The sequence below is a fragment of the Leptospira congkakensis genome (genome assembly GCF_004770265.1).
Lineage (GTDB): Bacteria > Spirochaetota > Leptospiria > Leptospirales > Leptospiraceae > Leptospira_A > Leptospira_A congkakensis.
In genome coordinates, this window is the sequence record NZ_RQGQ01000011.1 from 173,015 (window position 1) to 288,357 (window position 115,343).

Consider the following 115,343-nt stretch of genomic DNA (forward strand, 5'->3'; position numbering starts at 1 on the left):
GGGAACGACTGAGAGAATACGAAGGACCTGTAGTGGCAGGCCAAATTCCACCAGGGAAATATCCATGATGAGCACTTCCACTCTTATCATTGATATCACCATCCAGAGGATACCATGCATAAAGACCGGAGACAAGTGTGGGCGGGATTTGGAAACCATTTGTAGAAGTAACGCCGTTAGGACCACAACGCCCTTCTAAAAAGCATTTTAAAATTTCAGTTTCAGCGAATGATTTGCTTTCGTAATCTCCTGTATTATTAAAAGAGTTCGGCAGACAATAGGAACATAAACAGAATGCAAATGCAAATAATCGAATTTGTTGGATGATTAGGAAACAACTCTCCATAGAAACATCTAGAATATCCTAAAAAAATAACTGGTCGTCCGAAACTATATTTCAGGACTCTTTTTTAGAATTAAACTTGTAAGCTGTCAAAAAAATCTAAAACTGATTCAAAATGAAATGGGTTCGATTTTTGTTTTTTATATGGATCTTGACGGCTGGTCTATCCTGTTCCGAAGAGAAACACAGCAGAACTAACATTACGAATCGATTTGAATCCTTCCGTGATCCCCAAGGGCAGATGTCCTTGGAAGATGTAGAGAAACAAACATCTTGGCAAAACATAAAAGGGGATTCTCTCTCTTTTCATTTTACAAAAGACATCATCTGGCTCCGGGCTAAAGCTAGTGACCCCGCTTTTTTACCAGATAAAATCCTCTCTTTAGAATGGAAGGCATTAGACAACGCGATTCTTTTTTTACCGGACGAAACGTCCTACCAATCTTTTCAAACGGGAGACGCTTATCCTAAATCCACTTGGGCTGTTCCGGAAGCATTGGATCCTAGTTTTCAAATCCCAAGGCTCAAACTAACAAAACATAACTATATTTACTTACGACTTCAATCTGTGTCCCTCATCTCTTTTCCTATTTTCTCTATGGATGAGAATGCCTTTCATAAAAAGATTATTTTAGAAACCGGAGTGATCTACTTAATTCTTGGATTTTGTGCCGTTATGTTTCTTATCAGCCTGTTTTATCTCTTTGCATTTCGGCTTTATGAATTTTTTTACTATGGAGTCTATATACTAACAACGACTTTGTGGTTCAACACTCAATTTGGAAATTCCTTCCATACTTTTTGGCCGAGTGCAACTTGGTGGCAAAGTAGATCCAATTTATTTTTTTTGGCTTTGGGAATTGCTGCCTCTTTTCAGTTTGTAAGAATATTTTTAAACACAAAACAAAAAACTCCTTGGGTTGATCGCATTTTAACCCTACTGGCACTCGTTGGACTCATATCCTCTTTCAGTATCCTTTTCACCGAAACAAATAGGATCTTTTCGAAAATCATCAACCTCATTTATTTGATATCGGTTCCCATCATCCTCTCTGCCGGGATTCGGGTCTACTTAATGGGAGAGAAAAAAATCAAATTCTTTCTCCTCTGTTGGGGGAGTTATCTTTGTTCCGGATACATTTCTATTTTTTATTACTTAGGAATCATTCCTTATTCTCTGCCGGTCATATATGGATCCATATTCATATTTCCGATCGATTTGTTTTTTTTATTATTCAACCTGCTTCAAAAATACAAAGATTTGGATGGGGAAAGAAATGAAATCTTACAAAGACTTCTCTCCATAAACAATTCCAAAGACACACGTTATACGAAATCCAAACTAGATTCGGTCAATACAAACGAATTTGTGATTCGACTAGAGAAATGGATGTCAGAAACAAAACCATATTTAGATGAAACTTTGGATTTAGAAAAAACATCTCTTGCCATCGGACTGAACCTACAGCAGACATCGGAACTAATTAATTCGCAATTAGGAATGAGTTTCCGATCCTATTTGAATTCCTATCGAATCAAAGAGGCCAAAGAACTTCTAAAAACCAAACCGGAGTTATCGGTGATTGCCATCGCATTTGCAACAGGATTCGGTTCGAAATCGGTATTCAATGCGGAATTCAAAAAATCGACAGGACTTGCACCTGGAGAATACAAAAAGAAATCTTAAGTCCACATAACCCAAGAAAACACTTAGTTTACCAAAAAAAGTCCGTTGGGTCAGTTAGCGATTCTAAATCACAGAAATAATTTCTTTTAGTCTAGGATGTTCCGGGGACATTTTTTTAATCAAACCCACTAAATAATTAGCCCGATCCTTATCTCCGCTCAAACGACAAACATCCGCTAAATGAATCAAATTCCCAATATTTGCTGGTTGTCGCAACCTCACCCTTTCACCCAATTCTTGCGATTCTTCTAAAAAAGATTTTGATTTGTAAATAGAATAGAGACGTTTGTATAAAACTGAGGTATGGAACATCCATCTTGTATCAGATGGGAAAGTCTCCAATGCCAAACTCGCATATTCCATTGCCTTAAGCAGTATTCCCTCTTTTTCATACAATCTAGTGATGTATTTTAATTCTTTAATGGAAATTTCTAAGGCTGAATTATAGGATAAAAGTATATCCAAAGATTTGCTATATTGTTTTAGTTTAATAAACTTTTTAGCTTCCTCCCAGTAGACTCCAGGTTTAGAAAATGACCCTAAGTTATACTCCATTGATATCAAACTTAAATCATCTGAGAACTTTCCTCTTGTTTTTAAAATGGAGATCACATTTTTTACATCTCCTTTTGATTCTTCCAGACAATTTAAAATTAAATTTTGATTCTCATTGATTTCCCGATACCTGCCCGATTCAGAGATTACTAAATCATCTTTTCCGTCTGATCCACAAATAATTTTATCTCCTTTTTGTAACTGGAAAACTGAGATGAATCGATTGGTTGGAACTTCCATTACACCTAATTTATAATAATGAATTTCATCTTCGATAAATCTTGCTTTTCCATCACGATACAAAATTACCCAAGGGTGTTCTAAATTAATAAAATACAAAGTTCCCGTAGATTCTTCCAACAAACCTACTACGGCAGATACCAACATGGCTCCGTCGAAAGTTTCAAAAACCTTTTGTAAATCCAAAAAACAATCATGCAACCAACGTTCTGGCGACCGATTAGAAGAAACTGGATCCATCTTAGAGCGAATGATAATTGAGTTATAAACAGCTCCGAGGACAATGGCTCCCCCTGCTCCCTGGATCGATTTACCCATGGCATCTCCATTGATGAATGCTTTGTAACGTTTTCCTTGGAGAATTAAGTTAAATACAGAAACATAATCACCACCTAACTGGTATTCTTTGTTTCTAAAATAAAACTTTTTGTATTGATTGACCACAGTTTCAATACTTACTGCATTTCCATCTGTTTCATGCCCAAGTAATGGTTCGAGTAAAAGCGAGGTTAAAAAATAATCACCGTCCTGCTGAGACTTTAAAGTTTGAATTTCATCGACAGTTTTTGTAATTTCTTCGTTCTTTTTAATGATTCGTTTGTGGTTTAAAAAAGAATGAAAACGATATCTTTCCATAATGAGGCCGCTGAAAATTCCAAGAACGTAACTGATCGCTAAGTTTTGCATCGAATATGCTGATGCAGCGGTAGAAAGATCTGGTTTATACACATAAACAGAAATGAAAAAAATCAGAATGGATATAGGATAATAAATGAATAAAGTTTTTCTAGGGAGTGGTAAAAAAGGAAGGATCATCACGAGCATCTGATACCCAGAAACATAGGGAGCATCATCGGCAATTCGACCCGTATAATAAGCAGCGGTAAACAAAAGGTAGGCGTATGTTAGATAGGCCCAGGTAAGACCTTCCCAGGAGGAAAACTTGTTTTTAAAATGATTGTAGATAATAAAAACAATATAGGAAAAACAAAGAAGACTGTATCCAATGCGGAAATAGAATAATTCAGGAAATTCAGGGTGTAGTTTGGCATCTGTATCAAATGCAAACCCTAACATACCAAAAACACCAATGATACTACCAGGAATCTGGATGATTCGAGTATGCCTATCTAATTCGGCAATATAATCCTGGTTATATATTTTCCTTTCAGGGGTTAGGTCTAAAAATTTAGAAAGAATCGTTTTGAAATACTGATACACGATTCTTCATTAGACGAAAAAGCCCGCGCGAGGGCGGGCTTCTTTAAAACGGTTTTGTCTATTTTTTTTAAAAGAAAGACTCTACCTAGAACTGAGCTGTAGGCGCGATTCGAGAGATGATATCACCAAACGAGAACGCAAACAACAATGCCAAAAAGACAAATGCAGAAAGGAAAATCACACGGTTTAGCATATTATCATACTTTAAGTGCATGAAATAAGCCAAAACGAAGAAAGCCTTACAAGTTGCAACTGCCATGGCTACAATCATGTTCCACTTTCCTAAATCGTATTGTGCTACCCAAACGGTTACAAAAGTTCCGAAGAAAAGCGCCAAAAGAACATACACATAAGTTTTGATAGAAATCACATGGTGTTCGTGGTGTTCTTCTTCCTCTTCACCATCTTCTACCCACATAGAAGCAGAAGCATGGTCTTCTTTGTGATCTTCATCACCTAAAACAAATTTCAATAATTTGTTGTCTTTGTTTTCTTCTGTAAACTTCGCATAACGATCTGTTTGGAAAAACTGACCAAACCAATTGATGATGAATCCTACAATAGTAGCCTTTGCAATCCCTGGTGCAAAGATTCCAAATCCAAGAATTGGAGTGAAAACTGCAACGAGGGCGATGAAGTAAAGTCCGTAATTGATTACGTATTCCATTCGATAATACCTTTTATCCTACTAAATAAAGAAGTGGGAAGAGGTAAATCCATACCAAGTCCACAACGTGCCAGAAAAGACCCACACCTTCTACAGGAGTGTAGTATTCAGGTCCAACTTTTCTTCTTAGAGTTTTAATGAAAATCCAGAAGATAAGGAGAGCACCAGCTACCACGTGTACCCCGTGAAGACCAGTCATGACAAAGTAAAAACCGTAGAACATTTCCCATTTTGGTTGAGAAATCACTGCTTTCAAACGAGAAACTTCTTCTGCGCTCACATGGTTTTTTTCAAGTTCAGCAGGGTTTTTAAGAAGAGCAGAAATCTTAGATTCACACTCAGCTCTTTTTCCACCCGCACCACAAGAAGGATCAACTAACGAAAATTTGCCGGGAACAGTTCCTACATGGAACTTGTGGCTATATTCGAAGTATTTGATCACCATGAAGGCACCAGCACAAGCAATCGTTAAAGCTAACATAATCGCTGCGATTTTGTGTAATCCACGTTGAACGTAGTTAATCGCCGCAGCCATCGTAAAGGAACTGACGAGAAGCACAACGGTGTTCACCGCTCCCATTTTCCAATCTAATGTTTCCGAACCATTTTTGAAAACGGTTGGGTAAAGAGAATGGTAAATTAGGTAACCTACGAATAGGCCACCGAACATAAGGATTTCTGTGCAAAGGAATAACCAGATTCCTTGTTTGGAAGAGGCATATTGGTGTTCTGCACTCTTAAAATGGTGTTGGTGTTGAAATTCACTTGAAGAACTAACGGAAGTCATATGGCCCTGCAGTTACTGTTGGAGTAGTTGTAAAGTTTTCGTGTGGAGGAGGAGAAGACGTTTGCCATTCGAGTGTTTTTGCACCCCAAGGGTTGTCAGAAGCCTTTTCGCCTTTAAAAATTCCATGAATGATAGTGATGAGACCTACCAAAAATCCAAGACCAATCAGCCAAGATCCTACAGTAGAGATTTGGTTGAGGTTTGTGTATTCAGGAAGGTAATCAAAGTAACGTCTTGGCATTCCCATTGCACCGAGTACGAATTGTGGGAAGAAAGTAACGTTAAATCCAGTAAAGATAAGAACCCAAGAAATTCTTCCACCGAGGTCAGAAGTCATTCTTCCAAACATTTTTGGGAACCAGTAGTAGATACCGCCCATAAGTGCCATAAGCGTTCCCCCTACCATTACGTAGTGGAAGTGAGCTACCACAAAGTAAGTGTCATGGAAGTGAACGTCCATACCAGTTGATGCAAGGAATACCCCTGTCAATCCACCGATGGTAAAGAGGAACATAAAACCAAGAGCGAAGAGCATTGGAGCTTCGAAGGTTACTGTTCCGCGATACATAGTGGAAATCCAGTTGAAGAGTTTGATTGCTGTTGGAACCCCAACAAACATAGTGATGATGGAGAAGATGATACCAGCAAGTGTAGACTGACCGGATACAAACATATGGTGTCCCCAAACAAGGAAGGATACTGCTGCAATCGCTACTGAAGAATAAGCAATCGCACGGTAACCAAAAATTGTTTTTTTGGAGAACGCAGTGATGAGTTCAGAGATCACTCCCATCGCCGGAAGGATCATGATATAAACCGCAGGGTGAGAATAGAACCAGAAGAAGTGTTGGAAAAGAACTGGGTCTCCACCTAAGTCTGGATCAAAGATTCCCACTCCAAGAGTCTTCTCTGCTCCAATGAGAAGGAGAGTGATCGCAAGGATTGGTGTTGCAAGGATCTGAATGATAGAAGTGGAATACAAAGCCCAAATCATAAGAGGGATTCGATCCATTGTCATCCCAGGTGCTCTGAGTTTATGAGTGGTAACGATGAAGTTTAGTCCCGTAAGGATGGAAGAAAAACCCATTGTAAAGGCACCCAAAACAAGCAAAATCACCCCATTGGAAGTCTTTGCTGTAGAGTAAGGAGTATAGAATGTCCAACCTGTATCTACTTGGTTAAAAATCATAGAGGAAGCTGCAATGAGAGCCCCTGCGATGAAGATGTAGTAAGATGCAAGGTTCAGTCTTGGGAAAGCAACGTCTTTCGCACCCAATTGGATAGGAAGGACAAAGTTTCCAAGGAAAGCGGGAATTCCAGGAATGATCACCATAAATACCATAATGGCACCATGGAAGGTCATAAACTTGTTATAAGTGTCTGGATCCAAAAGTGGCTCTGCGCCAAATTTTGCTAAGTGCAAACGAATTCCTAAAGCAAAGAAACCACCAATTAAGAAAAGGGTAGCTACTGTTGCAAAGTACATAAGACCAATGCGTTTGTGGTCCAGAGTGGTCATCCAAGACCAGATTCCGGATCCGTGGTTCAGATAATTATGGTCTGCGTGACCATGTTCGGTTTTTGTATGTGCTGAACTCATCTCTCTTCCTTATTTAATGGATTTGATATATTCAATTAGGTTGACAACGTCTTCATCTGACAATTGACCTTGGAATACCGGCATTGCTGGTGGGTATCCTTCCACGATCTTTGCAGAAGAAACAAGGATGGATTCACGAAGGTAGTTTTCATCTGCTTTGGATTGGCTTCCATCAGCAAACTTTCTACCAGAACCAAAAAGTCCCTTCATCGTAGGTCCAACAATTCTTGATCCGTCAATGGAGTGGCAAGATGCACAAGCCTTTTGAGCAAAAAGAGTTTTTCCAAGATCGGCTGGGCTATCAGCACCTTTTTTCTCAGCATGATACCAAGCCGCATATTCCTCAGAAGGAATCGCTTTGATTTTAATCATCATACCAGAGTGTTTGGTTCCGCAATATTCTGTACAGAATACTATGTATTCTCCAGGTTGTTTTGGTTCGAACCAAAGTTGTGTGAGTTTTCCAGGAACCGCATCTTGTTTGGTTCGGAAAGCAGGAACATAAAAACTATGGATTACATCTTTTGAAGTGAGAATGAGTTTTGTAGCTTTTCCTGCAGGAACAATCATAGGATCGTTTGCAGAGCTATAAAATTCTTTTCCATTCGCATAACGATAAGTCCACGCCCACTGCTCTGCAGTGACATGAATTTCAGCAGCTATGTCTTCTGGAGGGGTTCTAAGTTTTTCAAAAATAACCATACCCCAGTAGAAAATCCCCATCATGATGATGAGAGGGATGAACGACCAAAGAAATTCTGCAAAATTATTGTGAGTAATGTATGCGGATTTCTGGTCTAAACTTGTACGTTTGAACTTGATGAGGAACCATGTCATTCCACCAATCAAGATGACAAACGAAACAAGGCTGGAAATGATCAGAAACGCGTAGAGAAGATCGACTTCTTTTGCGATTTCAGTTGCCTGGATAGGCATGAACGAGGTCGCTGGAATGAGACTGCTCCAAGACATCTATGTGACTCCTTGACGGTTGTTATTTGTTATTTTTCGCCAGTTTATGTATAAAAACGCACCGAGAAGGAGTAAGGTGACCGCCCCCCCGAATTGCATCATCCTGTATGCGTATATCGTATATTTATTTTTTCTCGGATCAAATTGAAAGCAAAATAAAGCAAACTTGTCTACAAAACTCCCAATCTTACCAGAAGATGCCTCAAGAAAGGCAAATTTCAAATCCCTTGGTTCCAATTGGATTCCTTGGAAGATTCGCGAAACCTTCCCCTCGGGAGTCAAAACGTAGACCCCACTTGCGTGGATGTATTGTTTTGCTTCCGCGTCCCAAGCATATCGAAAGTCCAATTGTTTGGTCAGAGCATCGATGGATTCTTGAGTTCCGGTAAGGAGATGGAGGCCGGATTCGGCACCTACTCGTCCATATTCTTTCAAATAGGCTCCCTTTTTCGGAAAGGCAACCGATTCGTTTTCTTTCGGGTCAATGGATACCGCAATGTATTGGTATTCTTTTCCGAGAGTCCAATCGAGGGCCTTCAAACCTTGGAACACTCCATTTAGGTGGAAATTACAAAGGGTGGGACATTTGAAATAAACGGGAGAAAGAAGGACTGGTTTCCCTTTCGCTAGAAAATCGGAAAACTTAACGGTTTTTCCAGACTCATCGCGGAAAGGAATGTCGAGGTTCAGAGACTTTCCTGTGACATCAGAAAACCCAATGTTTTCTAGTTCTTTCGGGAGTTTGTTGTCCCGAGTTAGATTGGAATGTGGGTCATACGCATATAAAACGCCAGTTCCAAAAAGCAAACAAAGGAAAAAAGAAAATCTGATGTTCACGAAGTTTTGGTGGTTACCCTATTTGGACTGAACGCTTTTGGATTCCATTCCTGGGTTTTCCGGAGTGCCCGGGTGAACAAAGGAAATATATCCGAAGAAAAGAATGTTGAGTGCAAGTGTGATGAGGAAAGTCCAGTAACCACTCTTATTGTAAAGGTCTGTGTTTTGCATAATTTTACCTGTTATAGTCTATACGAAAAACTGCTCTTTTTATCCAACAATTTTTAAAAGATGCAAGATTAATTTTATTTTCCCCAAACTCAGATCACAAAACCTGGAGGAAACAGATAGACGTATGACACTCAAACGTTTTTACACCATCCTTTCCGCATTAATTCTCATCAATCTCCTCTACGGACCACTCGTAAGAGCAACAGATTCTGGATTGGCATGTCCTGACTGGCCCTTGTGCCACGGGAAATTTGTACCAGAATTTACATTCCAAATTTTTATGGAAGTGGGTCATAGATACTATTCTGGTGTTTTAGGTATCCTTGTTGGAATTGGATTTGTTTGGATTCTACGAAACAAGGACACAAGAAAAAAGTTAGGAATCCCAGCAACACTGTCTCTGATTTTTCTTATTTCTCAAGTAATCCTTGGTGGATTGACAGTTACAAAACTTCTTCACCCAACAACAGTTAACCTGCACTTACTCAACGCAGTCCTTCTATTATCTGCATGCCTTACGGTGAGATTGCTTCTTCCAGAAGGTCCCAATTCTCAATTTCAGTGGGATAGGCCTGGTAAATATTTTTTTGTTTTTGTACTCCTAGTAGTTTTATACCAACTATTTCTTGGTGGGAAGGTGAGTTCTCACTACGCAGGCCTTGCTTGCCCGGATTTTCCTACTTGTTACGGAGAATGGTTTCCAGAAATGAAGGGCACCATTCGTTTTCAAATGGAACATAGATTGTTTGGGTATTTGGCTGCCTTCTCTGTTTTATCCTTATCTGCATACGGAATCCTTTACTTAAAAAACAATCATGTCAAAAAATCACTGAAAATAGCGGCTTATTTGATTTCTTTTCAAATCCTACTCGGTGCTATGAATGTATTATACCAACTTCCTAAACTAATCACAGGATTACACACGTTAAATGGTGTGCTCGTGTTTATGTTTTGTTTTATTGCAGCTTTTTATCAGTTCCGTTCAGAGGATAAAGAGGTTTTATAATGTTCCGATTGTGGAACCAGCTGACAAAACCTAGGGTAACTGTACTTGTACTGGCAACTGTTCTTCCTGGAATGTATCTAGGAACTACGGGTTATCCTAGCCTACTTCAAATTTCGATCACTCTTTTTGGAACTTACCTGATGAGTTCCGCCTCTTTCATTCTCAACCAATACATTGAAAGGGAAAGAGATGCGGTAATGTATCGTACAAAACAAAGACCGATTCCATCGGGTGAAATTTCTCCGATCTTTGCACTTTCCTTGGGAGTGATTGTTGCGATTATAGCTTTTTTCATTTTAACATATTATATTAACCTTCTAACGGCCGTTTGTGCCCTATCAGCTTTACTTCTCTATGTATTTTTATATACGATTTGGCTAAAACCAAGAACAGAACAAAACATTGTGATTGGTGGGATTTCTGGATGTATTGGGCCCTTGATTGGATATGCAGCCATGGCAAATGCACTCCCTCTCCAAGCTTGGGTGATGTTTCTCATGATCTTTCTTTGGACACCGGCACATTTTTGGGCTCTTGCGATCTTTTTAAAAGATGATTATGAATTTGCTGGGATTCCGATGATGCCTGTCGTATCCGGAATTGAAAAAACAGTGAATCAAATCTTTTTATATGCAATTGCTTATTCCCTATCTGTGATCGGATTTTATTTTATCGATGACCGAATGGGATTTTTGTTTTTGGGTTCGGCCATCTTCCTTACGATTTTAATTTTAGTTTTTGCCTACCGATTAAAACGTTCTAAGGACAAAACCATAGCCAAACGTTTTTTCTTTTTTAGTATCTTCCACTTATTTTTAGTGAGTTTGGTCATAGTCATTGATTCCAAAATTCAGGTTTTTTGATTGATTTGAACTAAAATTCCTGTTTTTCTTCTGCCCATGAGCATACTTTCACGTTATTTCTCTAAATCTGATTTGGATGAAATCAAATCGGCAGTTGGCGTTGCAGAGTCCAAAACTTCTGCTGAAATTGTTCCCTTTTTTGCTGAATCTTCGCACCACTATAAAGAATGGATATGGTTTGGAGCCTTTCTTATGGGTGGGGTATTTGGTGCAGCCTTCTACACAACTCAGAGTTTGTATGGAAACCTTTGGGGAAAGGAAACTTTATTTGCCATTCTCTCTGTCTGGACTGGAGCCGTGATCGGGCTCTTCATCACTTCTTTTTTTCCAAAATTTAGAATCAACTTAGTTTCACGAAGCGCCAAACAATACTTTGTCGAACTGCGAGCTAAAGAAGCTTTTTTGGATGAAGAAGTTTTTAGAACCAAAAGTAGAACAGGAATTTTAATTTATATTTCTCTATACGAACATTTTGTCCGCGTTTTGCCTGATAAAGAAATCGCAAGGATAGTACCAAAGTCAGAATGGAATGAAGCAGTTCGTTTGATTGTTGAAGGGATGAAGTCGAATCAGAAAAAAGACGGGATTGTTTCTAGTATTCTTTTTTGTGGGGATTTACTTAAAAAATACAATATCCAAAGAGAAAAAGACGACAAAAATGAAATCTCCAATGAAATCCGTGACGGTGGGAAATTGATGTAATGAATACCCATCAAAAAATGATAAATTCAAAATTAAAATCAATTCTAAGTTCAACAAACAAATGGTTTTTTGTTTTTCTTTTGATTTCTACTTTTACAGGGATTCAATCCTTTCCTGTTCCCAAACTGGAAAGACGAGTCATGGATCATGCGGGAATATTATCAGAAGCTACAAAAAATCAATTAGAAGCAAGTCTCAAACAATTTGAAGCGGAAACTTCCAATCAAATTGCAGTGTACACAACACCAAGCCTTCATGATGAAGTCATAGAAGATGTTGCCATTCAGATTTTTGATGAATGGAAGTTAGGACAAAAATCCAAAAACAATGGAATTCTTTTACTCATTGCACCTAACGAAAGAAAGTTGCGAATTGAAGTGGGTCGTGGCCTAGAAGGAGCTCTCACAGACATCCAGGCAAAACAAATCATTCGGAATGAAATTACACCCAGTTTCAAAACGAAAGATATGGATGGAGGGGTCACTGCCGGGGTGAATGCAATCATGGCCGCCATTCGTGGAGAATACGCACCATCAGAAGATGATGTGGATACCACAGGGAATGATGATTTGGATGAAGCATCAACAGGAATTATTGGTGGATTCGCAACGTTTTTCTCCCTGTTTGTAGCTGGTTTTGGTGGTTTAGTAGTCACTATCATCGGGATTCTCTTTCTCTACCCGCTGTTAGTGACTATGTTTGGGAGTGTTTTCGCACTCGTTGTTGCGATCATCCTTTTCTTTTTAGTCATATTTCTAAAAAAGATTTTCGGTCTTGGAAAAGGTGGTGGTGGTTCTGGAGGATACTATGATGGTGGAGGTTGGTCTAGCAGTGACTCCTGGTCCTCCTCATCCAGTGACAGTTGGTCTGGCGGTGGCGGAGACTCCGGCGGTGGTGGATCTTCTGGAGATTGGTAAAATAAACCAAACTCAGTGATTAAAAATAAAAAACTCTAAATGAATTAAGCAGATCACCTAACGTAAATTTTTGTTAGGTGATCTCGATACAAATCAGAGTGGAGTCATCCTTCCAATAAGATTTATTCATCCTTTGAAATAACATCGTTTTGATAGAAGGAACAACTTCTTCAAACGGTAACTTTACGGTATTTTTGATTACTTCTAACAAATCTCCCCAGGCTTGCACCCCATCCGATTCGTTTAACTCTTCAAATAGTCCATCTGTAAACAAAAAAAGCCTGTCGCCCGACTCCACTTTTGATTCAAAAATTCCATACCGATAGTGTTCTAAAATTCCAATAATGGGGCCTGTGTTTTCAAGCATAGTAGTGGTTCCATCTTTTTTCATATGGATTTGATTCTGAACACCACCTCCCGCATAACGAAAAATACCTTGGTGAAAATCAAAATCGAGCACAAGTGCGGGAAAATAAATTTGTAAGTCAGCATTTTTATCATAAAAATGTTGGTTCATATAAAACAATAAATCATTCGGACGCATAGCCACAGCAGAAACACGTTCAAACTCTGACTGGATCATCATTGAATAAAGTGCAGCTTGTAAACCATGACCAGTAGCATCACCCAAAAAGAATCGATAGTAAAAATCTTGGATTCGTTTGATGAAATAGATATCCCCACCAACCTCAGCAATCGGTTTGTATAAAATATCAACTTTGAGATTGGGTTCCAGTTCAGGAAGTTTGGTTACATTTTGGATGATAGACTTTGCGAGTTTCATATCCTTTCCGATTTGATCCAACTTGCCCTGTAGTTCTTCAGTTTTGTCTTTTACCCGCGTTTCCAAACGTTCATTCAAATCAGTAAGTTGGTTTTGTACTTTTTGTAAGGTTTTGTTTTTGTCGGAGAGTTCAATCGCCAAGTTCTCTGCTTCCACAAATCCTTTTGAAAAGTTCCGAGCAATGTACACTGACTGTACTAAAAACATTGTGAAAATTCCAAAATGAATTGTTAAAGGTCCATAAATGACCAGGTTATTGACCAAAACATCATTGATAAAACTAGCAATAAAGATGGTAAAACTAACTAAAAAAAGTATGGAACCTGGGGAGGAATCGCGGATAGCCCTAATAATCACAAAAAAAGTGTAAATGACACCAATCAGTGTAAAAATCTGAAAAGGCACCATCAAATACGTGTAAAACGATGAACGAGTCACTAAAACGATAAAACAAAATGCAAAACCAAAATATCTTATTAATTCATAAAATAAACGCGAAAAATAAGGTTTAAAAAGTAGGTAAACATACTTTGAAAATATTGGTATTATTAAAAAGAAACTCAGGTAACTGAGTTTTAAATGTAATTCCCAAGGTAAGTTTGGAAAAATTTGTACCAAATATTTGTTACCGGTGATAAACACACGTAAGGCAACCAAAACACAGGTCAGAGCAAACCAAAAAGTAAATGGGTCTTTTTTACGATTCCAATATAAAAACACATGATAAATACCCATAAACAGAATGCTTCCGACGAGTAACATATCTCGCAAAATAGCAGATTCATATTGGTGGTGAATTTCGGAAGTGTTTCCGATTGTAATTACTTGGGCAGGTCCACCCTTCCTGTGGTGGTAATTAGAAATTTGTAATACGATTGAAGTTTGATTCTCTTTTGGAAAAAAATCTACTATTCTTGGTCTATATTCTGGTTTTCCCGTTTGGTAGGAGGCAGAAACAATACCATTAGATGTTAGCCGAACACCATCAACAAACAAGTTATAGGCGGTTTCCATTTCAGGAACCTTTAAAGAAAGTGGAATTCCTTTTTGCCCATGGAGGATTTCGACAGTAAAAGTGGCATACCCATCTCCAGCGAGAAATCCGCGATTGATGAAAGAGTCCGACCAAACGCCTGGTACCTTGAAAAAATTAGGTTCTCTGATTGTTTCTAAAGAGGTTAGTTCAGTAGGAGAAATCAAAAGACCAGGATAGTATTCCCACTCTCCCACAAGTTCAATTGTTTTTGTTTGGTCTCTTAAATACGACTCGGCCGACAGAACCCCCTTCTCCACTTTTGGAGGCACTTCTTTCGGAACACACGAAACAAGTGCCAAACACCAAACAATTCCGAACAAACGGAAATTCATTGGAAAAGAGAGTTTAACAGACCTATAGACGGTTCTGAACAGGGATGTACTTTCTTTGGTTTTCACCCACATATATCTGTTTTGGACGAACTTTTGAGAAGTCTCCCTTCATTCTTTGTTCTCTCCAATGGGCAAGCCAACCTGGAAGTCTGCCGATCACTTGCATGACAGAGAACATATTTTTAGGGATTCCCAATGTGTGAAATACGAGTCCTGAGTAATATTCTAAATTTGGATAAAGAAGGTTCTCCATAAAGTAGGAATCGTTCCATACCACTTCGTCTATTTGAAGAGCGATATCTTCCACAGCAGATAATTTTCTGCCTTTGTAGAACTCACGAATGATTTCACGAGCCACTTGTGCACGAGGACTCACCACATCATATGCCTTTTGTCCAAAACCATTGGTTTGAATGTTTAAGCCACCACGTTTGAACCTTTCGAAATAATCCTTAACAGGTGTTTTTGTTTTGATGATGTCTTCAATAAGACCAATCGCAGCAGTAGGACGTCCACCTTCACGAGCTCCCCACTGCGCCATAATCCCTGCAGAGATAGAAGCAAACAAATTGGCTTGGGTAGATCCAACCACTTGGACAGCGGTGTTGGATACATTTTGTTCGTGATCCGCATGTAAGATCCACATTTGATTTAAAATACGATCAAACTCTTCTGGAACCGTATAATTGTCCGCAGGCATTTTATGCATCATATAAAGAAAGTTGGTGCAGTATGGATTTTTATCCAATGGATACACAAAAGGATGCCCTACTGCATGTTTGTAAGTGAAAGCAGCGATTGTGCGAATTTTTGCAAGTAACCTTGCAATTAAATCTACACCCATATCTAATTTTTCTTCGTATTCTTCTAAATAATAACTAGATAGTGAAGTAACCATTACAGATAATACTGCCAACGGATTGGCAACCCCAGGAAAACCGTCAAAAAGATTTAACATGTCTTCATGGATCATAGAGTGTTTTGAAAGTCGACCAGAGAAGTCGTTTAACTCTTGCTTGGTGGGAAGATTTCCATAAATTAATAAAAACGAAGTTTCCACAAAAGTGGATTGATAAGCTAGTTCTTTTAAGTCGTAACCACGATAAGTTAACTCACCTTTTTCGGGATCACGTCTAGACACTTTAGATAATCCAAGTGCTGTATTGAATAAACCTTGGTCCACTGTTACCAGGCCGGTTTTTCTATAAAAATCGGTTAGGTCGATTCCTTCTTTTCCATCGGTACCAACAATGACCGGTAATTTATATGTTTTGCCCTTGACGTGGAATTCCACTTCACTCATGAAAAGACCTCTCTACCTCCTATCTTACGGAAGGGAAGTTAGGAATCTAGAATAATTTAGACTTGGGTGAGTGCAGAATTGAGAGAATCGTGGATGAGGACAAAATCAGTAAGACCGACGATGTCCATGACTTTACGGAAGTGGGTATTGAGTCCCGCAAACTCGATTTTGCCTTGGTTCTCAGAAGATTTTGTAATGAGGCTAATGAGAGTGGCAATTCCCGCAGAATTGATATAAGAAGTTTCTGAAAAATTCAAAATCACGCGGTTACGTTTGTCCTGAGGGATGGATTCGTAAGATTCAACAATCTCTTCTTCTGCTTCGGATGTGATTTCGCCAGAAATATGAATCACAGGGAGGTTTCCCCCATTTTCAAATCCCAATCGAATCTTAAACTCTTCCATCATTAGCTTCCAGGGAAATCCACCGAGAACGCGGGTCAACAAAAATTAGGATTTCGATTTTCTTTCTTCTTTCGTCAAACGACCAAAAGGTTGTTTGCATTTCCGACAAACATAGTACACATCAGTGGGTGTAGCTGATATCCCGACAAGACCCATGGCAATCATTCCCCAAGTGGAATACTTCACAACTTTTCGTGCATTTTCATCATCACGAGTGGTCCCACAATCACAGGTGGGGCGATCAGCTTTTTTAATGATTTGGTTCATAAAGGTAAGTGTTCGGCTCCAGCCTGTAGGTGGAACCGAAAAAGAGAATGATTAGTTTTTAGAAAGATGTTCTACGTATTTTGCAAGGATGCGGATGTTATCGTCACCTAAATGTCCGTAAGCAACCATTGGAGATCCTTTGATTCCTTCTTTCAATGTTTTAGTTACACCAGCAGCAGTATTTCCGTTTTTCCATTCAGAAGCTGGAGATTTATAGTTTCTTGGTTTTGGATTGAGGGCAGCAGCTGCAGCTCCGTCACCAGCACCTTTCTCACCATGGCAAGAAGAACAGTTTTGTAGATAGAGTTCTTCTCCTTTAGCAAGTTCAGGATCAGCGCTTGCACTAGATTCAACCGCTGCAGGTGTTTCTTCTTTTGGTTTGGAATCGCCACAAGCTACCATCGCAAATGCGAAAGAGAGTGCGAAGAGAGAGACTAAGACTTTTTTTGAGTTCATTTCTTACTCCAAGATAAGGATGACTCCAGTCTCTCACCCTTCTTGTCTTTTGAAAAGAAGAAATCACTGTTTTTCTAAAAGATTTGAGATTGCCTTCTCTAAATTTTGAAACTGAAACTCATAACCGGTAGAAAGCAAACGTTCGGGAAAAACATACTGTCCTTTGGTGATGACAACCGATCCCTCTCCATAAAGCGCCTGTATAACGAAAGATGGAACCTTAAAAAAATTAGGGCGATGTAATGTTTTTGCGAGTACTCTTGAAAATTCTTCGTTACTCACTGGTTCTGGAGATACTAAATTATAGGCACCTGTTTCTGATTCTAACTGCATTAAGTGTAACATTGCAGAAATAAAATCCATTATATGAATCCAACTCATCCCTTGTTTTCCCGAAGCAATCGAACCACCAACTCCCAGTAAAAAAGGTGGGATCATTTTTTCCAGAGCACCTCCTTTAGGAGATAGAATGATTCCAGTTCTAAGTAACAAAGTCCGAATGCCCACGTTTTTTAATGGTAGGGTTTGGTTTTCCCATTCCACACAGAGTTTGGCAAGAAAGTCATCCGCTGGTTCCTTGGCTTCTGAATAAGGAGCGTGAATTTCCTCAGACATTCCATAATAACCAACTGCGCTTGCGTTCACAAAAACTTTTGGAGGAGACTTCAAATCTCGAACACGAGCAACAAGTCCTCTAGTAAAATCAATACGAGATGTTTCGATCAGTTTTTTACGTTCGTCTGTCCATCTAACGCCCGCTATTGGTTCTCCCACTAAATTGATGATGACGTCCAATCCTTCTAAATCTGCGGATTGCGGAAGGATACAAGAAACAAATTCGATTTCTGGATAAGAGGATAGTTCAGGAGGGAGAGAAGTTTTTCTAGAAAAAACTCGGAAACGATGCCCCAAACGGACTGCTGTTTCAATAAAAGATTTACCAATGAGGCCCGTGCCACCTAAAATTCCAATTTTCATTGGTTCTCCTTTCGGCCCAGAACACAAAAAAAGAAGTAGCCCATTTTTTTACAGTGCGTATTTTTTTCTTTCATATGAGACCTGCTATTGTTCTACCAATCACTGTTGCCATTTTTCTAGTTCTCTTCGGGAATTATTATCTTTTTTCCGGAACAAAAAAAAGTATAAATCAATACAAAGAAAATCCACCATTCCGCATTGAAGACAATACCGGCTCAGGAGGCATTCATCTTCTTTTAGACAAAGATACAAATACGGTTTGGAGAAAGAAACAAAACGGGAAAGAAGATTTTGATTTTTTCTTAGAAATGAAATTGTCACATTTTTGGAATGGGAATCTGTTTTTTCCAAGAGAATTCAAAAGTTTGAATGTTTTTGCTTGTCCGGGCGAAACCTTACCAACCTTCCAAATACGATTTTTATTACGCGAAAGTATCAACGTAGATAAAGAACTCAGGATGCCTAAAGATGAGTTAACATTCATTTATCGCTTTGAAGAAAAAAACAAATCAATGGTTTCTATTCCTTTATCGAAACTTCCAAAATTTCAAAAGGAAACAAATTACCCCCAAAATATCCACATTCTCACACCGGAATTCAAACTATTCGCAAGTGAAGGTTGTCTTTCTGAAGTAAAACTCGAAGAAACTCCATGACAAAACCTCCAAACAAAATTTCAGAATCGCCGACCATCCCAGGCAATACGAAAGGGAAGGATCGAAAATTTGATATTGGTTCTTTATTAGAAGAGGGACCTCTTCCGATTGCTTTTGAAAAAAACAATTCTGCTAATTTGGATGAAAAACTACGAAAAGCCTATTTTTGGATTACCAACTTTGCCATCATCAATCCATTTTATGATATTGAATACAATGACAGTCCTCCCTTAAAGTTTACCTTGGGAGATTCTAAATCCACAGTTACACTTCCCACAGCACAAAGTTATTCAAGTTTTGTTTTACTTCCCCTTCTCACCCTCATAGTGAGAGGTAAATGTTTGTTAGTTGGTGGACCAGGCAGAGGCAAAACGGCATCTGCCATTCTTATGGGTGTGATCGCAGGTTATCCCATCAAAGAAATCAAACGAGCCATCCAACATGGCCAACCTCAAATGACAATCACCGATTTATTAGGCAATCCTCTTCCCAGCGATATGATGCAAGCCAAGTCCATGGATGAAATCAAAATCGCTTGGAGGAAATGGCTCGGAATGCAAGTGAAGATCATCGATGAATACAATCGGATCCCCACAAGAACTCAATCGGCCCTTCTCACCATTATGGGAGATAACTATGCTGAAATTTATGACCAAATTTATGAATGCCCCGATGCGGCTTGGTACCTAACGGCGAATGACGATGCTGGTGGCGGAACTTACCAAGTCATCGAGGCTCTTCGCGACCGGATCGATATTGTAGTAAAGGCTCCTCACTTTAATACACGTTTCATCAAAGATCTAATCCAAAGAGTGGAAGAAGGATACAAACCAGAAACACTTGTTCCTAAAGAAATTGTTTTTTCAGAAGAAGAAATCAAAACCATAAACGAAGAAATTCGGAATGTTGTTTTTCCGCCAAAACTTCGTCGTCGGATGGAATTTTTTACCTCCCAATTTGAGTTTATGGAATATGCGGGAGAACAATTAGAATACAAAACCAAAGACACCGCCAAACTGAGTACAGTTGACTATTCCGTTCTCAGTTCTGCAGAAACAGGGAAAGACAAAACAAAAGATTTAGGTTCGCAAACCAAAAATGGCCTGAGTGTCCGTGCCATTTTCACTTGTATCAATTATGCAAAAGCCCTCGCTTATTTTCGTGGCCTAAACGAAGTCAGCCTAGATGATCTTAGCCATGTTTTACCATTTGTTCTTCATGACAAATTGGTTCAAAATTCAGACTCTCCTTTTTTTGAAGATGCAGAAAACAAAGTCTACCGCAGCGACCGAGTCAGTTGGATTCGAAAACTTTTTAGTTTGTCCTTAAGTGAATATGACAGGCTGGGACTGGATAAAAATGATGTGATCACCAACCTTTCGGAAAGGTTCGAAGAAGGTTTGGAAGGACTTTCCGCAAAGGACACCAAACAAAGATTATTAGAAATAGAAAAAGAAATAGAATCCATGGCAAAACAACGAAAGTTGTATGGGCATATGTTTGATGATCTATTAAAATTAAAATATTTACACCAAAGGTATACGAATTACCTCAAATGGGCGGAATCAAATGTATGAAACCATCCGTTTGGAAAAATGTTCTCTTAAAAAATCGAGAAGTTTGTAATCAACTTGTTCTAACAGAAGAAAAAACAAACCCGAATTTTTCAGAAGATTTACTTTCGGAAAACTTAGTTCCTTTCTTTGAAACCTTGTCTCTTTCAAAAGAAAAGGAAATTGCCGAGGAGACTCTCCTTTCCCTATTCCAAACTTTGGTGACACTTGTTTCCAAAAATTTTTTCAAACAAAATCCAGAGATCACAAATCTTTTTTTGGAAACTTTGCATTTATTTGATTTTGTCTCGGAAGAGAACCTAACAGAGTGTATCTCCTATTTGGCCAATGTCCTTGTGAAAGTGGAAGAACCAAAAAAAGAACTTTTTCTTAAAAGAATCCAGTCCTTTTCTAAATCTACATCTACCGTGGAGGAATGGAAAATCCTTTTAACAATTTTTGCTTGGGCCAGCGGAAAACCAGAATACCGAGAAGAGGCCAAAACAAAATTTGAAATTTTACCTTTACCCTTAAAAGAAAAAATCCAATCAATAGTAGGAATCGGAGAAGAAACATTATCCTATCCTTTCCCAAAAAGAAAAGGCCCTCCGAAAGAAACCGATCCCATCCATTTCCGAGTCATTCCCGGATACACTTTGTTTGGTGGCCAATTCCGAGAAATCCCTTTGTTTGGTTCTCAACAGAAAGGAGAATCGGATCCTTGGGTTGTGACTTCGGGGCTCTCTCAATTTTCTTTGTACTTGGATCAGTTTGGAACCAACTTAATTTCTAAAGAAAAAATATCGGTTCCAGAGAAACAAACAACCGCAGCCATCCAATCTTCGTTTTGGAAACTCATTGTAGGTAAAAAACTAGATCTAAAACAGATCGCAACTGTCATTGAATCCGAAGCCTTTGTGCTTTGTACATTACAGAATTCCTACAATCTCTATCTGTTTTATTTGGGATCTACGTAAATGGATTTTGTTAAAAAATGGGAGGAACGTTGGGATGAGGCACTCAAACTTTGGAGTGACTACGTCAAATTAACGCCAGCTAAATTTTTATTTTCTGCATCAGAAGAAAAAGTGGAGGGCCTCACAGGATCTTTTGCCGCCATTCATTTGTTAGACCATAGAGTCCTTCTCTCCGTCGAACAAATCCAAAAATACAAATTGGAAGACTATCCTCTAGAAATCATGGGTCATGAAATTGGACATCACGTGTATTGTCCTGGGGACTTAACAGACCAAGCCAAACTCATTTACTTAGCAGGACTCGCACTCCCAAGACTCGGACACCTAACATCAACAATCGTCAATGTCTACGAAGATCTTTACATCAATGACCACTTAAAACGTTACAACCATTTGCGAATGGAAGAAGTTTACCAAAGGATTGGAAAAAACAAGGATCGGTTTTGGAATTTTTATATGAGAACCTATGAATTGTTATGGGCTCTACCTTCCGAAACATTAACCGATGGTAAGGTAGATGATTTGATCCAATCCGACGCAAGCCTTGTTTGTCGAATGATTCGAAACTTTCCCAATGATTGGCAAAAAGGAATGTTTGATTTTGCAAGTATTTGTTTTCCTTATTTTTTTGATGAAAATGGAATCAGTAGTTCTAACATACAAAATGTTTCTACGATCTTAGATACTTTAGATGCGGGGAAAGGAATGCCCCCTCCTTCCGGAATCACCGACATAGAAGTAGAATCAGAAATTTTTTCATCGGAAATTGGCTCACTCACAAAAAGGGAATTAGACCCCGCAGACTTTTCCTCGATCTGTAAAGCCATGGGGATTGAAGCAGACATTTCGGACATTGTGTACAGATTTTATAAAGACAAAGCTCTACCTCACCTAGTTCCCTTCCCTGAGTTAAGAACCCCAGGTGCCAAAGAAGAAATTTTAGAAGGAAATGAACTTTGGGATCCAGGTTCTCCCATAGAACAAATCAATTGGATTGAATCTACTATCCGAAGTCCCATCGTAGTCCCAGGTTATACCACCGTCGAAGATTTATATGGGGAAGTTGAATCCATGGAAGTGAGAACAAATCCAATCGACTTAGATCTGTTTGTTGATTGTTCTGGATCTATGCCGAATCCCCAAACGAGTTTGTCTTATCTAACACTTGCTGGCGCTATTATATCTTTGTCGGCATTAAGAACGGGAAGTTCAGTTCGTGTGACCTTATGGTCCGGGGAAAAAGAATATGAAACTACCAATGGATTCATTCGTAACGAAAAAGAAATTTTAAAAGTCCTTACAGGATACTTTGGAGGTGGAACTTGTTTTCCTTTAGATCTCTTAGAGGAAGGTTACAAAGAAAAACCAAAACGAAAGCGGCATATCCTCATCATTTCTGATGATGGAATTGACACTATGTTCACGCAAAAATTTCCAAGAGATCCAAGGTTCATCGCAAAAAATGCCTTAGAAAAAGCAGAAGGTGGTGGTTCTATGGTTTTGCAACTCTACAATCCAAAAGGGAACTCAATCGTAAATGAAATGCGAAAATCCGGTTGGGAACTTTACCCCATATCCAATTGGGAAGATTTAATCCAGTTCAGTAAAGAATTTGTGCAAAGAAATTATGTTAGAAATCAGATACTACGTTAAACAAATTCTTAATTTCCCTACTTTATCTGTGGACTTACAAACTTTGTCTCTAGATGCATTGTGGTTTGATGCTTTGTTAAACAAAAGAAAAGAAAACCTCTCACCCATTTTCGAAAAACCAATCGACTCCCTCCCAAACATAAACACAAATATAAAAGCAACTCACGCCATTCTCGCCTATGTATTGTTTGATCCAGATTCAAAAATTCCTGAAATTGATTTAAAAAAATTAAGAACCTATCTTTTGGAAACAATTCCTGCACTTTGTGCCCTAGTGAATCCTTATACAGAATGGATGAAAGATGCAGAAAGAGCTGAAGAACTAGTTCGAAGTTTGTTCCAAACATTGGATTTATTACCCGCTAACGAAACGAAAACGTATTTTGAAGATCGATTTCGTTCCATTGATTCTAGAGAAAGAATCCGAATCTTAGAACAAACTAAGATAGCCCAGGAACGGGCCAAAGAAATCCTTCGCCAAATGAAACAAAAAGAAGAGGAAGAAGCGGCCTCCAAATACAATCGTGAGTGATTTAAACAAAAATCAAAACTCTCCACTCATGACAGAAAGTTGGGAGAGGGAATTGAATCGGTTTTTAGAATCACCTTATGCCCCACTTTGGAATGCAAAAATAGGTGACCGAATCCAAAAAGATGATTTTGATTTTGTACAAAATTTCAAAACCGTATTGTATGATTCCAAAAAAAATCAGACCTATATGGATCAAAAAGTTGCTTTAGATTTTATTCGAAAGAATTTATATCTATCTACTTTTTTCCAAGACCAATTGAAAGGGATAGAATTTGCAGAAAATTTTGAATCCATTCCTTTCACCACAAGAGAAGACCTCCAATCAAAAATTACAGAAATCATTCCAGTTGGGATGGATTTGGAACGAATGGTCATCAATCCTACATCAGGAACTACGGGCAGGCCAATCCTTGCTCCAAACCACCCAAGAGCGATTGGTTGTTATGTGCCTCTTATCGAATGGACAGTAGAAAAATACGGAGTGGTACCGAATCACAATCCAAAGTCTACTTTTGCCATCCAACTCTGTTACCAAGAAAATACCATTGTTTATGCCACAACTCATAGTTTGGCGGGAGGTGCCAAGTTTGCAAAAATCAATCTTCACCCCAACTCCTGGAAAAACCAAGATGATATAGAAAAATTTATAAAAGAATCCTCTCCACAAATTCTAACGGGAGATCCATACTCTTTGGAAACTGCCATGAAAATGGGATTGGATTATAAGCCAGGGGCAATTCATTCTACAGCCCTGGAATTAACAACGAGTTTACGAAAAAAACTAAATGAACACTTCCACTGCCCTGTGATCAATTCTTATTCTTTAAATGAAACTGGCCCTATTGCTTATGCTTGTAAATCAAATCCCGACTGGATGCATATCCTTCCTCACGACTTATATATAGAAATTGTTTCCAGTGAATCGGGAGAGGTCTTACCTTCTGGAAATATTGGCGAGATTGTTGTGACCGGTGGGAGAAATCCTTACTTACCTTTACTTCGTTACAAAACAGGAGACAGAGGAGAGTTACACTATGGTGATTGTAGTTGCGGTGATTTTTTCCCTCGCCTGCGATTGTTATCTGGTAGAAAACCAGTGTATTTCTCAAAACCGAATGGAGAAACTGTAAATCCTGTTGACGTGGCAAGAATTCTCCGTCGGAATCCTCATATTTATCAGTTTCAAATGGAACAATATGCAAAAGAAAAATTCATTTGTCGTGTCTCGGCCTCCGATGAATTTTCTGAGTTAACTGAAACTGTTAAACCTTTCGAATCTTTTGCCAAAGGAAATCCTTTCCAAATGGAATTACAATCGGAACTACAAAACCTTCTAGGAGAAGGTTCTCAAGTTTTTTTCGACACCAAATTCCCGCTAGATGGGAAAAAACAAACCGCCTTTATCAATTCCTATTTAGATACATCGGAAAAAACAAAATGACCCACGGACTTGTTCTTGGAAAATTTTATCCTCCGCACAAAGGACATATCCATCTCATCACCGAAGCAAAAAAAAATTGTGATGAACTGACTGTCCTTGTCTGTTCCTTAAAAAGAGAACTGATACCAGGAGATTTACGTTTCGAGTGGATGTTGTCTTTATTTCCTGACCCCAAAATCCGTATCATATGGGTCCAGGATGAAAATCCGCAATACCCAGAAGAAGATCCTGATTTTTGGAATCTCTGGCGAAAGACAATTGAAAGTCATACGAAAAGGAAAGTTGATTTCCTTTTTACCTCAGAAGAATATGGTGAACCACTTTCGAAAGTGCTTGGGTGTCAACATAAAGTCATAGACATCCATCGAAGTGTAGTTCCGATCTCTGCCACAAAAATCAGGGAGGAACCATTAACCCATTGGGAATGGATTCCCGAACTCATCAGACCTTATTTTGTCAAACGCATCGTTCTTACAGGGAGTGAGTCGGTAGGCAAAACAAGTTTGGCTATGACCTTGGCCAAACATTTCCAAACCAATTGGATTCCTGAATTTGCTCGAGAGTATTTGGAATCAAAAGAAAGCCCGATGGATGAATCTGATTTTTTACCCATTGCCAAAGGCCATCTTTTATCGGAAGTAGAGGCGGCAAAATCTTCCAATGGAATTTTATTTTTAGATACTGACTTACTCACAACCAAAGTGTATTTGGAAAGGTATTATGGATCTGAAATACCTTGGCTCACAGAACGAGCATTAGGTTTAAAATACGATACTTCTTTATTCCTAGACATCGATATCCCTTGGATAAGGAACAAACTACGAGATTTAGGCGAAGAAAGAGAGTCCATGCGAACACGTTTTTTACAAGCAATGAATGAGGCCAATCGAAACTTTCTGTTCATTCGAGGAGATTATTCTATGCGAGAACAAAGAGCCATAGAAATCGTAAACCAACTGAGAAGAGAACCAATGAACCCAGAAATCTTTACTTTAGAGCAGAGGCGTTTGCGTAACTTTGAATGACTTCGTTCGGGAGAATCTCACCAGTAATTAAATTTTTCATATCATAAAGAGTAGATCCCGTCGAACAGTTGTCAGTATTTTTGGGGCCTAAATGGTTTCGGATCGCCTCACCCAATACCAAACGAATCTCCAAACTGAATCTGGAAAACCCTTGGTTGTTCTCTTCGGTTCCATGTAAATGGTGAGAAGAAAATAAAAAGTATTCACCAAAGTCGCCAAAAACAGAAAATCGGTTGGGGTCTTCTGGAATCAAATCTGGCCGAGGGAACACCTTCTCCGCCAAACGGGAATGAGTTGTGGTTTGAAACCCACCTGTTTCCATCCAATGATGGTAATCAAACAAATTTGAATTATTGGGAATGGCTTTCTGAAAGTATGAAGGGTATAAAATAAAACCCGCCCCAGGTTTCACAAGAGTGATGGGGATCCAAACATTGATTTGGTTTTCCGGGTTGGCGTACCAAGAATCTCTATGAATGTAAAGAACAGATTCAGAACCGACCGCGTTATGAAATCCACTCGGAACACAACGAAGGCGAAATAAATCGACATAAATATCATTAGGATCCATTCCGAAGGATTCAAAAAGCGGGAAAAGGGAAACTTTTAAGGCTGAATTTTCATAAACCCGCGTTCGGATTTGTTTCATTCGTTCTACCAAATCCAAATAAGGAATCGCAGAACTAACAACGATAGGATCTCCTTCAGAGAATTCTTCGTTTATGTATTGTTTGATGGTATTTAAAAAAGGAAAAGAATGTTTTGGAAATTTACCAGAGAAAGTTTCTCCGGCGAACAATGATTCAAGCAACATTGTCCTTGGATTGTTTCTCTATTTCTGCCTTTAGTTCGATGATGCTCATATAAAGGTTTGCGAAGGTTGTGAGTTGGTTCATCGCATCTTGCAAACCAGCTTTAAATAAAAGTCCGTTGTCCATATGTTCCCGAAAGATGGTAAGCGGATTTTCCGCCTCCATACTTTCTACAGTTTTTTGGTAAGATTCCATCAGTTCTTTTTTATCTAAAAGAGTTTCGGGAACCTTCCAACCATTGGACAACCGACTCATAAAAACTATCTACCTTCGACTTCGAGAAGTTTGGTGGTCTTTACAATCAAACGAGTGACAACATAAAATACAAAACCAAATCCCAAAAACCAAGTGTGAAATGGTTTCCAAATTCCAGTAATGTCTACAGCACGAAGTGCCGGTTCTTGGAAATAAACTTGGATCAAATCAAAAACCGTAAACACTACAATGATTCCAAACAAACTTGGGTATTCACGTTTCCAAATATTACGAAATGAAAAATTTAAATTAGGTTTTACGTATCCAGAAAGTCTAGGAATGAAAGCCGGAGTTTTGTCGGCCCATTTCAAATATCCTTGGTCAAATTTGCCACGAAGGAAATATTCTTCTGCGAATATAATACGTTCATAATATAAATAAAAGAACATAATGTAAACCAATGCAAAAGCAAAATCCCGAAGGATGAATACTGGACCAAGATACATCAGAAAATTCCCTACATATAACGGATGTCGTACTAAGGAATAAATCCCTGATTGGTTCACCACATCAGCAACTTGTTGTTTTGTGTTTCTACCGGAAGTATTTTTCGGAGTGTAACCGATCGTAAAACATCTAACGAACAATCCCGCAAAACTAACAAGGAATGCACCACAAAGCCAATACAAATTGGAATCGTAATTGCCTTGGAAATAAGGGACATACGGTAGATACAGTAAGGAAAGAAACAAAATGGCTCCTGGGATGTAGGAGCGCCATCGGAAGAGAAAATTGCCTTGTTGGTTGAGTTCTTCTATAAGTGCCATGTGAATTCGTACTTGCTTCCTTTGATTAAGCTGTCAGCATTCGTCCTATGTCAATCAAATCCTTTATCCCTGCAAAGTTCAATCTTCCAGCTTTATGGTTTACGGATCTGACGCTACCCGTTCTCAACAAAATGCTCCATAATCTTGAATCCATCGAGATTTCGGAAACTGACCAAAAGACTTTAAAATCCTTTCAAAAAGAACGACTCCTTTATATTTCCAATCATCCCACAACTAAGGAACCCGGAATTGCCTACCATTCGGCAAACATCATGGGTTCTAGGTTTCATTATATGGCGGCAAGAGAGGTTTTTGAATGGGCCTATGGTTTTGTCGGAGACTTTATCCAATCTATAGGTGCATACTCCGTGTTAGCTGGCGCGCCAGACCGCGAATCCCTCAAAGCCTCAAGAGAAATTCTTGCTACCCGTGGTGGCAAACTCGCTCTTTTTCCGGAAGGAGAACCGACAAGTGGGATGAATGATACCCTACTCCCTTTTCAATCAGGTGTGGCACAACTCGGGTTTTGGGGTCTGGAAGATGCAATCAAAAAAGATCCGGAAGCAAAGATTTGGATTTTACCAACGTTTGTTAAGTACAGAATGACCGGATCCATTGATTCTATGCAAAAAGACATCGATCAAACCATTTCCAAAATGGAACAGAAGTTAGGGATTACAAAAACAGGGAAAGATATTGTTCATCGTTTTTTATCTGTCGGGAAACGAATGATCGAAAGAGAAGAAAAAGAATATGGAGTTCCTGTGGAAGAGAACAGGGCCGATGATTTTGACTATCGATTGGGACGGATGCGCCATGCCATGCTTGACAATATTGCAAGAAAGGCTAAGATCCCAAAATGGGACAACGATGCCAATGCAATTGAAAAACTAAGAAGGATTCTTAGTGTTCTCGAAATGGTTTCTGTTGGAATGCCGGATCCTCAAGGAGAACTTCCCAGTTTAGAAATGGCAACTTGGGCCAAAAAAGCAGCCACAAAAGCTTACGACTTCATCACCATCCAAACCGCATACATCAAAGAATTGCCAAGTGCGGAACGATTGTACGAATTTTTATACCGTTATGAAAATGAACTTTTTGGAGAGTTTAAACCTCGCCCTCACAGAGCGGTAGTTAGGTTTGGTACACCATTCACGATCAACGAATACTTAAGTTCTTATAAAGAAGACAAAAAGAAAACGCTAGATTCCATTACAGAACGTCTAAGAAATGAGTTACAAACAATGCTTGTGGAAGAAAAATCAAAATCAAACCCTCTCTTTCCGAGCCAATATATTTTTTAATGGAAACATTTAGTCCAGAACAAGTAAACAACCTAATCGAAAGTGGCGCACCCATCGAATGGAATGCCTTCGGTGCCTCCAAGGTTCTAGATGAAAACTTAGTAAAAGTTCTGGATGCGCTCACGGAAAAATATGAGATCCCCGATTTATCTGCCATTTTATTTACCATCGTCAAAGACTTAATTCTAAATGGTTTTAAAGCCAATTTCAAAAGACTTTTTTTCCAAGAAAACCAACTGGACATCAACTCTCCCGCTGACTATGAGTTAGGTGTACGAATGTATAAAAGCCTCATCCTTTCGGGAAGAGGGAATACCTTCGAACCACTTGCACGAGAAAAAAATTTATATGTTCATCTCAAAATCGAACATGACGATTCCCATATCAAGTTTGACGTAAGAAACAATACCACTCTTGTGCGAGGGGAAATGCAAAAAATTCGTAACTCGCTACTACATGCACAAAACTATAACGATATCATGGAATACTATATCGAACGTGGAGATAACTCGGAAGGGGAAGGGATTGGGATTGCCCTTTGTGTCATCCTTCTCAAAGGGGAAGGCCTGCCTACGGACCAATTTCGGATCTATCATGAGGATGGAGAAACTATCGCCCAACTGGGCATCCCATTAAAGAAAGGCTAGCCCAAAGAAGGAATTCCCAGATTTTGGATTTATGGGTTCTGTTACTGTCCTCTCGAATGATTCTATTCCTAAAGTTCTTTCTGATATCGTTGCCAATGAAACCAACCACGCACTTTGGCTAAACACACTCTCTCTATTAGAACATCTTGGTTCCAGAAAAATCCTCCTCACCCAATCCAGCGAAGAAACCTCTGAGATGATTTTAAAACATGCCACCGAAGAAGCAAGGCATGCCCTCTTTTTCAAAAAAGCAGCCCGCACCATAAAGCCTAGTTTTCAATTGGGATACCAAAACTCCGCACTCGTTCGGGGAACCGCGGCAAGAATTTATTTCGCAAAACTGGACACACTGGTGCGCCGTAGCCTTCGCAAAGTTTTTACGGATGAAAAACAATTCACCTACCTTGCTTATTTGTACACCACCACCGTCATTGAAAAACGGGCCATGGTCGTCTATGCAGCGTACGACGATATTTTGGACCGCACAGGCTCTCCCATCCGCCTAACCAATCTGATTTTGGAGGAGGAAGGACACCTCTCCGATATGAGTGCCGAAATGTTCCGACTCGACCCAAGTGCGAAGGAACGATTGGCGGCTCTCGAGGCAGAAGAAGCGAAGATTTTTACCCGATTTTGGCTCCAAATCCGTGAATTCTCACTGAATTAAAAAAGGCTTGCGGAAAAAATCCGAGCCTGGTTTTCTTCAACCATCTTCATGCGACATAATACTATTATTGGATCTTTGAGAAAATGGGATTAGAAGTCTTTTTATTACCTTTTTTGGCGAGTGTCGCTGTGACCATTGGGCTTCGTCGTTTGGACAAATCGAACACCAAACTCTCCCAACTCAAACGTTATGCATCCAAATTGACCGATGAAATTGATGGTGTTGCCCTTCAAAAAATCCAATTAGTGAAAGATGCCGGAATTGATCTGGACATCCTTGTCAAACAATCTCGCAAAGTTGCAGAAGACATCCAATCTTTAAGTTCAGAATCTCGCGACCTATTCGAAAAAATCCGCGCAAGCAAAGATTACCTCTCTTCTTTGTCGGGAGAGATGGAACAAATCCAAGACTTAAGTTCCCAAGTCCGTCGCGAAAAACAATATATGGAAGAGGGACTCTCCCAGATCAATACCCACAAACGAGAGTTACGTGAAGTATCTGAAGATATGGAAGCCCTTCATAACGAATCCATCTCCATGTTGGATACTTTCCAAAACAAACTCAATTTCCGTAGTGATGAAATTCTACAATCTGTTGCACAAAAGATGGTGGAGTTAGAAAGCCTTCTCGAAACCAAATCAGATTTTTTAGACAACTCCCTTTCTAAAATTGCAGAAACGGCTCGTGAAAAACTTTTGTCCCATGCAGATGTAATGGTGGGAGAAACTGCCGGACGCCTGGACCATGCTCGCAAAGAAATGGACCTACTCCTCGAGTCCATGAAATATGCACAAGGTGACTTAGATGTTCGCCTCACAAAATTCGAAGATACCTCTTCCCTACTTTCTGATAAAGTAGATAAGTTTGATGAAAGGTTAGAAGAAAAATACCAACGAGCTTCTGGTAAGTTGGAAGAGAAAGTAAACCTACTCGAGAAAAAAATCCAAGAACGTTTTGATTCTATCTTTGACCAAGTCACTCATACCAAAGATTCTTTTATGAAAGGTCTTAACCAAGAGACAGATGCCATCAAACGTGAAATTGAAGACTTGTCCCTCGAAACACTTTCGAAACGAGATGACATCATCAATGAAACCAGAAGGCAAGCAGATGGAATCAACCAAACCATCATTCAGTTCCAAGAAAAATATTTGGAAGCGGAGAACAAACTCCTTCGCCAAGCGGACATTCGCAAACAAGAACTCATTCGGGAAATCGAAGCCTTCTCCGAAGAATTCCACCGCATCTCGGAAGATCTAAAAGAAGAAGCAAGTTCTCTCAAAAAAAGTGCACTCCAAGAACTCAAAGATTTTGATCGTGAGTTGGATTCTGTACGTACAAACCAAGAAACTGTAATCAAAACTTCTCTTTTTGAATTACGAAAAGAACTCGAAGAAAGAATGAACTCTGATTTCAAACTTCAAAAGAGTGAGATGGAATCGGATCTTGAAACAGTTCAATCACAAGTCAAAGAACTAAACGAAACCATCACTGCACAAACCAAAGATGTGGATGAATATGTAGAAGAGTTAAAATCAGCACTTCGTGAATCTGCACATGAAATCCTTGAAACGGCAGAAGAAAAAGCCAAAGAATCCGAAGAAATTGTCACAGAAAAAATTCGCATCGCCAATGCGAACTTGGAACAATTTGTCAGCAAATGGGAAGACGAACTTGGTAAAATTCGCGATGACCAAAATTATAGTATTGAAAGACTCCAAGACCGCCTAAAAGAAATCCATGTAGAAGGTGCTGACCTTCTTGGTGAATTCCAAAACCAATTCCAAAAAGCAAAATCCAATTTGGAAATGGCGGCAGAATCCAAAACCAAAGAAAGTATTTCTCGATTAGAAGAAGAAGGGAAACTTGCTCGTAGCGAAGTGGAACGAATTCTTAAACATCTAGAAGAATCAGGAGAATCCTTTTTTAACTTACAAGAAGAGAAAATGGACAGACTCAATGAAACCATTGATTCTAAAATCTCTCACCAATTGACAAAACTTCTTGATAAAGGAAATATCCAACTAGGCCAACTCGAAGAAAAAATATCGAGCCACCTCAATACCGTCAAACGTAACTTAGACGAAAGTATCAAACGTTCCAAAGACGAATCCAAAAAACAAATTGAAACTTACCAAAGAGACTACGAAAAGTCTTTCAAAGAAATTGCAAAAGAAAGCCAGGACTTCTTAAAAGATAGTTTGGATCGTTTCCAAGATTTAAAACACGAAATCAAAAATGGTTTGGATGATCTAAACGATACCAAAGAAGAAACACTTTCTAGTTTCCAATCTGAAATGGAAACACTAAAAGAAGATATCTTAACTCTATCCAGTGAACTAGAAACGGTGAAAGAACATTCTGATTTATTTGCTTCCGCCAAACAGATTGCAGACGAGTCAAACCGCGCAGTCGAAGAAATTTCGGAAGCCCTCCGTGCCCTAGAAAAAGGCAGACCAGATATTGACCTTTACCAATCAGCAATTTCCGAGTTTTCAGAACTTAGAAAAGAAATCGCAAACGAATTAGAAACCTTAAAAGAAGCACAGTTCCAATCAGAAGACATCGACAAACAAGTGCAAATCCTTGCATCCAATCTTGTCCATGTTTCCGAAACTATGGAAGGTTTCGAACAAAGCCTAACAGAAGTAAGCTCAATTGAATCCCGAGTGACCAAACTCACAACCGAACAATCTAAAATTGAAACCTTCCTTTCTTCCTTACAAGAATCACAAGATTCGGTTTTCACTTTGGTGGAAAACTTAGAAGGCCAAAAACACAATGCACGGGAACTCCAAGCCCGTCTCGACATCCTCGACCGAGAAATCGAAGTGGTGGAAGCTCGCGAAAAGGAACTGACAGAAACCATCCGCCAGGCCGAAAACCGAACCTCCTTCCTTGTGGAACGAGAAGCGCAAATTGATTCGGTAGAACGTAAATTTGATAAAATCGAAGAGCTGCTAGGTGACCTATCTGACCGCCACCGCCAAATCCTCACCCTCCAAAAACGTTTGGAAGACCTGAAAGAATCTTCCCGCGAAACCAAGGACGATTTGGAATCTCTCCTCGGAGAGGCAGACGAAACCTTCGAAAAACTCTCCGAATTCCTGGACATTGTCCAAGGAGCGATGCAAAGTCCGGTTCCGGCAGGAAAATCTGACCGAAAAGTTTCGGGAAATCCCCTTGTCGAGAGAAAAAGAGCCACCATCCAGAGCCTCCACGACAACTATCAGTGGTCTTCCGAGGCAATTAGTGAAAAATTAAATATTGAAAAATCCCTCGTAGATAGCATCCTCGGAGTTAGAAAGAAATAACCGAGGTATCCATGTCCGAAGAACAAACAGAAACAACGTCGAAAGAATCCCTAATTGTCACTTCTAAAGTGAAAGCTTACATCAAAAGTAAGGGATTTATGACTTCTGGAGACGCGATTGAGGGAATCAACGAAGAGATCTACCGTTTGCTCGACAAAGCTCTGGAAAGAACCTCTGCGAATAAAAGAACAACGGTTCGATCCACAGATTTCTAATCCGTGATTTACATTAAAAACAAATCAGAAATTGAAACGATGAGGAAGGCGGGAAAATTTGCCGCTGAACTCCTCGTGTATCTAGAACCTTTTGTCAAAGCCGGGGTCACCACTCTCGAACTGAACGATCTCGCAGAAGCCTATACCAAAAAAAACGGCCATAGATCGGCTCCACTCGGATACAAAGGGTTTCCCAAGTCCATCTGCTCCTCCATCAATCATGTCGTTTGCCACGGAATTCCAAAAAAGGAAGATGTCCTCGCCAATGGAGACATTGTGAATCTAGACGTATCTCCCATTGTGGATGGATACATTGGAGACACTTCCAAAACCTTTATCGTAGGTGGAAAATCCACTCCGGAAGCCGAAAAACTCGTAGCTGACACGGAAAAAGCGATGTGGGTTGGAATCGAACAAGTGAAACCAGGGAACCGAATTGACGATATCGGAAACGCCATCGATGATTTTCTCACCCCACTCGGGTATGGAATCGTTCGTGATCTAATGGGTCATGGAGTGGGACGGAATTTCCATGAAGAACCACAAGTTCCTCATTTTCGGTCTCCGCGGAAACTGGCAAAAATTGAAGCCGGAATGATTTTTACAGTAGAACCAATGGTCAATTTGGGAACCTGGGAAGTCAATTTTGACAAATCCGACAAATGGACCGTCCGCACGAAAGACGGAAAACTCTCTGCCCAATTTGAACATACCATTCTTGTCACAGACAAAGGGTACGAAATTCTAACAAAAGTTTGAACAAAAGGTTCTTGCTTTCGATTACAATCTGTCGTCTAATTTCTAAAGAGGTTCCTTATGAAACTTACCATCGCTCTATTTAGTTTATTCGTCATCACTTCTGCATCTTTTGCCATCTGCCCAGGAAAAGAAAAACGTTCCTGCCCTGGTCATGACAAATTGGTTGAGTGCCCTAACGACGGAAAATAGTTCTTATGAACAAAGCCATTCTCTTCGTTGATGACGAACAAATCATTCTGATGAGTCTGAAGTCTCAGCTCAAAAAACATTTTGGGAACGAATACCGTTATGAAACGGCTCAAAATACAGAAGAGGCTTGGTCTATCATCGAAGAATTGGCAGAAGAAGGAATCAATATCCTCATCATCATTTCAGATTGGCTGATGCCCAACCAACGTGGTGATGAGTTTCTTCGCGACGTTCATAAAACCTATCCGCAAATCCAAAAAATAATTATTTCTGGTCATATTGATGAGCTCTCACTCAATCAATTGAAAGGGGAAGTGGACTTACATAGTTTTTTAAACAAACCCTGGTCCGAATCGGATTTAATCAAAAAAGTAGAAGACGCCATAACGAAGATTGCCTAGGTTTTCTTAGGAAACCTCCGCATGTCTCAATCAATCATTCAAAACACGATCGAAGACTTGGAAACCTTACGTTCTAAGTCCCCTCTCATTCATAATATCACAAACTACGTAGTCATGAACAATACTGCCAATGCTCTACTTGCTATTGGCGCTTCTCCTATTATGGCTCATGCCATTGAAGAAGTCGAAGAAATGGTTACGATCTGTTCGGCAACGGTCATCAACATTGGAACTCTTTCCGAACCTTGGATCCAAAGTATGGAAAAGGCAGCGGCAAAAGCTGTGTCCATTAACAAACCTCTCATTCTGGATCCAGTGGGTGCAGGAGCGAGTAACTTGCGTAATATGGCAATTCGTAGAATCTTAGGGGCCGGTAGTCCCAGTATCGTTCGAGGAAATGCTTCTGAAATTTTATCAACTCTCAACTCTTCTGGAAAAACAAAGGGAGTGGATGCGACAGATTCTTCTGAATCCGCTGTTGATTCTGGAAAGTCTCTTTCCAAAGTCACAGGTGGAGTGGTTGTTATCTCCGGAGCTACAGATTATATTTTAAGTGGAACCGATAAAGCCCAAGTGAGAAATGGAGATCCACTCATGACAAAGGTGACTGGACTTGGTTGTACGGCTTCCGCAATTTGTGGAGCTTTTGCCGCCATCCAATCAAACCAATTCCGCGCGGCAACCTCTGCCATGGCAATTATGGGAATCGCAGGAGAAATGGCAAAATCCAAAACAAGTTCTCCTGGAAGTTTCCAAGTGGCATTTTTAGATGCACTTTATGAAATCGGAGCAGACATCATTAAACAAAAGTTAAATGGTGAATAAATTCAAAATTCAAGGGGTTTATTTGGTAACAGATAGACCCTTATGCCTCTACCACAGTTTGTCAGAGGTAGTGCGTCTTGCTGCACTTGGTGGAGTAAGCCTTGTGCAACTGAGAGAAAAAGAAACCAACTCCCGCAAATTTTTAGAACTCGCTAAATACTTAAAAGAAATCCTATCTCCTTTTTCAGTTCCTCTTCTTATCAATGATCGTTTGGATATTTGTTTGGCGGCCGGCGCGGATGGGGTTCATCTCGGGCAATCTGATCTGCCATGGTGGGAAGCACGCCGGATCTTAGGAAACGATGCCCTTATTGGTTTATCCTTAGAAACAAAAGAAGACTACCACTCTCTCATCCAAACCCATCCAAACCCTCCGCTAGATTATCTGGCAGTTTCTCCCGTATTTGATACCAATACAAAAACCAATACCAAACCGGCCTGGGGATTAACAGGAGTTACCTGGTTAAAGGAAAAAACGAATCTTCCCATCGTTGCCATTGGGGGAGTGAATGAATCCAATGCAAAATCCATCATTGATGCAGGAGCAGATTCCCTGGCGGTCGTCAGTGCGATTTGTTCTGCAAAAGATCCGAAATTGGCGACGGAAACTCTATCGAAAAAATTCCATTGAATAAAAGAATAGAACAGAAAATGTTCATATTCTTTTGAACGGAAACTCAAATCATTAATCTTTTGAAAAAATCGGAACCATTCAGTTGTTTAAAAAACCTATTAGTATCAGCTTGATTCTTTTTCATTCAAATGTTGCAAATTCCGGTTCCAAATTTCAAATCCAATCCTTTCAATCGGTGAATCTTTAAAATAATCATCGAATTCTTGTTTGGTGAGAGATTTTTTTTCCAAAAAACCTGGATCTGTCCAGAAATATCTGGGTAAAAATTCTGGTTCCGAAGTTTCCACTTTGTTTCGTTTAGCAACATTGGCATTCCAAGGGCAAACTTCTTGGCAAAGATCACATCCATACACCCAACCTTTCCGATCCCACTTTAAAAAAGAATCTGTTACCTTTGTTTCTTCTCTGTCTTCAATGGTTAAATAAGAAATACATTTACTAGCATCCATTTTATATTCTTCGAGAGCATTTGTGGGACATACATCCAAACACTTTCGACAACTCCCACAATGGTCTGTGATGATTTCTTCTGGATCGGGGCCGCCTAATTCTAAATCGGTGAGAATGGTGGAAAGAAAAAAGTAAGATCCAAGTTTTGGATGGATGAGGTTGGTATTTTTCCCCTGCCAAACAATTCCCGATTCTTTTGTGAGAATTTTTTCTGCTACGGGCAAACTATCTACGGATTGGCGAAATTTATAATTGGGGAACTCACCACGAAGGATTTTTAGTATCCTATTTCCTTTTTCTTTTAGAATGATGTGATAATCGGAACCTAACGCATAACGAGACACTTTGGATTCCATTTGGGACACTATCTCTTCACCCGCACTTGACCTATATACAAAACCAAGGCATATCGCAGAACGAGGCACAAGGCCCAAATTTTGGAATTCATTTCGAATCCCTACCGCATGGTCTTTGGCAAACCAGTGCATATTCCCAAACCGTTCTTCCCGAATCCATTCGTCCAAATATTCGCGGTCTGCCTTGGGAATTTTTGCTTCCGCAAACCCAACGAAAGAAAATCCTTCTTCCTCACAAATGGTTTTAATTTGAGAACGGATCTGATAGATTGGATTTGTCATGGGTGAATTGGGGAACGAAGTTTATCTTACAGAAATTCAAGGCCAGTTGCCAAGCCATTTGTACGTTCATGTCCCAAAACTAGTTTCCCTATTCCCACAAATTGAGGCCCTTGTCACTCTTCCCAAAGGACTTCCAGAACTTTTGAGAAAGGGAATTTACTTCGCTCTACTCCAATCAGTCGTTCGACTTCTCGAAAGAAACACAGACCCACTCTTACCCGAAATCCTTCCTGAGTATGGGGAGCTGATCCGTTCGGTTTCTGAAACCTATTTCGCACTTAACCCGGAATTGGAATCCAATTGGCTTGCGGAATGCATTCAATATGGAGACAAATCTGCCTACCACTGGGAATGGAAACATTTTGATTCACATGAGTTGTTTTAAATTACAATCGTTCCTTTTCTAAAGATTTTAGAAATTTAAGGGGGATTGGTTTTTTAGTTTTGGCTCTATAATCAAAATAAACCTGAACCGTTTTGGCAGATACATAAACTGTGTTTGAGTCCTTGTCACGAATTTCATATGAAAATTCCCAAGAGGTGGTTCCAATGGCAGAGACCCAAGTCTCGACAAAGATGGAAGCACCTGGGAGAACAGAAGCCTTCAAATCCATTTCCACTCGTGCCAGAACAAAAGGAATGTCATCCAGTTCCGAAACATTTAGATAACGATTACAAAAATCTAATCTTGCTAATTCTAGATAAGTCGAATAACTAGAGTTATTGACCCTTCGCATTGGGTCCATGTCATTAAATCGAATTTGAATTTCAGTACGAATCATAGTCTTTTATTCAAATGAATCAATTTGAGATTATCTGTCATCTTTATGTTTCTATTTGGATTTGGATCTTTACAGATCGCAACCACCTACGCGAAGCAGAACCATTACCGATACTTGGTTCTAAATAAGTTTGATTCATTTTATCTTTAGAGATACCTAAAGATACCAAATACCGTTCCACCGTTCGGACTCTATCTTTTACCAAACGTCGGTTTTTTACCAGAGGGCCTGATGCATCGGCCGAACCAATTAAAGTGATATATCCTATTTGGGAGAGGAAAGAAGGTTCCAAGTTTGTTCGCAATGTTTCTACCGAATCTTTTTCCAATTGAGAAGAACCGGCTCCAAAAAAAACAGAAAATTCCCGGATATCAGATACTAATGCCTTGGTATTTTTTTCCAGTGCTTGCTGTTTTTCTTTGCGTACAGGAAGTACATAGCTGTTAATTTTTGGACTTTTTCTCCAAACCCAAAAAAGGAGAAAACCCGTACCAACTAACATTAGGGAAATCCAAACCATCTTACCTTAGACTCACCTCGGATTCTTGGAAATTTATTTCAAACGAGTGGACAAATTCAGAAAACTTTAGTAGAATAACCAGCTATGAAACCCATGCGAAAAATTTTAATCATCTATTCATTGTCAGTGGGGATGGCTTTTGGCTGTAAACCAGCAAAACTATCGAACACTTGTGATGTAAAAACAAAAGAATACTTCCAAGCCTCGGTCATTCGTTATCTCACTGGTGACAGATCCCCTTCTTGCCTTCCCTCTTTTGATTTCCAAGACCTTTGGGGAGTGTTCATACCAACACCTCCGTCAATTGCTACGAGTGTCAATGCGATCACTAGTTATAACGACCAAATCATCATCGGAGGAAGTTTCCAATTCGTAGGACCGTCTACTGGAAATGTTGTTTATTTAGAAACATCGAACGGAAAGTTATTACCCAATCGTTATTGTCCTTACTTAAAAGTCGTAGGGACTACTGGTATCGCCATATCTGATGGAAATGGTGGCTTTTATATTGGGGGTGAATTCTTTGCCGTCCAAGGGGAAGAAAGATTCAGCATAGCCCATATCCTTCCTGGTTGCCAATTAGATCGTAACTTTACAGTTCTCAATGATAATAATAAAAGTGTTTATAGCTTATTACTCGCAGGAGATTTCCTCTATGCAGGCGGATATTATCCTGACGATAATAGTGGTTATCTGGTTCGAGTGAATCGATATACAGGTGCTCTGGATACTTCGTTCGCTCCAAATCCGAATACCCTAGTGTCCGATTTAGAAACCGATGGAGACTCTCTTTATGTTTGTGGAGATTTTACGAATATAGGTGGTTATACGAAAACTGGCCTTGCTAAGTTTTCTCTCTCCACCGGTCTTGTCATATCTTCTTTCACTACAGCAATCAACGGAGGAAGTTGCTTAGATTTGCATTACGGAACCGATGCCAGTGGGAGTCCCGTTATTTATGCTGTGGGTGATTTGACAACGCCAACTTATAGTAGAGCCATATCTTATTTTCCCGATGGAACTTTAACCTCTTGGAATCCAAATCCGAATGTCGGTTCCAAGGTCAATTCCATCCAACAATATAATAATACAATATATTTAGGTGGTGATTTTACCACCATCAACGGTGGAACGACTGCTATCTCTTTAGTCTCTGTGAATAATAGTACGGGTACTGCTATCAATACAAATTACGGTATCGGTAGCAGTCAGCCTGTCGCAACCCTGCAAATCATTGAAAATACATTATACTTAACCGGAGAATTTACCTCTGTGAAATCTGTTCCGAGAAACTATGCTGCGGCACTTTCTTTGCCCGATGAATCGGTCACTGCCTTTAATCCAGCGTATGATTCGAGCATTAGCAATCCAGGATCAGGGATTGTATCTGCAGGAAACGGGGTCGTACTTTTCACATCCAGTCGTTCCACAGTGAATGTAACAGCCCGAAGTAATTTTGCTGTTTTGGATGAAGTGACAGGAATGCCTATCGAAGGAACACCTAACTTCGATTTCCCGATCAAAGCCCTTCATAGAGTTAACAACCGACTGTTCGTAGGAGGAAGTTTTACTTCTATTGCAGGGCAATCAAGGAATCGATTTGCCATTTTGGATTTACCTCATTACCAACTAAGCCCAATTAACACAGTCCTTTCAGGCACTCCCGAAATCCGCACGATCACAAGCGATGAATCACAGCTTTACGTTGGGGGCGATAGCGTAACAAACGTAAATGGGAATGCGAGAAACGGTGCCTTTGCACTGAGTTTAGCTGATTTCTCGGTTAGTGGATGGAATCCGAATCTCAGCGGCAGTGGGGAAAGTTTTTTAGTCGTCCAAGATCTAGTGTTTCTTGGTGGATTGTATACAGGAATTAACGGAGATGGTGTTACCACAAATTACCAAGCAGTGGACAAAGTTTCCGGAACCAAACGTGGCATTCCTTCAACAAACAATTTTCCTAGCAGCGGTGTTTATGCACAAAGCTTAGCAGGAACGAAAATTTTTCTCGGAGGGCAATTCGTAAGCATTGGTAGTTTAGGAGCCTTTAACTCTATTGCAGTTTATAATCTCGCTAGTCAATCTTACGAACAACCTAATCCAGTATATAGCGATAATATTGTAAACCATATCGCAGCCTATCCAGATGGAAACGTCCTCATTGGAGGCTCTTTTACTGCACTCAATGGTGTCCCTAACAACTATTCCTTAGGGGTCTTTAATTATAACACCAATACACTTTCTCCTTGGAAGGCATCCATCAACGATGTGGTATATACATCCATGTATAAAAATGGAAAATACTATATCGGTGGTGCATTTACGATTGCACACAAAAGAAGCAATGGTGGACTCGTTCGCTCTAGTTTAAATGAATGATTATAAACTAAACTTAAATAGAATTACGATATCTAAATTCAAAATTTCAAATGAGAATTATCGAATCTAAATATGAATTCGTGATCCATTGGTGAATATTGAATCCATTCAAAACACTAGACATGAAACTTAAATTCGAAAACTTGTATTCATGTTCCGAATTTTTTCTATTTCGTGTATCTACGTAGTATCGATTACTACGTTTACTCTCTGCAAACCAGCAGAACTTGAAAATACCTGTGATGCACGTTCCCAGTCTTATCTATTAGCATCTGTCATTCGATATGCGACCGGTGATCGTTCTCCGTCCTGTTTACCAGCGTTTAGTTTTTTTGATGAGTGGGGAGTGTATGACCCGACTGCTGCTAAAGTCACTGCCATTGAATCGTATCAGGGACAAATCATCGTAGGAGGAAATTTTTCGATGACAGGAGTTCCTACGGGAAATATTGCTATGGTCGATTCCGTAACCGGAATGGTTGTTCCCAACCGATTTTGTCCTCATTTAAAAGTGAATGGTTCCTATTCCACTGCCATTTCCGATGGTTCTGGCGGGTTTTATATCGGAGGAGATTTTACTCATGTCCAAGGAATCAAACGAAGCAAAGTCGCTCATATTTTACCTGGCTGTCAGTTGGATCCGAACTTTGTTGTTGACGAAGATGCTTCCAGGGGAATCACCACATTTGCGTTATTAGGTGCAAATTTATACGTAGGTGGATTATTTACTGGCTGGGGTTCCGGTTCACAGTCGAACATAGCCTCCGTAAATCGTTATACTGGAAATCTCAATTTAGAGTTTGTTACAGACACTTTTAATAGTGGTGTTTTTGACATTGTCACTGATGGAGTTGCATTGTATGTCGGAGGACATTTTTCAAACATCGGAGCCACTACCAGATATGGGCTTGTGAAACTTTCACCTTCCACTGGTGCCATCGATTCTACTTTCACAGGACAAGCTCCCGTAGGTGGGCAAGTGAATGATTTACATCTAGGGACAGACCATTTAGGAACCCCAGTTCTCTATGTGGTAGGGCCTTTTACTGGTCGGGCTATCTCTTTCTTTTTAAATGGAACCCAAACTTCCTGGGCACCAAACCCAAATATTGAAGTAGTCAAAGTCAATCAATATGAAAATACAATTTATTTAGGCGGTGATTTCACAACCATAGGCGGGATAGCCTCAAACTATTTAGTTGGCGTAGACAATCAGTTAGGTGCCATAAAAGAAAATTCATTTGCAATCAATAACTATGTAAGATATCTAACTGTTATTGGAAACAAACTCTATGTTCTGGGTGAATTTACGGCAGCCAAAGGACAAAAGCGAAATTCTGCAGCAAGTTTTGATTTGCCAAGTCAAAGTTTGAATGTTTGGGATCCGAACTTGAACTCCCTCATTTACTTTCCATCAGGTGAGATAGTTCCTTCCGGCTCTTCACTACTCATCGCGAGTAACCATTCAGCGCTGAACATGAAATATCGAAAGAACTTTGTAGTTTTTGAAGAGGCAACAGGTTCTCCTATCGAAGGAACACCTAACTTTGATTTTCAAATATCCTCTCTCCTGACAAAAGACAATCGTCTCTTTGTAGGCGGGAGTTTTGAAAATGTAAACGGAATTCCCAGAAAAGCACTCGCGGTTTTGGATTTACCCACATACAACTTAAGTTCCACAGACCTGAATATTACGGGCAGTTCTGCCGAAATCAGAACCATTACAAGTAACCATAACCAAATCTTTTTTGGAGGTTTTAGTATGACTGGCGCTGGTGGCCAAACGAGAAGTGGTGCCGCTGCGATTGATTCTACAACCTTCTCCCTCACAAATTGGAATCCCAACATCGTTGGAAGTCCGAATACAATGATGGTCGTAAATGATTTGGTCTATATCGGAGGCATCTATTCCAGTTTAAACGGAAATGGAGCTATTAGTAACTACCGTGCCGTGGATACAATTAATGGAACTATTAGCAATTTTCCATCGAATGCTTACCATCCGAATAACGGTGTGTATACGCAAACAATCTATGACGGAAGGATTTACATCGGTGGGATTATGACTAATATAGGAATTTTGGGAACTTTCCAAAATATGGCAACTTATGATACTAAATCCAATAGTTATATAACACCAAATCCCATTTATTCAGATGGAGGAGTTCTTTCTATGGCCACTTCGCCAGAAGGAAAGGTCATCGTTTTAGGAAGTTTTCTAGGACTGAATGGTACGACAGCTAGTCAATTTATGAATGCCTTTGACGCAAAAACCAATACCGTTTTGGAATGGCATCCCAATGCAGATGATGTAGGAAATTCTAGTCACTTCAAAAATGGGAAATGGTATATTGGTGGAGACTTTAAAAAAGTTTTCAATAAACCATATGGTGGATTTTTTGTTAGCGATCTAACAGAGAAAAATAATAATTAACTATTTCTGTTTTTTAGGTTTTCTTTTTAAAATCTTTTGCAAAGCTTCTTCGCCCTTCTTGGCACCGAGTAAAACTGTTTTATAAAGTTTGGTGCGAATCGTTGTGGTGAGTTTCACTGGTAGTGGTCTATCGGGAGCCACTGTGATGATCTTCACACCTTTAGGTGGTTTGACAGCAAGTTCTCTTGCTGCATTAAAATGAAAGTGGTGGAGTTTACGCATCATCCGACGAATGGTTCGTCTTGTTGGAAAAGCAAGTAAACTAGTAAATCTTGTGAGTGGGCCGGAAATATGGCGGATGGGTGAATTCATAATCACCACAATTTCTTTGTATCCTGCTTCGATGATGTCTTGGATGGGAAGTGGATTGAGAATCGCAGCATCTGAATAAAACTTACCATCTAATAGATGTTTACCGCGAGTAGCAATCGGCAACGAAGTGGCTGCTTTTAATAGATCGAATACATTAGAAGAAGTGGCTTTGATGTATTCGATGGAATGAGTATGTAAATTACTAACTGCGACCACAAAATGAGGAACATTTTTTCGATCCAGAGTTTCCGATTCTAAACGAACTTTTTTGCGAAAAATAAAATCGATCAAATACTCTTGATTCAGTAATGTTTTTCCTTGGAAAGGATGGAAATAGGAAATTAGTTTTCTGCCAGATAAATCTTTATACCAAACAGAAAGTGCCATTTCGCTTTTGACAGGTTCTTTTTTAGGCATGGATACATAATAAGCAGCAGCACAGGCTCCCGAAGAAACACCGACCACCAAATCAAAGTAATTCGGTCGTAAGAAGCGATTCCAAGCATACAAAACACCCCCAGAAAACGCACCTTTCATTCCTCCCCCTTCTACGAGGAGAGCCCTTTTGGAACCTTTCGCCTTAGGAAGTTTTGGGTGGTTGGATGGATCGTTTTCTGGAAAAGACTGCACAATAATGTCAGGGTCTTCCATACACTTACAGTTGCAAAAAACTATTCAAAATCTCTTTGGGAATTCTATTCATTAGGGGAATCACCAAACAAAAAATCCCAACGAAACTATATCTCAAAAAAAAATAAAATTTTGAACGAGGATACAATAAATTTCACTACATACGCAATTGAATATTAGTATGTTAGGGATCAAAACTTTGGAGGCAGAAATCAACGGAATTCTTGTAAAAGGTTCCTTACAATTGAATGCAAAAGGTGCTTATCAATTAGATTTATTGTCTCCTTACCCGGGTCCTATGTTTACCTTTTTTTTTCCAAAAACTTACCATTCCCTTTGGGACGGACATGTGTCGGAAATTGAAAAAGATGCTATCAGTTATCTCCGCACACTCTTTCATAAATGTGAAAACATTAAGAGGGAAGTCCCTAAGTTTCAAAGAGAACTGAAAGAGTTTTGGTTAGAGATAGATACAATCTCAGTACTTTCCCCATTAGAGTGGAATGAAAAATGTATGTTTCTAAAAAAAGCCTTACAAGAAGGTTATATGGATTCTGACACATACGAAAAAACATTAAGCGATCTAACTCTTGTGATGGAAAAAAAATATTTAGAAAGAGAGAAACGTTGCGAACTGTTTTTATCTCAGTACCTTCCCGAGTATTCACACTTACAAAATCATTTTTCATGGATTCGTTTCTGTTATGAATTAACAGAAAAAAAACACCTACTTCTACTATAAATTTTCGTTTTTCTTGCCAAAGAGACGAGTATCATCTTTAGTTTCCATAAGAACGGAAATATATTTCTCGTCTAAAAATAGTAATCGGAATTTAGCTATGCGACCAATGGATCAAATCACTGCGAAAGAACAAAAACATCATGTGATCTTACACTATCTCATGAATCAAGAAATGAAAGCGTATTGGAATGGGCAAGTCCAATCCATGACCGTAACACAGGAATTACCTGGTGGTGAAGAGATCATTGTTGATTGGTCAGAAGTATGGCCTATTGGTCCAGGTTCTAACCTTGTTCTTTCTAAACTATTAGCTCGTTATTTAGAACTTCATTGCACTTTTGTAAAACAAATTACACCTAACAAAATCCAACTCCACGTAGACAAAGTTCTGATTGCAAAAAAAGAAAGACTAAACCCTCGTTTTACAATCTCCGAAGATGGCCTTGTGAATGTTACAAACATTGTTAGTTCCAAAACAATTATCGAAGCCAATATGTTCAACATTCCCACTCTTGTTCGCGTAAACTTTGAAGACTATCGCAAACGAATGATGGTTAGGTCTGGTGAAGCAGGCGCAATGGATATTTTTAAGTCGGGAATGGAAAGAAAATACGAAGTAGTAAAATCAACTCAAAAAATTCTTTTTATTAAAGATGCAAGTAATCCAGAAAGTTACCGTTCTGATGAAGAAGGATTTATCAACTACGAAGATGAAGTCGATGACCATGTTGAAAAACTAGCGATGGCTTCAAAAGACAAAAAGATAAAATCCGAACTCATCCTTCCCATTCTTTACAAAAACGAATTAGAAGAAATCATTCCTATCGGTTACTACTCTCTTCAAACAAAAGACAATGCCATCACAACAGAAGATTTAAATTTCTACCAAGCTCAAATTGCAGAAATGATCGAAAGGATTAAAGATGCTAATTTAATGACGACAGTGGAAAAATTTCCTGTTTTGGATTTGTCTGCCACTGGATTAAAAATTCGTATCACCAACAGCAACCTAGTAGAAACTCTTCCAAAACAAAAAGGTATTTTATTAGAACTAGTTTTCAAACTACAAACTCCATTTCGATTTTTTGGAAAAATTGCTTGGGCTTATAAAGAAACATCTGGTGACTTACTTGTTGGAATTGAGTTTTCCGGAAAACGTACATATGCTGAAAAGGTACGTTTCGAAGAAAATATCGAAATTATTAAAAACAATGGAAAAACCGCAGCCTAATCGTTAGCGGGTTTCCAATTTGATTGTTTTTGTAATTTTGGGTATCTCATAAGCGCAAATATAATATAACATCTTTAAGTCGATGTAATCATAAGCCCTGGCCAAATCCTTTTGCCACAAACTATCAATTTTATCCCAAGGGAGGTCCGGGTATTTTTGTTTTTCTACCTGCGGAATCTTTAAGGATTCTGCTTGGATGTAACGCAACATTTCTTCTGCAAAAAAACTGTCGTGTTCTCCTTCTTTAAATTCTTGAATTTGGTTTCTAAAAAGGAAGGCTTCCAGTTCTCGACAGTAAAAAATAAACTCGTGAAACATATGGTGATTCTAAAATGGGATACTGTTTAGAACAGTTTTTTTCATTGGCAAAGAAATTCAAATCTTGGATACTTTCACTAAGTATGAAGATCTGTATCCAATCCGTATTATTTTTCCTAGTAGTTTCGGTTTTTCCCATCCAATCAGCAGAAAGGGACTTCCAAATCATTGATCTCGTTGTCGGAAAAGGTGAGGAAGCTTTTTCGGGATCCTACGTGACCGTCCACTATGTAGGCAAACTCACGAACGGAACCAAGTTTGATAGTTCTCGTGACCGCAACCGTCCTTTCGAATTCAATTTGGGTGCAGGAGAAGTAGTCAAAGGTTGGGACAAAGGTGTCAAAGGAATGCGAGTGGGTGGCAAACGCAAACTCATCATTCCTCCTGAACTAGGTTATGGTAGCAAAACGGTAGGAAACATTCCTGCAAACTCCACTCTTATATTTGAAGTGGAACTCTTAAAAATTTACTAATCAAAAAATTTCGGATAACTACGTAAGGAAGAATACAAGTTTCTTAGTCAGGAATTTCTTGACAAAGATAAGAATGATTCTAGATTGTTTGGACTATGGAAATGTCAACCTTACGTAAGTCCACCCTCCTCTTAATCATAGGACTATCTTTTTCCCACTGTAAACCCAAATCGGATTCTGACGAAGAAATGTTGCTCTTGTTAGCTGCAGCAGCTTCGAAGATTTGTGTCAATAACTCCTATACGGGAACCACAGTGGTTAACTCCACTGCTACTTTGAATGCAAGTACAGATTGTATCACTGGTATGACTTCCTCCATGTCAGCAGATCTACCTGCGTGGATTCGTAACAACTTTAAATGCTCGGTCGGAACTGTCTCTGGTTCCAACTATGTGTTTCGATCGCAAAACATTCCCAACAACAAAAGTTTTTATTTTGGAACTTCATCACCAATGTTTGAAGCACTTGCTGGTGGACAAAAATCTGCCGGAAACAATCAAATTGCATCCCAGTGTTTGGTTTACACAATCCCTAGTTCTCCGGCAGCCAAGTCTGGTGCTTTAGTGGGAACACAAAGTGGTTATGCTTCTGTGGGGATTACTGTGAATGGTCTTGCCATCTTTAACAATGCTGCCGCGGCACCTGATACACTAGCAACGGAAGCACAAACCTTTGATAAGTTTAACGGTCACCCACAAAGTTCAGGAGTTTACCACCACCACTCCCAACCACTCAATATAACAAATAATAATGCCAATTTAATTGGCGTATTAATCGACGGATTTCCTGTTTATGGCTTACATTGTGATAATAACACTGTCACTACTGCCGATGACAATACTCCGGGAACGGTAGGACCAGCTCTTGATGCAAACCACGGTCACACAGCTGCAACACTTCTTTTCCCAACCGGAATCTATCACTACCATTTTGCTTTTGATAGCACAGCCACAATCAACACTTTGATTGGTTCCCAATTCTATGGAACACCAGGAACCGTTTCCAATTAATTGTCTCAAAATTTCATGGAGAGAGATTTTTCTCTCTCTTACATTTTTCGCCTTAGCCTCTTGTTCTCCTTTTCGTGTAGAAGCAGAAGACAAGGGGCTTTCCGAAGATCCTAACCATTTTCTTCTCTACCAAGGAAAACCACTGACAGGAATTCTAATTCAAAAAAACCCTACTCTTTTAGAAATTTATGAAACGGAATTCTACAAGGGAGTTCCCCACGGTCGTTATACGATAACAAAAGAAAACGGAACTTTTATAGAAGAAAGAAACATTCGTTATGGACAAAAACATGGAAAACAAATCAGTTATTTTGAAAATGGAACTCTAAAACAAAAATCAGAATTTGATAATGGGAAACCCATCGGTGAGTATGTTGACTATTTTGATGATGGACAAATGGCCACCTACCAAACATTCTACGACTCAGGAAAACCAAAGGTTTCTAAAAAATGGAACCGACGAGGACAAATTTATTTGAACCATGTTTTTTTGGAAACAGGGGAAAGTTTTGGAAGACCAGGAAGTAAACTCTGTGATCCAATTCCGGAAAAAAGTCAAAATTCAAAGTGAAAATAGTGAACTTAAAAAAAAGATGTCCTGAAAAATTCGTTCAGAACTCGTACTTTTCTCAAAAATCGATCCTTATATTCATTTTTCTATTTTTTATAGGAAGTTTCTGTAAACCATCGGAACAACCACCAAATCCAAATGTACTCCCTTATTTTTCAGGGAAAGACTTTGATCCGGTTTGGATCGCAAATCCAAAAGACAATTCCAATCTAAAACAAGTTCCCAATACATTCGAGTTAACAGAACATACTGGTAAACATATATCATCCAAGGACTGGTCACCGAACGAACATTTGGTTGTATTTTTTTATGCTACTTGTAGGGGTATTTGTCCTTTGATCACAAGAAATATAATCCAAATAGAACCAAGTCTTTCTGAATTTCCAGATATCAAAATTTATTCTATCTCGATCAATGCTAAAGAAGATACCGTTCCCGTTTTACAAAAATATAGGCAAACATACAAAATCCAAAACGCAAATTGGAGTTTTTTTACCGGAAGCGAATCAGTGATCGAGAGTTTTGCCAAAGGAACTTGTGGTGCAGAAATGGAAGGATTTTCCGCCGAACAAGGGAAGTATGAATTTGTTCATACAGAAAATATCTTTTTATTTGATAAGAACCGGTATTTAAGAGGAATCTACCGTGCGAAAGGCACGGGCGATATACAAAGGTTAGTGGACGATTTGCGAAAATTAAGAAAACAAATGAATTAATCTAAGGATTTTTTGGAATCCTTAGATTGTAAAATTGACCCAATGAAAATTCGGGTAATCTATCCTTTAAAACTTTAGTTTTTAATTTTATATCCTGTTCTGAAAATAAGCCAAGTCACTGTCAAACAAAGAGTCAAAAACACCACTATCATCGAAATACTGACAGATAATGCCACATCAGCTCTTTCAAAAAAACTATACCGAAACCCACTCACCAAATAGAGAACTGGATTAAACATACTGAGTTTTTGCCAGAATGGTGGTAACATTTGGATGGAATAAAAACTTCCACCGAGAAATACGAGTGGAGTGATGACGAGCATTGGAATCATTTGGAGTTTTTCAAAACTATCCGCCCAAATTCCAATCACAAATCCAAACAAACTAAAACTAATACATGTTAATACAAGAAAAAATGCCATTAGAATGGGATGATCAATCCGAATCGGCACAAAAAAAGATGCCGTGATGAGCATAAGGACCCCTAACATAAAGGATTTTGTTGCTGCAGCACCCACATATCCAATCACCACTTCCCACATCGTCACAGGTGCCGATAGAATTTCATAAATGGTTCCATTAAACTTGGGAAAATAAATTCCAAAAGAAGCATTGGAAATACTTTCCGTGAGGAGTGACAACATCACAAGTCCCGGAACAATAAAACTTCCATAGTTAATTCCATCGATTTCTTGGATCCGAGAACCAATCGCCGATCCAAATACAATAAAATACAATGAAGTGGATAACACAGGAGAGGCAATACTTTGTAAAAGAGTACGAAAGGTTCTTGCCATTTCAAATTGATAGATGGATTTGATTGCGTAAAAATTCATACAGCCTCCTGTAATAACTGAACAAAGATTTCTTCTAACGAACTTTGTTTTGTACTCAAATCGCTAAATTGGATTTTCAGTTTTTTCAAATCATCTAGAAGTTTGGTAATCAAACTACTGTCATCTGATCTATCATAAGTAAATACAAGTGCTGAATGATTATCCACAAGTTCTAATGTGTACTTTGAAAGTGATTTGGGAATTTGTTTAAGACTTTTTTTAAGTTCAATCCGAAGTTGTTTGGTTCCGAGTTGTTTCATTAAACGGTCTTTGTTTTCCGTAAGAAAAATTTCACCTTTCCTGATCACAGAAATTCGATCGGCTATGGATTCAGCTTCTTCGATGTAGTGAGTGGTAAGGATGATGGTAACTCCATTTTTTCGGAGAGATTCTACGATCTTCCACATATCTTTTCGGAGTTCAACATCCACGCCGGCACTTGGTTCATCTAAAAATAGAATTTTTGGTTCGTGTGACAATGCTTTGGCGATTAATACTCGTCGTTTCATTCCACCGGATAAAGTCATGATCCTTTGGTCTTTTTTGTCCCAAAGGGAGAGTGATTTCAAAACTTCTTCAATGTATTTTGGATTGGCTGGTTTTCCATAAAGTCCCCTCGTGAAGGAAACGCTGGCCCAAACAGTTTCAAAAGCATGGACACTGAGTTCTTGCGGAACAAGACCAATGAGTGATCTTGTTTTTTTGAAATCCCCAATGATATCAAACCCAGAGACATTCACCTCACCACCACTTGGTGATACGATCCCACAAATCAAATTGATTAGTGTTGTTTTACCTGCTCCATTGGGACCAAGTAGGGCATGAATTTCACCCTCTTTTACTTCCCAATTTACATTCTTTAAAGCTTGGAATCCATTGTCATAAGACTTGGAAACTTGTTTCAGAGTGAGGATTGATTTCAAACAGTTTCATCCTTCCAGCCAATGTCTGTGAGGAAGTCGTCATAACCCCCGTCATAAACAAAAACTCGGTCATCATCGAATACTATTAGTTTTGTGGCTACAGCACGCAAGTGCATTTCGTTGTGTGTTACCATGATCACAGATCCATCAAAGTTATCGATGGCTTCAATCAATGAGTCGCAAGATTGCATATCCAAGTGGTTTGTAGGTTCATCCAAATACAAAAGGTGGCAAGGAGTGACCAAAATCTTTCCAAGTAAAACCCGACTCTTTTCTCCCCCGGAGAGAACCTTAATTTTTTTTAAGGCGAGGTCTTCAGAAAACATAAGTCCACCGGCAATGTTACGAGCTTTCCCTTCGGAACAGTTTTGATCTGCACTCATAATTTCTTGGACAACGGTATTACTTTCGTTCATGTTCAGTTTGTTGGTTTGGCCGAAATAACCTTCTTTCAAAACCTGATGTTTTTTCACCGAACCGGAAACTGCCGATAGTTCCCCTGCAATCAGTTTGAGTAAAGTCGACTTTCCTTTTCCGTTTTTCCCTATGATACAAATTCGATCTTGTGGGCCGACACTGATAGAAAAGTTTTCAAACAAATAAGGAGCATTACCATTATAAGAAAAAGAAACTTCATCGGCACTTAACATCTGACTTGCGGAGAATGGAGCACTGTTGAAATAAAGTTCCATATCCTCAATATTTTCAAGTGCTTTCATTTCGCCTTGTTTCTCTAATCTTTTCACTCGAGATTGGGCGCGACTCGCAAAACTAGCTTTTGCTTTGAACTTAGCAATAAAGATCTCTTCTTGTCTGCGTTTTTTAGCTTCGTTGAGTCTAGTTTTTTCGTAAATTTCTTCTGCTTGGTTGATTTGTGTGTATAACTTTTCTGTATCACCTTGGACTTTGATGGCTTTAGTTCTATGAATGGCAACAGTATGTGTCACAACACTATCCATAAAACTTCTATCGTGTGTGATGAGTATAATTTCGCCTTCCCATTCACGCAAAAACTCCTCTAACCAACGTATGGTGACAATATCTAAATAGTTGTTTGGTTCATCTAAGATTAACATGTCGGGAGCCGAAACAAGAAGTTTGGCTAAGTTCATCCGGATCTGGTATCCACCAGAAAAATCCTCAGGACTTCTCTCCATGTCTTTTTCTGAAAATCCAAGTCCAAATAAAATTCGTTCTACTTTCCAAGTTTCGTATTCATCACCTTCGGGAAGGCCAAGAGCACATTCTTCCAAAACTGTGGGTTTAGTGAATACTAAGTGTTGTTCCAAATGTCCAATGCGGTATCCTTTAGGAATGGTGATGTTTCCAGAATCCGGCTCCATTTTTCCCAAAATGATTTGGACCATGGTTGATTTTCCATGTCCATTACGACCGACAAGACCCACTCGTTCGCCGCGGTTCACACTGAATTGTAAGTCATCAAATAAGACATTACCGTTGAATTGTTTGTTAATTCCAGATACTTTGATCATATAATTTCCGAAGGTTTTCCCTTTCCGTATTCAACCAGGATCGAAAAAGAACCGGAAACGACGAGTAGAATCGAGACAAAATTCAGCTACTTTCCTTCGCGAAATCTAAATTCTTCGGACATAATTACCAGGAAAACTACGTGTCAAATTATGGACTTTTTTTAGGGGGTTCCGATTCCGAAACTATACTGTGCGAACTTTTCTTTTTTCTTTCCTTAGTTTCCTTTGTCTCATTGCAGGTGAGGGAAACTACGCTAACGGCAACTTACAAGTGGCCTTTGGAGCAGAAGAAAATTATCTTTTGGTACGTTCGCTAGATTCCAGTATCATCCATTTAGGTAGTCCCGAAGAAAAGAAAGAATACCAAGAAATCATCGATGAGTATTTGCGATTCAAAAGCCTTCACATCCAAGGCAAATATGGTGATGCCTATTTGGCTGTTCGTTCCACTCAATTCAAACTCATCCAACTCTATGATAAAATTCTTACTAAAAATTTAGATTTTGTTCGTTCCGAGTTAATTTTACTCGGGGGAAAATCGCGCGACAAAGAAAAAACACAAACTCGTGCTTTTTTACGCCTTGCTCTCAGAGACGTGAGTGAAGCCGAACAGAAGTTAGTGATGGCAAGGAACACTCGTCCTCTTCTTTATCTATTGAAATTGCGAGAGATGTTGTTTTCTTTAAAGATATTAAAACATGCCGGGAAGTTTGTGGTATTCTTAAACTTACTCCATGATGGTAAGCTTATGGATTCGATTGAGTTTTCTGATTTTGATTCTATAGAGTCAGAACTCATTCGCGGTTTCGGAAAAGCAAACAACAAACTACTTGCACTCCACTATGATAACTCTTTCCTCCCCTTTGGAGAGGAAAGTATCTACGAAAGTATGATGACAAATTACAAAGCACCCGAAATCAAAAAAGACTAATCACATTGAATCGAATTTATTATTTCAAGTGAATCAAGTCCCGGGCACGGTTTGCTTTTTCTTTGGCCTCTTCAATTGTTTTTCCCAAAGCCAAACTAACACCCATTCGGCGCTTCCCATCCACTTCCGGTTTCCCAAAAATACGAATGTCCACCCCTTTGATCTTGAGGGCTTCGTCAACACCGGTATAAATTGGCGAATTCGTTTTTCCTTCTAACAAAATGGCAGAACTAGCAGCAGGAGTATGAAAGATCAGTTCTGGAATCGGTAGGCCAAGTAATGCTCTCGCATGAAGTGAAAACTCAGAAACATTTTGTGAGATGAGAGTCACAAGTCCAGTATCATGTGGTCTTGGAGACACCTCGCTAAAATACACTTCGTCCCCTTTGACAAAAAGTTCGACTCCAAAAATTCCAAATCCTCCAAGCCCGGTTGTGACCGTCTCTGCAATTTTTTCAGCAGCACGTAATGCAAGTTCCGTCATAGGTTGTGGCATCCAAGATTCCACATAATCTCCGTTTACTTGTCGATGACCAATGGGTGGTAAAAAGGTAGTTCCAGCTATATGGCGTATGGTAAGAAGTGTGATTTCAAAATCAAAGGAAACAAATTCTTCAACGATCATTTTGCCTTTGCCGGTCCTTCCTCCGGTTTGTCCATATTCCCATGCTTTTAGGATTTCTGATTCTTCTCGAATCAAACTTTGTCCTTTTCCAGAGGAACTCATAATGGGTTTGACCACACAAGGAAAACCAATTTCTTTCACGGCACGAGTAAAATCTTCTTCGGTATCTGCAAAGAGAAACTTGGAAGTTTTTAATCCAAGTTCTTTGGAGGCAAAGTTCCGAATCCCCTCTCGGTTCATGGTAAGGTTCACAGCCTTCGCAGATGGTATGATACGAAAACCTTCGCTTTCCAATCGAACTAAAGTTTCTGTATGAATGGCTTCAATTTCAGGGACTACAAAATCTGGCTTTAACTCTCGTATGGTGGCTTCCAACTCTTTTGGATCAAGCATGTTGATGACACGAGATTCTTGTGCCACAAGCATTGCAGGTGCATTTGGATAACGGTCTACGGCAATCACATGAACACCCAGACGGTTCGCTTCGATAGCGACCTCTTTACCAAGTTCTCCTGATCCTAGGAGTAAAAGTTTTGTAGCGTTGGGAGTAAAGGGTGTACCGATCATATTCACAAAGATCGGGAAGTGGCCCATTCAGACAAGGAAGATTATGACCACCAATTTGTTGAATTCTAATTTAAAGTTACATTAAGTAACGTTTACCGAGTTTATCTCTTTGGTAAATATTAGCACCCATTCGAATGAGTAGATCCGAAATTTCGCTAAGTCCATCAAAACTATTGGCAATATGAAGTGCAGTGACTCCACTGGGATCAGCGGCATTCGGATCAGCAGCAGAGTTTAACAAAACTTCCACAGCTTCGACATTCCCGGTTTCTGTGGCTTTGTGAATTGGATACAAACCCATGTTATCTGGTCTATTTGGATCAAGCCCAAGAGCGAGTAACTTTTTTAAATAATAAATATTGGAAACTTCAGTTACAGCAAGGCCGAGAAGTAGAGGTGATTCTGATACCAACACCTCTTTTAAATCGGAATCAGATAATAACAAATCAAATGATTCCCTGTCTTCTCTCGTGATGGAAGAACAGAATGTGCGTAACCTTAAATTGGATTTAGTTTTGCCTACGAAATCAATTATGTTTTGTATCATGTGTTCATCCTATCATTATAGGACGAATCTTGATTGTAAAAATGGGACATTTTTTTATATTCTGCGAACCATTCATTGGGAATACTTCCAGAAATTCGTTTGAAATCGCGATTGAAATGGGACTGGTCCGAATATTCAAATTCCTGTGCTAATTCAGTAAAACGTAAGTCTGGATTGTTTTTGCGGTAGTGTTCTGGATTTCGCACCATTTCCAGTAACCTGTGCACTGTTCTGTATTCAGAAGGATTCATCCCCACAATTTCTTTGAATTTACGATCCAATTGTTTTCTAGAAATACCGATTTTTTTACATAAATTCTGAATGGATGTGGCTGGATGCATCAATTCCAAAAGAGAAAACCGAACATATGTCGGTATTTCAGAATTTATACCCGGATAATCTTTTAGAAAACTGGTTAAAAATTCAGAAATCTCATTCTCAGAAGAATGATCTAATTTTAAAACATCATCTAACGTAGATTTGTTTCCAATTTCTAAAAATTGATTTTGTATTTCATCTCCTCGTTTGGAAAAAAGAGAATACATACCTCCTACAAAAAATCGAATCGCAAACAAGGATATATCTGTTTCTGATAAAATCCGCCACCGCCTTGTTTGTGGGCCGACTAAATGAATTTTTGGTAATGGAAAAATTTCTTTGTTTTCTGTTTCAACAATGGGTGGGTTTCCCAAATGGAACACCATCTCACATTCATAAGACGGTAAAATCCAAGGAAGTTCTCTAACATTCACACCCTTCCAAATCCAAAATTCTTTGATTGAGGATTTTAAATAGGAAGGTGGGTTAATAAATCGAATGTCCAAAGGATTACCATCTTTTTATTTGAATTTATTTCCAACGACTCATCCGTAATGCATTAAAAACAACTGAGATAGAACTGAGTGCCATTGCAAGCCCACTGACCCAAGGAAGCAGCAAACCGGAAGCAGCAATGGGAATTCCCAAAAGATTATAACCCAATGCCCAACCAAAGTTTTGTCGAATATTGATCACCGTATCTTTACCAATCCGAATGAGATCTACAATTCTTTGGATGTCCCCATTCACAAGTACTACATCAGCTGTCTGAATGGCAACATCAGATCCGGTCCCCATTGCAATTCCTACATCGGCAGAAGCAAGTGCAGGAGCATCATTGATTCCATCTCCCACCATTGCGGAATGGATTTTGTTTGTTTTTAATGTTTTGATGATTTTTGATTTATCTTCTGGATGAAGACCTGCATGTACAGAACTGATACCAACTAATTTAGCGACCTTTTCTGCGGAAGAAACATTGTCTCCCGTGAGAAGGACTGGCTCTACACCAATGGATTTAAGTTCTGTTATGGCTTCTTTTGCCTCGGGTCGTAACCCATCTTCAATACGAAAGACAACCATTCCTTCTGACTGTCCACGAATTCCCACAAATACCAAACTCGATCCATCTTGTGTCCAAGGTTGGATAGTTTTTAAAATTTCTTCAGAGATTACAAACCCGTTACCTTCAACAAACAATTGTTTACCGGCAAAATATTTGATTCCATTTTGTTCCGATTGGATTCCTCCACCAACAAACGTTTTTGTGGAAACGATCTGCATAGAATCTGTATAAAGATTTTTTTCTTTTCCATATCCGACAATGGCTTTTGCGAGTGGATGGTCAGAAGTTTTTTCCATTTCGATAATACATCTAAGTGTCTCTTCCCATAAGGCAGGATCCAACCCGAAATGAGTGATCCCTGTCACCTTTGGTTTCCCCTCTGTCAGGGTTCCCGTTTTATCAAAAGCAATCCAATTGATTTTAGAAACCGATTCCAATGCCTCGGCGCTACGAAATAAAACTCCACGTTTGGCAGCCCTTCCCGTTCCCACAAGTAAAGAGATTGGCGTAGCAAGACCTAACGCACAGGGACAAGCAATCACAAGGATGGCAATACTTGTTTCGATAGCAGAGGAAATCACACCAGGTGTGAGGATAAAATACCAAACCAAAAAATCAATGATACTAATAGAAATAACAACAGGAACAAAATAAGCGGAAATTTGATCTGCGATTCTTTGGATCGGAGCTTTAGTGCCAAGTGATTCCTCCACAGAACGAATGATATGTGAAAGTGTAGTATCATTTCCGACCTTTGTTGCCTTTACTACTAAGGAACCACTTCCATTTACAGATCCGCCTAATATTGGATCCCCAGGTTTTTTTTCAACAGGCATACTTTCACCAGTTAACATTGATTCATCGGAAAAACTATCCCCTTCGAACACAATCCCATCCATGGGAAACCGTTCCCCAGATTTTACCAAAACCAAATCCCCTACTTTTAAATATTCATTTGGGACTTCTGTTAAAATACCATTTGATTGAACAGTGGCTTTTTCGGGACGAAGTTTTAAAAGTGCGTTGATTCCATCGCTACTTTTCCCTTTCGCAAAATGTTCAATCCACTTACCTCCCAGAATAAAGGTGATGAGAATCGCAGATGTTTCAAAATATAAATCTTTTCCGAACACACTGTACCCATAGGCTGCACTGGTGCCAATCACAACAAGAACATCCATATTTGCAGATCCATTCTTTACCGCGCGATAGGCAGACTGATAAAAAGGAAATCCAATCAGAAACTGGACTGGAAACGCTAATGCCATTTGGACAAATCGATCCATTAGGATATGAGGCATTGGCATAAAACTTAAAAAACTAAAATGAGTCACCATTCCGTAAAACAAAGGAAAAGAAAATAAAGCAGAAAGAAGGAAACGTATTTTTAAATTCCGAATTTGGTTTTTCTGTTTTTTCTCTGTTTCAGATTGTTTACTCAAATCATGAACCAGGGCAGAATATCCGAGTGATTCCACTTTATCTAAAAGAGAATTTACAGTTACGGAATCATTAGCACGTAAAAAAACTGATTCACGTGCAAAGTTTACACGAACATCGAATACGCCTTCCATTTTGGAAAGGCCCTTCTCAATACGAAGGGCACAGTTGGCGCAGGTCATACCAAAAAGATCTAATGTTCGTTCTGTGGTATTATTTGATGTTTCCAAGGGAATATCCATCCTCACTCAAACGGCTGCGAAGTTTATTTAACTCCTCATCTGTTAAAGTTTCTTTTACGGTTACCAATTTATTTTCTATGTTTGCAGTTGCTTCTTTACCGATTTCACCAAAAAGCATTTCTACTGTTTTTTTACAATGCCCGCAAGTCATTCCTTCTACTTCATAATTAACCATGATGATGCTCCTTTTTCTGTTCCTTATTCTCAAATAACGGAAGTTTGTATTTCACAACCGCTCCTTTTTGAAAATTCCACTCTGGAGAAAGAATCAATTCTCCCTCCTCCACGGAACTTCCCCCTGGAATTTCACAATAAAAATGGTCGGGATGATTCTTACATTTTAATGGGAATTCCTTTCCTTTTGATACAACCTTACCCTGTAACTTCGAATTTTTGGAAGTAGGATTTTCAAAATTGATATCAAGTAAATACACCTTAAATCCTAAATTTTGATAAGGTAACACTTCCGTATGAAATGCTCCCGGCATTCGAATCAAACCTCCATGAGGACCTGGTTTGTGTTCACCATGTGCAAAAACTTGAGTTGCACTCATAAAGATTATAAAAAAAACAATTCTGCTAAAAAATCTGATTGGTTTCATCATAACTCCTTTGTTAAGATAAATCCAGTCTATACCTTCCAATTATTGGAAGGTCAATAGCCGAATTGAAATATTTTACAATTTTTCTAATTTTTTTTGGAGGAAAAAATGAATATTGGAGAACTATCTAAAGAATCTGGAGTCAGCACAAAACTCATTCGGCATTACGAAGGTATTGGTCTCATCCCTGAAGCGGGAAGGACAGATAACGGATACAGAATTTATAGTTCCGATGACATTCACTACTTACGATTTATCAAAAGGTCGAGAGAACTTGGATTTCCACTCGAAGATATAAAGAGTTTGCTCGGACTTTGGAAAAACAAAAGCAGAAGTAGCAAACAAGTCAAACTACTTGCCGAAAAACATTTAAATGAATTGGAATTAAAACTGAAACAATTAAAGGATATGTCAGATACGTTAAAAACTCTTGTGAAACATTGCCATGGAGACCATAGACCAGATTGTCCCATTTTAAAAAATCTAGAACAAACGTAATCAATGGGAAAAAGGGCAAAACTTTAAACTTATAAGTCTCTTTTTAAAATGTCAGCAATCAAACGAGTGGCATTTTCATTCAAATGGATGTCGCCACTTTGTAACAAATCTGTTCGATATCTCATAAATTTTCTCAAATCAATCAGAGGAATGTTATTTTCCTTTGTTAATTGAAACAAATCCAAAAATAGTTCCGAATCAGATTCCAACCAACTTGGATTCATCTGAAATCCAATACTTTCATAAACAAAAAAACGAGATTTATCGTATTCAACTTCTAAAGGAATATAAACAACTGTTAAACTTTTATTTGATTGTTCAATTTTATGTTTCAATTGATAAAAAACCTTTTTCCATCGATCAAAATTTACTTTAGCAGAAGTTTTTGTATCTAGAGAACTGGGAAGATAAGTGGGGCTAATTTGGAATAAAGTTTTAAGGGAATTGAAATCCACAACTTCAATCTTTTTCGCTTTTGAATCGGGAGCCATATAAGGAAGTTTGGATACACGATCCAATTCCTCTTCCATTCGAATTTGAATTGATTCAAAGTATTTATTTTTTATAAAACGACGAGTATGTTCAGGAAAGAAAAAAGATACAAAATGAACATACCAACTCTTATGATTTACAAAATGTAAGTAATCAGGCGTATCCCCTGTTTCATAAATATCATTCCCATAAACAATCAAATACACTTTATCAAAATCTAATTTTTGACTCACCTTTTCATATAGAGAAAACTCATTTTCTAAAGTAAATCCAGGGATACCGGTATTGATCCATTGACAATTCGTTTCCCTATTTAAAATTTCAGGAAAACTATCTTTCCAAAATATCCCGGAACCAAACGTTTGCGAATCACCTAACAATAAATATTTACAATTTGTGTTTTCTTTAACACTTCCAATCCGAAAACCATATTCATTAATTTCTCCAAATTCCCTTTCCCCTTGTCGGAAATAAGGAATTTTTCGAACCGGGGGGAAATGATAATGGCCATAGGGAAATCTTAAAATCTCAAAAGTATCAATGGTTCGGGTTACCAAAACCAATCCACAAAGGAAAAAGAAGGCATAAAGACCTATTTTGATTGATTTAAAAGGGAAAGTGGATAGATGAATCTCTTTTTTCATTGCAGATCTTTGGATTTGGAAAAGAATATACTTGTTTTCGATTTCATATGGATCAATCAAAAAAAGCAATAGGTTTCTTCGTTAGTTTAGCATTTTTAGTTTTGGGATTTTTAATCATCACAACAAAACAAATCGAACCTTCCTCTGATTTTGCACTGATCGAGTGGCAAGTCAAACTGGTAGGAAAAGGAATTTTTCATCTGCCTTACGATTATTCTCTACAGGATCCGAAGTTTCAACTTGTTCCTTTTCCGGAAGTTTTTTTTCATACAAAAGATAATTTCATTTATTCAACCTTTCCCAATTTTTACCCCATTTTAGTTTTCCCTTTTTACATGAGCCTGGGAACTATGGGGATTAAACTAATCCAATTACTTTTATTTTTTTTATCAGCTTTCGTATTTTATCAAATCAAAAAAGATACGGTAGCCACTATACTTTTGTTATTTGGCTCTACAATTTCTGTTTATATATTTTTAGTCCATGATACCATTCTCTTTTTGTTTTTAGAAGTAGTCATATTATTTTTATACCATCGCAAGTGGACTATAGTTTCTGGTTTTTTATCTTTGTGTTTGGTTTGGATGCGACCAGAAATGCTTTTTACAGCCTTGATTCTTCCCATTTGTTTTTCTAAAGAAATTAACTGGAAACAATACTTTCTAACCTTTTTCGCAACAGGATTTGTCTTTTCTATCATCAATCAAATTATCTTCGGAACTTTTATTCCACTTCGTATTTTTAAAGCTCCCCAATACCATTTCCGAATCGATTCCAGTTTCTATTTATTCAAAATTTGGTTAGAACAAGTTCCTATTTTTATTTTGTCCGTTATCTATTGTATAAGGTTTTTCTTTCATAAGAAAATATTATACCAAAACATTTTTTTAATTCTAATTACATTGTTTATGATCTTGATTTCACCAAATACTGGCGGGCACAACACTCCCAGATACTTATTTGGTCTTTTTCCACTTTATATTTTATTATTACGAAAAAACGAAGAAAACGAAACCACAATATCCAAAAAATGGTTTTTCATTTGTTTGTTACTTTCCTTGTATAGTTTGACAGTTCTTTTTCAACAGACAAAAGAAATTAAAAAAATATCAAAATTCCAATCCAATACATTAGAAGAGTTATCTAAAATAGAAGATAAAATTTTAGTTTTTAATAATGCAGACTTTGCTTTTGTGGTTTTGCCTCTTTTAGATCAAAAAAAGGATATTCTGTTATTACGAAATAGTGATAGCACCGAAACATTCTTTCAAATTCTGAACGCAAAAAATACAAAATCTTTTACATTTTTAGAACTTCCTCCTTCTCCCTTTCCTATCGGTGAAATTATAACACAACCTCGCTGCCTCAAAGACTGTTCATTTCAAAAAGGAGAAACGAAACCCGTTCCGAACACCTTATTGCCCATTATGGCAACTCAATACAAACGAATGTGAGGGCCGAGAAAGATATTTCCCAATTTGTTTTCTCCTTGGATTTCTTTGGATACCTTTTTGAATTCGACATATGAGCTCAAAACAATGTCCAAGCTGCGGTAGCACAAATATTTACCAAGAATCTGCAACCACTTATCGGTGCGGAGATTGTTTTGACCGGTTACCCACAGGGAGTACAGTCGAACTTCCTCCACCCAAAGTTTACGGAACTTCCAAACAAAACTCGCCAACAACATCTTTTGATAAATGGAAAAATATCATTACTGGAATTGTAGTCGCTTGGTTAGTATTAGGTTCATCTGCATTCACTTATTTCAAAAACAGTTTTAGTCCTAATGTAGAAGAAGAAACAGCAGTGATTCAAATCGATCCAAATTTAGAATCGATTGAAATCATTCCAGAAGGAGAATTCCAATTTACATCAGCTCTTCCTGACATTATCGGAAATGTTTATATTGTGGGAAAGTTTACCAACAAAAGTGGACAAAATTTACTGATGCCTAAATTTACTGTAGATTTATTGAGTCCAGAGGGAATAAATCTTGGATCAAGTTTTGGATATGCAGAAAAAAATATCGTTCCAAAAGATGAGTCTGTTAGTTTCCAAGTTTTACTAGAAAAAGCACCAAGTTACGATCATTTTAATATTTCTGTTACGGCTACTACCATCCCAGGTGATACAAAGAAAGCAGAACTTTTGATAAAACAAATTGATTTCAAACGTAACCAGAACAAAGAAGTTTTACTTTTAGGTAAAATTCAAAACCGAGGGAATGTTACAGCCAACTTCACAAAAATTGTTTGTTTACTCATTGATAAACAAGGACAAACGATTGATTACGAAAGTATTAGTTTGGAAAAGGAAGATTTTTTACCAAAAGAATCACAAAACTTTCAAATTATTTTTTCTAGAGCCAAACAATTTCCAGACTCTTACTACTGCGAAACAGATTCGATTCTAAAAGAAAATTCTCAAAACCAATAAGATAGTTTTAATCCCAGTGTTTGTGTAGGACTTTATAAAAGTTATCAATTGATTTGTCTAAATTATGAGAACGCCAATATGGATTTGTCTCTAAAGCATCTTGAACTGATTTTACGACGCTTCGAGTAAAACTTGTCCTATCAATTTTGGATCCTTTTTCCAATTTATCAAAATTTGTATTTCGTGTGGAAAGTTCCTTTTTGATTGCGGAAGAAATGACCAAAACCGCTTCATCAGCTGTTAGGCGGTGTTCCATAACCAATAACTCTGCCGCTTCTTTAATTAATTTAAGTTGTCGATCACTGACTGTCATAGGAAATCTCACAATCTCATCACCAAAGGATATAAAAAACAATTCAGAAACGAGAACCCATTTGGAAAAATTCTTTCAAAATATCCAATCAATTAAAAATAGTTTCAAACCTTGGCTATTGTAATCGAAATCAAGAACAATGATCTTTCTTTTGACGGACTCAGCGGATTCCGGGAGAGAATTATGTCTACCATCCTTCATACAGACGAAGATGTTGTTTTAGACTTCACCGAAATATCCATGTCCTTAGACAGCGCGACCATTGGCGAATTGATGAAGTTTCATTCGGCATTGGAATCTCGGAATTTACAATTACAAATTCGCGGGGTGAACAAACTCATCCGCACAGTCTTCCGACTGAACAAACTTGACACCATCCTACATCTAATCGACTGAATGTTTAAAAAGTTATCGGTTGGGAAAAAGTAACTCAAACCGTATTCTTTGACCAGGGCTTACCTTTACTTTTCCTTTCAATTGCAAAACTAATAAATTCATTAGTTTGATTCCAAACCCTGCTTCCGAATTTTCCAAAGAAAATGATTCTGGTAAGGGTTCTCCATTGTCCTGATAAATAAATAAAATCTGATCTTCCTTTATTTGGATTTGTACTTCTATGGAACCAAATTCAACAAGACGAAAGGAATGTTTCACCGAGTTACAAATGAGTTCGTTTAAGATGATTCCCAAATTATTTGCAATCTCTGGTTTTACTATGATAGTTGTGGAAGGTATAAACTCAAAACTAATGTTTTTAGGATAAGTGGTTAAAATTTCTCGAACTAAATTTGGAATGTAATCTTTAAGATCAATGGCATTGGGATTTTGTGAACGATACAAACGATCATACAAAGCCATCATACTTCTCAATCGCCCTGCTGCTTCATCAAACTGTTCTTTTAGATGATCATCATTCGAAAAGTTCGCTTGCATTTTGAGAAGACTATATACAGAAAATAAATTATTTTTGATTCTATGATGAACTTCCTGTAAAAGTAGTTCTTTTTCCAATAACAATTGTGATACTTTCTCTTCCGATTCGATGGTTCGAGTGATCAAAGTGTGTAAGGCAAAAAAACGATTGATATTACCATCAATGGAACGTAATGGAACAATAGTAGCACTCACCCAATAAATGGTACCAGCTTTAGTTTTGTTTCTAATGTCACCCTTCCAAACATATCCATTTTTGATCATGTGATACATCCGATCAAAAAATTCAGGGGAATGGAATCCGGAATTCAACAAACGGTGGTTATTTCCTACAAGTTCTTCTCGTGAATACATAGAAATTTCACAAAAACGATCATTCACATAGGAAATTTGCCCACTCTTATCTGTAATGGCAATAATGGCATGTTCATCAAAAGCATGTTTCAGTTGAGAAAATTCAAATTGAGACATTTTTAATTCAAAAAAATTTTTCTGATGAAGGTCTAGGTCTTTAGATCGTAAATCAGTAGAACCTTGGTCTGGAATCATTGACTTCGAATGAAGTTTAAAATCTTTTCTAAGTTCATCTGTAATGTCCCGAGCAATGACGATGATCCTTTTGTTACCGTTGGCGTCCGGCTGGAGTTTTCCCCTACACTCAAAGGTTAAAAAATGTCCATTTCTATGAGCAATCCGCCAGATTCCTGTTGTTTCAGCTCCAGGTGTTTCCAACTGCGAAATTTTTTCTCGAAGTTCCTCTCTATCTTCAGGATGAAAAAATTCGTCTACTGAACGACCAAGAATTTCATGCCACTCGTAACCTAACCTATGTTTATGAAATGAATTTGCATAACTAATTTTTTCAGAGGCATCCAACTCACAGACCAAATCAGGGATGTTTGAAAGTAAATCGTTGTAATTCGTTTGAAACATAAACTTAGATTTAGGTAGATTGATTTATTTCTAAAACTCTACTTTAGTACAGGATTATCATTCTATCAGAAAAGGTCTATAAAATTAATATGGACCAACTTCGATGGTGGTCAATAGACCGAAATCAATCTTTAATCCAATGGAATGGTTCTAAGATTATTAGAACCATTCTTTCTATTCCAGCAGTTTTGAATTCAAATTTCGATATAATAACATCTGTTTTATGAAAATGGAACAGACAAAGAGAGGAATGTAGATAGAAAAACTAGAATTTAATTTAGGTTATTGAAAAATTTCTTTTGCGGCTTTAGGATAACGTGCTTGAATTCCATCCCACCAAACATCAGTACTAAATGCTGCCCATTCTGAAATTTGCCATTTCCCATTGTTTTTTTTGAACAAGGCTTCCACATGACAACAATCATACGGAATGTCTTCTGAAAGTGAAATTTCTTTCCCATCCTTTCTTTTTGCCGTACCACGAAACCAAGCATAATCTCCCGAAACTTTAAAATGTTCTACGACAAAGATAAATTCTTGTTTGAATTCATTAGACAGGTTTGCACGTAGAAGATCCAAAAGATAGGTTCTTTCTTTTTCATTCGCTGTATTTTTTGTTTTATAATCTAAAACAGAAGATTCAGCAAATACTCCTATACTGAATAATAAAATGGCCCCAATAATATAAAAATACCGTTTCAAATGATTGTCCTCTCTTATCTTACCTTTGCTTTTTGGATCATTTTAAAAAATAAAGAAGGAAATATAGCCTGTAAAAACAATCCAAATTTTTCTTTAATACCAGAAATGACAACTTCACGTTGTTTGTTGGCAACCGCATGTAAAATTCTATGTGCACATAACTGAACTGGTAGTCCAGCAGCAATCACAGAATCCATTGTTCCGGTAGTTTTTCCGTCTCCTGTCAGTGCATTTTTAGAAATATTGGTTTGGATAAAACCAGGATATACCATAGTCACATAAATCCCATTTCGTTCCTCTTCCGAACGCAAACAATGAAAAAAGCCAACTAACGCGAATTTGGAGGCCGAATAAGCAGATCTAAGTGGGCTTCCCAATTTTCCAGCAACACTGGAAATCACAGCAAAATGAACTTCTTTTTTACCTACAATTTGTGGTAACATAGCTCGTGTCATTTCGGCAGCGCCATAAAAATTGGTGTTCATGATTTTTTCAAGAGTGACCAAATTTGTTTCTTTAGTTAAGGATCTTTGGCTGATGCCACCATTATGAATGACAACTTTTGGAATCCCATATTTTTGCAAACATCGTTTGGCAAAAGTTGCAGTAGATTGATAATCTTCTAAATCTAATTTTTCTACAGCGTAACGTCCCTTTTCTAGTTGGAGTTCTTTGGCGAGAGCTTCTAGAGTTTTTGTTTTTCGAGAAGCAAGTAATACTTTTGCATTTTGTTTGTATGCTTGGCTTACTAACTCTTTTCCAATTCCAGAAGAGGCTCCAGTAATCCAAACCCATTCATCTTGATAAAATTCGCTCATAAGATTCCCTCTTAGCCCGTTCTCTTTTCCTAAGAATTCTACTAGATGCGAATTTACCACAACTTGTTTTTATTGGCTGAATGGGTTTCAAAAAGCGATGGGGTCGTAAGAGGAGACCCCTAAATGGAGAAGGAATCAGATCCGAAAAATAGATCTGGTTCCCATAAATTTAATTTAAATTCCACCCTCTACGATTTGAAAACTTGGACATTCAATTCGATAAGGAGAACGTACCCCATTTTTGCCCAAATAAATTCCCTCGTGGACCAGACGGTATTCACCTGGCTCTGTATCCGTCTTGGTTTCCCAAACAAGTTCCACACTTTCTTCTGCTCTTCCCCAAATCCCACGTTTTTGATAAAAGAATTTAGTATCAAAATCTGCATCTGAGCGAATTGATTTCCAGTTGGTTTTATCTTGTTTTTCCACCCATAAATAAGAAGCTACTTTAGGATAACCGACATTTGGATTTACAGCTTCCACTCTACAAGTAACCACTTCTCCTTTTCGGTACGACTCCGCACTGGATTGGATGACAGTTTGTGGTTTGGCAGAAACAGAATCTGAACCAGGGACTTTCAATGGATGCACTTTGTCTGACAAATCCAATGGTATGATGGCACTGGATGTTGTAAGACTTCCATTTTTTAACTCTAAAGACATCTTATGAAATTCTTGTCTTAACGCATTTAAACTTTGAGGGCCATGGAGTGTATGTCCACCTTCATAGTTTTGTGTGGAGTATTCTTCTGGTGTAGTGATATATCCAGAGAAATCGTTGGTAAGTCCAGAGAGGACAATATCAGATGATTTTTCTTTTAATACAGATTGAACTTCTTTTTTCAATCGTCTGCTAGACATAGTTGTGACTTCATGTGGCATCACTAAAATTGTTAAATCACCAACCAATGCAAGTCCGTAAGGAAGAATTTGTGGTAAACTTGGTAGTGGTTTTGTTTCTCCCATAGGGAACAAAACAGCTTTTGGGTTTTGACATTCTCTCAGTTCTTCAGATGGAGACTGTAACATAAACTTTGCGATCCAATCAATATAAAATCTTCTGTTTTTGTTTGTCATTCCCTCATGGAACAAAAAGTGTCCTCCTCCTTCTTCTGTGGAACCGGCTGCAAACGCATAACCATAAGCAGATGGACAAGTTGTTTCCGTTTTTCCAGTCCCAGAAAACTCGCTACTAACTGGGTGTTTACTCATATCGATGAATCTTTGTGTAAAAGAGATTCCACCTGACAGTCGTTTACCTGATGATTTCAAAATTTGTTGGCTCGCCAAAAACTGTCTTTTGCCAATGATAAAACTACTATCGTAAATATCTTTACCTGGGCCAGTATTGTCCAAATTTAAGTTAGGGGAAACATCCCCTTCATTTGCTTGAGCAAAGATAGCAACAAAATCGTTTAATCCTTGTTTTTTGGCTTCAGATTCGGAAAGTAACGAAGCAATCCCCTTGTTGTCCGAAGAAATAAGGCGATTGTCAAAAGTGATATTGGTTGGATGAACCCCATACCAGTTGACAAACCCAACAGGAACTCCCGCTACTGATACTGTTAGTTGGACCATCTCTCGATCAATGTTATCGGAATATTGTTTTCTTTCTGGTTCTGGATTGGCAAGATATGCTGAAAGACTTCGATTCACTCCAGCTTCTCCTACTAAAGCCTTTCCAATGGTTAACTCTGCAGGTTTCAGTTTAGAATAGGCTTCTTTGATCGATTCAAAAATCCCATCTCTTAATACAGCATAAGATTCTGAATAAAATTCTTTTGAATAAAAAGAAACTTCGGAATAATGAAAATGTCCTGCAGGCCCGCTATGTGTATGAGAGGCGTTGATCAGAACATTCCCATAACCAAAACCAGGATCCAATTCTGTTTGGAGTCTTTTGACAACATCCCTTTGGATTTCAAAAGGAATCCCACCTACTTCGGCGGTTACATAAGCCAAAAGTTTTTTGGAACTTTGGTCTCGAATCACAAGCGAACGAGCATATTGCCTGGTGTGGATTCCGAGCCCCGTTTGGTCCTCTCTTGCATAACCCCAAAACATAACACCCACAGACGGGCCAGTGATATCCTTTTTAGCCATAGCCGCTAAGTATACCGGACTCTCCTCCGACCAAATCGGAAGGGAAAAACATAAAAGAAAGACGGATAGAATTCGAAACTGCATGGACTTAGTGTAAATGGATTTTGAGCAAATGTCAATCCCGAACAATTGTCGACTAATTTTAAGACATAATCTGCTATTTGAGAGGAAAATCCATAATAACGGATCGAGATAGATAAACCAAAGCACTAACTCCAATCAGTAGAAAAAGTAAGTCACTGAAGAAAGTAAGGACGAAACCACAGAATCCCGAGAGATTGACTAATAACAACCTCCAAGGAAGTGATTATGTTTTCTTTACTCCAAACAAAATTAGGCCGATTCCGGATTTTAGCCTTTTTGGAAGGACTTTCTTTTCTCGCCATCCTCTTCATCACAATGCCCTTAAAGTATCTCTACCAAAATCCAGAACCAAACAAAATTGTTGGGCTTGTGCACGGATTGTTATTCCTTTTGTATTTAGTAGAATTATTCCAAGTCAAAGTGGAGTTGGAATGGAAGGCCAAAAAAACATTACTCGCGGCACTGGCTTCCGTTGTTCCCTTTGGAACCTTTATCGCAGAAAAATATTTGTATTTAAAATCTGATGTTGAAGAACCAGCCGGAATCAATAAGTAATTTTCTAACTAACAAATATTTTTTATTGATACTTAACTGAGTGATTCTTCATATAACAACAGTATAGTTTCTTACTGAAATGAAATCTTTCCTTAAACACTCGTTAAAGTTTATATTCCTATTTTGCTTTCTTCTAACAGGGTCTATATGGCCAATAGACCTTAGCGGAATTCTGGACAAAAAGTCCATTGGTAAGGAAATTTGGATACTCGAAGACCGGTCCAAATCTTTTAGAATCGAAGATGTATTAAAAGAAGAAACAAATCAAAATTTTGTCCTCTCTACAGAAGAGATTCCCAATTTTGGTCAGACAAACTATTACTATTGGATTAAAATCCCAATAGAAAACAAAGGCAAAGAATCTATCATTCGTTTGCTAGAAATTGATTATAGCAATATTGATTTAGTTGAAGTTTATTCTGAAACAAACAAGAATTACCAGCTAATCAACAAATCAGGAATGATGTTTCCGTTCTCCGCGAGAAGTACCAACAACAGGAATTTCGTATACCCTTTAGAACTCGCCAAAGAATCCTCCCAAACTATTTACATCAAACTCTATAATGGAGGAGGACTTTCTGTCCCCATTACCATCTGGGAAAAAGAAACTTTTTCTTCACACTATGCTGACATCCAACATGGATTAGGATTGTATTATGGAGTTATGTTAGTCATGATCCTATACAATTTTTTTATCTTTCTAAGTGTAAGAGATCTCAGTTATTTATATTATGTAATCTATATTTTTGGATTTTTAGGAGTTCAGCTCACTCTTACGGGACACGGATTTCAGTATCTATGGCCAAACCTACCTGAATTCCAGAGAAATGGGTTTGTATTTTTTTGTGGGTTTTGTATACCCGCACTCATCCTATTTGCAAAACGTTTTTTAAACACAAAAGAAAACTTACCTTATTGGTTAAACCAAACATTAAATGTATTTTTAATTCTACCTTTAATCCAATTCCCTCTCATCTTATTCTTATCTCCTGAAATCACTGTAAAAATTGGTTTATTATTAACACTACCTGCCCCCGTTCTCATTTTTATAACGGCGATCATTAGTTTTGTTCGTCGTTACCGACCTGCTCGTTTTTTCCTACTCGCTTTCACAGTATTAATCGGTGCTACCATCGTTGTTGCTTTTAAATACTTAAATCTAATTCCTGAAAATTTTCTGACCGAATATGGACTCTATATTGGATCTGCCTCTGAAGTGATCTTACTTTCTATTGCGCTTGCTGATCGAATCAATATCATGAAAGAAGAAAAGGAAGTCGCTCAGTCAAAAGCCATTGAGATGCAAAAAATTCTCACTGAGTCTTATGCTCGGTTTGTTCCCAAAGACTTTCTCGCCAATCTCGGTAAAGAAACCATTTTAGATGTTAAGTTAGGCGATCAAATCCAAAAGTATATGGCTGTTCTCTTTAGTGATATTCGTTCCTTCACAACTCTATCAGAACAAATGAGCCCAGAACAAAATTTTAATTTTATTAATTCTTATTTGGGAAGGATGAGTCCAATCATTCAAAAACACAATGGTTTTATCGATAAATTCATTGGCGATGCGATTATGGCACTATTCGAAAGGAATATCACTGATGCCATCTTTGCCGGAGTGGACATGCAATTGTATTTAAAAGAATACAATCATCATAGAAACAAACAAGGATATGTCCCCATCCAAATTGGAATTGGTATTCATGCAGGGTCTCTAATGTTAGGGACTATTGGTGCCGAGGAAAGATTGGAAGGTACTGTGATTTCGGATACCGTCAACCTAGCATCCCGTGTTCAAAACCTAACCAAAATTTATGGTGCTAAAATTGCTGTCACAGAAGCGGCGATTCATGCCATTGATGATAAACACATTCAAAGTTTACAATATAGATTTTTAGACCGTGTCCGTGTGAAAGGAAAAACAAAACCAGTTTCTGTTTACGAAATTCTAAACGGCGATGATCCCATCTTTTTAGAACAAAAACTAAATACAAAAACTTTGTATCTGGAAGCCACCACCGCTTACCATTCCGAAAATTTTGCAGAAGCGAAAGAAAAATTTGAAACGGTCGCCAAATTATTCCCAGAAGACAAGGCCACACAATTATATTTGAAACGATTGTTCCCAAGAACTTCCCCTACCACATCCATTTTAGGTGAATTGCCTGAAGAAGAAGAATGAAGCTATTAACATGACAAAACACTACCCATCTTAACCTTTAAAAAGTTAACTAAACAAACAGAAATCTATAAAAAACCGAGATAGTTTCCTTGCGGTTTCTTTAGGGGAAATTTCTATAGGATCATGAAAGCCCTTTGGATACTATCTCTACTTAGTTTTCTTTTTAGCATTGGTATCAGTGCCCAAACAAAAAAGGCTATCAAAAAACAAATTCCTACAAAAACGGAAATCCCCCCTGAAATCGAAAGAACAAGTTCCGAACCACCTAACCAATACCAAATTCGATTAACTATGGAAAACGATGCCTTCGGTGGATTTTCCGATCGATATTACACCAACGGGTCTCGATTGGAATTTCATATGACTGCTGGAGAGTCCAATCCCACACGAAGAATTTTAGGTTATTGGAACGATATATTTATCACAACCTCCGAAAAAACAAGATATTTACAAGGATTCGCCCTTGGCCAAGAATTCTACACACCAACAAACATAAGAAAGGCGGATGTATCTTATGGAGATAGACCTTATTCCAGCCGAGCTTACTTTAGCAATTCTTTAACAACTGCTACAGAAGATACCAGCATCACAACAGAATTAGAAGTAGGAATGATTGGTCCCTCTGTTGGCGGAAAATCAGCACAAATGAATTTTCATAATTTAATTGGTTCACCCACACCACAAGGATGGGACAGCCAAATTCCAAATTCATATTCGGGTGCACTACGAACCGATGTTCGAAAGTTTCACCATCGATTTTTTGGAACTCAATACAATGTTAATTTGGGAAATATACAAACAGATGCATCCTTTGGTTTGATTTTTCGATTTGGGAATGTAGATAAAACTCCAGGACAAGGCACCTCTGCATTACAACCTGGCCCTCCTATTTTACATGAAGAAGGAAAAGGATATTGGTATTTTTATATCAATCCAGGTGGAACATTCCAACTGTATAATGCAACAATCCAAGGACAAATTGGAACAGATAGAACCTATAAAAATCAAAATAGAAATACTGCGTTTAGTAACTGGGACAATTATTTGAACAACCCAACTCCAGAAGCTGGAGAAAGAGAAATTCAATACCGAGCTCTCGCCGAAGATAATGGAAAAAACTCCCTTCAAAGATATATATTATTTAACGAGTTTTTAGTGAACGGCACAAACAATCCTTATAACATTGGATTAAACTATCTAATTTTTAATAACATCTTTAATGGTGCAGAAAGTATAGAAAAAACGACACGATTGTTCCTTTTAAAGAACTTAGTAGACCAGTGGGATATTATACCAGATAATGCTCGTGCCTTAGCAATTTATTCTATCTTCAGACCAGAAGGTGGTAAACTTCCACCACTCGTTCGTTTATATTCTTACGAAGTTTTATCACAATTTATTTTAGATCCCAAACAAAGAGAAGTCCTATTACAATTGTTACGTGATGAAATAGAATTCAGAGATGAAAAAACCTATGTGGCTGACTTAAAAAGGGCTGTTGGTTTTGTTCGAGCAGGGTTTGTTTCGGTTTCCAATGCAGGTTTTTTGTTCGGTATCCACTACAATTACCAAACGATCGATTTTCAATCTGCAAAAGGATTACCGCAACAACACCAATGGGTTGGGTTCCAATTAGGACAAGTTTTCTGATGAACCATTTGTAATTAGAATCACTATTAAAGAAAATTGAACTAGTGTCAAAATTATTCTCGCCAAAGGTGGCATCAATCTTCGACACTATGCGATCATGAACAATCACAATTTAGGTGGACGTCTTTGGTCTGTTCTAATTCTATTTGGACTCGTAGGGCAAATTGCATGGGCAGTAGAGAATATTTACTTCAACCTATTTATCTACAACACCATCACCAAAAGTACATCATCAGTCACACTAATGGTACAACTCAGTGGAATTGTGGCAACCTTTACCACTCTCATAGCGGGAATCCTCACTGACAAAGCTGGGAACAGAAAGTTTTTTATTTCTATCGGTTATTTACTATGGGGACTCTTAACATTATCCTTCGCTTTTATCTCTAAGGAAAACACGGCCAATTGGTTTCAACTTTCTGATTCCACTCAAATCATAAGCCTGACAATAACAATAGTCATTACATTGGATTGTATCATGACAGCATTTGGATCAACAGCAAATGATGCTGCCTTTAATGCCTATGTTACAGATAACACTGGCGATGCGAGAAGTCTTGCGGAAGGTGTACTTTCGGCAATGCCACTTATTGCTATGTTAATTGTTGCAGGTGGATTTGGAATCATCGTAAACGCATTGGGATACCCTGGTTTATTTGTGACGGTTGGAACAATGATGTCTGTTTCAGGATTGATTGGTATTTTTATCATTAAAGACAATCCAAATCTAAAAAAACAAGATACAAACTTTGTCTCAGACATTTGTTACGGATTTAAAATCACAGTAGTCCGTGAGAATCAAAAACTATACCTATATTTTCTTGCCATGGGGATCTACGGAATCGCTAGCCAAATCTATATGCCTTATCTCATCATCTATATGCAAGAGTATTTAAAATTTGATGCGATTCAATACTCCATTGTACTCGCAGGTGTCATTCTTGGAGCAAGTATATTGTCCGTTTTACTTGGGAAAAGTTTTGATGGAAAAAACAAAGACAAACTACTAGTTTACTTTTCCATTTTATATATTGTAGGTATGTTATCTTTGTATACAACTTCCAAAACGATTGATCTAAATTTTAAAACACAAGTTATGTGGTTTACCGGAATTACAAGTTTATTATTGATTACAGGATTTGTCCAAGTTCTCGCACTTCTAGGTGCACAGATACGAGACAACACACCAAGCGAAAATACAGGAAAATTACAAGGAATACGAATGATCTTTTTTGTTTTAATTCCAATGTACATTGGCCCAATGATTGGCCAAACCATAAATGAAAGAACTAATCTTACTTATATAGATCCAATCAATGGATCGACTGCCCATGTTCCTTCGCCTGAAATATTTTTATTCGGTGCAATCTTTTGTATTTTAATTTTTATTCCGCTTTATTTCTTATTTAGAGGAAAACACTCATAATGAAAATTTCTCATCTTGAATATCCGCGCCCTCAACTAGAAAGGAATAGTTATCTCAATTTAAACGGCGAATGGAATTTAACTCATTCGCTGCAGGATAACAAAACCAAAAACCATTATAAAATCAATGTTCCATTTTCCCCTGAATCAAATGCCAGTGGTATTGGAAATTTTATCCTTCAACCAAATGAAGAATTAGTATATGAAAGAGAATTCGAAGTTTTGCCTTCATTTATCAACGACATCACCTTACTTCATTTTGGTGCAGTAGATTATAGTTGTAGTTGTTATATCAATGGCGAAGAAGTTGGGTCCCATAAAGGAGGATTCCTACCATTCCAGTTTGATATTTCCCCATACATCAAAGTTGGTAAAAACAAAATACAACTAAAAGTTACCGATCCTACAGATACAGGTTCCCAATCCAGAGGGAAACAAAAGCTAAAAAGAGGAGGGATTTGGTATACTCCACAATCGGGAATTTGGCAAACAGTTTGGTTAGAAAGTGTATCCAAAGACTATATAAAAGATATTAAAATCACACCTAACATAGATACAAAATCTGTTGAAATTCTTTTGATTACTGAAAGTCAAGAAGTAACCATACAAATATTAGATGGAGAAACGGCAATTGCTGAGGGTTCCGGCAAAAAGGTAAACATTTCTATTCCCAATATGGAACTTTGGTCTCCCGAAAATCCCAAACTCTATCAGATAAGGATCAAAACTCCTAATGATTTTGTTCAATCATATTTTGGAATGAGGAAATTTTCTATCGGATTTGATGGGAAATTCAAAAGATTATTCTTAAACAACAAACCATATTTTCATAACGGACTTCTTGACCAAGGATATTGGTCGGAAGGATTACTCACACCACCTAGCGATGAGGCGATGGAAAAAGAAATCAAACTAATGAAAGATATGGGTTTTAATATGTTACGAAAACATATTAAAATTGAACCTTTACGTTGGTATTATCACTGCGACCGACTTGGGGTTCTTGTTTGGCAAGATTTTGTTTGTGGTGGGGGAGCTTACGAAAACTGGAAAGTTGCTTACTTACCTTTTATCGGCTGGAAAACTAAAGATACAAAATACAAGTTTTTGAACCGAACAGATGAAGTGGGAAGAAATGAGTTCATAAGTGAAATGGATGAAACAGTAAATTTATTAAAAAACACGGTATCACTTTCCGTGTGGGTACTTTTTAACGAAGGTTGGGGACAATTTGACAGCATCAAATTAACAGAAAAACTAAGGAATTTAGACAATACGAGAACTATCGACAGTGTGAGTGGATGGTATGACCAAGGAAAAAGTAGTAGCGACCTCAAAAGTCTACATTTGTACTATCAAAAATTAAAAGTTCCCAAAAAAGATCCAAGAGTCATTGTATTATCTGAATTTGGTGGTTATTCATTAAAAACAGAAAACCATGTATATGATAACGACAAACTTTTTGGATATAAAATCCTTCCCGACAAACAAAGTTTAGAAAAAGAATATAGAAGTTTAATCGAAGATCAATTAATTCCCTTAATAGACAAAGGTCTCAGCGCCTCTATTTATACACAAGTTAGTGATGTAGAAGAAGAAATAAATGGACTTGTCACTTATGACAGAAAAGTAATTAAATTTGATATAGAATTCATGCGAGAACTCAATGCAAAAATTACCTATCATTAGGAATACAAAATGGAATTGATAACCAACCATCCAGTACTCACTTTTTTTATCATATGTACTTTAGGTTTCGTATTTTATTACATGTTTGAAGTCGCGGAAACTCCGGTACTTCGATTTAGTGAATCAGATTTTTTATTAAACGTAATCGAAAGGTCACCAAACTTAACAAACAAATACTATCCTACTTTTTGGTGTTTTAACCAACATCTAATGTTGTTATTACTCATGTTAAAAGAATATCGCACAAAACCCTTTGTATATGACAAACTAGAACAAATCAAAATGAAAGATGGTGGGATTACTGGAATTGCTTGGTCAGGAATCCAAACCGGCTCTGCCAAAACTGACAAACCCATTGTGGTTGTCTTTCACACCATCAGCGGAGATGAACAAGATGTAAAATCAACTGTCCAATATTTACGCGAAAAATATGGCTGGATGGTTGTTGTCTGCATTCGCAGAGGTCACGGAAACCTTCCACTCACAAAACCAAAAATTAATACTATGGGATCCACTTCTGATTTAAAAGAACAACTTGCCCATATTCAAAAAAAATTCCCCAAAAGACAACTGTTTGGTGTAGGAATTTCAGCGGGATCAGGCTTACTCGCGCGTTATTTAGGTGAAGCTGGAATCAAAAGTCAATTTACCGCAGCAGTAGCAGTATCTCCCGCTTACGATATAGAAAAAGCTTTCCATAGAGTTCATCCCGTTTATAGCAAAATCATGGGACAAAGACTAATTAATTATTTTTTGAAAAATCACTACGAAAGTTTATCAAAACTAAAAGGTGTGGAAGAACTATTAAAAGTTAAAACCATTGGAGAATTCCAAGATAAGTTACATACGATTTCTGGATTCAAAGATAAAGAAAAATACTATTACCACTCCAATCCCGTGTTAGTCGCCAACAATATAAAAACACCCCTTCTTGTTTTAAATTCAGCCGACGATCCCATTTGTGTGAACCAAAATGTATTAGAAAATCTTCATTGGTTAGAAACCCTTCCGAATACCATACACGTTCATACCAAACGAGGTAGTCATATTGCCTACTTCCAAGGAATCAAAGCAAAATCTTGGTCAGATTCCGTAATCGGAGAATATTTTTCTGCCGTTCTTAATGAGAAACGGACAAATCAAAAACAAACAAAAAAGAAAGTTTAGATTGTTTTGGATCGATACACTTGTGGAGAAACTCCATACCGATTTTGGAAAAGTTTGTGGAAGGCGGATTTAGAATTAAAACCTGAAGCATAAATAATACTAAGGATTGCCATATCTGGTCTTTCCTTGAGAAGACTTGCTGCCTCCTGCAAACGAAACTGATTGATGTAATTTCTAAATGTAAAACCCAAAGTAGAATTCAAAACTTCTGAAAGTTGATGAGAATTCAAATCCAAATGTTCCGCTAACGTTGCTAAAGACAATTCATCGTTCAAATACAATCGATCAATCTTCATCAGATCATCCAACCTTTGTAAAACCAATGAAATATTAACACCTTTCACTCGACTTTCTTTATACCGAGCCATCCGCGTTTCTATTTTAAATTTGAAACTAAAATCCTTATAATTAATTTTTAAAATCAAAAGAAAAGCTAAAAGTAAAGTCAAAGTGAAACAAGCAAATAGGAATATTTGCATAAAAAATAATTGTGCCAATACAAACAGAAATACAACGAACAGAGAGTATAATAATAAATATAAAAATGGACCAAAAGAAGATTCTAAACTCTCTTTTGAATTCGATTTCCAACGACCCACTCGGATCATAAACCAAACCATATAACAAAGATTTGATACAACACCAATCCCCAATAAAATCAAAACAGAATCCGAATCAAAATGATGAGAATGTGTTTCTAAACCAGAATTTGAAATGAAATAAGGTTGTGGTCGAAAAAGAAACAAATAGAAAAGACTCAAAAGACTTGGTAAAAAATGATATAGGGAGATTTCATAAACATCTCCGCCGCTAATCTCTTCAAAAAAAATATAACTAAATGGGCCAAGAAGTAACAAGCAAGGAATATGAATTCCATACAAAAACGGATAAAAATAAATATCCCTTGTGAGTTCGCCAAAAATATGGAATTGCAAAATGGTCAAAGTAAGAAATAAAAATGCAGGTGTGAACCGATATAACAAACCCAGAATGGAACTAGAAGTTTGGGAACCCGATGTTCGATTTTTTGGTTCATTTGTTTGAATTTGATCCTTTTCTTTCTGAATTGTTTCGATCCAAGAAGACATTGCCAAAAGAAAGGATATCACAGCACCTACAAAAGGAATTAAATTCATAAACGTTATTAAGGAATAAAAAAGATCCGTTGTCTATTTTTTTATGAATTCAGAATGTTTTTTAGTCCATCCGTATCCAAACGGACGACATTCGAAAGAATTTAAAGGATACTTCTCCTATGAACTATTTAAGAAAAATTTCCATCAAACCCTTTCCTTTAAACAAATTATACCAAAGACAAATCATTTGGTTTTTTGTTATACTAACATTTGTATTTTTACCAATCGTAGCAGAGCCAGAAATATCCAAGGGAGATTCATTAGAAAAAATTTCCATCAAACCAAATCACAAAAAGCCAGTCATTGTAGTAGTAGGAGAAAATCAATATACAGAACTTACTGATTTTATGGTTCCTTATGGAATTCTAAAACGTGCAAATATATCCGAAATCCATATGGTGGCACCAAACAAAGGAGTTATGGAAATGTTTCCTACTCTTTCGATTGAAATTCCAACCTCTTTAAGTGATTTTGACAAATCTCATCCAGAAGGAGCTGACTTAGTCATCGTTCCCGCCATCCACAATGCAGATAACAAAACTATCATAGAGTGGATTCAAGATCAATACAAGAAAGGTGCCACTATAGTCGGAATTTGTGATGGAGTTTGGACACTGGGTTATGCTGGTTTGTTACAAGATAAAAAGGCCACAGGTCATTGGTATTCTAAAGAAGGATTAAACAAAACATTTCCAGATACAGAATGGATTCGAAATAAAAGATATATCCAAGATCAAAAAATCATTACGACGACAGGTGTTACTGCTTCCATACCAATATCCCTCGCAATCATTGAAGCAATTGCAGGAACAAAAAAAGCGAAAGAGATAACAAATGAATTAGGAATTATAAATTGGAATTCAAATCATAATAGCGATGACTTTCATTTAGATTGGAATCAGTATTTAACGGCTGGCAAAAATTTAGTTTCTTTTTGGAACCACGAGGTCATTGGAATTAAAACTTATGAAGGTATCGATGAAGTATCTTTAGCTTTGGTTGCCGATGCCTATTCGCGAACTTACAAATCAAAAACTCTGGTAACTACAAATGGAAAAAAGTCTGTCCTTACAAAATCAGGCATACGTATTTTTTCAGAACTAAACGAAGAATCTAAAAATAAAATCCATTTTCAGGTAGAGATACCTAAAGAAACAAAAGCCTTCCCTGAATTGAATCAAACTCTTTTCCATATTCAGAGGCGATACGGAAAAGACACAATGCAGTTTGTCGCCACACAGTTAGAATTTTCACTCAAAGAGTTTTGTCATTATGTCACCTGCCAAAATTGATAGAACCAAAATTCAAACTGAAAGTACTCGATTTGAAGTTTTATACTAGCATCTCGTTTGTTCTCATAAACATTGGAACCAACTAAACCTATGCATTCAAAACTCAAACTTTACTTTGTCCTTTCTTTTTTGGTCTTTGGGTTCCTATTACTTTTTAGCATTCATTTGCTACAACAAATTCAAACGTTAACCTCTGGGAACGTAACAACCATTCTCTATTTTGAATTTGCAATTTTAATTGTGTTCGGACTTATCTTTGGATTGGCATTAAGCTCCTGGTTCAGACAAATCTTTGGGAAACTAGAAGTTGCATTCAAAGAAGTTGGACTTGGGAATTTACAAACTCGACTTATCTATAAAGAAAACGATTTATTATCAGAGTTTTATACAAGTTTTCATCGGATGTTACAAGCACAAGGCGAACTCATCCAACATATCAAAACATCTGCTGATACTCTATCCTCAGATTCGCAACATATGAAATTAGTCACTCTTGACTTTTCAAGCAACTTACAATCTCAATCCGCTGCTACAGAAGAAGTTTCTGCATCTATAGAAGAAATATCTGGTGTTGCTATATCCATTTCAAACATTACAGAGAATAATTCACAAAGTATGAATAACCTTACTAACGAAGTGGATCACCTCTCTTTAGCAATTGATAAAACAGGTGAATATGTAGTGGGTACACTCGATTCCATCAAAAATATTATTGATAGAGCAGAGGCAGGTAAAAATACACTACGTACCATGAACGAAGCAATGGATAATCTTTCAAATAGTTCACTAGAGATTGCAAAAACCGTTGATGTCATTGCAAAAATCAGCGAACAAGTGAATATGCTTGCTCTCAATGCCTCTATCGAAGCTGCAAGAGCTGGTGATGCAGGAAGAGGTTTTGCTGTTGTTGCTGAAGAAGTTTCTAAACTTGCAGAAAGGACAGCAGGTGCTGTAAAAGGTATCGACTCTTTGATGAAAAAAAATCAAAGCGATGTTTCCCTTGGCCGTGAACGAATTGAAAAAACGACTATGGAAATTCAAGAGATCATTGGGAACATTGATTCTATCTCCGGTAAAATTACAGAAGTTCATTCTGCAGTAAATACTCAAAAAGAACTCAAAACTAAACTTTTAAAAGAAGCCCTCTTTGTCAAAGAACGATCCACTGAAATTAAAGAAGCTGTCACAGAACACAAAACAGCAACAAACGAAGTAATGGCTTCAGTTGCATCCATTAGCCAATCATCTTTCAGCAATTCAGAAAGTAGTGATTTACTCGCAGAAAGAATCACTGCCATTGCCAATACGGCGGATAAACTAATTTCTATGGTAGATTTATTCAAAACAAATTTGGTTTCCGATGAATCTTCTATTTCCGATAGAGATGAATCCACACACAAACTACAATTCCGATCAGAAATCGGAAGTATCTACTACATCAAAGAAAAAGACCTACTGGAAGTTGTTTGGACTCCAAACTTTAGTGAAGAGAAATATATAGAAATCCTAAATCAAGCCCTTAGTATTATAGAAAAAAATAACATTCGGAAATGGTTAGCAGATACAAGAAGGATGGGACTTGTTACACGTTCCGCACAAGAATGGGTGAATGTGAACTGGTTTCCAAAAGCAAGTAATTCTTCTTTGAGAAAAATGGCAGTCGTGGTTCCGAACTCAGCACTTGCCGCAATTTCAATTGATGACCAAACTCTCAAAACTGGGAATGTGGAACTAAAATCAGTTCCCAGTTTGGAATTTGGAATCGAATGGTTAGAAAAATAAATTAAACAATAACAAAACAAGAGCAAAACATTCGAATTTGTTTCACTAGAATGTTTTCCTATTTTATTTATCTCTCTCTAGAACAAAAAAGAAAGGTTGTTTCATCCCTTTATAATCCATACATCCAAACAATGTATCTTCATTTACTTTTTTGAAGATATCATGGATAGGGAGATTGTCATAAATCATCGCAGCCGTAAATTTTCCACGAAATTCGATGCGACGTACTCGAGCTTTTGATTTTGACGTTTGAAACAAAAACCGAACCAGTAAAAATACATAACGCAAAGGCCATAGATTCGTAGAAGGGATCAAAGTTGCCAACCGAACCGGCATCAGTGATGGATTGACTTTAAACAAAGTTTTTCCAAAAGATTTGAATACAAGCGGATGAACATTATCAGCATCTACAAACTCTTTTCCATACCAATTAAAAGTCTCTAATGCTCCATCCATCGTATGTCCCGTGTGAAATCCCGATCCATGCCAACGTCCGATTGTATCTTCAATCGAAACTGTTTCCAATGCATCAAACAAAGCGAACGAATCGTCCGTAGAATTGTTCTTTTTACTACGCATTTCGTAGAATTTTTTTTCAAAAGTATTCATGATAAAATTGTATCCTAAACCAATCTTTTTAACATACGACTCCGAGGAAATATATTAACAAACCCGAAGAATGAATTTCAATTCTCAATCAAGAACAGATTGCATTCGGTTTCGTTCTTCAGTGATTCTTTTAATTGCTTCTCCATTTTTTTTTGAAACAAAACGGGATTCGATATCGTCAGATAATTTCCTTCAACAGTAGTAAAGCCCAAAGATTTAGATATCATAGTGGCATATAAACTCGGAAAAGTTCTTGGTTCGTTTCCTTTACAAACCACATAGAAGCAAGTCTTGAATTTTTGGCAAAATCACCAATTAGTAAACTCATACGATTGAATTCCTTCCTAAGCTAGAGGATCCAATTTTGAATTTTGATGGAATTGAAACTCACTTGCGCGTGAATCCCAACTACAACTAGAGCCTTAAAGGATAGTTTTTTTCAAAAAATCAATCCGCTGCATCATGAGAATAGATTATGTAGATTCTAACTTTCAAGACAATAAAATAAACAATAAATTGAATTTGATAATTAATTGCAATTTATTGACTAATAATATAGGATTCAAATAGGCATTTCCATGAGTCCCAAAAAAAATCTTTGCCATTACTTAATTTTCAAGATTTTAATATTAACGATATTTGCTTTTGAATTCCATTGCAAAATTGCTGAATCAAACAACTTTTGTGACCCAAACTCAAAAGCATTTAGAAATACTCAAATTTCTAAAATTTTAATAAAAGATAAATCACCCACTTGCGGAAACGATTATATTTCAACGATAATACCATACTCAATTTCTGGCTCCATCACGGGATTAGCTAGTTCCGGTTTAAAACTCTCGTTGAATGGGAATAACTCTCAAACCATTGAAATCAATAGTAATAGATTTTCATTTACAAACATTCTGACAACTGGATCAAGTTACGCAGTTATGATTACAAATCAACCAATAGGACTTTTCTGTACCATTACAAATGGAGTAGGCTTAGTAAAAGATTCCGATATTACTTCCATAAATATTACATGTGCTATGTCCTGTAATCCCTGTAAAATTTTTCTCTCCAATTCCGGGTATCCTCCAAACCCAGGAAGTGCAGCAAACTTTGACGCCTATTGTTCAACTGATTCAAATTATCCTGGAACCGGAACTTATAAAGCCATGGTAGTTGATGGAGTGACAAGAAGAGCATCTGTCAGTGCAAATGTTGGCGATGGTCAGATTGATTGGATTTTTGCTCCAAATCGAACTTATTACCAAACGGCCGGAACGATCGGCACGACTAGTTCAGGCGGATTATTTATTTCTACTCTAACAAACACATTTTCAGTCAATTCGAAATATTGGACCGGTCTAAACTCTAATTGGACAACTAACGCTAGTAATACTTGCAACTTATGGACAAGTAATTTGGGAACTTATAATGGAGTTATGGGGCAAGGTAATTCCACTGCGATTGCGGATATCACCGCTGGTTGGACACCTGATCCATGTAATTTTAGCAACCAACAACTAATCTGCGTTGAGCAGTAACAATTTCTCCACTTGCAATTTCTGATGAATGGATTATACTCAATCTATGAATGTAGCTGATTCCGAAATCAAATCTCTTCTTGAGTCTTATAAAAAAATTACGGTGTATGGACTAAGTCATGACCTATCGAAACCAAGTCATTATGTTCCGGCATACATTCGAGAAAAAGGTTGGTTAGTGGTAGGGACCTACCCCAAAGAACACAGTGTAGGTGGATTTACTATCTATAAAAGTTTAAAAGAAGTTCCAAGAGAAGATCGAAAATTTATCGATGTTTTTCGCAGTTCTGATAAAATTCCCGAAGTGATCGATGAAATTTTAAGTTTGGGTGGAACAGAAGTGATTTGGCTCCAATTGGGAATCACCCACCCAGAAGCGGAAAAAAAAGCAGAAGATGCAGGCATTCGCGTAGTTTCTAACCGATGCCTCATTATCGAACATAGAAATTATTTTTAATCATACAGACATCCACAGATGACGTATAGACCTTACGATCTATACTGAAAAGCAATCCAAAATTTAAGGATTAACTTTTCTTCTTGGATTGATAGTCAGCCCAAGACCCACAACTCCATACTACCCATAAAACAAGCACTGGTTGGAAAAACAAACGAATGAGCCTTGCTCTATCTGTATCCAAACCAAAAGCACTGATCCCATTCACATACTGAGATATGTTCCCTGGAAAAATAAGAATAAAAAACAATGCCACAACCCAACCAACTTGCGCTTGTTTGCTGCGAAGAAAAAGTAAAGACAAACCTAAAGTGATTTCCACCACTCCAGACAGAAGAACAACCAAATCAGCATTTAAAGGCAGCCAAGTAGGTACATTCAGTCCTATGCCATGTTAGGTGACCGGTTCCAGCAAATACCAAAAAGGCACCTAAAAGAATTCGCAGTGCGGTTTGATAGATATTTCTTTCGACTGTGTTTGAATCATTCATAAAATCTTAGACTAAAGACATTGGATTTTGCCTGCAAACCGTTTGGTTTCCCAGAAACTTTCGAGAGATTTAGATAAATTGATTTAGACTCTCAATCTCATTTAATCTAGACAAATAAGGATTCTTACTGAGAAATGGCCATATGGCACTCCATTTTGAGAACCACTCTCATATAACTACCATATCTGTCAGGCAACTTTGCTCCTCTTTTCAGCGGATTGTTACTAAATCCTGCTCTTTTCTCATCCTTTTCTTTTTCTTCGCTCTCTTCACAACTACCACCTTCTCCCAAGAGAAAAAAGTAGAACTCCCCAAGGAAGGGACAGAGCCAGGTGCCAATTCGGGAAACAAACCAGTGGAACAAGGAATTCGTGTGACTGGGAAAAAGGACCCGAGAGATAGAGAAATCCTTCGCACGCCCAATAGCATTAGCCGTTTGAATGAACAAGACATTCAGGATGCTGGGATCAATCGCACTAATGATATCGATAAACAAGTTCCTAATTTTTCCATCATTGATTCTGGATCACGTAACTTTACTTACTTCAATATTCGTGGTATGCGGAGTATCGCTTTTAGTGAACCTGCTGTTGGTTTGATTTTAGATGGGATTCCACTTAACGACAATGTGGCACTTAACACTGAGTTATATGGTCTAGAAAATATTGAAGTTTATAGAGGAAGCCAAGCCACTTTATTTGGAAAAAACTTTCAAGGAGGTGTTGTTGAAATTAGGACCAAAAAACCAACGAATGTGGCGGAAGGAAAAATTACTTATGATGTGGGAAATTATAAAAAACAAGAAATTTCAACTTATTACAACGCCCCCATCATCAAAGACACTTTATATTTCGGAATTGCAGGAAAAACAACAGAACGTGAAGGATATCTTTCTAATATAACAGGATTTTATTATCCCAACAATCGCCCCTATGAACTTCCAGTAGAATTATATAAAACCCATCCCGATGGAAGAAAAGGAAAAGCAGGACGATTCCGATTGTTCTTCACACCAAACGAAATTTTTGAAGCTGATTTACAAGTAAGTGCAGAGAGTTTTGATGATGGTTCTCTCAACTTAGTCAATTATTTAGGTGCAAAATCAGAAAGGGAAAAGGCCTTGTTACAAGGATGTGTGGCCATGCCTTCCAACTGTTCCAAGTTATACGGAACGTATGTCAACAGAGTGAATGGAGATAGAAAAGTATATTGGGACTATGAGGGAAAAAGCAATGTTACTGGAAATACCTACTCTCTAGCAACAACAACCAAACTACCTCATCTAAATTTAAAAACTGCTTCGGCAATTCGGAAGATGGACATTGACCCCATCACTGCTGATGCCGATTTCACCACGACTGACCAACATAGATCCATTTATGTTGAAAAAGCCACAACCTTTCTCAACGATGTTTATCTTGAATCTAAAGATAAAAATGACCCACTTCAGTTTAAGGTTGGAGTTTATTCTTCAAACAAAATCACCAATATAGACCAAGCCAGAGAACATAGAGTACAAATGTATGTTGGAAATGATTTTGGTGGTCTACGAGCTCCTGCCAGGGAAAGAAATATTTCCAGAGTTCAAGATCGTAATCTTAGTTTTTATACTCACAACAGTTATACCTTCGCAGAAAAATTTACTGTAACACTTGGCAGTAGATTAGAAAGACAAGAAAGTCGGATGTCACATACAGAACAAATTGTTGGGTTTTCACCTATCAATCCTTATGGGGAAACTAAACTTTTATCAGATCCCTATACAATTAATAATCATTACAACTATAATGTTTCTCGGTTTATTTTTGATTACAAACCCATAGAGAATCTTATGTTTTTTATCGGTTTTAGCCGCGGGTACAAAAACGCTGGTTATAGCACAGTAGTCAACATCCCAGACAAAGCCGCCTTCAAACCAGAAATTAACGATACAATTGAAGCCGGTGTTAAGTCAGAATTTTTCAAAGGAAAATTTGGTTTAAAATATACGCAGTTCTATACGGAAACACAAAACTTTCATGTGGTTCGTGCCATCAATCTTTCCCAATACATAAACCTCAATGCAGAAATGGTTACAATCAGAGGTTATGAACTAGAAACTTTTATCAAACCACATAAAGATGCAAAACTTGGGCTTTCTGCTGGTTACACGGAAGGATTATTTAACAAGTTTTATGATTCAGTTCTCAATCGCGACTTCAATGGCAAATGGGTACACTTCATTCCTAAATACGACATTGTGAGTTACCTTCAATACAGAAACGAATTCGGAATATTTTTCCGAGGTGAATTCCAAGCCGTTGGACAAATGTATTTTGCAGCAGATAACACAGTGTATAGCGACCCCTATTATGTTATGAATGCAAGAGTTGGATATGAAACGGATACCATCTCTGCCTATCTTTACATGAATAATATCAATGATAGGTATTACTTCACATCCTACATCGATGGAACATTTCAAGCAGTACCAGGTGCTCCCAAAACTTACGGATTTATGTTAACTTATAAAATTTAAATTTCTGGAGACAACTATGAAAACTAAAATAAAAACCCTTCTCACCCTAATCACAATTGGAATGTTCGTATTCCAATGTGATTTGTTTGATCCCCAAGACAAAGTAACCAGTGATGACTTGGTTTCTATGCTCGCCTTACAACAAATCAATGCCAATAGTATGAGTGAAGCTCAAAGACTAGGCTTAAATGTTGCATATAGCCATAGATTCAGCATCAAAGATGGTCCACATTTGTTTTGCAGAGAGTATTCTACGGCGTACTTAGAGAAAAAAGCAGAATGGGAAAAGGACATGGAACAAACATATACCACCATTGGGAATGCCATTGGAATTCCGATTGTTGTAGAAAGAATTAGCGGTCCATGTGCAGTTACTAACAAAGTTGCGGCATGTCATTATGACGGAGTGGATGGAATCAACGATCTTATTCCCTATGCATATACTACAGAAGGTGAACATAAATATCTCATCCCTGCAAATGCATACTATGGAGTCACAGATTTAAAAAGTGCAAAAGAAGCTTGTGAAAGATTCAAAGGCACATATGTTTGTTACGACCCAAGCAAATGTTGGCAATAATTAATCTTTAAAACTCACACAGAAGAACTCAAAGGAATCTTTTGAGTTCTTCTTCTTTTATTTTTCCTCTTAATATAAAATATACAAACCCCACTAGTAGAAAGTATAGCCGGAGTCAGGCCTCCCATCACCCAAATCACCTTACTAAAATGACTTGCAAAGGTTCCGAAATGGAGTGGTCGAAAAGAATCCAAAACCAAATTCAAAATACTTTCTTTTGAGATATCTACTTTATCAAATATTTGTTTGGTTTTTACATCATACCGAACATAAGAACCATATCGACTTTCGAATCCAGATGAATCAAATCGATTTCCATAAATTCCTATCGGCTCCTCTTTGAAATTGTGTGGGAAAGAAACATATCCCAATCGAAATCCAGGAATTTCATTTTTTGTTTTTTCCACTAACTCATCGATCGAATCATTCGAATTCCATAGATGATGGATTACCTTTTCTTCTGTATGTCTAAGTATAATTGTATCCCGTAAACTCCACCATCCACCGGTGATTGCCAAAATCAAATGGAACCAAACTGCATTAATACCAACAAACTTATGCAAGTCGGAAAAAAGAATTTGTAAACTTTCTTTCCAACGAAGTCGAATCAAACTTGTCCAAAATCGTTTATAGAGTTTGATCCCAGTAATCACCAATAGTAAGTAGATAAAAGCAAAACACCCAGTGATAAAGTAACCTACTCCACCAAGAAAAAGACTATAATGCAAAACGATTAAAAATCCATAGAGGCTATCACTTCGATTGTCTTTTAGTTTTCCAATGACATTCCCGTTGTATGGATTCAGCAAATAAACAGATTCACGACTTGGAATTTCTAAGTCATGAAACCAAATTTGATCCGCTTGGTCATTCAAATCAGATAATAACCAACCAGCAACAGAACCTTCCGGAGTTTGAGTTAACAGTCGTTTGTACAATTCATCCAAGGGTAATCGATCTTTCTCTACGGAAATGGAATGACTACCCGTAAACGACTGCAGTTCTTTTCCATAAACAAGAAGCGATCCCGTAAGGCCCAAAACCAAAAGGAAACTGGCTCCAAAAATTCCGAGAACCATATGGATTTGATACCAAGTTTTTGCCTTCACGTAGACTGCTCCTAATGTGGAATAGATCCATATTATTGAGAACAGGTCTCAGTATCAAGTAATTCCAAAAGATTCTACTCAAAAGATCATTCATAACCACTGCTTGGAGACGGGATCGGAAAGGCCGTTTGATGCTCTAAGGATTTTACCAATTTCTGAGCGACAAGTTCCATAAGTGCTTCCTACAACAGTTTATGAATTTTCATTTCAAAACAGAATTAAATCTTTGGAACCAAAACCAATTTCTACGAAACTTCCTTCGGAAACAAAATTTTCTTTAGAAGAATAAATTGGGAAGCAGATCTGTAAGGAAACTATCAATGAATTATTTCAAAAGGAAAAAGAATTGGATCTTCGATATGGATGGAACCTTAACCATTGCAAATCATGACTTCCAAGCCATTAAACGCGAGTTAAATATTCCATTAGATATAGATATACTAACCTCTTTATCAAAACTGCCAAACGAAGAGGCAGAGAAGAAACACAGTCAATTAAACAAAATTGAGTTAAAAATTGCAAAAACGTCAGTTCCATCTCCAGGTAGTTTTGAATTGCTTCAAAAAATCAAAACAGAAAAAAACCAAATAGGAATCCTAACAAGAAATAGTTTTGCAAACTCTATTGAAACATTAAAAACAACAAAATTAATGGAATATTTCCATCCGGATTTTATTTTTTGCCGGGAACGGGCTTTGCCCAAACCAAACCCGGAAGGAATCTTTCGACTTATGGATCTATGGAAAGCCGATCCCATGGATACCGTAATGATCGGTGATTATGTTTACGATCTGGATGCCGGAAAAGCAGCGGGAGTGGACACCATTTACATTGATCCGACTGGTTCATTTCCTTTCAAAGAATCTGCAACTCATTGTGTCAAAAACTTAGGCGAAATCCTAGACCTCTAAAAAAAAGTACAATTTGTACATTATCAAATACAACTGTAGTGTAATTTATGAATCAATTAGATTCCATCCAGATTTTTACGACATCAAATGTACTTCCATATATTCGAATGTTTGAAATAAAAAACCAACCAAGGAAAATCAAAAAAGAATTCCTTTTTGTGAATAAAATATTTCCACTGATTGTTAAAATAATTAGATGCGCTCATTCTATTCTTCGATTGTTTTATTTGTTCTATTACAGACAGTTTCGTGTAATCAACCGTCTGCCAAAAATGACCTATCACCGGTACTCCTATTTTTCGGTACCCTAGGTAACGAACAGACCTCACCTCTCGAAGACAAATTCCAATCCATCCAAGTAACAACCTTCTATAGAAAGGATGGAACTTTTCAATTTCAAGATATCCTGATTGAGTACAAATTAAAAAGTCCAAAAGAAAACTCAGAAACAGTAGAGGCATTTTTTGGGAATCCCAATGAAATTTCCTATAATGTTTCAACTAACAAAATTTCCGGGCAAATCAGTCAAAAGGAAGATTTATTCCAAACAAATTCTATTGTGTTTTCCAATTCAGATTTTACGAAAAGATTCAAAGTTTTTTTAACTCTTAAAAAAGAAGGAAAAATTATTTCATTAAAGGAAGTAACAACCACACCACCAAACCCTCCTTCAATCCCTCCAAACTCTGTAACTCTACCCCAAATCAGTTATGAAAACAATAGGTCACTTATTGGTGGCACGGAATACCAAGTAATTCGTGTAAAATTTGAAGCTGGTTCCGATCTATCCAACTTTACTAGATTAAATGCTTATATAGGAAGACCAAGTGTCATCGCAATGGCACCAGACAATTTTAATGTGGTTAACTATATTTCTGTGGCATCATACAATGATTCATTAAATTACTTTTTATTCCTAACTCCTGAACTAAATGCATCTTATAAAATCATAGTAGTGGCTTCCAACGATAATGCAAAAGGGCATCGAATTATCGACACTGTTCCACCGCCACCACCGCCTTCTCCATGTGCAGGCAGTGTCAATGCACCGGCCACAATAGGAAATTGTTCTACGCATTGTTTGATGGTTGATTTAATAGGCAACCAAATGCAATTTACTGCAAAAACAAACATAGTATCAACAACGGAAGAATACTTATCATTAGATACTACAAGCACCACGCCAAGTGGAGGAGTTGGTCCTACCAACTGGTCCTGGGTTGAATTTTTTTCTCCCATTGCCGCAGGAGAGTATGAAACAGAGATTCGAAGTTTCGATGTAACTACTTATAACCAATCATGTGTGGTTTTATCGTCTTTTCTTGTATTAGATGGACCTGATGGTTTTAGAGATAGTTACCTATCCGGAAAAATCAATGTCCCATAACAGAGATTACCATCCACCAATGAAAATTAAATTTGGATAGGGTTTTGATTTAAAGTTGGGAATCGAATTTCAAAAACTGTTCCATTCTTTTTTTCGATTATGATGGTTCCGCGTAACTGTTTGACTAAGTTCTTAACAAGGGTAAGCCCAATACCTTTTCCATCAGAAAGTACGTCTTCCATTCCAAGTCCATTGTCTTTGATGACAAAAACAAAATTATTCTGCAATTGGCTCAAATTCACTTCTATTTTTCCGTGATTACGGTTCAAAAAAGCATGGCGAAAGGAATTGGATACAAGTTCATTCAAAATTAGTCCCATCGGAATAGCCCGATCCAAATCCATTTCCAAACCCTCTTCAATACTTTCAATCAGTTCGATGTTATTTTTATCAGTCACATACATAATTTTGAGATTAGTTAAAATAGAGTTAAAAATTAAATTTAGATCCACAAACAATAGATTTGGCGATCCATATATAATTTTATGAACAGAAGCAATTGCCATAATTCTATTTTGTATCAAACCCAATGAGGTAGTTAGTTTTATATCATTCTCCGACTCCGCTTGCATCGCCAAAAGCCCAGAAACAATTTGTAAGTTGTTATTCACACGATGGTGAATTTCCGTAAGCAATTTTGATTTCAATTGTAAATCGGATTTAATTTGTCTTTCATGTTCGATTCTTTTTGATTGTTCTTTTTTTACCGAATGAACATATAAAAAAATCAATAAAAACATTGCATAAAGATCTTTAAAAAAACCTTCATAATCATCAAAATAATCTATTGCATATCCATGTTCAAATAGATTAGAAATACTTACATAACAGGGAATGATCGCAAGGATTAGAACAAAAATACCTTCGCCGCGGTATGTTGGTTTTTGGAATAAAGTTTTTAAAATGATAATTACTGCAACCAAATAGGTGATTAAAGACAATAAATTAAGTATTACCACAAAATTCATAATTAAGTTAAGATACCAAAATTTCTTTTTTCAAACTTACCAAAAATAGAAGAGATGAAATAAAGTAGAACGAATGCTCTAGAATATTAAAAAAATCAGGAAAATAAAATCCCTCTACAACGGTAAAAATATTACTAAGCCAAACGCAAAAAAAACTCAGGATCAAAAAATGAAATTTCGGAATTAAGTCCGTCCAAAATAATCTTAACGTAATGACCAGCCCTACGCTATCAAAAATAAGATTTAATACTTCACTTACTTGATACATGTCTCACCGAACCAGCTAATTTAAGAAATTTCCCAGAGGACAAAGTATAACAGGGTTTTGTTTATGGTAAAGTGATAATTTACAAAAAAAGGGAACATAAAGTCCGCCGAGTGTCGAAGAAACGATCTACCAAAACTAAAATTTGATTGATTAGACTTGAGTCTATTTTATACAAAAAAGGAATGGATAATTTCCCCTACCTACCTTTTTCTGCTCAAATTGAAATCATAGGAATCAATCCATTCGTATTTTTACCAAACCCCGTTTTACGATCATTAATGCAACAAGCAGGAACGGATAAAGGTAAAATCAGGGTTTATCTTAAAATTGAAGGTTTCGAATTCACACAAACACTTGTTAAATATAATGGACATTGGCGTTTATATCTCAACACCCCAATGCGTGTAAAAGCTAAAAAAGAGGTTGGAGACAAAGCAAAATTTGAAATCAGGTTCAATCCTGAAGAAAAAATCCATCCAATTTCTTTAGAACTAAAAAAAGCATTAAACCAAAACAAAACAGCAAAAACGAACTTTGATAACTTAAGTCCTTCTCTTCAAAATGAAATTATGAGATATATCTCTGGATTAAAATCCGAAAAAACAAAAGAAGAAAATGTTACACGTGCTATTCAGTATTTATTAGGCAAAGGAAAATTTTTAGGAAGGGGACTTCAATAAATCCTTTCCTCAATATATGAATACATTGTTAAACCAAATCGATTGGATTCATTTTCGCTAATCGTAAAACATCTGTTATAAATTTTCTATGACTAATGATTGATTCTTGTTTAGCTTCGCGAGCAGGATTAAAAATTCCACGTTTACGAAAAACCTTCCATGGATCCAACTGAATGTCTGACCATGTTCCGATCTCCAAGGTTAAAGGTAAAAATCTAGATAAATTAGAATTTGTTTGGCTTTTTGTTTTTTGATATTCGTTATACAATCTATCCCAAAGATCACCATGAGTTGTATAAGTTTCACTTTGTGGCCCAAAACGATACAAAATATGATTAAACTTTGTTGTTAGGTGATTTGCAATTTTTTGAAATAATGTTTCATCAACACACTGTTCGTGTGTTCCTGCATATGGCCACCAAACATGGTCCACTGCCCCAAAACCTGAATGAATATCAATTACGGGTATCATAGTGTTTTCTGCTGGGATAAAATACTCATTGTAAAATCTATCTAAAACTTTAGATTCCGCTTGCAGAACGTTCCCTCTATAATAAGGAAACACATTTGAAATTTTATGACCCCCAAAAAAGAAAGGAGCCTTGACTGCTTCTATTCCAGAGTTCCGCATCAAGTCAACTCCGACGGGATTGGATCTACGTTTCATAGCAACTCCACCAGGATTTAAGATAGGAATACAAACAATTGCTAACTCTCCGTCTTTAATTTCTCTGTACAATTCTGAAGTTTTTCGCGACAAAAGGTCGTCCAGAAAATCCAACAAAACTCGAATGCCTATAGTTTCTAGTCCATGTACACCAGCCACAAGACCGGCAACATTTCGTTTGATTGCTTTTTCTTTTCCAATTTCTAATACATAAATGGGGAAACGAAATCCTTCCTTAGTTTTTGTAGAAAATCCAAACTGTTTAAATCGAACTAACTTACCACCTAACTTTACAATCTTTAAAATTCTGTTTTCATATCGATTGAGACGTTTCATTCCTCTAAGCATTTATGGTTAACCTACAAACATTAATTGTTTCGCTAAAAAAGACGGAACCGTTGAACTCGGAACCGACAGAATTCATAATTTCAAATGGAATGGAATTGGAGAAATTATATTTATTTGATTTATATTACAATTTGATTACGAAAGAAGAATTCAGGTCGGAAGTAAAAGTTTAAATAAATCTGTTTACAAAAATTTAAAAAACAATTTCTGCAAAATTAATTTACGAATGAATTAGATTCATTTCCACTTTATTCTATGAGTCGAACGGCCACAAAAACAAAAGCCATAAAATTTATAGAAGAGTCCATTAAACCAAATGGAATCACAATCAACTTAGGAATTTGGCCGGGGAAAAAACAAACCATCATTTGTCTGCATGGACTGTCAGGAAATTTATATTCAATGAAACCTTTGGCAGAACATTTGAATCATTTGGGATATAAGGTTATTTCTTATGATTTACGTGGACGAGGAAAATCAGACAAACCAAACTCTGGATACGGATTTCAAAACCATATCGAAGACTTAAGAAGTATCCTTACTCATTACAAAATCAAAAATCCTATTTTTTTTGGTCATTCCTTTGGTTGTATGATCGCTCTTCGTTATCTGATTCTTTATCCAAATGAGGTTCAAGGAATGATTCTTATGGACGGAGGAGGTTTACTTTCTCTTTCCAAACGTTTTCAAGTTTTAAAAGTGTTGAAACAATCTTTCGAAAGACTGGATGTTACTTTTTCATCTGTGGCCGAATATCTAAACCTAATTCAGAACTCTCCCCTTGTGCCCAAATGGTCCAAAGAAATTGAAGAATATTTCAGATTAGAGCTAAACAAAACCACAAACGGTTATGTTTGTCATATGCCTGGGTTTGTTATGGAAGAGGAACTAAAAGAAATGGGAGGATCAATGCACTTTCCAAATATACTAAAATACTTAATCCAACATCCAAAACATGTTCTTTCGAAAATGAAAGAAAACAGTACTTTGGCCTTTGAAAAAATTCAAACCCCTACGCTCATCCTTCGTGCTACTGAAATGAATTTGTTTCCCAATGATGACTTATTACCAAAAGAATCCTTTGATTTTATGTTGAAAAAAATTCCCAACTCTAGTGGGAAAGAAGTTAAAACAAATCATTATGGAATCCTTTTTGACAAACTGAATGAAAGAGATCGTGCCATTGAAGAATTTTTAATTGGGTTAGATCAAAACAAAAAGAAACCAAAAAAGCCATCTAGTTCGGTAAAAAAGAGAATTTCCGTTTAAAGAAATTCTCTTTTCCAATTATTCCTATGGATGGCCTTTTCCCTTACACTTCCCACCCTTTACTGTAGAATCCCAATAACAGTCAGGATTTTTCAAACACTTATTGCTATCTGGTTTTTTTGTACATAGTTTATGAACCTTATCTTCCACCTTATCAGGGTTTAATGCTGGTTCATTTTCAGCGGTTTCTACTTTGCCTTGCATTTGACAAGCAAGATCGTTTTCTTCACATTCTTCTGCAAATATAGGAGAAAGAGAAAAAACAAAAACCAATAAAAATTTTAGAATGAATGTTCGATTCATACCTGCTCCTTAATCTTCAAAATTTGATAGAGGGTAAGTATACCAAACATAGAAAACAAAAGGCAATAAATTTTTTACTTCATTTCGAATCGTAACGAACCAATAACATTTATTTTTCTTAGATTCCTCACCCTTACATTCGCATTGACTAATTTTCGTACAATTCCTAAGTTATGTTGAGATATGAAACAAATAGAATCAGAACGTTGCTCCTGGTGTTTGAAATTTGATCAATACATAAAGTACCATGATGAAGAATGGGGAGTGCCCGTTCACGACGACAAAACCCATTTTGAATTTTTGATTCTCGAAGGAGCGCAAGCAGGACTCAGTTGGTCGACAATCCTTAAAAAACGTGAAGGTTACAAAAAGGTATTTGCAAACTTTGATCCGGCCAAAGTTGCAAAGTTTACTGATACAAAATTAGAAAAAATTCTTTTAGATCCATCGATCATACGGAATCGGCTCAAGGTATTTGCAGCGGTGAATAATGCGAAACGATTTTTAGAAATTCAAAAAGAATTTGGGTCTTTTGATTTATACATTTGGAGTTTTGTAAATTACAAACCGATTCAAAACAAATGGAAAAACCTAAGAGAAGTTCCCGCCACAACTAAAGAATCAGATCTTTTGAGTAAGGATTTAATCAAACGCGGTTTTAAATTTGTCGGAAGCACAGTAATCTATGCACATATGCAAGCATGTGGCCTTGTCAACGACCACATTGAAAGTTGTTTTCGATATAAAGAGATTCTTTCTATCTCTTCAGCACTCCATAAAAAATAACATTCACTACTTCTGCTTGGAACTCATGTATATTCAAAGGAATGGTGATTGAGTTCTTATTGCTGAGGATCATTTCAATGGAAGAAAGAAAAAGATGTACCGCAACTTCGGGCATATAACCCTCCCGAAGTTCGCCTTTCATTTTGGCCATCTGAAATATTTTGCCGATAGATTCAGGGATCTCCTTTTCTCTCCTTTTTTTAAATCGTTCCACCTGCTGAGGAAACATTTCAGATACTTCTCTAATAAACGAATCATTCATTACGTAAGGAGAATCCTCTATTAACGATTGATGTAACTTTGAAAACTTCTGTACTGCTGTTAATGATTCATCATCAGCTATTTGTTGAATGACCTTTTGAATCTCGTTTTGTCGATACTCCATAAAAAATTCCATCAGGTCTTGTTTATTGGAATAGTATTTATACAAAGTTTTACGGCTGATTTTCAAAGAACTTGCAATTTCTTCCATTTTTGTTTTGGAATATCCATACTTTGAGAATAGTTCTTCAGCTTTTTCTAATATTCTAACTTGAACAGGATCCAATTCAAAACCCTCACTTCTTTTTTTTACTCATCGAATCAATCAAACGTGTAATGTACTGATAAACAGCAGGAATCACATATAACGTCAAAATGGTAGAAGAAATTAATCCTCCAATGACTGTTACACCCATACTGGTTCTCTGTTTGGATGCTTCATTTAAACCAATGGCAACCGGTAACATACCTGCAATGAGTGCAATAGATGTCATAAGAATAGGCCGGAGTCTTGCCCTGCCTGCTTCAATGAGTGCAGTCCTAGTATCCACTCCAGTATTTTGTAGGTCTTTTGCAAAATCAATGAGAAGAATCGAATTTTTGGTAGCCAATCCAAAAAGTAAAATCATTCCAATGTTGGCAAAAATATCCATAGCCTTTCCTGTTAGAAACAATCCCCAAAATGCCCCCGTCATCGCCAATGGAATCACCACAAGTATCGAAATAGGAATGATAAAACTTTCATATAAGGATGCAAGCACCAGATAAATAAACACAACTCCCAATCCAAGAGCAATGGCCATGTTTTTTCCTGTCGATTCTAGATTCTCTGTTTGCCCACTGTAAGAAACTTTAATCCCCTCAGGCAAAGGTAAGTCTTCTTTCAGAATCCTTTGCAGTTCTGTCATTGCATATCCAGAACCTCTCCCATTAGGATTTGTATCAGCAGATATTTCCACCGAACGACTTCTGTTTTGTCTTTGGATAGTGGCAGGTCCTGTAGTGGAAACACCGGAAGTCACAAGCGAAAGAGGCACCAAATAACCGTTGATATTCGGAACCACCACTTGGCTAAAATTCTTTTCAATGTTCCTTTGATCATCTAACATACGAACACGAATATCATATTCAAGATTCTTTTCTCGGAATACTGCGGAAGTATCACCTTCTACAATAGTTCTAAGTTCCTTACCCAAAGATTGAGGATTCACTCCTAGTTTTACAATTTGATCACCTTTGGGAACAATTTTAAACTCAGGAGCTCCTTCACGCAAACTAATGTCTGGATCAGTTAGGTCTGGAATTTTTTTAATTTTTTCAAAAACTAATTTGCTATAAGATTCAACTTTCTCTGCATCATTTCCGGTAATGACAAAGGAAAAAGATCTTTGCCCTCCACCAATCGCGTCAAAGTTTTTTACAATAGGTTTTGCATACGAATAAGGAACGAGTTCTTTTCTAGTGTATTCTTTAAATTGTGGAGTGTTTAATTTTCTTTGTTTTGAAGAAACAAGTTCCACATAAATATCAATTTTATTTTGTTTCACATAACCAGCAGTTAAATACACCTCTTTTTGGGATCGAAGGAGATTACTTACCTTTTCGTTTAGCTCTTTTGTGGCATCGACACTGGCACCAGGTGGCAATTCAAAAGTAACAGTAAACTGACCCAAATCTTGAGTAGGAATGAACTCAGATTTTAAAGTTTTTGATATAAATATACTACTGACAAATATAAACACAGCAATAGCCAAAACGAATAATGGATGTTTTGTTGAAACTTCCAATGTTTTTACATATACATTGGTAAGTTTATCTTGAAACTTATCAAAGGCACGAAGGGGAACAGAAAGAATTTTTTCAATTCTACCTGGTACTTTGTTGGGATCGTGTTCGCCACCAAAGTATGCAGACATCATTGGAGCAATGGTCAAGGCATCATATAATGAAATTAACAAGGCAAAACAAACAGTGAGCCCAAAGGGACGTAAAATTTGTCCAATCACTCCATCAATAAATGCAATAGGACCAAAAACGGCAAGAATGGCAAACGTCGTGGCAAGAACCGCAAGAGTTACCTCTTTTGTTCCATCTAAGGCTGCTTGTTTGCTATCTTTACCCATTTCCTTATGTCTATGAATATTTTCTCTTACAACAATGGCATCATCAATGAGTAATCCTACCGCGAGAGACATGGCGAGTAATGTCATTTGATTGATCGTAAATCCAGCGAGGTTCATAAGAATAAAAGAGCCTAACAAAGATGTAGGAAGAGCAAGACCAGTGATTAATGTAGAACGTACACTCCCCAAAAAAAACAAAACAACTATAATGGTCAGTGCTATCCCAATATAAATTGATTCCTCTACGTCCCAAACATTATCTTTTACTACTTTAGAAGAATCATTATAATAATCAAAAGTAACATTCGGAAATTCCTTTTGTAAATCTGATACTTTCTTTTTTACCGACTCAGCCACTTGAACAGAGTTAGATCCGGATTGTTTATAAACTAATAAAAACAACGCAGGTTTTCCATTCCAATAAGCAAGAGAGGTTACTTCTTCAGAAGCTTCCACCACTCGAGCTACATCGGACAACTGAACGGGAATCTCATTGTTCATAAAACTAATGGGAACATTTCGAATTTCATCAAAACTTCGATACTCATTGATGGTTCGAAACGATAAATCGGATTGTTCACCACGAATTTTTCCAGCAGGAATGTTAGCACCACCTGCAGCGATTTTTTGTGAAACTTGTGATGCAGATAAATTTCGCGATTTTAATTTGTTTCGATCAAGTTCTACCCAAATTTCTTTTTTTCGGCCACCAATAATATCGATGGAACCTACATTCGAAACAGAGATTAATCTTTGTTTTATGGTTTCAGAAGCAAAGTCATAAAACTCATTATCATCCAATTCAGATTGAATGGAGATACTCAAAATTGGCTGGTCAGCGGGATCCAATCGTTTGATGACAGGTTCGTCCACTTCTGCTGGAATTTTTTTCTTAGCAAAAGCAACCTTATCCCTAATTTGTTGTTCCGCATAACTAATGACCGTTTCAGAAGTAAATTCAGCAACAATCACAGCAGAACCTTCATTACAAATGGATCTTATTTTTTTTAATCCAGAAATAGTGGAGAGTTCATCTTCAATTGGTTTTGCAACCAAAGTTTCTATTTCGTTTGGCGCTGCTCCTGGATAAGTAACACTAACTGAAATGGTTGGAATATTCATATCGGGAAAGTTTTCGACACCTAGTTTGCCGAAACTAACAAGCCCAACGACTACAATTAGAATGACAGTACACGCTATGAATACTGGTCTTTGTATGGATAATTTCGCTAAATTCATTGGTTTTCCTCTGTGTTTAATAAAGATAGTTGTTCTGGATCTAATGAATATTTTTCAAAGAAAGTTCCTTTAGAAATTTCATATTGAACAATTGCTATATTGTAAGTAATTAAAGACTGCGAATGATTGGATTGAGATCTTACGTATGCATCCATTGCATTTTTTAGAATTAGAGAAGTTCCTCTTCCATTGCGAAAGGCAGACAATGCCTTATCATAAAAGAGTTTACTCTCTTGTTTATTTTTCTTTGCTTCTAAAAAAAGTTCATAACTTACCGATAAGTTTTCCCGTTTCGACAATAAGTCGGCTCTAACTTTGTTTTGAGTTTCTGTCCACTCCAACTGAGCTTGTCTTTTGTCCGATTCTGCTTTTTTGTATTCGGCTTCTGCAATTTCATTTCCTAATGGATACTCTAATTTAAACTCAGCTGTGTTTTGATTGAACCGTCCACCAAGGATTCCATAGAAGTCTTGAGGAAATTGTTGGTCATAATTTTTGAAATTATACGTACCACCGACAGAAAATTTGGGTAACAGTCCATTATCTGCCGACTTTAGATTGTCTTCGGAATTCTTTAATTGTAATAAAGAAGCTCTTACATCGTATCGTTTTTCAAGTGCACTTAATACTTCTTCTTCATAATTGGAAGTTACTTCTAACTTCTCTTCATTTAAAACGGGTAAAAAAGAAAAACTCTCATCTGGTTCTTTTCCCAATGAAGCAAGTAGATCCCGTCTGTTTTTATTTCTCTCTAATTCGGAATTTTTAACAGCACTGTTCGCTGAAAGTACGATCGAATTCCATTGGTGAATATCACCAGTAGTATCAAATCCAAAGTTTGCTTTTTTGGAATAGATATCACGAATCAATTTTGCATTGCCGAGTAAAGATGTGTTTGTTTCTAAAACCTCTTCCGCTAAACTCAAATTCCAAAACTCAATTAACGAGTTTACCAAACTTTTGGACAATGAATCAAGTGTATTCAGTCGTTGGATCGAGGATGATCGCCTAGCACTTGCTAATTTTAATTTATCTTGGTAACCAAAAAAGTTTTTCAAAAGATCTTGGCTAATATTGATTCCCACAGTCGCAAAATGGTAAGATGGTTGCGCAAAACTAGAAAACCCACTAGAACTCTGTGTTTTACCAGCGTTAGTTTCAAATCGGTTGTCGATGACTGCGATTCCAAGCGATGTCCCCGTATTAAACTTTTTATTAATCCCCGCCTGTAAGCTGTTATCCGTAATCCTTGTTCCTTGGATGGCATACTGTGGTAAGTTGAAGTTGGTTGTGTTTTTGGCAGTCCCCTTCGCTTCAGCGGTCCAGGCATAGGCTCCATTCGCCTTTTCCCACTCGTAATTCGTGGTTTTCAACTGCAACTTCAGTGTTTGTAAGCTGACCTGGTTTTCCCAGGCCATCCTCAAAATATCATCCATCCGCAAGGAATTGGCTTTCGCAGGCTCTTTCGCTAAAATTGGACCTGAAAATGTGAGAAGGGCAAAGGCAAAGGCCATAAGCCGATTGGTGGTAGTGGAAAATTGGGTGTCTAACATTTGCTTTGGAAACATAACTTGTATCCTTTGTTTCTATAGGAAACAAATTTGGTTTCTTTTGTTTCCTGGCAAATCAAAATTTAATTTTTTAGAATTGGAATCAATTGTAGGTATTTGTACGGAGAAATGGGAGGCAGTTGTCATGAAATTGATTAAGTTTCACTCCGGTTCTGCTCCCGATTGAATTCAGATAGTTTTTACAGGTCCGATTTTTTTGCTAAACGAAAGCCCTTCGGATCAAATTGGATTTTGTTTATATTTTTTCCGCGACCACGACTGCTCTTATCATTTTCCATCCACCCTCTTCCAAGTAGAATGTATACATCGATTGGAATTTCATTACCTTACTTTCCAAGTCAGCTTTCACAAACCCAAACTTGTCCAAAAAATCAATGGAATGGATATTCACCGTTCTTTCTACTCCGCCAATTTTTCCTTCTTTTAATGACTCAATGTATTTGGTTTTATTGGAACTAAACAATACATCATTTCCTTTGATATAAACATTATCTGCATATTCGCCATGAAATTTTGGTTCTACTGCAGAAGCCTTACCTTCATCGATATTCTTCATCATCATAAGAAATTCTTTTCTTAAAGAATCCTCATTTGTCTCTGTTTGTAATTGGTTTGTGATCATATTTCCCCCTAAAATCACGAAAGTCTTAAGATTTTATAATTTATAAAAATTTCATATTGTTGCTATAGCAACAATCATTCAAAAAAAATCAATCCATCGATTCTTCATAAATTTGATCAATAATCCGTTTGAAAGTTTTAAAATCTTGGGTTGATAGTTTTTTAAACATTCGTTTTCTTTCCTCCGTCACAACAGAAGCCATCAACTGATAAATCTCGGAACCTTTTTTGGTTGGATACACTTGATTTTTTCTGCGATCTTCCAGATTCGCTTGGATTTTGATCCAACCCTTTTCTTCCATATTCCGAAGGGCTCTTGCCATGGAAGGTCTATCATCAAAATCCCGACCCAAATCCGATTGGCTACAACCAGGTTGTTTCATCAAACGAACTAGAACAAACCACTGTTCCGGAAAAAGTTCAAGTCCATTCGCCGTTGCCAAACGCATAAATTGGCGACGTAACGAACGAACCGTCCTATAAATCAAATATGCATAGGAATTTTCTAAATCAAATGAATCTAACATATGTTGCTATAGCAACAATTAAGACGGGCGAAAATATTGTAAATTACAAATTCATAAGAAAAAGAAAATTTCCAGACCCAGTCGGCACCAAGCCTGGATATATTTTTAAAAGATTAAATTAAACCACCAAAAAAATAAAAGATCCGCAAACGTATAAAAAGCCTCTCTTCCTGCTTTTTTTAAAGCAAATTCCGGTTTTTGAATGTCAGGAAATTTTTCTAATAATAATTTCTGAGCCTCTTTCGCTTCGGGGTTGTCGTAACTGAAAATTCTTTGAAATGCAGTTCGATTTGTAGTTTGGATTTTGTGATGTAAAATTCCCAAATCAATATCTTTCTTCAATATTTCTTTCAAAATTTCCAAAGATAATTTTCTTACTTTTTCATCTTTAGAATTTAAATTATAAAATCCTAACATAGGAGCTTGCACTCGGTTACAACAATTCAAATTTAGATTCCTATCCATATAGGATTGAAACAAATCGATAGATTGAAAATAAACAGGATAATAACTTATGATTTCTGCGGCCAATGGTTCATTCGAATAATCTAACTTACTATTCAAAGAAGATACAAACTCAATGACTTGTTTGGCTTTTTCTTTTTCTTCGATTCCTCGTGCTGACGAATTATTAGAAAACAAACCTTTTTTCCAAGCGATAGTCATGATTGTATAATGTCGATAAGTCCTTGCATTGATATCGGCACCTTTAGAAATCAAATACTTTGCAACTTCTATATGACCATACTTAACCGCCAAATGTAAGGGAGTTTGATAACCTTCTTTTGCTCCAAATTCGGAAAAAGTTCCTGACTCGGCATTCACATCGGCACCCTTCTCGATTAGTTTTTTAACCAAATCCAAATGCCCATATTCAGCAGCATAATGCAAAGGAGTTAATCCAAATTTGCCTTCTTTGTCCCACTCAGGTGAATTGTTTTCAATCGACGCAGATGCTTGAGTAACATCTCCTGACTTAATATTCTTAATTAAAACTGTATCGCTTGCACAATTGATCAAAAAAAACAAAACAAGAAAAATCGAAATACTTAGTTTCATATACACCTTTTTATAAATTTTACTAAAACTACGTTTAACATATGTTTTTTCAATGTATTTTTTGAATCTTAAATTCAGAACGGACGGTTTCCAATGGAAACAAATGACAAACAATCTTCCTTGACAACAAAAGCATCTTATTTATAGTCTAAAGTTTTTGCTTAAAATTTATTGGAGTATGAATATGAATACTAAGAACAAAATCTATATGACTCATTTTGACTATAATCGATTACAATCTTTAGTTTTGGATTATAAAAAGAGAAACATAACAAACAACAATCTAAAAGATCTTTTAGGAGAAATGGAAAGAGCCCAAAAAGTAGACTCTCACTCCATTCCACCTAACTATGTTACAATGAATTCAGTCATTGAAGTTAAAAACTTGGAAGAATTGGAATTTAAAGAATTTCGATTGGTATTCCCTGAAGATGCAAATACCGAAGAAAACAAAATCTCCGTACTGGCACCCATTGGAACAGCAGTTTTAGGTTATAAAACTGGTGATGTCATCCAATGGAAAGTTCCAGGCGGAGAAAACCAATTCCAAATTACAAACATCAAGTATCAACCAGAAGCCAATGGAGATTTCCATCTCTAAAATCCTAAAAACCATCTATTATTAGTTTGGCGTTCCCAATCAAACGTAAGATGATTCTCTATTCGACTAATGGGCCGGGCTCCTACGGGGTCCGCTCACGCTCCCGTCTGCCTAAAGGCAGACTAAACCCTCCAGATCCCTAACGCTTGTCATACTTCGTTTAAAACAGTTTTGCACTGATTTGAGATTGATGCCTCATTTTGAAATAGACATTTTAAAATACGACCTCCACCTGGAATGATCCAACGACAATATTCGCTTACATCTTCTTTGCAAAAACCTTGGGACTTAGTCTTCATTGTATCAGAAAGAGCACTCTGGCCTGCTTCACAAACATCGGATAAATTTTTTCCTTTTTCCTTCAAACATTGTAAAATTCTGGCTTTTGTAGGTTTCACTCCCTGACAATATGTTGCGATTTCGGGTTGGCAAATTTCATAAATGGTTTTTGTCTCTGCAAACAAACCAAAGTTAAAACAAAAAATAAGAATAGGTAACGATCGTTTCATATTTAGATGAATCCTTTTCACGTAGAATGGTTTTAAATGGTTTCTAGAAGATCAATTTTCGTATCCGCAAATCAACAAAACAAGTCCATTATATTGTAAAAATGCTGTTTTCATTGAACAAAAATTGTATTTTTATCGATTTCCGCACTAGTAATTCACAGTTTCCGGTTCAAAAAAAGATTCAAAAAAGGCTCGTATTTCAGGAATTTACATTGAATTCCAGACCCATTTACCTAATGGTTTTCCCTAATCAAAAACCTGGAATTTTTATAAATATAAACTTCTAAAAGCTATTTCCAACAAAACGCTCCGTTAGGTTTTATTTGTTTGACTGTTATGCGGTAATTTCCGATAATTAATAACATATAAACTTATGAATATTTTAATTAACAAATACACTTTTTTAATAACGAGTATGTTCTCCGTTTTTCTTTCCTGTTCCCCAAAAGATTCCGACCAAAACAAAGAAATTTTGGCTTTATTAGTATTACCTAAACTATCAACAAGCAGTAGTTCCTCAGAAGGTGTATGTAATGGATATTCTATTTACGAAATCAATAACGGACCAGTTAATTTTAGGCCGACAACAGGCATTATTTATATGAACGTAACTGCTAAGATAGGTTCAGTTTTAACAATAAACTCAACGACTACTTCCTTGAATTCAGGTTCAGGATATATATTCAACATGTTTCATTTCAATAAAAGAATCACCTGTCCTGTGAGCGGTACTCCCAGCTCATCTACAATCTATAACGAAGTTCGAACAGCAAATAGAGTGACTCTCACTTTTACAGTGGCAGGAACATACGGACTTCAACTATTCACAGCCACGAATTCCTTAGAATCGGTGACAGATTTAAATTCTACCTTTGTAGAATAGTTTTTACCTTTGGTACAAAGTAAAAAGAAGTGACGATGGCAAATGGAGAAAATATCCAAACTTTAATAATAAGTTAAGTACTGACTGTTTGAGGATTCCATTTTTCAGAAAGCGATGGGCAGAAGTTATGGCTGGGTAAGATAACAAAACTGGCCATAAAATTTTTCTGAATTTCAAACTTAGTTCTGTATCTTCAAAGATCGACTCAAGGCTCAGATCCGACTTCCAGAGCCTTCGATCGAAAAAAACACAATGATCAAGATAAACAATTCCCTTACACTTTGTACGAATATAATTTGAATACCAAGAAATAAAACGTAACAGAAAATGGTGTTGGTCAAACTGATGATAGAATCCACCCCAAACTCTTTCCTGATCTACTTTACAACTTAATTGGATTAGGTGGTCAATTGCTTCTTTGGGAAGTAGTGTTCGCGGATGATGAAAAAGAATCACCTCACCTTTGGATCTATGAAACCCAATATTTAATCTTTCCGCCCTAGTGAAGGCTTCTTTAGTAGAGATTAGAATGATTTCAACTAAAGGATGATCCCAATATCCATTGAGAGAATTCTGAAACAGTGAACCTTCTCCGCTGTCTGTGGGAACAATGATACTCAGCATAAGGAGATCATTCTTTAATCAAAAAAATCTGAATTAAAGACTGGGAATCACTAGTATTTTCTTTAACGGAACTTGGTAGATCTCTATCAGAAATGAATGTTCGGATTCTTTTTTCATCAATCGACTCTTTATTTAAAACTTGTCTCACTTCATCAAAACGACGTTTCACAAGGCGAACTTGATAAGCTAAATCACCCGTTGTATGCGATTTTCCTACGAGTATTACTTTATATGGCTCCTCTGATTTTAAAATCTCGCGAGCTAAAGTGGTCAACTTAGTTTTAGACTCTTCTGTAATCTGATAATCATCAGGGATGAAGTATACCATTTGTAGGGGAGATGTTTGACCTTCAGCTTTCCAGTGTGCTAATTTGGAATTCGAAACATCCGCTAATGGTTCATTTTTTAAAAATTCAAATACCACCGATTGGGGACAATAGACTTTGATTTCGGTCGAAGAGTTAAAAGAAAGCAAAAAACCCAAAGCTGTAAAAACAATATCCCAAGGTTTTGCATAAGATTTAGATTCCAATACAAATAGATTCGTCTGGTTTAAATTACTTTTAGAATTCGTATCCAAACCATGTGAATAAATAGGTAATAAAAACAATACACGATAAGTACGTTCTTCCGACCTTATCTCACAACCACTCTGCAAGCTGACAGGAAGATGACGTTTCGATTCTAATGGGATTCCAAGAGAAGTGCAGGAAACAAAAAAAGAACCTGCGAAGGAAAAAGCAAAAATTAACTTTTTTAAATTCTGATTTCTAAATACCATAATGATTCAGAAGGAATCATTATGGCTCCAAGAAGGAAACTGTTTTTCGTGATCATTCCTTACTAATTCCAAATTTCGGTAAAAAATACCCAATATGTCTTCCACCAGTAGGATTCGGTTGATTAGGTCCTGGTGATGGAAGTGTCCAGGAGTCCAAATACTCACCGTTTGTTGCGATAAAATCAGCGTTTAGATGGTAGGTTTGAAAATCATTTTCTTTGTGATCAAATTTGATAAAGTCAATCGGTGAAAACTTTGCAGAAGTTAAGCCAGATTCGGTCTGGTATACAAAGTTGTTCGTTGCATACATATCCAAAATTAAACTTTCTCTGTTCCCCTCAGGTAAATCTAAAACGATCAGACCATCTTCATTATAACGATCCATCGTATATTCATCATATAAGTATTCAAAATCCAAACGATCGGTAAAGGGTGCCGTTAATAAACCCCAAAAAGGATTAGCATTAGGGTCTGCTAGTTCTGCAGCTTTTGTTCCTGAATTTTTATGAATCCGTGGAGAATAAACAGCATGATCTTTTAAACTTAGATATCCAGTTGTTTCAGAGATAAAATAATCAATGGAATTTACTTTTTCTATGCTATTATCAAATGGGTATGCGTTTAATAAATTTCGTTTGCCATACTGCGGATCTGATTTTCCAGTTTCGGATTCATTCCACATAGTATAGGATATATATTTATTATGAGGATTTTCCAACTTAGAATCATCTAACTCACATTTAATGGCTCCAATTCTGAGTCCAATGCGATTATACTTTCCGTCTTTCCAGGCAAACGGATCAACATTACCAGATCCACTTACTCCGTAAAAAGTTTTTCCAGAATCGAATGGATAACTGACTTTCATTCGCCCACCGTTTTGGTTATCCATCCAATCTCCATCATAAACGAGAGCAGAGGCGTTGGAAATACGTTCATTTCCGGGGGGTACGGATCCTTTTTCCCATAACAAAATGGAATAAACATTCAATCTGGCTTTTTTACATCCAACCGAATGATTTAATTTTCCATCATTTAGAAAGCGAGCAGGGAGTGGATTACTACCACTTGCCTTAGAATTTTTTACTGCGGTTTGAGAGTTGGTCGAATCCACAATCCTAAAGACTATATTCTTTTGAGATAAAAGAAACAAACCAAGAAACAATTCTTCAGAAAGATCATTCTTTTTAGTTGGGCCGCAAGAGGCCGCAAGTAAAGAAAATATGGATACTAGTAAAGTGATTTTAATTTTCATATGTTTTACTCCACGCACTCATCTGATATTGGATTTAACAACTTTTGGTTTGTACGAATGGTCAGGTTGTCACTGAAAATGAGCTCCTGGTTATCGACATCGAAAAATTTTCCTCTTACTGACCAAGGATCAGAAACTTCCATTTGATACACTGCACTTGGAGAGTAATCACAACGAGTAATGTTCAAAGGCCCACCATAGTTTGGACAATAAAAACTAGTGGAGGTCACAATCTTTCCATCTTGGACAGAAGCATTAGTCCACTGAGTGTCAAATACCGCTTTCTTGAGGTTTGCATTGTATTTGTAAACGGCAGCCTTTCTGTTCAACGCTCCCTTGTCAAATTGGATACGAATATCTTTGTTTGTGTAAGTCAACGCAACATCAGGAACAGTGCAATACACGGGAACAGAATCATAAACCGAAATTTGCTGAGGAATTAAAATGCATAGATACCCATAAGGAATGACGGCTGAAAGATTCAAACAATTCCTAAAATCAGGGTTCTCAATTCTACGTTCTACCGTTCTCCAACTACAGATAGCGCTTGTCTGTCGGTCATACTTGTAGAGTTCAGGAATCCTTAAATTGAGTTTTAAGTAAGCTGGCGGGTTAGAATTAACATTATCAAAATCCATTAACCTTGAAAAGTTAAGATTTACCTTAGCATTATTCGGGCAATTCACAAGATTCACGTTGTTAATTCTTGGTAAAGAAGGAGTCAACCTATCGGCAGTCGTAAAGAAACGAGAAGCGGCAGTCGTGACGGATGCAATTCCATCAATATTACGTATCCCTGAAGGTATTGTATACTCGTATTCCTTATCACTCAATACTTGATCTGGATTCAAGTGGTAAATGGCCTCGCCGATTACAGGATCGTAAGATGTCAAATTTACGTATTGAGAACCTCCATCAGAAAGATTTTCCAAACGAAGGGAATTGAATTCTAGAGAGTTTCTATCCATGACATCACTAAACTTAACTTTTATGTTAATGCCGCTGAAGTAAAAAACATCTCTCTCATGATCGGGAGAAACTGAAGTTACTAGTGGAGGAGTGACATCAGTGGTTCTAAATGGATGAAGTTTTCCTGTTGTCATCGCATTTCCGAAACGATCCTGAATGCCAGGTAGAATTTCTAGTTCGTATTCGGTTTTTTCAACGAGTGAGTTTGCTGGAAAATGTACATTCACTCGAAGGTTTGCATTATCGTAATCAACAGAATTAATCGCTATTAAAGAACCTGACTGTTTGGCCCTTAAAATAAACTTATTCTGTATACTAGAACTATTCAATGCTTCACTAAAATCCACGCGAAAACTAGTAACTGTTGGATCCACTCTTTCGCCTTCAGGAAGGATCAAACGGATGTAAGGTGCTTCGGTATCTTCTGTAATCAAAAAGAACTGTTTGGTTAACACAGCTAACAAATTGCCAGACGTATCCTTTGCCTCTGAAGAAGAAACCAAGAGATATGCGGAATCACTCCGTAATGGTTTAGAAGGATTGAAGGTAAAATTTGCTGTTTTTTGGTCTGGACTTAGAGAGGAGAAGATGATTTCAGGATCACCATAACCAACTAACCCAAATCCTTTTATCGTAGCTGGATCCATCGGCTCACTAAAATGAATTTTAAACTCGGTGATGTTGGGGTTTACATCTTGTCCCTCTGGTTCAATAGAAGTTACCATTGGTGAAATGATATCCACAGTATGGAAGGATGTTACTAATCGGTATCCATTTTCCAAATTACCAATTTCATCGGTAACTCCGTTTACATACAAAGCATAGTTTGCATCAGAGTCGAGGGTGAATTCGTTTTTATAGGTAACAATTTTTCTGTCTAAGGAAATCGACACAAATCTTAATGGAACATAGAGATTTTGATCTCTAGAGATAAAGCCAGAATGAATGACCGTCAATTCGTTTACTGGCTCATTGAAAGTAACGGTAAAAAGATTTCCAGGTTGTAAAGGGAGAACATTTGTATTAGGAGTTCCAGAAACAATCTGTGGAGCGATCGTATCATTGTTATTGGTTGGATCATAAGGAAAGGAATCAATGATATTAGGAGCTCCATCCTGATCAAAATCATCAAGAGGGAATGCTAGTCTTAATGGATCCGTTCCCGGAGCATATTCTACTTTAACAATATTCATAAATGGTAAAAAAGTTCTAGCGAATAAGGAATAAAAACGATTTCGATTGCTGAGTTGATTGATATCATTCAAATAATTACGAAACTGTACAGTGGCCATGCGAATCGCTGCTGAATCCGTGATGACCCTAGCTACAATCATTTCAATATTTACATGGAGTGCTGCATAAATGGAAAAATGGTTTAGTTCTGTGGAGAGTTTTCCCGCAATGGCATCGACACTTGTTTTCTGTTGTTCCCATTCTTTTGTAGCAGGATTAAAATAATAAATTTGAGTGAGTTCGTTTTGAATTTGAGACTGAACAGATTTAGGATCATATTTGGTAGTCAGAGTCACTGGCTTTGAAAAACTTGTGCCCTCGGGTTCTAGTATCAACTTAGAAGCGACTGGAGTCATTCCAGGAATATCAGTTCCTTTCATTTCTTCCACTCGCATAGTGATCACCACATCACCAGATAACGCATCTCGAGGAATGTTTAAGGAAAAGGCTTGGTTTTCAATCGTACCACCGTTTTTTCCAATGGTTCTCGAAACAGATCCATTGCCTAAAAAGTAAACAGATGCCATAAGGAATTGATTCCTTAATTGTAAGGCGTCTTGATTTTTATTCGATTGGAAAAGATTAAAATTTCCATCCCCGTCCATAAAAGCTGCACAGGATAAAAATACAGTCGATACAATACCTAAAGTAAGGCTAACGCATAACCTTTTAAAGAAACGTTCCATTTTCGACTCCGAAGTTTTAGCATATAATTTTCTTAACAGGTGCAATGTGATATTTTTGCGAAGACTAGCTCAACATAAAATATATTTAGAAAATTATATTTTTATGAAATACCGCTAAAAACGTTTTCAAAAGCCCCAAAAACCGTTAAAAATGTTTTGGAAAAGAGAACATTGGTTAATGAGTCAAGACTCACCTTTTGTCTTAGGAAAATCACCGAAACAAGCTAATACTTGTTATCTTTTTGCGAGAAATATTTACAAATAAAATCTAAGGTAAAGAGCGAGTTCCATTCCTAACCATATCCAACATGAAACTCGCCATCAGTTCAGTATTCTGGATTCTCTAAAACCATAGCAATCCCTTGACCCCCACCAATACAAAGAGAGGCCACTCCATATCGCAAATGCCTTCTTTTCAATTCATAGGCAAGAGTCAGGATCACGCGGGCTCCACTAGCACCAAGTGGATGCCCAATGGCAATGGCTCCCCCATTAACATTTGTTCTTTCTGGATCTAAATGCAACTCTTGGATGACTGCTAATGTTTGTGCGGCATATGCTTCATTGATTTCAAACAAATCAACTTCTTCGATACGAACACCTGCGTTGTGTAATGCTTTTGGAATAGCAAATACTGGACCAAGTCCCATCATTTTCGGGTCACAACCAACATTCGCATATCCCAATATTTTAGCGAGTGGACTCATGTTTTTAGTTCGAGCCAACTCATCAGAAGCGATTAATAGAGAAGCGGCTCCGTCATTGATCCCTGATGCATTCCCTGCAGTAACCGTTCCGTCTTTAGAGAATGCTGTGGGAAGTTTTTGTAATTGGTCAACACAAGATAATCCTCGTATCTGCTCATCCTTTTGAATGAGAGGTGCATTTTTGTCTTTGCTAAGGATTGGAATCATTTCATCAGAAAAAATTCCGCTTTCACTTGCTTTCTCTGCCCGAACTTGAGAGATACCAGCCCATTCGTCTTGTTTGGACCTAGAAATTTTATAATGGGTAGCAATGTTTTCTGCCGTCTGCCCCATTGTAAGATCAGCAAAACAATCTGTTAGACTTTGAGCCAACCGATCTTCTACTTGTGTCTCTCCATACTTATTCCCCCATCGTAAATTTTTTAAAACAAAAGGAGCATTACTCATGGATTCTGTTCCACCAACAAGGATTAGTTTGTTTTCTCCCGAAAGAATCTTGCGTGAACCGATAATGACACTTTCCATTCCAGATCCGCATAAACGGTTCACAGTAAGGCCACTAGAACTTTCGTTAAGACCCGATTTCAGTCCGATATGTCTTGCTAAATACGCAGAATCCTTATCGTCCTGAATCACATTGCCGTAAATTGATTCTTCAATCTCTTCCGGATCCAATCCTGTTTTACGTATCGTTTCCTTGGCAGTAATGACTCCAAGATCCGAAGAACTAAAACTTTTTAGTCCACCACCGAATTTTCCAAAGGGAGTTCTCACTCCATCCAAAACTACTACCATATCCAACTCCTTAATAGTGCATATACACTATATACTCATAAATTTTGATCATTTACACACTTAAACTTTCTATTTTTCACCTGAAATGTCTATTTGTAAGACCGGAAGATGCCGTAATTCGGAAAGAATTTTTAAAGTTTGTTTGAATTCTGATTTTCCGAGTTCCTCTGTGATTGATTTTTGTGTTTCTTTCCAAAGTTCAATTGCCTTTGCCAATGTGATCTCTCCCTTTTTTGTAAGGGATATACTACGGACGTTCCCAATTTCTTTTTTTTCTATTTTGATATAACCGTCTCGATTCAAAATGTCCAAACTTCTTTGTAAAGTTGTCCTATCAATATCGGTAAGCCGCGCTAAATCGGTAATACTGGGATCCGTTTCATAAGCAATACTTGAGAGGACAGTAAATTGAGTGATTCGAAGACCTGAGGACTTTAGCATTGAATCATAATAATTGGTGATCAGTCGGCTTGTCCTTCGTAGGCTTAAATTCAAACAGGACGATCCGATTTGTTTTAAGTCTTCTTGGGAAAATTTCATATTTCAAATGCCTTTATCAAAAATATAGTGTATATACATTGTTTAGTCAACTACAATAATTTTTTGAACTAAAGGAAAATTCGAGATTTTCGGCCAATTGGCAAAAATTTTTTATTCTACTCGTTTTTTTCCTCTCGATCGATAACTTTCACCAATAAACATCTAGACTTTTTCTTATATTATGATTTTTTTAACAAACTAATGCCTCGTTTTAAGCCACTAACGATTGTTCTCTTTATTTTTACCTTTTTCACCTGCCAATCCACAGGGAATTATTTTTTAAATCGAGGTGCCGATTTATCAGACTCTTTTACTCTTGGAGTTGAAACAAATCACTATGGTGCTGGGTTTTGGCTTTGGTGTATAGGTGGTGGAGCCCATATCAACCAAAATGCAAAAGGCATTGGAATACGGAATGGACATCTTGGTTTGTATAAAGCTGGTGGTGTTGATGATATTGGAATCTTTGGGGGAACAAGTAACAAAACTTTTACGAACCAAATGGGAAATTCATTTCTATTGATCAATTCAAACCAACACAGACCTATTTATCCTGATTCCAAAAGAAGTCGTCAGAAATCTTATGATGCATCCAACGTAATGATGTTAGTATTTTTTACAGATAAAAAAAATAGTTCAGGTAAAAAACACTGCAACCAACCCGTAAGCTTCGAAGTCTCATTAGGTTTATTTTTAGGTGTTCGTGCCGGATTTAATTTCAGTGAATTCTCAGACTTTCTATTAGGATTTACTACTTATGATTTTATGGAAGATGATGTTTTTGAATCGGAACCTTAACAATAGGCAGTACCAAAAACTTTCTACAACCATATCTAGCAAAAACAAATTTTTTATTGAATTCAAACTTTATTCAGAAAGAATCAGTGAATGAATATTGTTTTTTCCATAATAAAAAATTTGTTTTTTATTATTTCTTTCACCTTTGCCCCAATAATTACTTTTCAACTTTTACACGCCGAAAAAGTAATGGAAGAGAAAAATATTCTCATCGAAGAATGGGTGGAAAATTATAGGAACGAAAAAGACAAAGATATTAAATGGCGAGAAAGGGAAAAACGAGAGAATGAA

General features: G+C 37.3%; 112 protein-coding genes and 1 pseudogene (2 of these 113 running past the window's edge). 57 read left to right on the forward strand and 56 right to left on the reverse strand.

The window, feature by feature from the left end; translation table 11 throughout:
- Positions 1–346 carry the 5' end (the start) of a LamG domain-containing protein gene (locus tag EHQ70_RS08085; protein ID WP_135585252.1) on the reverse strand. Its footprint begins 572 nt before the window's first position, so only the first 346 of its 918 coding nucleotides appear in the window; the start codon lies at positions 344–346; its stop codon lies beyond the left edge, outside the window.
- Positions 347–458: 112 nt separating this feature from the next.
- On the opposite strand from EHQ70_RS08085, the gene EHQ70_RS08090 reads away from it, so the two are divergent.
- Positions 459–2,030, forward strand: coding sequence for a 7TM diverse intracellular signaling domain-containing protein (locus EHQ70_RS08090; protein ID WP_135585254.1), 1,572 nt, complete (start codon positions 459–461; stop codon positions 2,028–2,030).
- Between the two features lie 63 nt (positions 2,031–2,093).
- Here EHQ70_RS08090 and EHQ70_RS08095 read toward each other — a convergent pair whose 3' ends face one another.
- From EHQ70_RS08095 to EHQ70_RS08120, 6 genes are all read right to left on the reverse strand, one after another.
- Positions 2,094–4,046, reverse strand: coding sequence for a PP2C family protein-serine/threonine phosphatase (locus tag EHQ70_RS08095; protein ID WP_135585256.1), 1,953 nt, complete (start codon positions 4,044–4,046; stop codon positions 2,094–2,096).
- Between the two features lie 85 nt (positions 4,047–4,131).
- The gene (locus tag EHQ70_RS08100; protein WP_135585258.1) at positions 4,132–4,713 is read right to left on the reverse strand and encodes a cytochrome C oxidase subunit IV family protein; all 582 of its coding nucleotides are present in this window, start codon (positions 4,711–4,713) and stop codon (positions 4,132–4,134) included.
- Between the two features lie 13 nt (positions 4,714–4,726).
- Entirely contained in the window at positions 4,727–5,500 is a 774-nt protein-coding gene (locus tag EHQ70_RS08105; RefSeq protein WP_135585260.1) for a cytochrome c oxidase subunit 3 family protein, read from the reverse strand.
- Positions 5,487–7,100 carry a cytochrome c oxidase subunit I gene (gene ctaD / locus EHQ70_RS08110; RefSeq protein ID WP_135585262.1) on the reverse strand — a complete coding sequence of 538 codons (1,614 nt, stop codon included), beginning with the start codon at positions 7,098–7,100 and terminating at the stop codon, positions 5,487–5,489. The genes EHQ70_RS08105 and ctaD overlap by 14 nt, the downstream gene beginning before the upstream one ends.
- A 9-nt stretch (positions 7,101–7,109) precedes the next feature.
- Positions 7,110–8,072: a cytochrome c oxidase subunit II gene (gene coxB / locus EHQ70_RS08115; RefSeq protein ID WP_135585264.1), complete on the reverse strand. Its 963-nt coding sequence runs from the start codon at positions 8,070–8,072 to the stop codon at positions 7,110–7,112.
- Positions 8,073–8,909 (reverse strand): SCO family protein, encoded by an 837-nt coding sequence (locus EHQ70_RS08120; protein ID WP_135585266.1) that lies wholly within the window; start codon positions 8,907–8,909, stop codon positions 8,073–8,075.
- A gap of 295 nt (positions 8,910–9,204) precedes the next feature.
- On the opposite strand from EHQ70_RS08120, the gene EHQ70_RS08125 reads away from it, so the two are divergent.
- The 4 genes from EHQ70_RS08125 to EHQ70_RS08140 are packed head-to-tail and all read left to right on the forward strand — an operon-like array spanning position 9,205 to position 12,568.
- On the forward strand, positions 9,205–10,086 hold the full coding sequence (locus tag EHQ70_RS08125; protein WP_135585268.1) for a COX15/CtaA family protein: 882 nt from the start codon (positions 9,205–9,207) through the stop codon (positions 10,084–10,086).
- On the forward strand, positions 10,086–10,949 hold the full coding sequence (locus EHQ70_RS08130) for a heme o synthase (protein ID WP_135585270.1): 864 nt from the start codon (positions 10,086–10,088) through the stop codon (positions 10,947–10,949). Before EHQ70_RS08125 ends, EHQ70_RS08130 begins: the two co-directional genes overlap by 1 nt.
- 36 nt (positions 10,950–10,985) lie before the next feature.
- On the forward strand, positions 10,986–11,651 hold the full coding sequence (locus EHQ70_RS08135) for a TPM domain-containing protein (protein WP_135585271.1): 666 nt from the start codon (positions 10,986–10,988) through the stop codon (positions 11,649–11,651).
- Entirely contained in the window at positions 11,651–12,568 is a 918-nt protein-coding gene (locus tag EHQ70_RS08140; RefSeq protein ID WP_135585273.1) for a TPM domain-containing protein, read from the forward strand. Before EHQ70_RS08135 ends, EHQ70_RS08140 begins: the two co-directional genes overlap by 1 nt.
- 73 nt (positions 12,569–12,641) lie before the next feature.
- Here the strand turns inward: EHQ70_RS08140 and EHQ70_RS08145 are convergent, their stop codons facing one another.
- The 6 genes from EHQ70_RS08145 to EHQ70_RS08170 form a co-directional block, all read right to left on the reverse strand.
- Positions 12,642–14,720 carry a SpoIIE family protein phosphatase gene (locus tag EHQ70_RS08145; protein ID WP_135585275.1) on the reverse strand — a complete coding sequence of 693 codons (2,079 nt, stop codon included), beginning with the start codon at positions 14,718–14,720 and terminating at the stop codon, positions 12,642–12,644.
- Positions 14,721–14,742: 22 nt separating this feature from the next.
- Positions 14,743–16,023: a citrate/2-methylcitrate synthase gene (locus tag EHQ70_RS08150; RefSeq protein WP_135585277.1), complete on the reverse strand. Its 1,281-nt coding sequence runs from the start codon at positions 16,021–16,023 to the stop codon at positions 14,743–14,745.
- Positions 16,024–16,079: 56 nt separating this feature from the next.
- A complete protein-coding gene (locus tag EHQ70_RS08155; RefSeq protein WP_135585279.1) occupies positions 16,080–16,430 on the reverse strand; it encodes an STAS domain-containing protein in 351 nt (116 codons plus the stop codon).
- Positions 16,431–16,472: 42 nt separating this feature from the next.
- Positions 16,473–16,694 carry a hypothetical protein gene (locus tag EHQ70_RS08160; protein WP_135585281.1) on the reverse strand — a complete coding sequence of 74 codons (222 nt, stop codon included), beginning with the start codon at positions 16,692–16,694 and terminating at the stop codon, positions 16,473–16,475.
- 51 nt (positions 16,695–16,745) lie between these two features.
- Complete coding sequence (locus EHQ70_RS08165) at positions 16,746–17,150, reverse strand: c-type cytochrome (RefSeq protein ID WP_135585283.1); 405 nt, start codon at positions 17,148–17,150, stop codon at positions 16,746–16,748.
- Between the two features lie 63 nt (positions 17,151–17,213).
- Complete coding sequence (locus tag EHQ70_RS08170; protein WP_135585284.1) at positions 17,214–18,128, reverse strand: TIGR01777 family oxidoreductase; 915 nt, start codon at positions 18,126–18,128, stop codon at positions 17,214–17,216.
- Positions 18,129–18,202: 74 nt separating this feature from the next.
- Between EHQ70_RS08170 and EHQ70_RS08175 the strand changes: the two genes are divergently transcribed.
- Genes EHQ70_RS08175 through EHQ70_RS08205 form a run of 7 tightly spaced genes read left to right on the forward strand, consistent with a single transcriptional unit; the run spans position 18,203 to position 25,965 of the window.
- Positions 18,203–18,784 (forward strand): hypothetical protein, encoded by a 582-nt coding sequence (locus EHQ70_RS08175; RefSeq protein WP_135585286.1) that lies wholly within the window; start codon positions 18,203–18,205, stop codon positions 18,782–18,784.
- The gene (locus EHQ70_RS08180) at positions 18,781–20,361 is read left to right on the forward strand and encodes an AAA family ATPase (protein ID WP_135585288.1); all 1,581 of its coding nucleotides are present in this window, start codon (positions 18,781–18,783) and stop codon (positions 20,359–20,361) included. The genes EHQ70_RS08175 and EHQ70_RS08180 overlap by 4 nt, the downstream gene beginning before the upstream one ends.
- Complete coding sequence (locus EHQ70_RS08185) at positions 20,358–21,314, forward strand: hypothetical protein (protein ID WP_135585290.1); 957 nt, start codon at positions 20,358–20,360, stop codon at positions 21,312–21,314. Before EHQ70_RS08180 ends, EHQ70_RS08185 begins: the two co-directional genes overlap by 4 nt.
- On the forward strand, positions 21,315–22,967 hold the full coding sequence (locus EHQ70_RS08190) for a vWA domain-containing protein (RefSeq protein ID WP_135585292.1): 1,653 nt from the start codon (positions 21,315–21,317) through the stop codon (positions 22,965–22,967).
- Positions 22,942–23,499, forward strand: coding sequence for a hypothetical protein (locus tag EHQ70_RS08195; protein ID WP_135585293.1), 558 nt, complete (start codon positions 22,942–22,944; stop codon positions 23,497–23,499). Before EHQ70_RS08190 ends, EHQ70_RS08195 begins: the two co-directional genes overlap by 26 nt.
- Positions 23,492–24,940: a phenylacetate--CoA ligase family protein gene (locus tag EHQ70_RS08200; protein WP_244288266.1), complete on the forward strand. Its 1,449-nt coding sequence runs from the start codon at positions 23,492–23,494 to the stop codon at positions 24,938–24,940. Before EHQ70_RS08195 ends, EHQ70_RS08200 begins: the two co-directional genes overlap by 8 nt.
- Complete coding sequence (locus EHQ70_RS08205) at positions 24,937–25,965, forward strand: AAA family ATPase (RefSeq protein ID WP_135585295.1); 1,029 nt, start codon at positions 24,937–24,939, stop codon at positions 25,963–25,965. The genes EHQ70_RS08200 and EHQ70_RS08205 overlap by 4 nt, the downstream gene beginning before the upstream one ends.
- On the opposite strand, the gene EHQ70_RS08210 is transcribed toward EHQ70_RS08205, so the two are convergent.
- Genes EHQ70_RS08210 through lmtA form a run of 3 tightly spaced genes read right to left on the reverse strand, consistent with a single transcriptional unit; the run spans position 25,928 to position 27,799 of the window.
- A complete protein-coding gene (locus EHQ70_RS08210) occupies positions 25,928–26,779 on the reverse strand; it encodes a hypothetical protein (protein ID WP_135585297.1) in 852 nt (283 codons plus the stop codon). The genes EHQ70_RS08205 and EHQ70_RS08210 overlap by 38 nt on opposite strands.
- On the reverse strand, positions 26,769–27,032 hold the full coding sequence (locus EHQ70_RS08215) for a hypothetical protein (protein ID WP_135585299.1): 264 nt from the start codon (positions 27,030–27,032) through the stop codon (positions 26,769–26,771). The genes EHQ70_RS08210 and EHQ70_RS08215 overlap by 11 nt, the downstream gene beginning before the upstream one ends.
- Before the next feature lie 5 nt (positions 27,033–27,037).
- On the reverse strand, positions 27,038–27,799 hold the full coding sequence (lmtA, locus tag EHQ70_RS08220) for a lipid A Kdo2 1-phosphate O-methyltransferase (protein ID WP_135585301.1): 762 nt from the start codon (positions 27,797–27,799) through the stop codon (positions 27,038–27,040).
- Between the two features lie 131 nt (positions 27,800–27,930).
- On the opposite strand from lmtA, the gene EHQ70_RS08225 reads away from it, so the two are divergent.
- The 10 genes from EHQ70_RS08225 (at position 27,931) to thiE (ending at position 36,751) form a co-directional block, all read left to right on the forward strand.
- On the forward strand, positions 27,931–29,103 hold the full coding sequence (locus tag EHQ70_RS08225) for a 1-acyl-sn-glycerol-3-phosphate acyltransferase (protein WP_244288267.1): 1,173 nt from the start codon (positions 27,931–27,933) through the stop codon (positions 29,101–29,103).
- Positions 29,103–29,750, forward strand: a complete 648-nt coding sequence (locus EHQ70_RS08230) for a hypothetical protein (RefSeq protein WP_135585305.1) — start codon at positions 29,103–29,105, stop codon at positions 29,748–29,750. The genes EHQ70_RS08225 and EHQ70_RS08230 overlap by 1 nt, the downstream gene beginning before the upstream one ends.
- A gap of 31 nt (positions 29,751–29,781) precedes the next feature.
- Entirely contained in the window at positions 29,782–30,417 is a 636-nt protein-coding gene (locus tag EHQ70_RS08235) for a rubrerythrin (protein ID WP_135585307.1), read from the forward strand.
- 83 nt (positions 30,418–30,500) lie between these two features.
- Positions 30,501–33,731 (forward strand): SpiroCoCo family coiled-coil protein, encoded by a 3,231-nt coding sequence (locus EHQ70_RS08240; protein ID WP_135585309.1) that lies wholly within the window; start codon positions 30,501–30,503, stop codon positions 33,729–33,731.
- A gap of 11 nt (positions 33,732–33,742) precedes the next feature.
- The gene (locus EHQ70_RS08245) at positions 33,743–33,946 is read left to right on the forward strand and encodes a hypothetical protein (RefSeq protein WP_135579315.1); all 204 of its coding nucleotides are present in this window, start codon (positions 33,743–33,745) and stop codon (positions 33,944–33,946) included.
- A gap of 3 nt (positions 33,947–33,949) precedes the next feature.
- Positions 33,950–34,705, forward strand: coding sequence for a type I methionyl aminopeptidase (gene map, locus EHQ70_RS08250; RefSeq protein WP_135585311.1), 756 nt, complete (start codon positions 33,950–33,952; stop codon positions 34,703–34,705).
- Between the two features lie 57 nt (positions 34,706–34,762).
- Complete coding sequence (locus tag EHQ70_RS18705; protein WP_265394285.1) at positions 34,763–34,894, forward strand: hypothetical protein; 132 nt, start codon at positions 34,763–34,765, stop codon at positions 34,892–34,894.
- A 5-nt stretch (positions 34,895–34,899) separates the two neighbouring features.
- Positions 34,900–35,295 (forward strand): response regulator, encoded by a 396-nt coding sequence (locus EHQ70_RS08255; RefSeq protein ID WP_135585314.1) that lies wholly within the window; start codon positions 34,900–34,902, stop codon positions 35,293–35,295.
- Between the two features lie 21 nt (positions 35,296–35,316).
- On the forward strand, positions 35,317–36,120 hold the full coding sequence (gene thiM / locus EHQ70_RS08260) for a hydroxyethylthiazole kinase (protein ID WP_135585316.1): 804 nt from the start codon (positions 35,317–35,319) through the stop codon (positions 36,118–36,120).
- A complete protein-coding gene (gene thiE / locus EHQ70_RS08265) occupies positions 36,110–36,751 on the forward strand; it encodes a thiamine phosphate synthase (protein ID WP_135585318.1) in 642 nt (213 codons plus the stop codon). Before thiM ends, thiE begins: the two co-directional genes overlap by 11 nt.
- A gap of 107 nt (positions 36,752–36,858) precedes the next feature.
- On the opposite strand, the gene queG is transcribed toward thiE, so the two are convergent.
- Complete coding sequence (queG, locus tag EHQ70_RS08270; RefSeq protein WP_135585320.1) at positions 36,859–37,842, reverse strand: tRNA epoxyqueuosine(34) reductase QueG; 984 nt, start codon at positions 37,840–37,842, stop codon at positions 36,859–36,861.
- Here queG and EHQ70_RS08275 point away from each other — a divergent pair.
- The gene (locus EHQ70_RS08275) at positions 37,841–38,227 is read left to right on the forward strand and encodes an LIC_11502 family protein (RefSeq protein ID WP_135585322.1); all 387 of its coding nucleotides are present in this window, start codon (positions 37,841–37,843) and stop codon (positions 38,225–38,227) included. The genes queG and EHQ70_RS08275 overlap by 2 nt on opposite strands.
- A gap of 1 nt (position 38,228) precedes the next feature.
- Here EHQ70_RS08275 and EHQ70_RS08280 read toward each other — a convergent pair whose 3' ends face one another.
- Together EHQ70_RS08280 and EHQ70_RS08285 are read right to left on the reverse strand one after the other, a co-directional pair.
- Positions 38,229–38,624, reverse strand: a complete 396-nt coding sequence (locus EHQ70_RS08280) for an acyl-CoA thioesterase (RefSeq protein ID WP_135585324.1) — start codon at positions 38,622–38,624, stop codon at positions 38,229–38,231.
- Between the two features lie 43 nt (positions 38,625–38,667).
- Complete coding sequence (locus tag EHQ70_RS08285; RefSeq protein ID WP_167481698.1) at positions 38,668–39,144, reverse strand: OmpA family protein; 477 nt, start codon at positions 39,142–39,144, stop codon at positions 38,668–38,670.
- A 93-nt stretch (positions 39,145–39,237) separates the two neighbouring features.
- Between EHQ70_RS08285 and EHQ70_RS08290 the strand changes: the two genes are divergently transcribed.
- Both EHQ70_RS08290 and EHQ70_RS08295 read left to right on the forward strand, forming a co-directional pair.
- Positions 39,238–41,523 carry a hypothetical protein gene (locus tag EHQ70_RS08290; RefSeq protein ID WP_425270025.1) on the forward strand — a complete coding sequence of 762 codons (2,286 nt, stop codon included), beginning with the start codon at positions 39,238–39,240 and terminating at the stop codon, positions 41,521–41,523.
- A 151-nt stretch (positions 41,524–41,674) separates the two neighbouring features.
- The gene (locus EHQ70_RS08295; RefSeq protein ID WP_135585326.1) at positions 41,675–43,957 is read left to right on the forward strand and encodes a hypothetical protein; all 2,283 of its coding nucleotides are present in this window, start codon (positions 41,675–41,677) and stop codon (positions 43,955–43,957) included.
- Here EHQ70_RS08295 and EHQ70_RS08300 read toward each other — a convergent pair whose 3' ends face one another.
- Complete coding sequence (locus EHQ70_RS08300; protein WP_135585328.1) at positions 43,958–44,920, reverse strand: patatin-like phospholipase family protein; 963 nt, start codon at positions 44,918–44,920, stop codon at positions 43,958–43,960.
- Positions 44,921–45,080: 160 nt separating this feature from the next.
- Between EHQ70_RS08300 and EHQ70_RS08305 the strand changes: the two genes are divergently transcribed.
- Together EHQ70_RS08305 and EHQ70_RS08310 are read left to right on the forward strand one after the other, a co-directional pair.
- Entirely contained in the window at positions 45,081–45,641 is a 561-nt protein-coding gene (locus tag EHQ70_RS08305; protein WP_135585329.1) for a hypothetical protein, read from the forward strand.
- Positions 45,642–45,738: 97 nt separating this feature from the next.
- Positions 45,739–46,872, forward strand: a complete 1,134-nt coding sequence (locus EHQ70_RS08310; RefSeq protein ID WP_135585331.1) for a DUF1577 domain-containing protein — start codon at positions 45,739–45,741, stop codon at positions 46,870–46,872.
- Between the two features lie 3 nt (positions 46,873–46,875).
- Here EHQ70_RS08310 and EHQ70_RS08315 read toward each other — a convergent pair whose 3' ends face one another.
- Complete coding sequence (locus tag EHQ70_RS08315) at positions 46,876–47,190, reverse strand: ribonuclease HepT family protein (protein ID WP_135585333.1); 315 nt, start codon at positions 47,188–47,190, stop codon at positions 46,876–46,878.
- A gap of 83 nt (positions 47,191–47,273) precedes the next feature.
- On the opposite strand from EHQ70_RS08315, the gene EHQ70_RS08320 reads away from it, so the two are divergent.
- From EHQ70_RS08320 to EHQ70_RS08335, 4 genes are all read left to right on the forward strand, one after another.
- On the forward strand, positions 47,274–47,663 hold the full coding sequence (locus tag EHQ70_RS08320; protein ID WP_135585335.1) for an FKBP-type peptidyl-prolyl cis-trans isomerase: 390 nt from the start codon (positions 47,274–47,276) through the stop codon (positions 47,661–47,663).
- Between the two features lie 101 nt (positions 47,664–47,764).
- The gene (locus tag EHQ70_RS08325; protein WP_425270026.1) at positions 47,765–48,673 is read left to right on the forward strand and encodes a YHYH protein; all 909 of its coding nucleotides are present in this window, start codon (positions 47,765–47,767) and stop codon (positions 48,671–48,673) included.
- Positions 48,645–49,244 carry a toxin-antitoxin system YwqK family antitoxin gene (locus EHQ70_RS08330; protein ID WP_135585339.1) on the forward strand — a complete coding sequence of 200 codons (600 nt, stop codon included), beginning with the start codon at positions 48,645–48,647 and terminating at the stop codon, positions 49,242–49,244. Before EHQ70_RS08325 ends, EHQ70_RS08330 begins: the two co-directional genes overlap by 29 nt.
- A 5-nt stretch (positions 49,245–49,249) precedes the next feature.
- Positions 49,250–49,960 carry an SCO family protein gene (locus tag EHQ70_RS08335; RefSeq protein WP_208729520.1) on the forward strand — a complete coding sequence of 237 codons (711 nt, stop codon included), beginning with the start codon at positions 49,250–49,252 and terminating at the stop codon, positions 49,958–49,960.
- A gap of 74 nt (positions 49,961–50,034) precedes the next feature.
- On the opposite strand, the gene EHQ70_RS08340 is transcribed toward EHQ70_RS08335, so the two are convergent.
- From EHQ70_RS08340 to EHQ70_RS08350, 3 genes are read right to left on the reverse strand one after another with little or no spacing between them, the layout of a single operon-like run.
- The gene (locus tag EHQ70_RS08340; RefSeq protein WP_135585343.1) at positions 50,035–50,796 is read right to left on the reverse strand and encodes an ABC transporter permease; all 762 of its coding nucleotides are present in this window, start codon (positions 50,794–50,796) and stop codon (positions 50,035–50,037) included.
- Complete coding sequence (locus tag EHQ70_RS08345; RefSeq protein ID WP_135585345.1) at positions 50,793–51,719, reverse strand: ABC transporter ATP-binding protein; 927 nt, start codon at positions 51,717–51,719, stop codon at positions 50,793–50,795. Before EHQ70_RS08345 ends, EHQ70_RS08340 begins: the two co-directional genes overlap by 4 nt.
- Positions 51,716–53,212 (reverse strand): ABC-F family ATP-binding cassette domain-containing protein, encoded by a 1,497-nt coding sequence (locus tag EHQ70_RS08350; RefSeq protein WP_135585347.1) that lies wholly within the window; start codon positions 53,210–53,212, stop codon positions 51,716–51,718. The genes EHQ70_RS08345 and EHQ70_RS08350 overlap by 4 nt, the downstream gene beginning before the upstream one ends.
- Positions 53,213–53,402: 190 nt before the next feature.
- On the opposite strand from EHQ70_RS08350, the gene EHQ70_RS08355 reads away from it, so the two are divergent.
- Entirely contained in the window at positions 53,403–54,143 is a 741-nt protein-coding gene (locus EHQ70_RS08355) for an adhesin OmpL37 family surface protein (RefSeq protein WP_135585349.1), read from the forward strand.
- A 19-nt stretch (positions 54,144–54,162) separates the two neighbouring features.
- Here the strand turns inward: EHQ70_RS08355 and purT are convergent, their stop codons facing one another.
- From purT to EHQ70_RS08385, 6 genes are all read right to left on the reverse strand, one after another.
- On the reverse strand, positions 54,163–55,335 hold the full coding sequence (purT, locus tag EHQ70_RS08360) for a formate-dependent phosphoribosylglycinamide formyltransferase (RefSeq protein WP_135585351.1): 1,173 nt from the start codon (positions 55,333–55,335) through the stop codon (positions 54,163–54,165).
- 76 nt (positions 55,336–55,411) lie between these two features.
- Complete coding sequence (locus EHQ70_RS08365; protein WP_135585353.1) at positions 55,412–55,882, reverse strand: ankyrin repeat domain-containing protein; 471 nt, start codon at positions 55,880–55,882, stop codon at positions 55,412–55,414.
- The gene (locus tag EHQ70_RS08370) at positions 55,879–56,706 is read right to left on the reverse strand and encodes a helix-turn-helix domain-containing protein (protein ID WP_135585355.1); all 828 of its coding nucleotides are present in this window, start codon (positions 56,704–56,706) and stop codon (positions 55,879–55,881) included. Before EHQ70_RS08370 ends, EHQ70_RS08365 begins: the two co-directional genes overlap by 4 nt.
- Before the next feature lie 25 nt (positions 56,707–56,731).
- The gene (locus EHQ70_RS08375) at positions 56,732–58,936 is read right to left on the reverse strand and encodes a heavy metal translocating P-type ATPase (protein WP_135585357.1); all 2,205 of its coding nucleotides are present in this window, start codon (positions 58,934–58,936) and stop codon (positions 56,732–56,734) included.
- Positions 58,920–59,123, reverse strand: a complete 204-nt coding sequence (locus tag EHQ70_RS08380; RefSeq protein ID WP_135585359.1) for a heavy-metal-associated domain-containing protein — start codon at positions 59,121–59,123, stop codon at positions 58,920–58,922. Before EHQ70_RS08380 ends, EHQ70_RS08375 begins: the two co-directional genes overlap by 17 nt.
- A complete protein-coding gene (locus tag EHQ70_RS08385; RefSeq protein ID WP_135585361.1) occupies positions 59,116–59,550 on the reverse strand; it encodes a hypothetical protein in 435 nt (144 codons plus the stop codon). Before EHQ70_RS08385 ends, EHQ70_RS08380 begins: the two co-directional genes overlap by 8 nt.
- A gap of 108 nt (positions 59,551–59,658) precedes the next feature.
- Here EHQ70_RS08385 and cueR point away from each other — a divergent pair, with 108 nt between their 5' ends.
- A complete protein-coding gene (gene cueR / locus EHQ70_RS08390; protein ID WP_135585363.1) occupies positions 59,659–60,048 on the forward strand; it encodes a Cu(I)-responsive transcriptional regulator in 390 nt (129 codons plus the stop codon).
- 29 nt (positions 60,049–60,077) lie between these two features.
- Here cueR and EHQ70_RS08395 read toward each other — a convergent pair whose 3' ends face one another.
- Positions 60,078–61,184: an SGNH/GDSL hydrolase family protein gene (locus tag EHQ70_RS08395; RefSeq protein WP_135585365.1), complete on the reverse strand. Its 1,107-nt coding sequence runs from the start codon at positions 61,182–61,184 to the stop codon at positions 60,078–60,080.
- A 47-nt stretch (positions 61,185–61,231) separates the two neighbouring features.
- On the opposite strand from EHQ70_RS08395, the gene EHQ70_RS08400 reads away from it, so the two are divergent.
- On the forward strand, positions 61,232–62,638 hold the full coding sequence (locus tag EHQ70_RS08400) for an LA_3751/LA_3752 family putative glycosyltransferase (RefSeq protein WP_135585367.1): 1,407 nt from the start codon (positions 61,232–61,234) through the stop codon (positions 62,636–62,638).
- Positions 62,639–62,708: 70 nt separating this feature from the next.
- Positions 62,709–63,623, forward strand: a complete 915-nt coding sequence (locus tag EHQ70_RS08405; RefSeq protein ID WP_135585369.1) for a hypothetical protein — start codon at positions 62,709–62,711, stop codon at positions 63,621–63,623.
- A 7-nt stretch (positions 63,624–63,630) separates the two neighbouring features.
- On the opposite strand, the gene EHQ70_RS08410 is transcribed toward EHQ70_RS08405, so the two are convergent.
- Entirely contained in the window at positions 63,631–63,936 is a 306-nt protein-coding gene (locus EHQ70_RS08410; RefSeq protein ID WP_135585371.1) for a hypothetical protein, read from the reverse strand.
- A 183-nt stretch (positions 63,937–64,119) separates the two neighbouring features.
- On the opposite strand from EHQ70_RS08410, the gene EHQ70_RS08415 reads away from it, so the two are divergent.
- Positions 64,120–64,332 (forward strand): STAS domain-containing protein, encoded by a 213-nt coding sequence (locus EHQ70_RS08415; protein ID WP_135585372.1) that lies wholly within the window; start codon positions 64,120–64,122, stop codon positions 64,330–64,332.
- A gap of 12 nt (positions 64,333–64,344) precedes the next feature.
- Here EHQ70_RS08415 and EHQ70_RS08420 read toward each other — a convergent pair whose 3' ends face one another.
- From EHQ70_RS08420 to EHQ70_RS08435, 4 genes are all read right to left on the reverse strand, one after another.
- Positions 64,345–65,802: a PAS domain S-box protein gene (locus tag EHQ70_RS08420; protein WP_135585374.1), complete on the reverse strand. Its 1,458-nt coding sequence runs from the start codon at positions 65,800–65,802 to the stop codon at positions 64,345–64,347.
- 282 nt (positions 65,803–66,084) lie between these two features.
- A complete protein-coding gene (locus EHQ70_RS08425) occupies positions 66,085–66,504 on the reverse strand; it encodes a hypothetical protein (protein WP_135585376.1) in 420 nt (139 codons plus the stop codon).
- A 14-nt stretch (positions 66,505–66,518) separates the two neighbouring features.
- Positions 66,519–67,322, reverse strand: coding sequence for an SDR family NAD(P)-dependent oxidoreductase (locus tag EHQ70_RS08430; protein WP_135585378.1), 804 nt, complete (start codon positions 67,320–67,322; stop codon positions 66,519–66,521).
- A gap of 174 nt (positions 67,323–67,496) precedes the next feature.
- Positions 67,497–69,509: a neutral/alkaline non-lysosomal ceramidase N-terminal domain-containing protein gene (locus EHQ70_RS08435; protein WP_135585380.1), complete on the reverse strand. Its 2,013-nt coding sequence runs from the start codon at positions 69,507–69,509 to the stop codon at positions 67,497–67,499.
- Positions 69,510–69,734: 225 nt separating this feature from the next.
- Here EHQ70_RS08435 and EHQ70_RS08440 point away from each other — a divergent pair, with 225 nt between their 5' ends.
- The 6 genes from EHQ70_RS08440 (at position 69,735) to EHQ70_RS08465 (ending at position 78,177) form a co-directional block, all read left to right on the forward strand.
- A complete protein-coding gene (locus EHQ70_RS08440) occupies positions 69,735–70,064 on the forward strand; it encodes a DUF3817 domain-containing protein (protein WP_135585382.1) in 330 nt (109 codons plus the stop codon).
- Between the two features lie 79 nt (positions 70,065–70,143).
- The gene (locus tag EHQ70_RS08445; RefSeq protein ID WP_135585384.1) at positions 70,144–72,246 is read left to right on the forward strand and encodes a 7TM diverse intracellular signaling domain-containing protein; all 2,103 of its coding nucleotides are present in this window, start codon (positions 70,144–70,146) and stop codon (positions 72,244–72,246) included.
- A 123-nt stretch (positions 72,247–72,369) separates the two neighbouring features.
- Positions 72,370–73,896: a lipid A deacylase LpxR family protein gene (locus tag EHQ70_RS08450; RefSeq protein ID WP_135585386.1), complete on the forward strand. Its 1,527-nt coding sequence runs from the start codon at positions 72,370–72,372 to the stop codon at positions 73,894–73,896.
- Between the two features lie 97 nt (positions 73,897–73,993).
- The gene (locus tag EHQ70_RS08455) at positions 73,994–75,322 is read left to right on the forward strand and encodes an MFS transporter (protein ID WP_135585388.1); all 1,329 of its coding nucleotides are present in this window, start codon (positions 73,994–73,996) and stop codon (positions 75,320–75,322) included.
- The gene (locus tag EHQ70_RS08460; protein WP_167481699.1) at positions 75,322–77,010 is read left to right on the forward strand and encodes a glycoside hydrolase family 2 protein; all 1,689 of its coding nucleotides are present in this window, start codon (positions 75,322–75,324) and stop codon (positions 77,008–77,010) included. The genes EHQ70_RS08455 and EHQ70_RS08460 overlap by 1 nt, the downstream gene beginning before the upstream one ends.
- A 9-nt stretch (positions 77,011–77,019) precedes the next feature.
- On the forward strand, positions 77,020–78,177 hold the full coding sequence (locus EHQ70_RS08465; protein ID WP_135585392.1) for a YheT family hydrolase: 1,158 nt from the start codon (positions 77,020–77,022) through the stop codon (positions 78,175–78,177).
- Here the strand turns inward: EHQ70_RS08465 and EHQ70_RS08470 are convergent.
- Positions 78,174–79,313, reverse strand: a complete 1,140-nt coding sequence (locus EHQ70_RS08470) for an AraC family transcriptional regulator (protein WP_135585394.1) — start codon at positions 79,311–79,313, stop codon at positions 78,174–78,176. The genes EHQ70_RS08465 and EHQ70_RS08470 overlap by 4 nt on opposite strands.
- Before the next feature lie 119 nt (positions 79,314–79,432).
- On the opposite strand from EHQ70_RS08470, the gene EHQ70_RS08475 reads away from it, so the two are divergent.
- Together EHQ70_RS08475 and EHQ70_RS08480 are read left to right on the forward strand one after the other, a co-directional pair.
- Entirely contained in the window at positions 79,433–80,605 is a 1,173-nt protein-coding gene (locus EHQ70_RS08475) for a DJ-1/PfpI family protein (protein WP_135585396.1), read from the forward strand.
- Positions 80,606–80,695: 90 nt separating this feature from the next.
- Complete coding sequence (locus EHQ70_RS08480) at positions 80,696–82,387, forward strand: methyl-accepting chemotaxis protein (protein WP_135585398.1); 1,692 nt, start codon at positions 80,696–80,698, stop codon at positions 82,385–82,387.
- A gap of 63 nt (positions 82,388–82,450) precedes the next feature.
- Here the strand turns inward: EHQ70_RS08480 and EHQ70_RS08485 are convergent, their stop codons facing one another.
- Positions 82,451–82,996 carry a DUF4334 domain-containing protein gene (locus EHQ70_RS08485; protein ID WP_135585400.1) on the reverse strand — a complete coding sequence of 182 codons (546 nt, stop codon included), beginning with the start codon at positions 82,994–82,996 and terminating at the stop codon, positions 82,451–82,453.
- Between the two features lie 578 nt (positions 82,997–83,574).
- Here EHQ70_RS08485 and EHQ70_RS08490 point away from each other — a divergent pair.
- Positions 83,575–84,528 (forward strand): DUF1554 domain-containing protein, encoded by a 954-nt coding sequence (locus EHQ70_RS08490; protein ID WP_135585402.1) that lies wholly within the window; start codon positions 83,575–83,577, stop codon positions 84,526–84,528.
- 46 nt (positions 84,529–84,574) lie between these two features.
- Complete coding sequence (locus EHQ70_RS08495; RefSeq protein ID WP_135585516.1) at positions 84,575–84,985, forward strand: CoA-binding protein; 411 nt, start codon at positions 84,575–84,577, stop codon at positions 84,983–84,985.
- A 70-nt stretch (positions 84,986–85,055) separates the two neighbouring features.
- Here the strand turns inward: EHQ70_RS08495 and EHQ70_RS08500 are convergent.
- A pseudogene (locus tag EHQ70_RS08500) lies at positions 85,056–85,476 on the reverse strand (DoxX family protein).
- A 142-nt stretch (positions 85,477–85,618) separates the two neighbouring features.
- Between EHQ70_RS08500 and EHQ70_RS08505 the strand changes: the two are divergent.
- Together EHQ70_RS08505 and EHQ70_RS08510 are read left to right on the forward strand one after the other, a co-directional pair.
- Positions 85,619–87,994, forward strand: coding sequence for a TonB-dependent receptor (locus EHQ70_RS08505; RefSeq protein ID WP_135585404.1), 2,376 nt, complete (start codon positions 85,619–85,621; stop codon positions 87,992–87,994).
- 16 nt (positions 87,995–88,010) lie between these two features.
- Entirely contained in the window at positions 88,011–88,574 is a 564-nt protein-coding gene (locus EHQ70_RS08510; RefSeq protein WP_135585406.1) for an LIC_11695 family lipoprotein, read from the forward strand.
- Positions 88,575–88,588: 14 nt separating this feature from the next.
- On the opposite strand, the gene EHQ70_RS08515 is transcribed toward EHQ70_RS08510, so the two are convergent.
- Positions 88,589–89,683, reverse strand: coding sequence for a PepSY-associated TM helix domain-containing protein (locus EHQ70_RS08515; RefSeq protein ID WP_208729521.1), 1,095 nt, complete (start codon positions 89,681–89,683; stop codon positions 88,589–88,591).
- Between the two features lie 320 nt (positions 89,684–90,003).
- Here EHQ70_RS08515 and EHQ70_RS08520 point away from each other — a divergent pair, with 320 nt between their 5' ends.
- Together EHQ70_RS08520 and EHQ70_RS08525 are read left to right on the forward strand one after the other, a co-directional pair.
- Complete coding sequence (locus EHQ70_RS08520) at positions 90,004–90,594, forward strand: HAD family hydrolase (RefSeq protein WP_135585408.1); 591 nt, start codon at positions 90,004–90,006, stop codon at positions 90,592–90,594.
- Between the two features lie 196 nt (positions 90,595–90,790).
- On the forward strand, positions 90,791–91,981 hold the full coding sequence (locus tag EHQ70_RS08525; protein ID WP_135585410.1) for a hypothetical protein: 1,191 nt from the start codon (positions 90,791–90,793) through the stop codon (positions 91,979–91,981).
- 26 nt (positions 91,982–92,007) lie between these two features.
- Here EHQ70_RS08525 and EHQ70_RS08530 read toward each other — a convergent pair whose 3' ends face one another.
- The gene (locus EHQ70_RS08530; RefSeq protein WP_135585413.1) at positions 92,008–92,949 is read right to left on the reverse strand and encodes a sensor histidine kinase; all 942 of its coding nucleotides are present in this window, start codon (positions 92,947–92,949) and stop codon (positions 92,008–92,010) included.
- A gap of 450 nt (positions 92,950–93,399) precedes the next feature.
- Between EHQ70_RS08530 and EHQ70_RS08540 the strand changes: the two genes are divergently transcribed.
- Positions 93,400–93,897 carry a YdeI/OmpD-associated family protein gene (locus tag EHQ70_RS08540; protein WP_135585417.1) on the forward strand — a complete coding sequence of 166 codons (498 nt, stop codon included), beginning with the start codon at positions 93,400–93,402 and terminating at the stop codon, positions 93,895–93,897.
- 28 nt (positions 93,898–93,925) lie between these two features.
- Here EHQ70_RS08540 and EHQ70_RS08545 read toward each other — a convergent pair whose 3' ends face one another.
- On the reverse strand, positions 93,926–94,912 hold the full coding sequence (locus tag EHQ70_RS08545) for a M14 family zinc carboxypeptidase (protein ID WP_135585419.1): 987 nt from the start codon (positions 94,910–94,912) through the stop codon (positions 93,926–93,928).
- A 255-nt stretch (positions 94,913–95,167) separates the two neighbouring features.
- Between EHQ70_RS08545 and EHQ70_RS08550 the strand changes: the two genes are divergently transcribed.
- Positions 95,168–96,181 carry an alpha/beta fold hydrolase gene (locus tag EHQ70_RS08550; protein ID WP_135585421.1) on the forward strand — a complete coding sequence of 338 codons (1,014 nt, stop codon included), beginning with the start codon at positions 95,168–95,170 and terminating at the stop codon, positions 96,179–96,181.
- A 24-nt stretch (positions 96,182–96,205) separates the two neighbouring features.
- Here the strand turns inward: EHQ70_RS08550 and EHQ70_RS08555 are convergent, their stop codons facing one another.
- Complete coding sequence (locus EHQ70_RS08555) at positions 96,206–96,484, reverse strand: hypothetical protein (RefSeq protein WP_135585423.1); 279 nt, start codon at positions 96,482–96,484, stop codon at positions 96,206–96,208.
- A gap of 183 nt (positions 96,485–96,667) precedes the next feature.
- Here EHQ70_RS08555 and EHQ70_RS08560 point away from each other — a divergent pair, with 183 nt between their 5' ends.
- Entirely contained in the window at positions 96,668–97,270 is a 603-nt protein-coding gene (locus tag EHQ70_RS08560) for a DNA-3-methyladenine glycosylase I (RefSeq protein ID WP_135585425.1), read from the forward strand.
- Here EHQ70_RS08560 and EHQ70_RS08565 read toward each other — a convergent pair.
- From EHQ70_RS08565 to EHQ70_RS08590, 6 genes are all read right to left on the reverse strand, one after another.
- Entirely contained in the window at positions 97,242–97,817 is a 576-nt protein-coding gene (locus EHQ70_RS08565) for a TetR/AcrR family transcriptional regulator (protein ID WP_135585427.1), read from the reverse strand. The two genes, EHQ70_RS08560 and EHQ70_RS08565, sit on opposite strands and share 29 nt — an antisense overlap.
- A gap of 10 nt (positions 97,818–97,827) precedes the next feature.
- Positions 97,828–100,893: an efflux RND transporter permease subunit gene (locus EHQ70_RS08570; RefSeq protein WP_135585430.1), complete on the reverse strand. Its 3,066-nt coding sequence runs from the start codon at positions 100,891–100,893 to the stop codon at positions 97,828–97,830.
- On the reverse strand, positions 100,890–102,461 hold the full coding sequence (locus EHQ70_RS08575; protein ID WP_135585432.1) for a TolC family protein: 1,572 nt from the start codon (positions 102,459–102,461) through the stop codon (positions 100,890–100,892). The genes EHQ70_RS08570 and EHQ70_RS08575 overlap by 4 nt, the downstream gene beginning before the upstream one ends.
- A gap of 238 nt (positions 102,462–102,699) precedes the next feature.
- The gene (locus EHQ70_RS08580; RefSeq protein WP_135585434.1) at positions 102,700–103,086 is read right to left on the reverse strand and encodes a nuclear transport factor 2 family protein; all 387 of its coding nucleotides are present in this window, start codon (positions 103,084–103,086) and stop codon (positions 102,700–102,702) included.
- An 88-nt stretch (positions 103,087–103,174) separates the two neighbouring features.
- A complete protein-coding gene (locus EHQ70_RS08585; protein WP_135585436.1) occupies positions 103,175–103,612 on the reverse strand; it encodes a MarR family winged helix-turn-helix transcriptional regulator in 438 nt (145 codons plus the stop codon).
- 105 nt (positions 103,613–103,717) lie between these two features.
- Positions 103,718–104,671: an ankyrin repeat domain-containing protein gene (locus EHQ70_RS08590; RefSeq protein WP_135585438.1), complete on the reverse strand. Its 954-nt coding sequence runs from the start codon at positions 104,669–104,671 to the stop codon at positions 103,718–103,720.
- Positions 104,672–104,855: 184 nt separating this feature from the next.
- On the opposite strand from EHQ70_RS08590, the gene rnk reads away from it, so the two are divergent.
- Positions 104,856–105,272: a nucleoside diphosphate kinase regulator gene (rnk, locus tag EHQ70_RS08595; RefSeq protein ID WP_135585440.1), complete on the forward strand. Its 417-nt coding sequence runs from the start codon at positions 104,856–104,858 to the stop codon at positions 105,270–105,272.
- Positions 105,273–105,421: 149 nt separating this feature from the next.
- On the opposite strand, the gene EHQ70_RS08600 is transcribed toward rnk, so the two are convergent.
- Complete coding sequence (locus EHQ70_RS08600) at positions 105,422–105,781, reverse strand: cysteine rich repeat-containing protein (RefSeq protein WP_135585442.1); 360 nt, start codon at positions 105,779–105,781, stop codon at positions 105,422–105,424.
- Between the two features lie 688 nt (positions 105,782–106,469).
- On the opposite strand from EHQ70_RS08600, the gene EHQ70_RS18630 reads away from it, so the two are divergent.
- Complete coding sequence (locus EHQ70_RS18630; protein WP_208729522.1) at positions 106,470–106,664, forward strand: hypothetical protein; 195 nt, start codon at positions 106,470–106,472, stop codon at positions 106,662–106,664.
- A 3-nt stretch (positions 106,665–106,667) separates the two neighbouring features.
- On the opposite strand, the gene EHQ70_RS08610 is transcribed toward EHQ70_RS18630, so the two are convergent.
- From EHQ70_RS08610 to EHQ70_RS08635, 6 genes are all read right to left on the reverse strand, one after another.
- Positions 106,668–107,288 carry a glycosyltransferase family protein gene (locus EHQ70_RS08610; protein WP_135585445.1) on the reverse strand — a complete coding sequence of 207 codons (621 nt, stop codon included), beginning with the start codon at positions 107,286–107,288 and terminating at the stop codon, positions 106,668–106,670.
- Between the two features lie 7 nt (positions 107,289–107,295).
- On the reverse strand, positions 107,296–108,069 hold the full coding sequence (locus EHQ70_RS08615) for an OmpA family protein (RefSeq protein WP_135585447.1): 774 nt from the start codon (positions 108,067–108,069) through the stop codon (positions 107,296–107,298).
- A gap of 52 nt (positions 108,070–108,121) precedes the next feature.
- Positions 108,122–109,324: a hypothetical protein gene (locus tag EHQ70_RS08620; RefSeq protein ID WP_135585449.1), complete on the reverse strand. Its 1,203-nt coding sequence runs from the start codon at positions 109,322–109,324 to the stop codon at positions 108,122–108,124.
- 5 nt (positions 109,325–109,329) lie between these two features.
- Positions 109,330–112,212, reverse strand: a complete 2,883-nt coding sequence (locus tag EHQ70_RS08625) for an Ig-like domain-containing protein (RefSeq protein WP_244288270.1) — start codon at positions 112,210–112,212, stop codon at positions 109,330–109,332.
- Between the two features lie 326 nt (positions 112,213–112,538).
- Complete coding sequence (locus EHQ70_RS08630) at positions 112,539–113,720, reverse strand: thiolase family protein (protein ID WP_167481700.1); 1,182 nt, start codon at positions 113,718–113,720, stop codon at positions 112,539–112,541.
- Positions 113,721–113,783: 63 nt separating this feature from the next.
- On the reverse strand, positions 113,784–114,254 hold the full coding sequence (locus EHQ70_RS08635; protein ID WP_135585452.1) for a MarR family winged helix-turn-helix transcriptional regulator: 471 nt from the start codon (positions 114,252–114,254) through the stop codon (positions 113,784–113,786).
- A gap of 201 nt (positions 114,255–114,455) precedes the next feature.
- Between EHQ70_RS08635 and EHQ70_RS08640 the strand changes: the two genes are divergently transcribed.
- Positions 114,456–115,052 (forward strand): hypothetical protein, encoded by a 597-nt coding sequence (locus EHQ70_RS08640; RefSeq protein ID WP_135585454.1) that lies wholly within the window; start codon positions 114,456–114,458, stop codon positions 115,050–115,052.
- Between the two features lie 90 nt (positions 115,053–115,142).
- Positions 115,143–115,343, forward strand: partial view of a tetratricopeptide repeat protein gene (locus tag EHQ70_RS08645; protein WP_135585455.1) — the 5' portion only. It continues 771 nt past the right edge of the window; 201 of the gene's 972 nt are visible here — the first part of the coding sequence; the start codon lies at positions 115,143–115,145; its stop codon lies beyond the right edge, outside the window.

Bases quoted from the DNA above. Each gene is read 5' to 3' on its own strand.
- EHQ70_RS08640 (WP_135585454.1), top strand. From the start codon at position 114,456: ATGCCTCGTTTTAAGCCACTAACGATTGTTCTCTTTATTTTTACCTTT.
- EHQ70_RS08330 (WP_135585339.1), top strand. From the start codon at position 48,645: ATGGAACACCAGGAACCGTTTCCAATTAATTGTCTCAAAATTTCATGG.
- EHQ70_RS08275 (WP_135585322.1), top strand. From the start codon at position 37,841: ATGGGTGAATTGGGGAACGAAGTTTATCTTACAGAAATTCAAGGCCAG.
- EHQ70_RS08435 (WP_135585380.1), bottom strand. From the start codon at position 69,509: ATGCAGTTTCGAATTCTATCCGTCTTTCTTTTATGTTTTTCCCTTCCG.
- EHQ70_RS08235 (WP_135585307.1), top strand. From the start codon at position 29,782: ATGGGTTCTGTTACTGTCCTCTCGAATGATTCTATTCCTAAAGTTCTT.
- EHQ70_RS08100 (WP_135585258.1), bottom strand. From the start codon at position 4,713: ATGGAATACGTAATCAATTACGGACTTTACTTCATCGCCCTCGTTGCA.
- EHQ70_RS08555 (WP_135585423.1), bottom strand. From the start codon at position 96,484: ATGAATCGAACATTCATTCTAAAATTTTTATTGGTTTTTGTTTTTTCT.
- EHQ70_RS08300 (WP_135585328.1), bottom strand. From the start codon at position 44,920: ATGGAAGACCCTGACATTATTGTGCAGTCTTTTCCAGAAAACGATCCA.
- EHQ70_RS08295 (WP_135585326.1), top strand. From the start codon at position 41,675: ATGTTCCGAATTTTTTCTATTTCGTGTATCTACGTAGTATCGATTACT.
- EHQ70_RS08550 (WP_135585421.1), top strand. From the start codon at position 95,168: ATGAGTCGAACGGCCACAAAAACAAAAGCCATAAAATTTATAGAAGAG.
- EHQ70_RS08165 (WP_135585283.1), bottom strand. From the start codon at position 17,150: ATGAACTCAAAAAAAGTCTTAGTCTCTCTCTTCGCACTCTCTTTCGCA.
- EHQ70_RS08525 (WP_135585410.1), top strand. From the start codon at position 90,791: ATGCGCTCATTCTATTCTTCGATTGTTTTATTTGTTCTATTACAGACA.
- EHQ70_RS08310 (WP_135585331.1), top strand. From the start codon at position 45,739: ATGCGACCAATGGATCAAATCACTGCGAAAGAACAAAAACATCATGTG.
- queG (WP_135585320.1), bottom strand. From the start codon at position 37,842: ATGACAAATCCAATCTATCAGATCCGTTCTCAAATTAAAACCATTTGT.
- EHQ70_RS08600 (WP_135585442.1), bottom strand. From the start codon at position 105,781: ATGAAACGATCGTTACCTATTCTTATTTTTTGTTTTAACTTTGGTTTG.
- EHQ70_RS08635 (WP_135585452.1), bottom strand. From the start codon at position 114,254: ATGAAATTTTCCCAAGAAGACTTAAAACAAATCGGATCGTCCTGTTTG.
- EHQ70_RS08570 (WP_135585430.1), bottom strand. From the start codon at position 100,893: ATGAATTTAGCGAAATTATCCATACAAAGACCAGTATTCATAGCGTGT.
- EHQ70_RS08485 (WP_135585400.1), bottom strand. From the start codon at position 82,996: ATGAATACTTTTGAAAAAAAATTCTACGAAATGCGTAGTAAAAAGAAC.
- EHQ70_RS08495 (WP_135585516.1), top strand. From the start codon at position 84,575: ATGAATGTAGCTGATTCCGAAATCAAATCTCTTCTTGAGTCTTATAAA.
- EHQ70_RS08590 (WP_135585438.1), bottom strand. From the start codon at position 104,671: ATGAAACTAAGTATTTCGATTTTTCTTGTTTTGTTTTTTTTGATCAAT.
- EHQ70_RS08170 (WP_135585284.1), bottom strand. From the start codon at position 18,128: ATGAAAATTGGAATTTTAGGTGGCACGGGCCTCATTGGTAAATCTTTT.
- EHQ70_RS08290 (WP_425270025.1), top strand. From the start codon at position 39,238: ATGCGAAAAATTTTAATCATCTATTCATTGTCAGTGGGGATGGCTTTT.
- EHQ70_RS08245 (WP_135579315.1), top strand. From the start codon at position 33,743: ATGTCCGAAGAACAAACAGAAACAACGTCGAAAGAATCCCTAATTGTC.
- cueR (WP_135585363.1), top strand. From the start codon at position 59,659: ATGAATATTGGAGAACTATCTAAAGAATCTGGAGTCAGCACAAAACTC.
- EHQ70_RS08625 (WP_244288270.1), bottom strand. From the start codon at position 112,212: ATGGAACGTTTCTTTAAAAGGTTATGCGTTAGCCTTACTTTAGGTATT.
- rnk (WP_135585440.1), top strand. From the start codon at position 104,856: ATGAATACTAAGAACAAAATCTATATGACTCATTTTGACTATAATCGA.
- EHQ70_RS08145 (WP_135585275.1), bottom strand. From the start codon at position 14,720: ATGAATTTCCGTTTGTTCGGAATTGTTTGGTGTTTGGCACTTGTTTCG.
- EHQ70_RS08155 (WP_135585279.1), bottom strand. From the start codon at position 16,430: ATGATGGAAGAGTTTAAGATTCGATTGGGATTTGAAAATGGGGGAAAC.
- EHQ70_RS08510 (WP_135585406.1), top strand. From the start codon at position 88,011: ATGAAAACTAAAATAAAAACCCTTCTCACCCTAATCACAATTGGAATG.
- EHQ70_RS08325 (WP_425270026.1), top strand. From the start codon at position 47,765: ATGTCAACCTTACGTAAGTCCACCCTCCTCTTAATCATAGGACTATCT.
- EHQ70_RS08190 (WP_135585292.1), top strand. From the start codon at position 21,315: ATGGATTTTGTTAAAAAATGGGAGGAACGTTGGGATGAGGCACTCAAA.
- EHQ70_RS08440 (WP_135585382.1), top strand. From the start codon at position 69,735: ATGTTTTCTTTACTCCAAACAAAATTAGGCCGATTCCGGATTTTAGCC.
- EHQ70_RS08320 (WP_135585335.1), top strand. From the start codon at position 47,274: ATGAAGATCTGTATCCAATCCGTATTATTTTTCCTAGTAGTTTCGGTT.
- EHQ70_RS08195 (WP_135585293.1), top strand. From the start codon at position 22,942: ATGTTAGAAATCAGATACTACGTTAAACAAATTCTTAATTTCCCTACT.
- EHQ70_RS08160 (WP_135585281.1), bottom strand. From the start codon at position 16,694: ATGAACCAAATCATTAAAAAAGCTGATCGCCCCACCTGTGATTGTGGG.
- EHQ70_RS08130 (WP_135585270.1), top strand. From the start codon at position 10,086: ATGTTCCGATTGTGGAACCAGCTGACAAAACCTAGGGTAACTGTACTT.
- EHQ70_RS08380 (WP_135585359.1), bottom strand. From the start codon at position 59,123: ATGGTTAATTATGAAGTAGAAGGAATGACTTGCGGGCATTGTAAAAAA.
- EHQ70_RS08090 (WP_135585254.1), top strand. From the start codon at position 459: ATGAAATGGGTTCGATTTTTGTTTTTTATATGGATCTTGACGGCTGGT.
- EHQ70_RS08180 (WP_135585288.1), top strand. From the start codon at position 18,781: ATGACAAAACCTCCAAACAAAATTTCAGAATCGCCGACCATCCCAGGC.
- EHQ70_RS08280 (WP_135585324.1), bottom strand. From the start codon at position 38,624: ATGATTCGTACTGAAATTCAAATTCGATTTAATGACATGGACCCAATG.
- EHQ70_RS08470 (WP_135585394.1), bottom strand. From the start codon at position 79,313: ATGAATTTAATTCCTTTTGTAGGTGCTGTGATATCCTTTCTTTTGGCA.
- EHQ70_RS08580 (WP_135585434.1), bottom strand. From the start codon at position 103,086: ATGATCACAAACCAATTACAAACAGAGACAAATGAGGATTCTTTAAGA.
- EHQ70_RS08455 (WP_135585388.1), top strand. From the start codon at position 73,994: ATGAACAATCACAATTTAGGTGGACGTCTTTGGTCTGTTCTAATTCTA.
- EHQ70_RS08395 (WP_135585365.1), bottom strand. From the start codon at position 61,184: ATGAAAAAAGAGATTCATCTATCCACTTTCCCTTTTAAATCAATCAAA.
- EHQ70_RS08505 (WP_135585404.1), top strand. From the start codon at position 85,619: ATGGCACTCCATTTTGAGAACCACTCTCATATAACTACCATATCTGTC.
- coxB (WP_135585264.1), bottom strand. From the start codon at position 8,072: ATGTCTTGGAGCAGTCTCATTCCAGCGACCTCGTTCATGCCTATCCAG.
- EHQ70_RS08545 (WP_135585419.1), bottom strand. From the start codon at position 94,912: ATGCTTAGAGGAATGAAACGTCTCAATCGATATGAAAACAGAATTTTA.
- EHQ70_RS08185 (WP_135585290.1), top strand. From the start codon at position 20,358: ATGAAACCATCCGTTTGGAAAAATGTTCTCTTAAAAAATCGAGAAGTT.
- EHQ70_RS08450 (WP_135585386.1), top strand. From the start codon at position 72,370: ATGAAAGCCCTTTGGATACTATCTCTACTTAGTTTTCTTTTTAGCATT.
- EHQ70_RS08215 (WP_135585299.1), bottom strand. From the start codon at position 27,032: ATGAGTCGGTTGTCCAATGGTTGGAAGGTTCCCGAAACTCTTTTAGAT.
- EHQ70_RS08520 (WP_135585408.1), top strand. From the start codon at position 90,004: ATGAATTATTTCAAAAGGAAAAAGAATTGGATCTTCGATATGGATGGA.
- EHQ70_RS08210 (WP_135585297.1), bottom strand. From the start codon at position 26,779: ATGTTGCTTGAATCATTGTTCGCCGGAGAAACTTTCTCTGGTAAATTT.
- EHQ70_RS18705 (WP_265394285.1), top strand. From the start codon at position 34,763: ATGAAACTTACCATCGCTCTATTTAGTTTATTCGTCATCACTTCTGCA.
- EHQ70_RS08400 (WP_135585367.1), top strand. From the start codon at position 61,232: ATGGATCAATCAAAAAAAGCAATAGGTTTCTTCGTTAGTTTAGCATTT.
- thiE (WP_135585318.1), top strand. From the start codon at position 36,110: ATGGTGAATAAATTCAAAATTCAAGGGGTTTATTTGGTAACAGATAGA.
- thiM (WP_135585316.1), top strand. From the start codon at position 35,317: ATGTCTCAATCAATCATTCAAAACACGATCGAAGACTTGGAAACCTTA.
- EHQ70_RS08610 (WP_135585445.1), bottom strand. From the start codon at position 107,288: ATGCTGAGTATCATTGTTCCCACAGACAGCGGAGAAGGTTCACTGTTT.
- EHQ70_RS08410 (WP_135585371.1), bottom strand. From the start codon at position 63,936: ATGACAGTCAGTGATCGACAACTTAAATTAATTAAAGAAGCGGCAGAG.
- EHQ70_RS08150 (WP_135585277.1), bottom strand. From the start codon at position 16,023: ATGAGTGAAGTGGAATTCCACGTCAAGGGCAAAACATATAAATTACCG.
- EHQ70_RS08105 (WP_135585260.1), bottom strand. From the start codon at position 5,500: ATGACTTCCGTTAGTTCTTCAAGTGAATTTCAACACCAACACCATTTT.
- EHQ70_RS08490 (WP_135585402.1), top strand. From the start codon at position 83,575: ATGAGTCCCAAAAAAAATCTTTGCCATTACTTAATTTTCAAGATTTTA.
- EHQ70_RS08420 (WP_135585374.1), bottom strand. From the start codon at position 65,802: ATGTTTCAAACGAATTACAACGATTTACTTTCAAACATCCCTGATTTG.
- EHQ70_RS08405 (WP_135585369.1), top strand. From the start codon at position 62,709: ATGAGCTCAAAACAATGTCCAAGCTGCGGTAGCACAAATATTTACCAA.
- EHQ70_RS08480 (WP_135585398.1), top strand. From the start codon at position 80,696: ATGCATTCAAAACTCAAACTTTACTTTGTCCTTTCTTTTTTGGTCTTT.
- EHQ70_RS08255 (WP_135585314.1), top strand. From the start codon at position 34,900: ATGAACAAAGCCATTCTCTTCGTTGATGACGAACAAATCATTCTGATG.
- EHQ70_RS08225 (WP_244288267.1), top strand. From the start codon at position 27,931: ATGCTCCATAATCTTGAATCCATCGAGATTTCGGAAACTGACCAAAAG.
- EHQ70_RS08385 (WP_135585361.1), bottom strand. From the start codon at position 59,550: ATGAAACCAATCAGATTTTTTAGCAGAATTGTTTTTTTTATAATCTTT.
- EHQ70_RS08340 (WP_135585343.1), bottom strand. From the start codon at position 50,796: ATGAATTTTTACGCAATCAAATCCATCTATCAATTTGAAATGGCAAGA.
- EHQ70_RS08175 (WP_135585286.1), top strand. From the start codon at position 18,203: ATGAGACCTGCTATTGTTCTACCAATCACTGTTGCCATTTTTCTAGTT.
- EHQ70_RS18630 (WP_208729522.1), top strand. From the start codon at position 106,470: ATGTTTCATTTCAATAAAAGAATCACCTGTCCTGTGAGCGGTACTCCC.
- EHQ70_RS08445 (WP_135585384.1), top strand. From the start codon at position 70,144: ATGAAATCTTTCCTTAAACACTCGTTAAAGTTTATATTCCTATTTTGC.
- EHQ70_RS08575 (WP_135585432.1), bottom strand. From the start codon at position 102,461: ATGTTTCCAAAGCAAATGTTAGACACCCAATTTTCCACTACCACCAAT.
- EHQ70_RS08140 (WP_135585273.1), top strand. From the start codon at position 11,651: ATGAATACCCATCAAAAAATGATAAATTCAAAATTAAAATCAATTCTA.
- EHQ70_RS08305 (WP_135585329.1), top strand. From the start codon at position 45,081: ATGTTAGGGATCAAAACTTTGGAGGCAGAAATCAACGGAATTCTTGTA.
- EHQ70_RS08560 (WP_135585425.1), top strand. From the start codon at position 96,668: ATGAAACAAATAGAATCAGAACGTTGCTCCTGGTGTTTGAAATTTGAT.
- EHQ70_RS08430 (WP_135585378.1), bottom strand. From the start codon at position 67,322: ATGAGCGAATTTTATCAAGATGAATGGGTTTGGATTACTGGAGCCTCT.
- EHQ70_RS08615 (WP_135585447.1), bottom strand. From the start codon at position 108,069: ATGGTATTTAGAAATCAGAATTTAAAAAAGTTAATTTTTGCTTTTTCC.
- ctaD (WP_135585262.1), bottom strand. From the start codon at position 7,100: ATGAGTTCAGCACATACAAAAACCGAACATGGTCACGCAGACCATAAT.
- EHQ70_RS08540 (WP_135585417.1), top strand. From the start codon at position 93,400: ATGGATAATTTCCCCTACCTACCTTTTTCTGCTCAAATTGAAATCATA.
- EHQ70_RS08460 (WP_167481699.1), top strand. From the start codon at position 75,322: ATGAAAATTTCTCATCTTGAATATCCGCGCCCTCAACTAGAAAGGAAT.
- EHQ70_RS08135 (WP_135585271.1), top strand. From the start codon at position 10,986: ATGAGCATACTTTCACGTTATTTCTCTAAATCTGATTTGGATGAAATC.
- EHQ70_RS08350 (WP_135585347.1), bottom strand. From the start codon at position 53,212: ATGATCAAAGTATCTGGAATTAACAAACAATTCAACGGTAATGTCTTA.
- EHQ70_RS08205 (WP_135585295.1), top strand. From the start codon at position 24,937: ATGACCCACGGACTTGTTCTTGGAAAATTTTATCCTCCGCACAAAGGA.
- purT (WP_135585351.1), bottom strand. From the start codon at position 55,335: ATGATCGGTACACCCTTTACTCCCAACGCTACAAAACTTTTACTCCTA.
- EHQ70_RS08240 (WP_135585309.1), top strand. From the start codon at position 30,501: ATGGGATTAGAAGTCTTTTTATTACCTTTTTTGGCGAGTGTCGCTGTG.
- lmtA (WP_135585301.1), bottom strand. From the start codon at position 27,799: ATGGCACTTATAGAAGAACTCAACCAACAAGGCAATTTTCTCTTCCGA.
- EHQ70_RS08585 (WP_135585436.1), bottom strand. From the start codon at position 103,612: ATGTTAGATTCATTTGATTTAGAAAATTCCTATGCATATTTGATTTAT.
- EHQ70_RS08415 (WP_135585372.1), top strand. From the start codon at position 64,120: ATGTCTACCATCCTTCATACAGACGAAGATGTTGTTTTAGACTTCACC.
- EHQ70_RS08530 (WP_135585413.1), bottom strand. From the start codon at position 92,949: ATGAATTTTGTGGTAATACTTAATTTATTGTCTTTAATCACCTATTTG.
- EHQ70_RS08230 (WP_135585305.1), top strand. From the start codon at position 29,103: ATGGAAACATTTAGTCCAGAACAAGTAAACAACCTAATCGAAAGTGGC.
- EHQ70_RS08465 (WP_135585392.1), top strand. From the start codon at position 77,020: ATGGAATTGATAACCAACCATCCAGTACTCACTTTTTTTATCATATGT.
- EHQ70_RS08125 (WP_135585268.1), top strand. From the start codon at position 9,205: ATGACACTCAAACGTTTTTACACCATCCTTTCCGCATTAATTCTCATC.
- EHQ70_RS08475 (WP_135585396.1), top strand. From the start codon at position 79,433: ATGAACTATTTAAGAAAAATTTCCATCAAACCCTTTCCTTTAAACAAA.
- EHQ70_RS08285 (WP_167481698.1), bottom strand. From the start codon at position 39,144: ATGGTTTGGATTTCCCTAATGTTAGTTGGTACGGGTTTTCTCCTTTTT.
- EHQ70_RS08315 (WP_135585333.1), bottom strand. From the start codon at position 47,190: ATGTTTCACGAGTTTATTTTTTACTGTCGAGAACTGGAAGCCTTCCTT.
- EHQ70_RS08620 (WP_135585449.1), bottom strand. From the start codon at position 109,324: ATGAAAATTAAAATCACTTTACTAGTATCCATATTTTCTTTACTTGCG.
- EHQ70_RS08365 (WP_135585353.1), bottom strand. From the start codon at position 55,882: ATGATACAAAACATAATTGATTTCGTAGGCAAAACTAAATCCAATTTA.